General features: G+C 64.4%; 114 protein-coding genes, 1 tRNA gene, 10 pseudogenes and 1 riboswitch (2 of these 126 cut by a window edge). Of the genes and pseudogenes, 65 read left to right on the forward strand and 60 right to left on the reverse strand.

The genetic code is table 11. From position 1 onward, the window contains the following. The 5 genes and pseudogenes from ACSKB8_RS43570 to ACSKB8_RS43590 all read left to right on the forward strand — a co-directional run. On the forward strand, positions 1–359 hold the 3' end of the coding sequence (locus ACSKB8_RS43570) for a dihydroorotase (RefSeq protein WP_438111600.1). It extends 976 nt beyond the left edge of the window; the window shows 359 of its 1,335 coding nt (coding positions 977–1,335); its start codon lies off the left edge, out of view; its stop codon occupies positions 357–359. Positions 360–543: 184 nt separating this feature from the next. Then, on the forward strand, positions 544–1,407 hold the full coding sequence (locus tag ACSKB8_RS43575; protein WP_438111602.1) for a sulfurtransferase: 864 nt from the start codon (positions 544–546) through the stop codon (positions 1,405–1,407). Positions 1,408–1,661: 254 nt separating this feature from the next. Beyond that, complete coding sequence (locus ACSKB8_RS43580) at positions 1,662–2,351, forward strand: RNA polymerase sigma factor (protein WP_438111604.1); 690 nt, start codon at positions 1,662–1,664, stop codon at positions 2,349–2,351. 91 nt (positions 2,352–2,442) lie between these two features. Further along, a pseudogene (locus ACSKB8_RS43585) lies at positions 2,443–2,977 on the forward strand (DUF4142 domain-containing protein). Positions 2,978–2,986: 9 nt separating this feature from the next. Then, positions 2,987–3,307 carry a cupredoxin domain-containing protein gene (locus ACSKB8_RS43590; RefSeq protein ID WP_438111606.1) on the forward strand — a complete coding sequence of 107 codons (321 nt, stop codon included), beginning with the start codon at positions 2,987–2,989 and terminating at the stop codon, positions 3,305–3,307. A 175-nt stretch (positions 3,308–3,482) separates the two neighbouring features. On the opposite strand, the gene ACSKB8_RS43595 is transcribed toward ACSKB8_RS43590, so the two are convergent. From ACSKB8_RS43595 to ACSKB8_RS43610, 4 genes are all read right to left on the reverse strand, one after another. Then, positions 3,483–3,749, reverse strand: a complete 267-nt coding sequence (locus tag ACSKB8_RS43595) for a hypothetical protein (RefSeq protein WP_091892566.1) — start codon at positions 3,747–3,749, stop codon at positions 3,483–3,485. A gap of 192 nt (positions 3,750–3,941) precedes the next feature. Next, on the reverse strand, positions 3,942–4,319 hold the full coding sequence (locus ACSKB8_RS43600) for a TIGR02301 family protein (RefSeq protein ID WP_091892564.1): 378 nt from the start codon (positions 4,317–4,319) through the stop codon (positions 3,942–3,944). A gap of 47 nt (positions 4,320–4,366) precedes the next feature. Continuing rightward, positions 4,367–4,801, reverse strand: coding sequence for an NUDIX hydrolase (locus tag ACSKB8_RS43605; protein ID WP_370984885.1), 435 nt, complete (start codon positions 4,799–4,801; stop codon positions 4,367–4,369). Between the two features lie 3 nt (positions 4,802–4,804). Further along, a complete protein-coding gene (locus ACSKB8_RS43610) occupies positions 4,805–5,305 on the reverse strand; it encodes a hypothetical protein (protein WP_128935520.1) in 501 nt (166 codons plus the stop codon). Between the two features lie 63 nt (positions 5,306–5,368). On the opposite strand from ACSKB8_RS43610, the pseudogene ACSKB8_RS43615 reads away from it, so the two are divergent. Continuing rightward, a pseudogene (locus tag ACSKB8_RS43615) lies at positions 5,369–6,130 on the forward strand (SOS response-associated peptidase); the annotation flags it as partial. A gap of 117 nt (positions 6,131–6,247) precedes the next feature. Here ACSKB8_RS43615 and ACSKB8_RS43620 read toward each other — a convergent pair. The 7 genes from ACSKB8_RS43620 to ACSKB8_RS43650 form a co-directional block, all read right to left on the reverse strand. Further along, positions 6,248–7,441: a CaiB/BaiF CoA transferase family protein gene (locus ACSKB8_RS43620; protein ID WP_438111609.1), complete on the reverse strand. Its 1,194-nt coding sequence runs from the start codon at positions 7,439–7,441 to the stop codon at positions 6,248–6,250. Between the two features lie 34 nt (positions 7,442–7,475). Further along, positions 7,476–8,405: a glycine reductase gene (locus tag ACSKB8_RS43625; RefSeq protein WP_438111610.1), complete on the reverse strand. Its 930-nt coding sequence runs from the start codon at positions 8,403–8,405 to the stop codon at positions 7,476–7,478. A 268-nt stretch (positions 8,406–8,673) separates the two neighbouring features. Further along, complete coding sequence (locus ACSKB8_RS43630) at positions 8,674–9,255, reverse strand: NUDIX domain-containing protein (protein ID WP_438111612.1); 582 nt, start codon at positions 9,253–9,255, stop codon at positions 8,674–8,676. Positions 9,256–9,316: 61 nt separating this feature from the next. Further along, positions 9,317–10,477: a hypothetical protein gene (locus tag ACSKB8_RS43635; protein ID WP_438111614.1), complete on the reverse strand. Its 1,161-nt coding sequence runs from the start codon at positions 10,475–10,477 to the stop codon at positions 9,317–9,319. 146 nt (positions 10,478–10,623) lie between these two features. Further along, a complete protein-coding gene (locus ACSKB8_RS43640; protein WP_438111616.1) occupies positions 10,624–11,079 on the reverse strand; it encodes a GNAT family acetyltransferase in 456 nt (151 codons plus the stop codon). Beyond that, positions 11,076–12,503 (reverse strand): FAD-binding oxidoreductase, encoded by a 1,428-nt coding sequence (locus ACSKB8_RS43645; RefSeq protein WP_438111618.1) that lies wholly within the window; start codon positions 12,501–12,503, stop codon positions 11,076–11,078. The genes ACSKB8_RS43640 and ACSKB8_RS43645 overlap by 4 nt, the downstream gene beginning before the upstream one ends. A gap of 23 nt (positions 12,504–12,526) precedes the next feature. Continuing rightward, positions 12,527–13,516 (reverse strand): L-threonylcarbamoyladenylate synthase, encoded by a 990-nt coding sequence (locus ACSKB8_RS43650; RefSeq protein WP_438111620.1) that lies wholly within the window; start codon positions 13,514–13,516, stop codon positions 12,527–12,529. A gap of 68 nt (positions 13,517–13,584) precedes the next feature. Here ACSKB8_RS43650 and ACSKB8_RS43655 point away from each other — a divergent pair. After that, positions 13,585–13,661, forward strand: a tRNA-Pro gene (locus ACSKB8_RS43655). Between the two features lie 210 nt (positions 13,662–13,871). On the opposite strand, the gene ACSKB8_RS43660 is transcribed toward ACSKB8_RS43655, so the two are convergent. From ACSKB8_RS43660 to ACSKB8_RS43685, 6 genes are all read right to left on the reverse strand, one after another. After that, positions 13,872–15,080 (reverse strand): pYEATS domain-containing protein, encoded by a 1,209-nt coding sequence (locus tag ACSKB8_RS43660; protein ID WP_438111621.1) that lies wholly within the window; start codon positions 15,078–15,080, stop codon positions 13,872–13,874. Further along, positions 15,017–15,841: a hypothetical protein gene (locus ACSKB8_RS43665; protein ID WP_438111623.1), complete on the reverse strand. Its 825-nt coding sequence runs from the start codon at positions 15,839–15,841 to the stop codon at positions 15,017–15,019. The genes ACSKB8_RS43660 and ACSKB8_RS43665 overlap by 64 nt, the downstream gene beginning before the upstream one ends. Then, a complete protein-coding gene (locus ACSKB8_RS43670) occupies positions 15,807–16,517 on the reverse strand; it encodes a hypothetical protein (RefSeq protein ID WP_438111625.1) in 711 nt (236 codons plus the stop codon). The genes ACSKB8_RS43665 and ACSKB8_RS43670 overlap by 35 nt, the downstream gene beginning before the upstream one ends. 127 nt (positions 16,518–16,644) lie before the next feature. Then, positions 16,645–16,887 carry a hypothetical protein gene (locus ACSKB8_RS43675; RefSeq protein WP_438111627.1) on the reverse strand — a complete coding sequence of 81 codons (243 nt, stop codon included), beginning with the start codon at positions 16,885–16,887 and terminating at the stop codon, positions 16,645–16,647. A 2-nt stretch (positions 16,888–16,889) separates the two neighbouring features. Further along, positions 16,890–17,465, reverse strand: coding sequence for a hypothetical protein (locus ACSKB8_RS43680; RefSeq protein ID WP_438111629.1), 576 nt, complete (start codon positions 17,463–17,465; stop codon positions 16,890–16,892). Beyond that, a complete protein-coding gene (locus ACSKB8_RS43685) occupies positions 17,449–17,826 on the reverse strand; it encodes a hypothetical protein (RefSeq protein WP_438111630.1) in 378 nt (125 codons plus the stop codon). The genes ACSKB8_RS43680 and ACSKB8_RS43685 overlap by 17 nt, the downstream gene beginning before the upstream one ends. A 374-nt stretch (positions 17,827–18,200) precedes the next feature. Here ACSKB8_RS43685 and ACSKB8_RS43690 point away from each other — a divergent pair, with 374 nt between their 5' ends. After that, complete coding sequence (locus tag ACSKB8_RS43690; protein ID WP_438111632.1) at positions 18,201–18,449, forward strand: hypothetical protein; 249 nt, start codon at positions 18,201–18,203, stop codon at positions 18,447–18,449. A 112-nt stretch (positions 18,450–18,561) separates the two neighbouring features. Here ACSKB8_RS43690 and ACSKB8_RS43695 read toward each other — a convergent pair whose 3' ends face one another. Further along, the gene (locus ACSKB8_RS43695) at positions 18,562–18,888 is read right to left on the reverse strand and encodes a hypothetical protein (RefSeq protein ID WP_091892543.1); all 327 of its coding nucleotides are present in this window, start codon (positions 18,886–18,888) and stop codon (positions 18,562–18,564) included. Between the two features lie 218 nt (positions 18,889–19,106). After that, the gene (locus tag ACSKB8_RS43700) at positions 19,107–19,331 is read right to left on the reverse strand and encodes a hypothetical protein (protein WP_438111634.1); all 225 of its coding nucleotides are present in this window, start codon (positions 19,329–19,331) and stop codon (positions 19,107–19,109) included. A 234-nt stretch (positions 19,332–19,565) separates the two neighbouring features. Here ACSKB8_RS43700 and ACSKB8_RS43705 point away from each other — a divergent pair, with 234 nt between their 5' ends. The 5 genes from ACSKB8_RS43705 to ACSKB8_RS43725 all read left to right on the forward strand — a co-directional run bounded on the left by ACSKB8_RS43705 (position 19,566) and on the right by ACSKB8_RS43725 (position 23,659). Next, entirely contained in the window at positions 19,566–20,525 is a 960-nt protein-coding gene (locus tag ACSKB8_RS43705; protein WP_438111636.1) for an N-carbamoyl-D-amino-acid hydrolase, read from the forward strand. Positions 20,526–20,958: 433 nt separating this feature from the next. Then, on the forward strand, positions 20,959–21,513 hold the full coding sequence (locus ACSKB8_RS43710) for a TetR/AcrR family transcriptional regulator (RefSeq protein ID WP_438111638.1): 555 nt from the start codon (positions 20,959–20,961) through the stop codon (positions 21,511–21,513). A gap of 52 nt (positions 21,514–21,565) precedes the next feature. Beyond that, a complete protein-coding gene (locus ACSKB8_RS43715) occupies positions 21,566–22,753 on the forward strand; it encodes an MFS transporter (RefSeq protein ID WP_438111639.1) in 1,188 nt (395 codons plus the stop codon). 138 nt (positions 22,754–22,891) lie between these two features. Beyond that, positions 22,892–23,311, forward strand: coding sequence for a DUF4118 domain-containing protein (locus ACSKB8_RS43720; protein ID WP_249760300.1), 420 nt, complete (start codon positions 22,892–22,894; stop codon positions 23,309–23,311). A 138-nt stretch (positions 23,312–23,449) separates the two neighbouring features. Next, on the forward strand, positions 23,450–23,659 hold the full coding sequence (locus tag ACSKB8_RS43725) for a hypothetical protein (RefSeq protein ID WP_091892639.1): 210 nt from the start codon (positions 23,450–23,452) through the stop codon (positions 23,657–23,659). Positions 23,660–23,916: 257 nt separating this feature from the next. Here the strand turns inward: ACSKB8_RS43725 and ACSKB8_RS43730 are convergent, their stop codons facing one another. Further along, a complete protein-coding gene (locus tag ACSKB8_RS43730; protein ID WP_438111642.1) occupies positions 23,917–24,894 on the reverse strand; it encodes a LysR family transcriptional regulator in 978 nt (325 codons plus the stop codon). Positions 24,895–25,014: 120 nt separating this feature from the next. On the opposite strand from ACSKB8_RS43730, the pseudogene ACSKB8_RS43735 reads away from it, so the two are divergent. The 9 genes and pseudogenes from ACSKB8_RS43735 to ACSKB8_RS43775 all read left to right on the forward strand — a co-directional run bounded on the left by ACSKB8_RS43735 (position 25,015) and on the right by ACSKB8_RS43775 (position 34,517). Then, positions 25,015–26,053, forward strand: a pseudogene (locus ACSKB8_RS43735) (class 1 fructose-bisphosphatase). Positions 26,054–26,065: 12 nt separating this feature from the next. Further along, positions 26,066–26,941, forward strand: a complete 876-nt coding sequence (locus ACSKB8_RS43740; protein ID WP_438111644.1) for a phosphoribulokinase — start codon at positions 26,066–26,068, stop codon at positions 26,939–26,941. A 31-nt stretch (positions 26,942–26,972) separates the two neighbouring features. After that, positions 26,973–28,993: pseudogene (gene tkt / locus ACSKB8_RS43745) on the forward strand (transketolase). Between the two features lie 12 nt (positions 28,994–29,005). Continuing rightward, positions 29,006–30,091, forward strand: coding sequence for a class II fructose-bisphosphate aldolase (gene fba, locus ACSKB8_RS43750; protein WP_091892520.1), 1,086 nt, complete (start codon positions 29,006–29,008; stop codon positions 30,089–30,091). Positions 30,092–30,120: 29 nt separating this feature from the next. Further along, positions 30,121–31,581, forward strand: coding sequence for a form I ribulose bisphosphate carboxylase large subunit (locus tag ACSKB8_RS43755; RefSeq protein ID WP_128935354.1), 1,461 nt, complete (start codon positions 30,121–30,123; stop codon positions 31,579–31,581). Between the two features lie 11 nt (positions 31,582–31,592). After that, positions 31,593–32,000: a ribulose bisphosphate carboxylase small subunit gene (locus ACSKB8_RS43760; protein WP_438111646.1), complete on the forward strand. Its 408-nt coding sequence runs from the start codon at positions 31,593–31,595 to the stop codon at positions 31,998–32,000. Between the two features lie 99 nt (positions 32,001–32,099). Then, positions 32,100–33,029, forward strand: a complete 930-nt coding sequence (gene cbbX / locus ACSKB8_RS43765; RefSeq protein WP_438111648.1) for a CbbX protein — start codon at positions 32,100–32,102, stop codon at positions 33,027–33,029. Beyond that, complete coding sequence (gene rpe, locus ACSKB8_RS43770) at positions 33,029–33,766, forward strand: ribulose-phosphate 3-epimerase (protein ID WP_438111795.1); 738 nt, start codon at positions 33,029–33,031, stop codon at positions 33,764–33,766. Before cbbX ends, rpe begins: the two co-directional genes overlap by 1 nt. Before the next feature lie 538 nt (positions 33,767–34,304). Further along, positions 34,305–34,517 carry a hypothetical protein gene (locus ACSKB8_RS43775; protein ID WP_091892637.1) on the forward strand — a complete coding sequence of 71 codons (213 nt, stop codon included), beginning with the start codon at positions 34,305–34,307 and terminating at the stop codon, positions 34,515–34,517. Positions 34,518–34,537: 20 nt separating this feature from the next. Here ACSKB8_RS43775 and ACSKB8_RS43780 read toward each other — a convergent pair whose 3' ends face one another. Then, entirely contained in the window at positions 34,538–35,374 is an 837-nt protein-coding gene (locus tag ACSKB8_RS43780) for a universal stress protein (protein WP_438111650.1), read from the reverse strand. A 208-nt stretch (positions 35,375–35,582) separates the two neighbouring features. Here ACSKB8_RS43780 and ACSKB8_RS43785 point away from each other — a divergent pair, with 208 nt between their 5' ends. Next, a complete protein-coding gene (locus ACSKB8_RS43785) occupies positions 35,583–37,124 on the forward strand; it encodes a Do family serine endopeptidase (protein WP_438111652.1) in 1,542 nt (513 codons plus the stop codon). A gap of 265 nt (positions 37,125–37,389) precedes the next feature. Next, positions 37,390–37,752, forward strand: coding sequence for a hypothetical protein (locus tag ACSKB8_RS43790; RefSeq protein ID WP_438111654.1), 363 nt, complete (start codon positions 37,390–37,392; stop codon positions 37,750–37,752). 6 nt (positions 37,753–37,758) lie between these two features. On the opposite strand, the gene ACSKB8_RS43795 is transcribed toward ACSKB8_RS43790, so the two are convergent. Together ACSKB8_RS43795 and ACSKB8_RS43800 are read right to left on the reverse strand one after the other, a co-directional pair. After that, positions 37,759–38,055 carry a DUF6496 domain-containing protein gene (locus ACSKB8_RS43795; protein ID WP_128935347.1) on the reverse strand — a complete coding sequence of 99 codons (297 nt, stop codon included), beginning with the start codon at positions 38,053–38,055 and terminating at the stop codon, positions 37,759–37,761. Between the two features lie 88 nt (positions 38,056–38,143). After that, positions 38,144–38,338, reverse strand: coding sequence for a DUF3072 domain-containing protein (locus tag ACSKB8_RS43800; protein ID WP_128935346.1), 195 nt, complete (start codon positions 38,336–38,338; stop codon positions 38,144–38,146). A gap of 115 nt (positions 38,339–38,453) precedes the next feature. Between ACSKB8_RS43800 and ACSKB8_RS43805 the strand changes: the two genes are divergently transcribed. Genes ACSKB8_RS43805 through ACSKB8_RS43815 form a run of 3 tightly spaced genes read left to right on the forward strand, consistent with a single transcriptional unit; the run spans position 38,454 to position 39,147 of the window. Further along, positions 38,454–38,672: a hypothetical protein gene (locus ACSKB8_RS43805; protein WP_438111796.1), complete on the forward strand. Its 219-nt coding sequence runs from the start codon at positions 38,454–38,456 to the stop codon at positions 38,670–38,672. An 18-nt stretch (positions 38,673–38,690) separates the two neighbouring features. Beyond that, positions 38,691–38,900: a hypothetical protein gene (locus tag ACSKB8_RS43810; protein ID WP_438111655.1), complete on the forward strand. Its 210-nt coding sequence runs from the start codon at positions 38,691–38,693 to the stop codon at positions 38,898–38,900. A gap of 34 nt (positions 38,901–38,934) precedes the next feature. Then, positions 38,935–39,147 carry a hypothetical protein gene (locus tag ACSKB8_RS43815; protein WP_438111657.1) on the forward strand — a complete coding sequence of 71 codons (213 nt, stop codon included), beginning with the start codon at positions 38,935–38,937 and terminating at the stop codon, positions 39,145–39,147. 202 nt (positions 39,148–39,349) lie between these two features. Here ACSKB8_RS43815 and ACSKB8_RS43820 read toward each other — a convergent pair whose 3' ends face one another. Beyond that, positions 39,350–39,592: a hypothetical protein gene (locus tag ACSKB8_RS43820; RefSeq protein ID WP_128939542.1), complete on the reverse strand. Its 243-nt coding sequence runs from the start codon at positions 39,590–39,592 to the stop codon at positions 39,350–39,352. Positions 39,593–39,686: 94 nt separating this feature from the next. Next, positions 39,687–39,944 carry a hypothetical protein gene (locus ACSKB8_RS43825; RefSeq protein WP_091892489.1) on the reverse strand — a complete coding sequence of 86 codons (258 nt, stop codon included), beginning with the start codon at positions 39,942–39,944 and terminating at the stop codon, positions 39,687–39,689. A 140-nt stretch (positions 39,945–40,084) separates the two neighbouring features. Here ACSKB8_RS43825 and ACSKB8_RS43830 point away from each other — a divergent pair, with 140 nt between their 5' ends. Continuing rightward, positions 40,085–40,306: a hypothetical protein gene (locus ACSKB8_RS43830; protein ID WP_438111659.1), complete on the forward strand. Its 222-nt coding sequence runs from the start codon at positions 40,085–40,087 to the stop codon at positions 40,304–40,306. 88 nt (positions 40,307–40,394) lie between these two features. Here ACSKB8_RS43830 and ACSKB8_RS43835 read toward each other — a convergent pair whose 3' ends face one another. The 3 genes from ACSKB8_RS43835 to ACSKB8_RS43845 form a co-directional block, all read right to left on the reverse strand. After that, positions 40,395–41,885, reverse strand: coding sequence for an HWE histidine kinase domain-containing protein (locus tag ACSKB8_RS43835; RefSeq protein ID WP_370984916.1), 1,491 nt, complete (start codon positions 41,883–41,885; stop codon positions 40,395–40,397). A 13-nt stretch (positions 41,886–41,898) separates the two neighbouring features. Then, complete coding sequence (locus ACSKB8_RS43840) at positions 41,899–48,195, reverse strand: HAMP domain-containing protein (RefSeq protein WP_438111661.1); 6,297 nt, start codon at positions 48,193–48,195, stop codon at positions 41,899–41,901. 374 nt (positions 48,196–48,569) lie between these two features. After that, the gene (locus tag ACSKB8_RS43845) at positions 48,570–49,082 is read right to left on the reverse strand and encodes a DUF4142 domain-containing protein (RefSeq protein ID WP_438111663.1); all 513 of its coding nucleotides are present in this window, start codon (positions 49,080–49,082) and stop codon (positions 48,570–48,572) included. A gap of 94 nt (positions 49,083–49,176) precedes the next feature. Here ACSKB8_RS43845 and ACSKB8_RS43850 point away from each other — a divergent pair, with 94 nt between their 5' ends. The 3 genes from ACSKB8_RS43850 to ACSKB8_RS43860 all read left to right on the forward strand — a co-directional run bounded on the left by ACSKB8_RS43850 (position 49,177) and on the right by ACSKB8_RS43860 (position 49,899). Next, positions 49,177–49,371 carry a hypothetical protein gene (locus tag ACSKB8_RS43850; protein ID WP_091892476.1) on the forward strand — a complete coding sequence of 65 codons (195 nt, stop codon included), beginning with the start codon at positions 49,177–49,179 and terminating at the stop codon, positions 49,369–49,371. Between the two features lie 112 nt (positions 49,372–49,483). After that, positions 49,484–49,615 carry a hypothetical protein gene (locus tag ACSKB8_RS43855; protein WP_283806538.1) on the forward strand — a complete coding sequence of 44 codons (132 nt, stop codon included), beginning with the start codon at positions 49,484–49,486 and terminating at the stop codon, positions 49,613–49,615. An 80-nt stretch (positions 49,616–49,695) separates the two neighbouring features. Then, positions 49,696–49,899, forward strand: a complete 204-nt coding sequence (locus tag ACSKB8_RS43860) for a hypothetical protein (RefSeq protein ID WP_128935339.1) — start codon at positions 49,696–49,698, stop codon at positions 49,897–49,899. Between the two features lie 143 nt (positions 49,900–50,042). Here ACSKB8_RS43860 and ACSKB8_RS43865 read toward each other — a convergent pair whose 3' ends face one another. From ACSKB8_RS43865 to ACSKB8_RS43900, 8 genes are all read right to left on the reverse strand, one after another. Beyond that, on the reverse strand, positions 50,043–50,291 hold the full coding sequence (locus tag ACSKB8_RS43865; RefSeq protein WP_438111665.1) for a hypothetical protein: 249 nt from the start codon (positions 50,289–50,291) through the stop codon (positions 50,043–50,045). Between the two features lie 481 nt (positions 50,292–50,772). Beyond that, positions 50,773–51,258, reverse strand: a complete 486-nt coding sequence (locus ACSKB8_RS43870) for a hypothetical protein (protein ID WP_438111667.1) — start codon at positions 51,256–51,258, stop codon at positions 50,773–50,775. Beyond that, a complete protein-coding gene (locus ACSKB8_RS43875; RefSeq protein ID WP_091892467.1) occupies positions 51,258–51,605 on the reverse strand; it encodes a DUF3147 family protein in 348 nt (115 codons plus the stop codon). Before ACSKB8_RS43875 ends, ACSKB8_RS43870 begins: the two co-directional genes overlap by 1 nt. Next, positions 51,602–52,189, reverse strand: a complete 588-nt coding sequence (locus ACSKB8_RS43880; protein ID WP_438111669.1) for a phosphatase PAP2 family protein — start codon at positions 52,187–52,189, stop codon at positions 51,602–51,604. Before ACSKB8_RS43880 ends, ACSKB8_RS43875 begins: the two co-directional genes overlap by 4 nt. Positions 52,190–52,288: 99 nt before the next feature. Then, on the reverse strand, positions 52,289–53,179 hold the full coding sequence (locus tag ACSKB8_RS43885; protein ID WP_438111671.1) for an SDR family oxidoreductase: 891 nt from the start codon (positions 53,177–53,179) through the stop codon (positions 52,289–52,291). Positions 53,180–53,384: 205 nt separating this feature from the next. Then, the gene (locus tag ACSKB8_RS43890; RefSeq protein WP_438111673.1) at positions 53,385–53,936 is read right to left on the reverse strand and encodes a DUF4142 domain-containing protein; all 552 of its coding nucleotides are present in this window, start codon (positions 53,934–53,936) and stop codon (positions 53,385–53,387) included. Positions 53,937–54,022: 86 nt separating this feature from the next. Continuing rightward, the gene (locus tag ACSKB8_RS43895) at positions 54,023–54,250 is read right to left on the reverse strand and encodes a hypothetical protein (protein ID WP_438111675.1); all 228 of its coding nucleotides are present in this window, start codon (positions 54,248–54,250) and stop codon (positions 54,023–54,025) included. Positions 54,251–54,267: 17 nt separating this feature from the next. Beyond that, entirely contained in the window at positions 54,268–54,738 is a 471-nt protein-coding gene (locus tag ACSKB8_RS43900; RefSeq protein ID WP_438111677.1) for a thiamine pyrophosphate-binding protein, read from the reverse strand. A gap of 156 nt (positions 54,739–54,894) precedes the next feature. On the opposite strand from ACSKB8_RS43900, the gene ACSKB8_RS43905 reads away from it, so the two are divergent. The 10 genes from ACSKB8_RS43905 to ACSKB8_RS43950 all read left to right on the forward strand — a co-directional run bounded on the left by ACSKB8_RS43905 (position 54,895) and on the right by ACSKB8_RS43950 (position 65,638). Then, entirely contained in the window at positions 54,895–55,269 is a 375-nt protein-coding gene (locus tag ACSKB8_RS43905; RefSeq protein ID WP_438111679.1) for a PRC-barrel domain-containing protein, read from the forward strand. Between the two features lie 15 nt (positions 55,270–55,284). Beyond that, positions 55,285–55,446 (forward strand): hypothetical protein, encoded by a 162-nt coding sequence (locus tag ACSKB8_RS43910; protein ID WP_165405280.1) that lies wholly within the window; start codon positions 55,285–55,287, stop codon positions 55,444–55,446. Between the two features lie 192 nt (positions 55,447–55,638). After that, entirely contained in the window at positions 55,639–56,793 is a 1,155-nt protein-coding gene (locus tag ACSKB8_RS43915) for an HlyD family secretion protein (RefSeq protein WP_438111681.1), read from the forward strand. After that, complete coding sequence (locus ACSKB8_RS43920; protein ID WP_438111682.1) at positions 56,790–58,409, forward strand: DHA2 family efflux MFS transporter permease subunit; 1,620 nt, start codon at positions 56,790–56,792, stop codon at positions 58,407–58,409. The genes ACSKB8_RS43915 and ACSKB8_RS43920 overlap by 4 nt, the downstream gene beginning before the upstream one ends. 96 nt (positions 58,410–58,505) lie before the next feature. Next, positions 58,506–59,507: an NAD(P)H-dependent flavin oxidoreductase gene (locus ACSKB8_RS43925; RefSeq protein ID WP_438111683.1), complete on the forward strand. Its 1,002-nt coding sequence runs from the start codon at positions 58,506–58,508 to the stop codon at positions 59,505–59,507. 108 nt (positions 59,508–59,615) lie between these two features. Further along, complete coding sequence (locus ACSKB8_RS43930) at positions 59,616–60,035, forward strand: hypothetical protein (RefSeq protein ID WP_438111684.1); 420 nt, start codon at positions 59,616–59,618, stop codon at positions 60,033–60,035. A 460-nt stretch (positions 60,036–60,495) separates the two neighbouring features. Then, positions 60,496–61,992, forward strand: coding sequence for a hypothetical protein (locus ACSKB8_RS43935; protein WP_438111685.1), 1,497 nt, complete (start codon positions 60,496–60,498; stop codon positions 61,990–61,992). After that, the gene (locus tag ACSKB8_RS43940) at positions 61,989–62,693 is read left to right on the forward strand and encodes a hypothetical protein (protein ID WP_438111686.1); all 705 of its coding nucleotides are present in this window, start codon (positions 61,989–61,991) and stop codon (positions 62,691–62,693) included. Before ACSKB8_RS43935 ends, ACSKB8_RS43940 begins: the two co-directional genes overlap by 4 nt. Positions 62,694–62,980: 287 nt before the next feature. Then, positions 62,981–64,555, forward strand: coding sequence for an alkaline phosphatase D family protein (locus tag ACSKB8_RS43945; protein ID WP_438111687.1), 1,575 nt, complete (start codon positions 62,981–62,983; stop codon positions 64,553–64,555). Between the two features lie 264 nt (positions 64,556–64,819). Beyond that, on the forward strand, positions 64,820–65,638 hold the full coding sequence (locus ACSKB8_RS43950; protein ID WP_438111688.1) for an aldo/keto reductase: 819 nt from the start codon (positions 64,820–64,822) through the stop codon (positions 65,636–65,638). A 65-nt stretch (positions 65,639–65,703) separates the two neighbouring features. Here the strand turns inward: ACSKB8_RS43950 and ACSKB8_RS43955 are convergent. Next, positions 65,704–65,932: pseudogene (locus ACSKB8_RS43955) on the reverse strand (hypothetical protein). 87 nt (positions 65,933–66,019) lie between these two features. Further along, the gene (locus ACSKB8_RS43960) at positions 66,020–66,472 is read right to left on the reverse strand and encodes a hypothetical protein (protein WP_438111689.1); all 453 of its coding nucleotides are present in this window, start codon (positions 66,470–66,472) and stop codon (positions 66,020–66,022) included. 158 nt (positions 66,473–66,630) lie between these two features. Between ACSKB8_RS43960 and ACSKB8_RS43965 the strand changes: the two genes are divergently transcribed. Then, the gene (locus tag ACSKB8_RS43965) at positions 66,631–66,903 is read left to right on the forward strand and encodes a helix-turn-helix domain-containing protein (protein WP_370984936.1); all 273 of its coding nucleotides are present in this window, start codon (positions 66,631–66,633) and stop codon (positions 66,901–66,903) included. A gap of 17 nt (positions 66,904–66,920) precedes the next feature. Here ACSKB8_RS43965 and ACSKB8_RS43970 read toward each other — a convergent pair whose 3' ends face one another. Both ACSKB8_RS43970 and ACSKB8_RS43975 read right to left on the reverse strand, forming a co-directional pair. Continuing rightward, positions 66,921–68,153 carry a PLP-dependent aminotransferase family protein gene (locus ACSKB8_RS43970; protein WP_438111690.1) on the reverse strand — a complete coding sequence of 411 codons (1,233 nt, stop codon included), beginning with the start codon at positions 68,151–68,153 and terminating at the stop codon, positions 66,921–66,923. 52 nt (positions 68,154–68,205) lie between these two features. After that, positions 68,206–68,733: a DUF3124 domain-containing protein gene (locus ACSKB8_RS43975; protein ID WP_438111691.1), complete on the reverse strand. Its 528-nt coding sequence runs from the start codon at positions 68,731–68,733 to the stop codon at positions 68,206–68,208. Between the two features lie 67 nt (positions 68,734–68,800). Here ACSKB8_RS43975 and ACSKB8_RS43980 point away from each other — a divergent pair, with 67 nt between their 5' ends. The 5 genes from ACSKB8_RS43980 (at position 68,801) to ACSKB8_RS44000 (ending at position 74,410) form a co-directional block, all read left to right on the forward strand. After that, complete coding sequence (locus ACSKB8_RS43980) at positions 68,801–70,531, forward strand: cation:proton antiporter (RefSeq protein WP_438111692.1); 1,731 nt, start codon at positions 68,801–68,803, stop codon at positions 70,529–70,531. A 175-nt stretch (positions 70,532–70,706) separates the two neighbouring features. Beyond that, entirely contained in the window at positions 70,707–71,783 is a 1,077-nt protein-coding gene (gene ribB / locus ACSKB8_RS43985; RefSeq protein ID WP_091892435.1) for a 3,4-dihydroxy-2-butanone-4-phosphate synthase, read from the forward strand. Between the two features lie 146 nt (positions 71,784–71,929). Continuing rightward, positions 71,930–73,144, forward strand: a complete 1,215-nt coding sequence (locus ACSKB8_RS43990) for an acyl-CoA dehydrogenase (protein WP_091892433.1) — start codon at positions 71,930–71,932, stop codon at positions 73,142–73,144. A 184-nt stretch (positions 73,145–73,328) separates the two neighbouring features. Next, on the forward strand, positions 73,329–74,249 hold the full coding sequence (locus ACSKB8_RS43995; RefSeq protein WP_438111693.1) for an MBL fold metallo-hydrolase: 921 nt from the start codon (positions 73,329–73,331) through the stop codon (positions 74,247–74,249). A 20-nt stretch (positions 74,250–74,269) separates the two neighbouring features. Beyond that, positions 74,270–74,410: a hypothetical protein gene (locus ACSKB8_RS44000; protein WP_438111694.1), complete on the forward strand. Its 141-nt coding sequence runs from the start codon at positions 74,270–74,272 to the stop codon at positions 74,408–74,410. Positions 74,411–74,419: 9 nt separating this feature from the next. On the opposite strand, the gene ACSKB8_RS44005 is transcribed toward ACSKB8_RS44000, so the two are convergent. Both ACSKB8_RS44005 and ACSKB8_RS44010 read right to left on the reverse strand, forming a co-directional pair. Continuing rightward, a complete protein-coding gene (locus ACSKB8_RS44005) occupies positions 74,420–75,274 on the reverse strand; it encodes a DUF1499 domain-containing protein (protein WP_438111695.1) in 855 nt (284 codons plus the stop codon). Positions 75,275–75,525: 251 nt separating this feature from the next. Then, entirely contained in the window at positions 75,526–77,154 is a 1,629-nt protein-coding gene (locus ACSKB8_RS44010; RefSeq protein ID WP_370984941.1) for a fatty-acid--CoA ligase, read from the reverse strand. Between the two features lie 65 nt (positions 77,155–77,219). Between ACSKB8_RS44010 and ACSKB8_RS44015 the strand changes: the two genes are divergently transcribed. Then, positions 77,220–78,305 (forward strand): extensin family protein, encoded by a 1,086-nt coding sequence (locus ACSKB8_RS44015; RefSeq protein ID WP_438111696.1) that lies wholly within the window; start codon positions 77,220–77,222, stop codon positions 78,303–78,305. 36 nt (positions 78,306–78,341) lie between these two features. On the opposite strand, the gene ACSKB8_RS44020 is transcribed toward ACSKB8_RS44015, so the two are convergent. Continuing rightward, positions 78,342–79,028 (reverse strand): L,D-transpeptidase, encoded by a 687-nt coding sequence (locus tag ACSKB8_RS44020; RefSeq protein WP_130212824.1) that lies wholly within the window; start codon positions 79,026–79,028, stop codon positions 78,342–78,344. A gap of 335 nt (positions 79,029–79,363) precedes the next feature. Between ACSKB8_RS44020 and ACSKB8_RS44025 the strand changes: the two genes are divergently transcribed. The 3 genes from ACSKB8_RS44025 (at position 79,364) to ltrA (ending at position 83,445) form a co-directional block, all read left to right on the forward strand. Next, positions 79,364–80,341, forward strand: coding sequence for a magnesium transporter CorA family protein (locus tag ACSKB8_RS44025; protein WP_438111697.1), 978 nt, complete (start codon positions 79,364–79,366; stop codon positions 80,339–80,341). 206 nt (positions 80,342–80,547) lie between these two features. Continuing rightward, positions 80,548–80,766, forward strand: a complete 219-nt coding sequence (locus tag ACSKB8_RS44030; protein WP_128935312.1) for a hypothetical protein — start codon at positions 80,548–80,550, stop codon at positions 80,764–80,766. 1,449 nt (positions 80,767–82,215) lie between these two features. Then, positions 82,216–83,445 carry a group II intron reverse transcriptase/maturase gene (gene ltrA, locus ACSKB8_RS44035; RefSeq protein ID WP_438111698.1) on the forward strand — a complete coding sequence of 410 codons (1,230 nt, stop codon included), beginning with the start codon at positions 82,216–82,218 and terminating at the stop codon, positions 83,443–83,445. Positions 83,446–83,829: 384 nt separating this feature from the next. Here the strand turns inward: ltrA and ACSKB8_RS44040 are convergent, their stop codons facing one another. Then, complete coding sequence (locus ACSKB8_RS44040) at positions 83,830–84,582, reverse strand: SDR family NAD(P)-dependent oxidoreductase (RefSeq protein WP_128939757.1); 753 nt, start codon at positions 84,580–84,582, stop codon at positions 83,830–83,832. Between the two features lie 38 nt (positions 84,583–84,620). Continuing rightward, positions 84,621–85,262, reverse strand: a complete 642-nt coding sequence (pdxH, locus tag ACSKB8_RS44045) for a pyridoxamine 5'-phosphate oxidase (RefSeq protein WP_128935310.1) — start codon at positions 85,260–85,262, stop codon at positions 84,621–84,623. 113 nt (positions 85,263–85,375) lie between these two features. Between pdxH and ACSKB8_RS44050 the strand changes: the two genes are divergently transcribed. Then, complete coding sequence (locus ACSKB8_RS44050) at positions 85,376–85,783, forward strand: RT0821/Lpp0805 family surface protein (protein WP_164934631.1); 408 nt, start codon at positions 85,376–85,378, stop codon at positions 85,781–85,783. A gap of 108 nt (positions 85,784–85,891) precedes the next feature. Next, positions 85,892–86,858: pseudogene (locus ACSKB8_RS44055) on the forward strand (DnaJ C-terminal domain-containing protein). Positions 86,859–87,180: 322 nt separating this feature from the next. Here the strand turns inward: ACSKB8_RS44055 and ACSKB8_RS44060 are convergent. Together ACSKB8_RS44060 and ACSKB8_RS44065 are read right to left on the reverse strand one after the other, a co-directional pair. Then, a pseudogene (locus tag ACSKB8_RS44060) lies at positions 87,181–87,950 on the reverse strand (anti-sigma factor family protein). 103 nt (positions 87,951–88,053) lie between these two features. After that, entirely contained in the window at positions 88,054–88,542 is a 489-nt protein-coding gene (locus ACSKB8_RS44065; RefSeq protein ID WP_091893603.1) for a sigma-70 family RNA polymerase sigma factor, read from the reverse strand. Positions 88,543–88,713: 171 nt separating this feature from the next. Between ACSKB8_RS44065 and fabI the strand changes: the two genes are divergently transcribed. The 4 genes from fabI (at position 88,714) to ACSKB8_RS44085 (ending at position 92,714) form a co-directional block, all read left to right on the forward strand. Continuing rightward, the gene (fabI, locus tag ACSKB8_RS44070; RefSeq protein ID WP_128935306.1) at positions 88,714–89,523 is read left to right on the forward strand and encodes an enoyl-ACP reductase FabI; all 810 of its coding nucleotides are present in this window, start codon (positions 88,714–88,716) and stop codon (positions 89,521–89,523) included. 73 nt (positions 89,524–89,596) lie between these two features. Next, positions 89,597–90,196 carry a histidine phosphatase family protein gene (locus ACSKB8_RS44075; RefSeq protein ID WP_438111699.1) on the forward strand — a complete coding sequence of 200 codons (600 nt, stop codon included), beginning with the start codon at positions 89,597–89,599 and terminating at the stop codon, positions 90,194–90,196. 124 nt (positions 90,197–90,320) lie between these two features. Beyond that, the gene (gene aroC, locus ACSKB8_RS44080) at positions 90,321–91,409 is read left to right on the forward strand and encodes a chorismate synthase (protein ID WP_370984947.1); all 1,089 of its coding nucleotides are present in this window, start codon (positions 90,321–90,323) and stop codon (positions 91,407–91,409) included. 114 nt (positions 91,410–91,523) lie between these two features. Further along, entirely contained in the window at positions 91,524–92,714 is a 1,191-nt protein-coding gene (locus ACSKB8_RS44085) for an adenylate/guanylate cyclase domain-containing protein (RefSeq protein WP_438111700.1), read from the forward strand. A 3-nt stretch (positions 92,715–92,717) separates the two neighbouring features. On the opposite strand, the gene clpS is transcribed toward ACSKB8_RS44085, so the two are convergent. From clpS to ACSKB8_RS44110, 5 genes are read right to left on the reverse strand one after another with little or no spacing between them, the layout of a single operon-like run. After that, on the reverse strand, positions 92,718–93,023 hold the full coding sequence (gene clpS, locus ACSKB8_RS44090) for an ATP-dependent Clp protease adapter ClpS (protein ID WP_091893614.1): 306 nt from the start codon (positions 93,021–93,023) through the stop codon (positions 92,718–92,720). 43 nt (positions 93,024–93,066) lie between these two features. Beyond that, complete coding sequence (locus tag ACSKB8_RS44095; protein WP_091893616.1) at positions 93,067–93,408, reverse strand: DUF190 domain-containing protein; 342 nt, start codon at positions 93,406–93,408, stop codon at positions 93,067–93,069. Positions 93,409–93,410: 2 nt separating this feature from the next. Further along, complete coding sequence (crcB, locus tag ACSKB8_RS44100) at positions 93,411–93,839, reverse strand: fluoride efflux transporter CrcB (protein WP_438111701.1); 429 nt, start codon at positions 93,837–93,839, stop codon at positions 93,411–93,413. A gap of 6 nt (positions 93,840–93,845) precedes the next feature. After that, positions 93,846–94,235 carry a fluoride efflux transporter CrcB gene (gene crcB, locus ACSKB8_RS44105; protein WP_438111702.1) on the reverse strand — a complete coding sequence of 130 codons (390 nt, stop codon included), beginning with the start codon at positions 94,233–94,235 and terminating at the stop codon, positions 93,846–93,848. Between the two features lie 19 nt (positions 94,236–94,254). After that, positions 94,255–95,463 (reverse strand): MFS transporter, encoded by a 1,209-nt coding sequence (locus ACSKB8_RS44110; protein ID WP_438111703.1) that lies wholly within the window; start codon positions 95,461–95,463, stop codon positions 94,255–94,257. A gap of 128 nt (positions 95,464–95,591) precedes the next feature. After that, positions 95,592–95,668: riboswitch (Fluoride riboswitch) on the reverse strand. A 248-nt stretch (positions 95,669–95,916) separates the two neighbouring features. On the opposite strand from ACSKB8_RS44110, the gene ACSKB8_RS44115 reads away from it, so the two are divergent. Both ACSKB8_RS44115 and ACSKB8_RS44120 read left to right on the forward strand, forming a co-directional pair. Next, positions 95,917–96,780, forward strand: coding sequence for a DUF1194 domain-containing protein (locus ACSKB8_RS44115; protein ID WP_438111704.1), 864 nt, complete (start codon positions 95,917–95,919; stop codon positions 96,778–96,780). 178 nt (positions 96,781–96,958) lie between these two features. Then, complete coding sequence (locus ACSKB8_RS44120) at positions 96,959–97,594, forward strand: hypothetical protein (protein WP_438111705.1); 636 nt, start codon at positions 96,959–96,961, stop codon at positions 97,592–97,594. 12 nt (positions 97,595–97,606) lie between these two features. Here the strand turns inward: ACSKB8_RS44120 and ACSKB8_RS44125 are convergent, their stop codons facing one another. From ACSKB8_RS44125 to ACSKB8_RS44135, 3 genes and pseudogenes are all read right to left on the reverse strand, one after another. Continuing rightward, positions 97,607–98,035, reverse strand: coding sequence for an enoyl-CoA hydratase/isomerase family protein (locus ACSKB8_RS44125; RefSeq protein ID WP_438111706.1), 429 nt, complete (start codon positions 98,033–98,035; stop codon positions 97,607–97,609). 73 nt (positions 98,036–98,108) lie between these two features. After that, positions 98,109–98,387 (reverse strand): annotated as a pseudogene (locus tag ACSKB8_RS44130) (enoyl-CoA hydratase-related protein); the annotation flags it as partial. Between the two features lie 4 nt (positions 98,388–98,391). Continuing rightward, a complete protein-coding gene (locus ACSKB8_RS44135) occupies positions 98,392–99,219 on the reverse strand; it encodes a nucleotidyltransferase domain-containing protein (RefSeq protein ID WP_438111707.1) in 828 nt (275 codons plus the stop codon). Positions 99,220–99,328: 109 nt separating this feature from the next. Here ACSKB8_RS44135 and ACSKB8_RS44140 point away from each other — a divergent pair, with 109 nt between their 5' ends. Next, positions 99,329–99,928: a hypothetical protein gene (locus tag ACSKB8_RS44140; protein ID WP_438111708.1), complete on the forward strand. Its 600-nt coding sequence runs from the start codon at positions 99,329–99,331 to the stop codon at positions 99,926–99,928. On the opposite strand, the gene ACSKB8_RS44145 is transcribed toward ACSKB8_RS44140, so the two are convergent. Next, on the reverse strand, positions 99,925–100,278 hold the full coding sequence (locus ACSKB8_RS44145; RefSeq protein WP_438111709.1) for a hypothetical protein: 354 nt from the start codon (positions 100,276–100,278) through the stop codon (positions 99,925–99,927). The two genes, ACSKB8_RS44140 and ACSKB8_RS44145, sit on opposite strands and share 4 nt — an antisense overlap. 827 nt (positions 100,279–101,105) lie before the next feature. Next, positions 101,106–102,014, reverse strand: coding sequence for an FCD domain-containing protein (locus ACSKB8_RS44150; protein WP_438111710.1), 909 nt, complete (start codon positions 102,012–102,014; stop codon positions 101,106–101,108). Between the two features lie 89 nt (positions 102,015–102,103). On the opposite strand from ACSKB8_RS44150, the gene ACSKB8_RS44155 reads away from it, so the two are divergent. The 5 genes and pseudogenes from ACSKB8_RS44155 to ACSKB8_RS44175 all read left to right on the forward strand — a co-directional run bounded on the left by ACSKB8_RS44155 (position 102,104) and on the right by ACSKB8_RS44175 (position 107,040). After that, a complete protein-coding gene (locus ACSKB8_RS44155) occupies positions 102,104–103,039 on the forward strand; it encodes a hydroxymethylglutaryl-CoA lyase (RefSeq protein ID WP_438111711.1) in 936 nt (311 codons plus the stop codon). Beyond that, positions 103,036–104,250, forward strand: coding sequence for a CaiB/BaiF CoA transferase family protein (locus ACSKB8_RS44160; protein WP_438111712.1), 1,215 nt, complete (start codon positions 103,036–103,038; stop codon positions 104,248–104,250). Before ACSKB8_RS44155 ends, ACSKB8_RS44160 begins: the two co-directional genes overlap by 4 nt. 212 nt (positions 104,251–104,462) lie before the next feature. After that, positions 104,463–105,341 (forward strand): annotated as a pseudogene (locus tag ACSKB8_RS44165) (ABC transporter substrate-binding protein); the annotation flags it as partial. Continuing rightward, positions 105,338–106,186: an ABC transporter ATP-binding protein gene (locus ACSKB8_RS44170; RefSeq protein WP_438111713.1), complete on the forward strand. Its 849-nt coding sequence runs from the start codon at positions 105,338–105,340 to the stop codon at positions 106,184–106,186. The pseudogene ACSKB8_RS44165 and the gene ACSKB8_RS44170, both read left to right, overlap by 4 nt. Positions 106,187–106,188: 2 nt before the next feature. After that, entirely contained in the window at positions 106,189–107,040 is an 852-nt protein-coding gene (locus ACSKB8_RS44175; protein ID WP_438111714.1) for an ABC transporter permease, read from the forward strand. A gap of 10 nt (positions 107,041–107,050) precedes the next feature. Here ACSKB8_RS44175 and ACSKB8_RS44180 read toward each other — a convergent pair. From ACSKB8_RS44180 to ACSKB8_RS44190, 3 genes and pseudogenes are all read right to left on the reverse strand, one after another. Continuing rightward, positions 107,051–108,299, reverse strand: a pseudogene (locus tag ACSKB8_RS44180) (class I SAM-dependent RNA methyltransferase). Beyond that, complete coding sequence (locus tag ACSKB8_RS44185) at positions 108,292–109,026, reverse strand: TlyA family RNA methyltransferase (protein ID WP_370984963.1); 735 nt, start codon at positions 109,024–109,026, stop codon at positions 108,292–108,294. The pseudogene ACSKB8_RS44180 and the gene ACSKB8_RS44185 overlap by 8 nt, the downstream one beginning before the upstream one ends. A 28-nt stretch (positions 109,027–109,054) precedes the next feature. Further along, positions 109,055–109,170, reverse strand: partial view of a nucleoside 2-deoxyribosyltransferase gene (locus tag ACSKB8_RS44190; RefSeq protein WP_438111715.1) — the 3' end only. The gene runs 439 nt beyond the window's last position; the window shows 116 of its 555 coding nt (coding positions 440–555); its start codon lies off the right edge, out of view; the stop codon is at positions 109,055–109,057.

Consider the following 109,170-nt stretch of genomic DNA (forward strand, 5'->3'; position numbering starts at 1 on the left):
CCGGCGTGCAGACGCTGGTGCCGATCATGCTCGATCACGTCAATGCCGGCCGGCTCTCGCTCGCCCGTCTCGTCGATCTCACCAGCGCCGGGCCCGCGCGGCTCTACAACATGGCCTGCAAGGGCCGCATCGCCGCCGGTTACGATGCCGACTTCACCATCGTCGACTTGAAGCGCAGCGAGACCATCACCAACAAATGGGTGGCATCCAAGGCCGGCTGGACCCCCTATGACGGCGTCCGCGTCACCGGCTGGCCCGTCGGCACCTTCATCCGCGGCCGCCGCGTGATGTGGCAGGGCGAGCTGGTGACGGCCTCGCAAGGTGAGCCGGTGCGGTTTCTGGAGACGCTGAAGGCGTAGGCCGCTCCACACTCGATGTCGTCCCGGCGAAGGCCGGGACCCACAACCACAGGGAGACGTTTGGCGAAGACTAGTCGTTGCTGGGCCTTCCCTCGGTACGAATACCTACGTCCACCGATAGATCACGCGGTATGGATCCCGGCGTTCGCCGGGACGACATTGAGGAAGCATGGGAGAGCATTCTATGACTCAGCCGCTCATCACCACTGAGCAACTCGCAGGCCTGCTCGGCGATCATAATCTCCGCCTCTACGACTGCACGACCTACAACGAGCCGGTGCCGCCGGGCAGCGATGTGCCGTATCGTGCGGTGCCCGGCGACAAGACGTTTGCGGCCGGCCACATTCCCGGTGCCGATTTCCTCGACCTGCAGGGCGAGTTCTCCGACACCTCTGCGCAACAGTTTTTCATGATGCCCGATGTGGCGCAGCTGGAGGCTGCCTTCGGCCGGCATGGCCTCGATGCGTCCAAGACCATCGTGCTCTACAGCATCGGCACGATGATGTGGTCGACGCGGTTCTGGTGGATGCTGCGCTCGCTCGGCGTCGATGCGCGTGTGCTCGACGGCGGTTTCGACAAATGGAAGGACGAGGGGCGGCCGGTCGAGAGAGGTGCGCCGAGGGGCTATCCGGCCGCGACGTTCAAGGCCGCGCCGCGCCGAGGCTTCTTCGTCGACAAGGATACTGTGAAGGCCCGGATCGGCGATCCCTCGACCGTTATCGTCAACGCGCTCGGTCCGCAATTTCATCAGGGTCTCGAGCCGAGCCGCTACGGCCGGCCCGGCCGTGTGCCGGGCAGCGTCAACGTCCCAGCGGCGTCGCTCACCAATGCCGACAAAACGCTGACGACACTGGCCGATGCCGAGGCCAAATTCGCGGCCCAAGGCGTTACGCGCGACAAGAATGTGATCCTGTATTGCGGCGGCGGCATCTCGGCGACGATCGACCTGCTCATGCTGACCCAGCTCGGCTATGATCAGCTGACGCTCTACGACGCCTCCATGGGCGAGTGGGCGCGGGATTCTGAACTGCCGATCGAGACGGACTAGGGCTTACTCACCCTCCCTGGAGGGGGAGGGTCGGTCGCGCGCAGCGCGAGCGGGGTGGGGTGACAGTCTCTCGCCATTGGCGGTGCCCGTTTGGAGAGATCACCCCACCCCGCTTCGCATTGCGCTTTGCTCCATGCGACACGACCCTCCCCCTCCAGGGGAGGGTAAGAGAGCGGCCAGTAAGAATGTTGGGAACCTTTCGTTTAGGCCTGCATCCAATGTCCGGAACGAAGCGAAACAAGCAGGTGACAGCCATGCAACGGACCGCAGCCGGCCTGTCCGCCGGCGTCAGGACATTGGAAGCCGAGCTGATCGACCGGGCGCGGGGCCGAGACGAAGCCGCCTTGCGCGAGATCATGCAGGCCAACAACCGCAGGCTCTATCGCCTCGCGCGCGGAATCCTGCGCAGCGACAGCGAAGCCGAGGACGTGGTGCAGGAAACCTATGTCCGGGCCTTCACCCATCTCGACGGCTTCCGGGGCGAGGCCGGGTTGTCGACCTGGCTGTCGCGCATCGCCATCAACGAGGCGCTCGGACGGGTGCGCAGCCGAAAGCCCGATGTCGAACTTGGCGCGATACCGGATGCCGCGCTCGACGCGCAGATCATCAAGTTTCCCGTTTCTCCCGCAGGCGATCCGGAAAGGACCATGGCCCAAGGTGAAATCCAGCGCGTCGTCGAACGCGCCATCGACGAGTTGCCGGATGTCTTCCGCATGGTGTTCGTCGCCCGGGTCATGGAAGGCATGAGTATCGAGGAGACCGCCGATCTGCTCGCCGTCAAGCCCGAGACCGTGAAGACGCGGCTGCACCGCGCCCGCACTATGCTGCGCGAGAACGTCGAGAAGGAGATCGGCCCGGTGGTGATGGATGCGTTCCCGTTCGCCGGGTGGCGATGTGAGCGCTTGACTGAAGCAGTGCTGAAGCGGCTCGGCTTCGGCAGCTAAAGTTTTCGGGAACGTTTGCGCGAAATGACCATCCAACTCCTGTGAAGCAACGCGCCGGCCCAAACGTCCGGCACCACAGGAGTATCAAGCCATGTTCTTCCGATCGAGCGCGGCGATCGCCGCAGCCGTCCTGCTGTCGAGTCCTGCGCTGCTGCAGGGCGCTCGCGCAGCCGACAAGCCCACCGATCCGCAGATCGCCCATATTGCCTACACCGCGGGCGTGATCGACATCAACGCGGCCAAGCAGGCGCAGAAGAAAGCCAAGAACAAGGACGTCAAGGCGTTCGCCGAGGACATGCTGCGCGACCACGAGGCCGTCAACAAGCAGGCGCTCGCGCTGGTCAAGAAGCTGAACGTCACGCCTGAAGATAACGACACCAGCCGGGCGCTGTCGAAGCAGGCGAGCGACAAGATGGCTGAGCTCGAACAAGCTGAGCGGCGCCGCCTTCGACAAGGCCTATGTCCAGAACGAGGTCGCCTACCACAAGGCGGTCAATAGCGCGTTGGAGACCCAGCTCATTCCGTCCGCGAGCAATAACGAGCTGAAGAGCCTGTTGCAGACCGGCCTGAAGATCTTCCAGGGCCATCAGCAGCACGCCGAGCACGTCGCGGCCGAGCTAAAATAGGAGGATGAGATGAAGCCGGGACGCCTCGCGTCGATCGCGTTTGCGGTCATGGTCCTGTCAATGGTCGTCCCGGCGCGTGCGGCGACCATTCAAATCACGATGGACAATCTCGTGATCTCGCCGGCCGAAATCTCGGCCAAGGTCGGCGACACCGTTGAGTGGATCAACAAGGATATCTTCGCCCACACCGCGACCGCGACCAACGGCGATTTTGACGTCCCTCTGCTGCCGAAGAAGTCGGCGACGTTCGTTGTGAAGAAGGCGGGAACTGTCGATTACTACTGTCGCTATCATCCCAATATGAAGGCGACTCTGAAAGTCGAGCCCTGATGCCTGGGCGTGCATTCCCGATCGCATCGGAACGTCTCCCGGTCATCGCCAGACTAATTCTTGTCCGCGTTCAATCGCTTCCATGCGATAAATCGCGGCAGACTTCGCGAGCACTTGGCAAAGTCACATCCGTCAACTGGCCCCGTCCCGTGGCGGGGTCATTTTTCGCAAAGGGTTATTGCCTGGAGAGGCTGACCGAGAACTCGCCGTTGCGGATGCGGCCAGGAAAGCCCTCGACGAACTTCGCCACCGCGTCCTCGCCGTAGGTGCCGACGAGTTCGGCAAAGGCCGCGAACAGGCTCGCCTGCGCCAGGCAGTCGCCGTCGACACCTTCATGGCGCGCCTCGGCCCATGCCTCATTGAGATAGCTCAGTGCGGCCTGCTTCTGCTCGTGATCGGGCAGTGGCGCGCGGGCGGGGGCGTAGGAAATCGGCTGGCTCATGAAACTCGATCAGGGCTGGGGCGCGATCCACGGCGATGCGCTGTGCGAGAGGTGTAGCACGGGCGTTAACGACCGCTAGGCTACATCTTTAAGAACGGTTAACGGCTGTGAACAAAATCGATGACAGGGTTCCAGCGGCGCCGTCGTTCCGGGGCGCGCTGCGCGCGCCCCGGAATGACCAGTGGAGAGAGCTCAGTTCGCGTAGCGCGCCGTGAGATCGCGCGAGATCTTCGAGCCTTCCTCGATATAGCGGCGGATCGCCACCGTCGCCGCCGGCGTGCAGCTCCGATAGGTCTGCTGGAAGCCGTTATAGCCGCGGTTGAAGCCGGCGATCATGCGGGTGCGGCGCTCGCCGGAGGGTGTTTCGGCATCGATCAGCGCCTGCATCTCGTTGCGCCATTTGTTGCCCTCGTTGGACCCGCAAATGCCGCGCAGATAGTGCAGCCCGCCGAGAATCTCCGCCAGCCGCTGCAAATCGCCGTCAAATGGCGCTGCCCCCTCCTGGGCCCTCGTGGGCGCGGAGGCGCAGGCGAGAATCAGGGCGAAAATGGCCAGAAATCGCGTGGACATCGGCCCGATGTATGCCCCGTCGAGGCGGTGGAAGCAAGGCGGGGCGGTCAGGACCCAATCAGCCGGGCGGCGGACTGGATGACGTCCTCCAGTCCCCCGGTCAGCTTGAGGTCGCCGAGGCCAGCGACGGCGTCCGGGGCGATCCAGCGGTAATCGTCGAGCTCGTCGTTCAGAACGGGTTCGTTGGCCACCCAGCGGGCGGCAAAGGACATGATCAGGTAGTGGCCGGCTCCGGCTGCGGCCGGCAGCACCTCGCGCCAGCCGGCGAGGCCAATGATCTCGATGGCGAGCCCGGTCTCCTCGTCGACCTCGCGCAGCAGGGCCTGGTGCAGCGATTCGCCGAACTCGACCCGGCCGCCGGGCAGCGAATAGAACCCTTTTGCGGGCGAACGGGCGCGGCGGGTCAGAAGCACCTTGCCGTCGCGAAAAATCGCGGCACTGACCGCGATCTGGGGGTGAGCAGGCTGGACCGCCGAAACCACGGGTCAGTTCGCCATGATGGTGTCGATGTCGGCTTCGGCGCCGCCATTGATGATGCCGCCGCAGGCCGCGATCAGCGGCTTGACCCAGGCCGTGGCCTGCTCGGCGAGCCGGACGCGCGTCGTGTCCTTCTCGACCTCGCGCATGGCCGAGCCGACCGCGGTCAGGATCGAGGTCATGGTATCCGTGATGTGGTCGAACTGGGCGCGCACGTTGGGATCGGCCTTCTCATAGGCCTCGATGGCGAGGTCGCGCGCCCTGAAATTCGACGCGGTGAAATGCTCGGCATAGGACAGTGGCGTCCAGGTCAGAAAATCTTCCGCGCATTCCGGCATGTCGGGGACCATTTCCAGCAGCATCACGGCTTCATTGAAATGGTTGAGATAGTCGGTGGCAAGCCCGGTCCGCGGGTTGATGTTGGCGACGCGCAGCCGCTCGGCCCAGGCGGCGGCCTCGGGGCCCGTCTGTACATGCGTCCGCGCGGGTTGGGAGACCGTCGAGCTCATCGGCCGCAGTGTTAACGTTCGGGGTTAAAAGGACCTGAACGGACCCTATATAGATACCCCAGGATGTGTGGACGCTTCGTCATAACTTCGGCCCCCGCGGCTTTGCGGCAACTGTTCGGCTACATTGAGCAGCCGAATTTCCCGCCCCGGTACAACGTCGCCCCGACGCAGCCGATTCCGGTCGTGCTGATCGAGAACGGCGCACGCCATTTCCGTCTGATGCGTTGGGGCCTCGTGCCGGGCTGGGTCGAGGACCCCCGCGGATTTACGCTCCTGATCAACGCCCGCTCCGAGACGGCGCTGGAGAAGCCCGCCTTCAAAAAGGCGGTTCGCCGCCGGCGCGGCCTGATCCCAGCGGACGGCTATTACGAGTGGAAGGCGGAGGGTGGTCGCAAGCAGCCCTTCTTCATCCACCGCGCCGACGGCGCGCCGCTCGGCTTTGCCGCATTGTTCGAGACCTGGGTCGGGCCGAACGGCGAGGAACTCGACACCGTCGCGATCGTCACGGCGGCCGCAGGCGAAGACCTCGCCGCGTTGCATGACCGCGTGCCCGTCACCATTAGCCCGCGCGATTTCGAGCGCTGGCTCGACTGCCGCAGCGACGAAATCGACGCGATCCTGCCGCTGATGACCGCCCCGCGCATCGGCGAGTTCGCTTGGCACCCGGTCTCCACCCGCGTCAACCGCGTCGTCAATGACGACGAGCAGTTGCTCTTGCCGATCAGCGCGGAGGGAATGGAGGCGGCGGCCGAGGCGGTGAAGCCCAGGAAGGCGGTGCGGAAGGTTGCTGCTAGCCCGGCGGATGACGGGCAGGGCTCGTTGTTCGAGCCGCGGTGCCGTAGGGTGGGCAAAGCGAAGCGTGCCCACCATCGTGTATCGAGCAAGCAGATAAATGGTGGGCACGGCGCGTTGCGCCTTTGCCCACCCTACCGCAGCGGTGCTTTAAACAACCTCCCTTGCCCGCAGCGCTGCGATCTCCGCCGCATCGAACCCGAGTTCGCCGAGCACCGCATCCGTATCAGCCCCCAGCTCAGGCGCCATGCGATCCAGCTTGCCGCCGCCATGGGCGAGCTTGAACCCGCTGCCGGCAAAGCGCAGGCGGCCGTAGGGCGTGTCCAGCTCCTGGATCGCGCCGCGCGCCTTGATCTGCGGGTGGTCGATCACCTCCTCGACCTTCCAGATGCTGGCGCAGGGCGCGCCGGCGTCTTCCAGGATCGTCTCCCATTCGCGCGCCGGCTTGGCCGCCAGCGCTTCCTCGATGATGGCGCGGAGCGCGCCCTCGTTCTCGTTGCGGGAGAACCAGTCGGCAAAGCGCGGATCAGTCAGCGTATCCTCGCAGCCGAGTGTGCTCATCAGCGCGCGGTACTGCTTCTCGTTGTTGACCGCGAGCAGGATGTGGCCGTCGCCGCATTTGAACAGGTTGGCCGTGGTCCTGCGGCTCACCGCCTGATTGCCCGAAAGCTGCTGGCGATGGCCCGCGACCGACCAATCCGCGATCTGCCCGGACAGAAACGCCATCGTCGCCTCCAGCATGGAGACGTCGATGAGCTGGCCCTTGCCGGTGCGGTCGCGCTGATACAGTGCGCTCGACACACCAAATGCAGCGGTCGCGCCCGACAGCACGTCGCACACCGCAAAGCCCGCGCGCGTCGGTCCGGTCTCGGGATGGCCCGTGATCGCCATGATGCCCGACAGCGCCTGCATCTTGCCGTCATAGCCGGGCCGCAAGCGGTCCGGGCCGGTCTGGCCGAAGCCGGAGACCGCGCAATAGATCAGCTTCGGATTGATCGCCGACAGCGCCTCGTAACCGATGCCGAGCTTGTCCATCACGCCGGGGCGGAAGTTCTCCATGACCACGTCGACGGTCTCTGCGAGCTTCTTGACGATCGCGATCGCCTCCGGCTTCTGCAGATCGATCGTCAGGCTGCGCTTGTTGCCGTTGATGGCCTGGAATGCCGGCGCCAGCCCGCGCTCGGCCCATTCGCGGCTGAGCGGCGTGCGGCGCATGTCCTCGCCCTCGCGCCGCTCGACCTTGATGACGTCGGCTCCTAGCAGCGCGAGCTGATAGCTCGCATAGGGACCGGCCAGCACTTGCGTGAAGTCCAGGATCTTCACGCCCTCGAACGGTCGCGTCACGTCTCTCTCCCTTTTTCTTCGTTATCGGAGGACGTCAGGCGGCGCGGTTGCCGCGCGCGATCTCCTTCTGCTTGTCGAATTCGGCGCGGCGGCGCGCCAGCTCTTCCGGCGAAAGCTGCGCCACGTTGTTGTAGTCGAGCTTCCAGGAGGCATCCTCGCTCCAGCGCAGCGGCGATTGCATCGTCGTTTGCGGGCCGCTCGCGGTCTCCAGCAATCTTAGCGCGAGCTCGAGTGTCTGCGCCTGCGAGCCGACATCATGTGGCTTGCCGGCGGAATTGCCGAGCGGGAAATCGGAGAACAGGAAGCGCGGCACGGCGGCGTGCTCGACGATGTCCTTGGCGCAGCCCATGATCACGCTCGGAATGCCGTTCCGCTCCAGGTGCCGCGCGACCAGCGCGGTGGTCTGGTGGCAGACCGGGCAGTTCGGCACCAGCACGGCGACGTCGACCTTGTCGGCAAGACAGCGCGCCAGGATATCCGGCGCGTCGGTATCCAGCGTGACCCGATGGCTGCGGTTGGTCGGGGCGCCGAAGAAGCGCGGCGCGACCTCGCCGATCCGTCCTGCGGCGCTCGCCTTCAAGAGCTGCGGCAGCGGAAACCAGGTGCCGCTGTCGGTGGCCGAAGTGTGCTTGCGGTCGTAGCCGATGTGCGAGATGCGAAGGTCGTGCTCTGTCGACGTGTCGCCGTCATAGACCTGGTAGAATTTCGCGCTGCCGTTATATGCCGCGCCAGGCCCCTGGTCGCCCTTGGTCGGATCGAACGGCGCCGCGGTCGTGATGATCGTCACGCGCGACTGCGCCAATGGCTTCTTCAGCGGCTGGAACGGTGCCTCCGTGTAATGCGCCCAGCGATACGGCGTGGTATAGCCGATCGCCGTGTAATAGTCGCGCGTGCGCTGCATGTAGGGCACGGGCGAATCGTAGTCGGGCGCAAAGCCAAATTCGTCGTCGCGCGGAGCGGACATGGGCGCGTCTCCTGGTTCTTGGTTAGGGCCCAGACTAGAGATAGTTTTCGAGTTGCTCAACGGGGAGTGGGGTGGCGCAGGTCAGAATTGCATTGCGCAATGGCTCGCCGCGAAGCAGGTCCGCTCCCTCGCCCCGCTTGCGGGGAGAGGGTTGGGGTGAGGGGGAGTCTCCGCGAGGAAGGTGACAGTGGAATTCGCGGAGGCTCCCCCTCACCCGATCGCTTCGCGATCGACCTCTCCCCGCAAGCGGGGCGAGGTGAAGAAAGCCCTACCTAAAAATATGCAGAGCCGCGTATTGCAGCAGCATGATCGCCTTGGCATCGATGATGCGGCCGTCTGCGATCATCGCCAGCGCCTCGTCGATGGAAAGCTCCAGCACCTCGATGTCCTCGCCCTCGTGCTCGAGGCCGCCGCCGTCGCTGACCCGCATCTCCGGCTCGTATTCGGCGACGAAGAAATGCAGTTTCTCGGTGATGGCGCCGGGGCTCATGAAGGCCTCGAACACCTTGTGGACGTCGTGCAGGCGATAACCGGTTTCCTCCTCGGCCTCGGCGCGGATGCGCACCTCGGGTGCGGCATCGTCGAGCACGCCGGCGGCCGCTTCGATCAGGAGATCGTCGTAGCCGCGGATATAGGCCGGCAGGCGGAACTGGCGCACTAGGATCACCGTGCGCCGCGCGCGGTTGTAGGGCAGCACGGCTGCGGCGTTGTCGCGCTCATAGGTTTCCCGGTGCTGCGTCTGCCACTCGCCATTGGCGCGCCGGTACTCGAACGTGGTGTTCTTCAGCGGGGTCCAGTTGTCCGAGAGCACGCGGACGTCCTTGATGCGGACACGGTCGGAAATTGACAAGCCATTCTCCAGATTGCTGCGGGTCCGCACCCGTCACGCAGCAGGAGACCGGGCCCAGATTTCACCAGATTTCAAATGCAAAGCGCGAGTAAGGATCCCCCGCGATCTGGCCCAAAATAAACCGTGTCGAGGTTTCGTCTAGTGTCAATGCGGCCGCCACCGCTGTGAGCTGCCTCTGGGCGGCAGCCTGCGCCGGGGACACCGCAGGCGCTTGGCCACCGTTTGCCAGCGCGTTCGTGGTGGCTTTGTCGAGTTCATCGAGCGGATCAATCAGCCCGATCACCTCGATGCTCGTAGGCAAACCTAACTTGTTCAGGATCTTCATCTGCTCGTCGTTGAAATATGTTCGGACGAGGGCCTGACCGCAGCAGTCGAGAATGAACGCAAAATCCATTCCGGTCTTGATGGTCAGCACGACCGGGTCGCAATAGGCGAGCTGCAGCTTGGTGTTGATGCCCTCGTCGACGAAGCGCTCGGCGATCGGTGTCGCGACACCGTCGATGGTCAGCAATTCCTTAACGTCGTCGCTCGAAGAGCCTGCGTCGAGCTTCAGCGACGTCGATCCGGTCCGGCGCATGAACTTTAGCACAGTGTCGGTCGGAAACGCCCCGACGAAGAAGGCCAGCGCGGCTTGCGTGATATTCGTCCCGGAGATTGTGCCGGCGAACGCGGCGATCGCGAAGCCGAACGGCAAGGAGAGCAGGAGACGCAGCGTCGCCCGATTGACGTCGGACGTTACCACGTCGTTCTGCCGCACGCGGCCAATCAGATCATAAGTTACCCAGACATAGGCGCCGGCTAAACCGGAAATCGCGATCTTTGGCGCGATGTTTTCACCCGCGCTCATCCAGTCGTGGGTGAAGACCCATCTCATGCTGTGAAATGCCGCGAATAGAAGCGTCGCGGCAAACAGCAAGGTTGGAAAGGTGAAGTGCCGCCGACCGTAGCGCTGGTCATATTCCTTGGCGAAGGTTTCGGCGGTCACAGTTTGGCTCTGGGGGCAGAACGTATCGCGGTAGAGCTTGACCGCCTCATCGGAAAACCGCGACACGATCTGCAGCTTTCGGACTGCCCAACCATGGTAGATATAGTGGCCGAGTGGGATCAATGGCAGCGCCGCAACGACGCCGGCGCTGATCAGAATCGTGTTCTGCATGTTGCTCATTGCAAGCCCCCTTGAAATAACTCGAATATGGATCGCGGTGAGGTGGATCGTGAGCACCGACCACCTTCGCGATCGTCAAATTATAAAGACCACTAAAGCGTGTAATAAATTGCACCAACAATCAAGTGGTGCAGCCCGAAAATTCGTCACCGCGCCCTCGTGACAGGTTGTCGCGATCGTTTGATGCTTGAGTTTCCGGCGTCCTAAGACGTCGTCGCGCGGCCGTCGAGCCACTTCTGGAACATCACCGAGGTGGATTCCTCGTAGCCGAGCGATTGGTAGAACGCATTGGCCTGCGCGTTTTCGCGGCGGACCAGGAGCTGGAGCTTGAGAATTCCGGCCGCCCGCAGCCAGTCCTCGGCCACTGCCATGATGACGCGGCCGTAGCCGCGCTTCTGGCTATCGGGATCGACCGCGACGTAATAGACCCAGCCGCGATGGCCGTCATGGCCGACCATGATTGTGGCGACGATCGCGCCATTGTCGCGGCCGACCAGCACGGTGGAATTGTCGCGCCGCCGCGCCAGCGCGATGTCGGCATGCGGATTATTCCAGGGCCGGGTCAGGCCGCAGCGCTGCCACAGCGCGACGACGGGCTCGATGTCGGAATCCGTGATGGCGGCGATCGCGAGCGGAGCAGGCGGGATCGACGCTCTCACAGCACCTTCCCCGGATTCATGATTCCCAGCGGATCGAGCATCGCCTTGATGGACCGCATCAGCTCGATCGCGGTCTTGTCCTTCACCTCGGGCAGCTCGTCGCGCTTGAGCACGCCGATGCCGTGCTCGGCCGAGATCGAGCCACCCATGCGCAGCACGATCTCGAAGACCACCGCGTTCATCTCGTGCCAGCGGGCGAGGAAGTCCGCGCTGTTGGCGCCGACCGGCTGGCTGACATTGTAGTGCAGATTGCCGTCGCCGAGATGGCCGAACGGCACCGGCCGCGCCCCGGGGATCAGCTTCACCACGGCGGCATCGGCCTCGGCGATGAAGGCAGGCACGGCCGCGACGGGCACGGAGATGTCGTGCTTGATCGAGCCGCCTTCCGGCTTCTGTGCCGCCGACATCTCGTCGCGCAGCTTCCAGAAGCCGGCGCGCTGGGTGAGGTTGGCCGCGATCACGGCGTCGTCGACGATCTCCTCTTCCATGGCGCGGGTCAGGATCGTCTCCAGCGGCGTGCGCGCATCCTCGCTCGGAGAGGACAATTCCATCAGCACGTACCAGGGATGCTTTTCTGCGAGCGGATCGCGCACGTCGATGCCGTGGCGGATCGAGAAATCGACCGCCATCTGCGACAACAGCTCGAAACTCGTCAGCGCATTGGCGGCCTCGCATTGCGCGATCGTGAGCAGTTTGAGCGCCGCCGCCGGCGACTTCAGCCCGACGAAGGCGGTCTCGATTGCCCGCGGCTTCGGAAATAGTTTTAAAGTCGCCGCCGTGATGATGCCGAGCGTGCCTTCGGCGCCGATGAAGAGGTTGTGCAAATTGTAGCCGGTGTTGTCCTTCTTCAGCTTCGACAGCACGTTCAGCACGCGCCCGTCGGCCAGCACCACTTCCAACCCCAGCGCCATCTCGCGCGCGACGCCATAGGCGAGCGCGGCGGTGCCGCCGGCGTTGGTCGAGAGATTGCCGCCGATGGTGCAGCTGCCTTCGGCACCCAATGACAGCGGAAACAGCCGGTCGACCTCCGCCGCCTTTTGCTGCGCGATTTGCAGCACGACGCCGGCCTCGCAAGTCATGGTGTTGGAGGCGGTGTCGACCTCGCGGATCTTGTCGAGCCGGCGCAGTGACACCACCACTTCGCCATTGTGCGGCGTCTGCCCGCCGACGAGGCCGGTATTGCCGCCCTGCGGCACCAGCGCGATCCTGTGCGCGGAGGCGAGCTTGCAGATCTCCGAGACTTCAGCCGTCGAGCCCGGACGCAGCACCAGCGGCGAGCGGCCGTGGAAGAGGTTGCGCTCCTCGGTGACGTAAGCCTCGATGTCGGCGGTATCGGTGATCGCGTGGCGCTCGCCGACGATCTTGCGAAATTGTTCGATCAGCTCGGGCGCAAGCGGCAGGGTGGCGGACTTATTGACGTTCATGGTGTTGTCTCTTCTCAAGCTTCTTATCGCGCAACCGCAGCCCGACGCAGCCGGTCGTTGATCGCTTCGCCGAGTCCTTCTTCGGGGATCGTCATCACGGCGATCGCGCGTGGCCCTCTGGCATCGAGGGCGCGAAGATAGCCGAACAGATTGGCCGCGGCTTCATCGAGATCACCGGCGGGCGACAAATTCATGACAGCGGCGGCGGCATCAAGGCCAGGCGGACGTGCCGGGCCGAAGGCCAGCAGCGCTTCGCCCGGCGCGACCTCGCGCGCATTGAGCCGCACGGCCGCGCGCGGCGCGTAATGCGAGGCCAGCATGCCCGGCGCCAGCGGCTGGCTGTCCTCGCTCTCGGCCTCCGCTGGCGGCCGCGCCAAGGGCGCGCCGAGCACGGCCTCGATTTGCTCGCGCGACAGCCCGCCGGGGCGGAGCAGCATCAATGTCTCGAAGCAGCCGACGATCGTCGATTCGACGCCGACCTCGACGGGCCCGCCGTCGACGATCAGGTCGATCCGCCCCGCAAGGTCGCTTTCGACATGGGCGGCCAGCGTCGGCGAGACATGGCCGGAGATGTTTGCGGATGGTGCCACCACCGCCCCGCCAAAAGCGCGCAGGATCGCCTGGGCCACGGGATGGGCGGGAATGCGGATCGCGACCGTGTCGAGGCCGGCGGTGGCGAGATCGGCCACCGGGCAGTCGTCCGTCTTCGGCACCACCAGCGTCAGCGGCCCCGGCCAGAACGCCTCCGCGAGCTTCAGGGCGCGTGCATCGAACCGGCCGATCCGCCGCGCGGCGGCAACGTCCGCGACATGGGCGATCAACGGATTGAACGCGGGCCGCCCCTTGGCGGCGTAGAGATGGGCGATCGCGGCGGCATTGGCGGCATCCGCCCCGAGCCCATAGACTGTCTCGGTCGGAAACGCGACCAGCCCGCCGGCCGTGAGCGCCCGGGCCGCGGCCGCAGCGGCAGCCTCTCCGGCCGGTAAAATCAGCGTTTCAAGACCCGTTTTCACAGGGATAAAATTCCTCAACTCGGCCGCTTGCGGTGCGCCAAACCCGACGCTATAAGCCGCCTTCTTGTCGGAGTGTGGCTCAGCCCGGTAGAGCACTGCGTTCGGGACGCAGGGGTCGCAGGTTCGAATCCTGCCACTCCGACCATTCTTCCAAAAGTCGACGTATTCCCAGAGGCTTGGCAGACCGGCCGCCGGCGCCTCGGGAGCGCCTTTTTGCAACGATTTTCGAGGCGGGTCCACGGCCGATTTGGTCCCAGCAGGGACGTCTGTGCGCGTGGCATGGCTCGTCGGCAGCGGGATGATCCAAACGGCCGGGGTTTCTGGGACGACGGCTCGTCTGGCCAGATCTAACCGCTCACCACTCCTTCACGATCGTCGGCGCATCCGGCAGCTCGGCAAGGTCGAGCTCGAGCTCCACCTGATGCGACGCAATCCACACACCCACCGTGAAGCCGCCGAAGGCGCGCAGCGGCAAATGCGCCTCTCCTTGCCGGAACGGCGCCTTGACGCGCTCGCGGCGGAACGTGTCATGCAGAAAGAACTCGGCTTCGGTCGCCGTTTGCGGCTCGCCCGGGGCCGCCGTCACCACCAGGTTGATCTGGACCCATTTGGGATCATTGGTCTCCGCAAAGCTCGCTCTTAACGCGAAGCCGTCCTTTTCCGATTGGCCGCCGAAACGGCCTTTCTGGGGATCGTCGAAACGAGTGATCGGACGATGCAGGGCGGGCGGCTCCGCTGCGGACGACGAGCTGCTCGGCGGCGGGTTTGTCTTTGCGGCTGCCAGCTCTTGGGTGGCCTGTTGCAGGCGGTCCCGGAGCTGTCCGGCCGGTGTTAACAGTGTTCCCGCGAGGCTTGCCGCGGCACTCTTGGTCAGGTTCGGTGCGAAATTCAGATCGCGCGCTGCCGAGATAAGTCCGCGCGTGCTCAGCGAGAGCTTGCTCAGCGTGTCATGCAGAGCCGGCAAGTCCGTATTCGGGGGAAGTGCCAAGTCCAGTCCGGAGGCGAATTCTGAAAATGCATCATTCAATGATTTCGGCGCGGCCTTCGGGGTGTCTTCGAGGAGCGACGTCTCCCTTGCCGCACTCGGACGCCATGCGAGCCAGGGTCCGGCCGCGACGCGGCCGAGCGATGCGCCGCGGAAGCTGGCCGTATCGGGTACGGCGCTCTCTGTGCCCGCGCTGTGCCGTGCGGCGCATTCCCAGCTGATCGCAAGCATCGTCGGCGCGGTCAATCGGCCTTCCGTGCTGTGACCCAGCTCCCATCGCAGCGAAAACAAATCCGGCGAACTGTCTTGCGGGACGATCCCCTTAATCAGATCGAGCGCCTTGCCGCGCCATCGGTTCTCAAAATCCGGATCGCCGGCTGACCTTGAAGAGGGACCCGAGCCGGCGGGATAGGGATCATCGAGCGCGGGCGAGCCTTTGCGCGCGAGTTGCGACACGATGAGGCCGGCCGCATAGAGGCGCAGCAAGGGGTCGACGTCGGGGGCGTCCAGCCGCTTCAGCATCCGCGCATCCAGCGGGTCGCCGCCGATCGCGAGCGCATCCAGCAGCACCTCTGCCATCCGCACATCATTCGTTGGGGGACGGGCCCAGCCTGGATTGGCACCGTCAGCACGACAGTGCGCTCGGGATTGACGCCATAAAAGCTGTGACGTTCGAACTTGTCGCCGGCCGAGACGAGGGTCTCGGTGGCTTCGCGGGTCAGGAACACGAGCGTGCGCCTCCCCTCGATGGCGACAATAGTCTGATCGAGTTGAAGCCCGGTGCTGGTCCTGTAGCGAATGCGGTAATTGCCCGCGGGCACGCGGTATGCCTGCAACACGACGGCGCCGGCATCGAGCCGCTCGGTCTGCGCAGCCGCGAGTGCGCTGCTGTCGGATTGCATCGCGATTTCGTCGCGATCGAACAGGCGTACGTCATTCTCTTGGTCCGTGGAACCGGGGCTGACATTGCCTCGATTGCGCACCAGAATGACAATGTCCGATTGCTGTTGCTGCGGAGCCTTTTCCGCCGTGGCGGCAGCGCGCGCGAACAGGTCTCTGGCGGAATTCGCGGGCGGCGCCGCATTTCCCGAGAACTCGACATTCTGGGGTGCGGACGGCAGCAAGCGCACGAACTTCTCTTCGGGCTTTTCCGGCAGCAGCCAGCGGACGATATAGATTCCCTGCGGCAGCAGCTTTTCGACCCGTTCCGTGCCGCGAGCGCGTATCTGATAGTGCCCGTCGATGATCTGGATCTCGATGCCGGGCGGGCCGTCTGCCGAAAGCTTTGTCAGATCCGGGAGCGAGCTAGACTTTGACATGGGTCGGCTCCGGTCCATCATGCTTGAAAGGGTGCGAGAATCTATGGTCGGGCGTCTCGAGCGAATAGAACGTGCCAGCCGGCGCTTCGATGCGCGCTGTGCCGTTGATCTCTGCCTTGATGACCGTGCCATCCGCCCCGACAAGTTGCAGCGGTCTGGGTGTGGCGCCGTTCTCGAACGTGATGTCGATCGGAACGGTGGGGCTCGCCACCGGCGTCTGCAGCACGCAGAAGGGAGGGTTTCGGGGGTCGATATCGAAATAGGGATACTGCCGGCTCTCATCGAGGACGGATTGAATGGTGTTGGAGACGTAGACCTCGAGATCGTTGAGCGTCAGCTGGTTCGCAGCATTGCGGTGGCGCCGAAGTCCCTCCATCAGCACCGTCGAGAACGCCCCCCTGTTTGGCGCCTTCTCCGGCGTCTCAAAGGCCTTGGCGCCGCGCTTCGCCGCCCGGCCGATGCCAAAGGGTGCGTCCTGTCCCGCACCGCGCGGCCAAGGCAGTAGAGGCGCCGGGTCGTTCAAATTCATCGGACTGCGGCAGCAGTCGAAGAACATGATCGCTTCCGAGAAGTAGCCCATCTGAAGAAGACCGCGCCGCAGGTCGTCGCATGGGATCAATCCATATGTGGCCGAGTCACGATTGAAGTCGCCGGCGACAAAACAGGTTTGCGCGTCGCGCTCGATGCCGATCGCCACGGATTGCACGCCATGGCCGGCCATGAAGACGTAGATGCGTGTGATCGCCGGCGTCGCGCTTGGCAGATTTTTCGACATCATGAGCGCAGTGTCCGAAATCTCCTGGGCCCGTGGAGGCCTGCTGAGATCAGGAGTGGTGTCGTTGACCCAGAGGGTCGGACTTGCAAGGAAAGCCGCAAGCCTGGCTGACGGTGCTGCCGGGGCCGGCGAGGTCCAGAAGTACAAATGATTGGGACTCGACATTGCCGCCAGCGGGATCCAGTGCCCAGTCCGCAAAATCCGCCGCATCGGCAACGGCACCAAACAGGGTGGGAATGCCGGGCTTCTGGTAGTTGTTGATGCCGACAACCAGTGCGCACGCGTTCATCATGATCACCCGAAGAAAGTGACCACGCTCGCAAGCGTCATTTGATCATCGTCGAATGCGCCGTGCGATGTGGCGAGAGAGGAGAGTCCCGGGTTGCCTTCCGTGGTCGCATAGACCACGCCGTGGTTGGGAGAGGTCAGGAAGTTCAGGACAGCGCGCGCCGACGCGATCTGCCTGGGATCAGTGAGCCACGCAGGATCGGAGCCGAGGAAGCGCTGCATCCCGACGATCGGCGCGTCCGGAAACGCCTCCGCCCGTTGGTCCTCGAGCACACCGGAGATCACGTAGAGCAGCGAGCATGGATAGATGGCGGCGGTTCCGGGACCGAGGACCGCATCCTTACGCTCCAACTCGTCGTTCATCGTGAACATGCGGAATGCGCGGACGAATGGCGTTCCCAGTTGAAGAACGTCGGCAAACTCATCCATGCGCACGGCGGGCGCAAGGAAAGCGAGCCGGACGTCGGGAGGATTGGCTATCGATGCGAGGGCCCGGATCAGTGCCGCGGCCCAGATCGAGCCGGCGCTGTGCCCCGACACGCAAAGCAGGGACGGCCGGCCTGCCTCAAATGCCTTGATCAATGCCGCGCCGCATCCGTTCGCGACAAAACCCGATGAAGCCGATCAGCTTCTTCAGCACCGTGTGGTAGATGCGATCGTTGTTGAAGAGATCTTGCCAGTTCGTCTTCAGCGTTTCGAGCGCGCCCGTCCGCCAGACGACATAGATCTGCTCCCAGTCGGGCCCGAGCCCGAAGCCTGCGGGTGCCATGCCGCTCAAACGTTGCGCGGTCTCAAGGCCTGCCGCCTCGTTCACCAGGCCGCCATGCAAATGAAGCAACACCTTTGATGGCTGCGCCGCAAGGCGGCCGGCAAGGGCGTCGAAATCGTGCTGGCTTGCTTGATCGAGCTTGCCGTCACGAGTGCGCAAGATGCTGATTGGCATCGGAATCCCCCCGCTAAGCTCACGCTCCCGGCCTCCCTCGCGCGGTGCGATGTGGCCGGTTAATTCAAAACACAATCAAAAAATGCCTGCGCCGGCGCAGCTTTGCGTGCGGCCGAACGGTCGAGTTTTCACAAATTTCGTTGCAATCGCGGCGGGACGAGCCTCGCCTCCAGTAGCTCAGCCTAGCGAGGTCGCTCGCGTGAAGCGTGTGAAATACTTCACACAGAGGGAATAAATTGTGCTGCCGCCGGTGACGCCGCGCCCGGTCCGACTCGCCCGCAGTCCGACCCGCCCGCAGCCCTGGCACTCTGTTTGCTCAGTCAGGACCAAAGGCAGCCCCTAGCGGAGGGACTGTTTCAGGTTGAGGCAAAACAATGAAAGAAGTGTCCCGTTTCGGCTCTACCGGAGAGCTTCGGCTCAGCGCGCTGATTGCGGATCTGTGGTGGCGCGTTCAGCTCATGAATTCCGACATCCTCGAAGAAGAGGCCAAGGCCGGGGTGTTTGACGAGAAGGACCCGTCCTATCCGTTGCTCGCGATGAACCTTCGCGCGCGACGTGAGAATCTCGTGTCGACGATAAACGCGCTGGAGCAACGCGCGAAATCGGGCCGCGCGGCGGCGTGACGTCGGTGTTCTGGCCGTCCGCCATGCGTTGGGTTGGTTGACCGGCCGCCTGTTTTGGCTGTTTGGCCCGCGTCGCCCACGGCAACGGCCTGGGCCGCAAAGCACAACGAGATCACCGCCGCGTCACCAGCACGCCGACCAAAAACGCCAGCATCAGCGACGGCAGCGGCGCCTCGCGCACCATGCCGCGGACGATGTCGGGCCAGTGCGGGGCCGGGACGAGACTTGGCGACCTGACGTCGGCCAGCGGCGTCATGCCCCATTCCGAGGCGAGGTCGGTGATCTCGCGCGTGGCCAAGCGCGAGCCGTCGCGGACGCGGAAGATGGCGGCGTCGGATCGGTCGCGCGGCGCGAGCGCCATCAGCGTCGCGATCGCGGTGCGCAACGTCATCTCGCCATAGCCTTGCAGCCTCACCGACTCCTCGGGGTCGGACGTCATGCGAAATCCCTCACGGCGCAAAGTGGCGCGCGATGGTGAATGCCGCCGTCGCGCACAGCACCAGCGTGGAAATCGCGCCGGTGACGCCGCGCGCGAGATGGGCCCGCGACAGATGCCTGGTCATGGTCTTGCTCCATGTTCAGCATGGAAATGGTGGTGCGCGAGGTTGGTTCCTTGCGGCACACGCGAATCGCGAAAGGCCTGATGACTTGCCCTGATTACTTGCGCAGCAGCTCGCTCAGGGCGGCCGTCGCCTCCGCGCAGCGGATGTCGTCGATCTCGCGCGACAGGCTGAGCGCGCTCGATCTCAGCTCTTCGATCTTCCAGCCCTCGGGATGCTGGCTTTCGAGTTGGCCGAGCCGCTTGTTCAGCTCGTCCAGTCTCGACTGGAGCTGCCCGATGCTGGCGGCCCCATTCACTTTCCAAACGCGCTGTGCACGCATCGTATTTCCCCTGCTGGTCTCACGGCGTTGTGAGAGCGGTTCGTGGCCGGAATGGGAGTTTCTTTTGTCCGGCTTCAGACGGTGGGGAACCGTTGCAGATTGGCAACGAAGTTCCCTTGTTATGGCGCACAATCGCATGATGAGACCTGCAGGCACAGAATTTGATTCCTACCCGCGAAGTCGAGGGCGTTTCCGCGGTATCGACGAACCGCAAAGCGAACAAAGGAAAGACACGTGGCGAGATTTGTGAATGTTGCGGCCGGTCAGCTTGGCCCGATCGCGAAAAGCGAGACGAGGACCGAGGTTGTGGCGCGGTTGATGGCCATGATGCACCGGGCGCACGCAGACGGCTGCGACCTGATCGTGTATCCCGAGCTCGCGCTAACCACGTTCTTTCCGCGCTGGTATTTTGAGGATCAGGCCGAAATCGACAAATTCTTCGAGCGCGAAATGCCGGGGGCGGAGACGCGAGGCCTGTTCGACCTCGCGCGCGAGCTCGGCATCGGGTTCTATCTCGGCTATGCCGAGCTGACGGTCGAGGCCGGGATCGCCAGACGCTACAACACCTCCGTCCTGGTCGACAGAAGCGGCGCGATCGTCTTGAAATATCGCAAGGTCCACTTGCCGGGCCATGCCGAGCACGAGCCGTGGCGCAAATTCCAGCATCTGGAGAAGCGCTATTTCGAGCCCGGCGCAGGTTTCGGTGTGACCAGCGCGTTCGGTGGCGTAATGGGCATGGCGATCTGCAACGACCGCCGCTGGAGCGAGACCTACCGGGTGATGGGCCTGCAGGGCGTCGAGATGGTGCTGATCGGCTACAACACGCCAGAGCACAATCCGCCCGCACCGGAGCACGACCATCTCTCGCTGTTTCACAACCATCTGGTGATGCAGGCCGGCGCCTATCAGAACGGCACCTTCGTGGTCGGCGTCGCCAAGGCCGGTATCGAGGAGGGCGTGGAGCACATCGGCGGCAGCTGCATCATCGCGCCCTCGGGCGAGATCGTTGCGAGTTGCACGACGAACGGCGACGAGATCGCGCTCGCCCGCTGCGATCTCGATCTCTGCAATTCCTACAAGCGGACGACGTTCAATTTCGACGTTCACCGCCGGCCACGGGCCTATGGGATGATCGTGGAGCGGAAGGGCGTGGCCACCATGGCGGATGGGACGCCGGTGCCGCCGAGGGCGTGATTGGCTTCGTGCCTTACCTTGCGACGCTGCTTTTCCGATGGCGGAGCCGATGCTCCATACTCCGTCATTGCGAGGAGCCCTTGCGACGAAGCAATCCAGAGTCTTGCCGCGGAGGGATTCTGGATTGCTTCGCTGCGCTCGCAATGACGACGTTGAGAGAGCATGCCTCACTCTTCTCTCGTGCCCCGGACGCAGCGCAGCGCCCTTCAGCGATGCGCTGCAGAGCCGGGGCCCATGTCTCCGAGCATTCCGTGCCGCCATCCGGGACACGAGCGTGGTGGTCTGCTTGTCCGAGCGCCCCTCCGCCGCCCCTCCATTCACAACCAAGTGTCTTTATTCGGAAACGATCATTTCCTATCATTCCGCAATGCAAAAAGCCCCCCGCCGATCTCAGCCCGCCGCCCGTCCTCCGGGCCGCCCCCGGGAGTTCGACATGGACACCGCGCTCGACAGGGCCGTGCGCGTATTTCGCGAGCGCGGTTATCATGCCACCTCGATCGGCGACCTCACCGCGGCGATGCGGCTGGCCACGGGGAGCGTCTACAAGGCGTTTCGCGACAAGCATGCCGTGTTTCTGGCCGCCTTCGAACGCTACACCACGCTGCGCCAGGAGCAGACGCGCAGCGCTGCGGCGCGCGGCGCAAACGGCCGCGAGCAAATCCGCAACGTGTTGCTGTCCTACGTCGACCATTCCCAGGGCACCGAGGGGCGGCGCGGCTGCCTGGTCGTCGGCAGCGCGGTCGAACTGTCCGCGCTCGATCCGGTGGTCGGCGCCCGCGTCAATGCGCAGCTCAAGACAAACGAAAGCTTCATCGCCGGCCTCATTCGCAAGGGGCAGGCCGATGGCTCGATTCCCCGCCATGTCGCCGCCGACGACACCGCGCGGCTGATGATCTGCATCACGCAAGGCATGCGCGTCGTCGGCAAGGCGCGCCTGCCGCTCGACGGGATGCGCCTCGTCGCCGTCGCGATGAAGCTGCTCGCCTGAATTTTTTGTCATAATAGGGAATAGTCATTCCCTATTCATGGAGTTTATGCGAATGACGATGAATGCCACGATCGAGACCGCGCCGGATGCGGTGTCGCAACGCCTGACCTTCGTGCTTGCCGCGGCCTGTGGCATGGTCGCCGCCAACATCTATCATGCTCAGCCGCTGATCGCACCGATCAGCGCGGCGCTGGGCCTGTCGCATGCCGCCGCGGGGCTGATCGTCACCATGACGCAGATCGGCTATGGCGTGGGGCTTCTCTTCATCGTGCCGCTCGGCGATCTCGTCGAGAACCGCTCGCTGATCTGCTCGGTCATCGCGCTCGGGGCGGCGGCACTGCTTGCCGCGGCGTTCGCGACCCACGCACTGCCATTCCTGATCGCCGCGCTGTTCATCGGGCTCGGCTCGGTCGCGGTGCAGATCATCATTCCCTATGCCGCGCATCTGGCGCCCGAGGCCATCCGCGGCCGCGTCGTCGGCAACGTCTCGACCGGCCTGATGCTCGGCATCATGCTGGCGCGCCCGGTGTCGAGCTTCGTCACGGCGGCGCTATCGTGGCATGCGGTGTTCTTCGGCTCGGCCGCGCTGATGATCGCGCTCGCAGCCGTGCTCTGGGTGACGCTGCCGACGCGCAAGCCGGTCGCGCGGATGCATTATGGCGCGTTGCTGCTGTCGATGCCGCAGCTGGTGCGCACGACGCCGCTGCTGCGCCGCCGCGCGCTCTACCAGGCGAGCCTGTTCGGCTGCTTCACGCTGTTCTGGACGGTGGCGCCGCTCCAGCTCGCGAACGCGTTCGGCTTCACCCAACGCGGCATCGCGCTGTTCGCGCTCGCCGGCGTCGCCGGCGTGTTCGCGGCGCCGATCGCAGGACGGCTCGCCGATCGCGGCCATAGCCGAATCGCGACGCTGGTCGCGATGCTGCTCGCGGCTGTCGGATTCCTGATCACGCATGTCGGCGCGGCCGGATCGCTGCTGAACCTCGCCTGCCTGGCAGTGGCTGCGATCGCGATCGACATCGGCGTGCAGGGCAATGTGGTGCTGGGCTTCCGCGCCATTTTCCTGCTCGGGCACGAGCACCGCAGCCGCCTCAATGGCCTCTACATGGCGACGTTCTTCGCCGCTGGCGCCGCCGGCTCCGCGCTCGGGGCCTTCGCCTTCGCGCAAGGCGGCTGGACGATGGCATCGGCCATTGGCCTTGCCCTGCCGGTGGCCGGCTTGCTCGATGCGGCCACCGAGTAGCCGCCGGCATGGCCGGAATGGTGCGATACGGCCCGTTTACCAACGCCGCGAGGCCGCAATTTCCATCTCGCGGTCCGGCCGCCGCTGTAGTACTTTGGTCGCAAGCGGACCTGGTTAACAGGCGGCAGGGGGAGGCTGATGAGGCGTACGGGGCTGTTTGGCGTACCGCAGGTACGGCCATGGTCGTGGCAGGCGTTTCTGCTCGGATTCGTGGCCGTCGCGATGTCGGCGATGCTTCAGGGAATTTGTGTCGCGCTCGGCGCAAAACTCTATTTCGCGGCGTTCCTGCCCGGCCTCTTCGTGCTCGGGCTTGTCGCAGGCGTGCCGGCGGCGACCCTCGCCACGCTGCTGACCATTCCGCTGGTGTGGTGGGCGTTCATGCCGCCCTTCTTCGAGTTCAATTCGCTGACCAGCGCGAACACCGATTCCATCAACCTGTTCTGCCTGCTGGCCGTGCTGCTGATCGGCCTCGCCGATCTCTGCCGCGAGACGATGGCGATCGTCAGCCGCTGCGGGCTGAAGCGCCCGGGCGAGAGCGCGGCAACGAATCCGCAATAAGTCGGCTTTGCACGACCGTACGCGTTGCGCGCGCGCAACAGTTCGGCAACCATCCGCGAGCTTGCCGCGCGCCGCTAACTTTTCGAAAAAGATTTGGCCGCAGTTTCTCCCGCGGGAATGACGAGGGAGTTTTCGGACATGAACGGCCAAATAACCGGGCACGCCATCTTGGAGAACGTGCGCCGCTACCGCGGCATCGCATCGCTCTATCGCCAGACCGCTGCATTCCGCCCGGGCCAGAGCTGGTCGCTGCTGGAGCAGGCGAGGGATTGGGAGGCGCGGGCGCTGTCGGAGCTGGAAGCCTATTTCGCGGCACGCGCGGATTACGCCGCCCCACTCGCGGCCTGATTGTTAACCATCGGCGCGGCCTTGGTCCATCTTGCCGAAGCTGCGATCGACAGATCGTGCACGGGACACCACGCGGCGATTTCGGAGTTGTCTCGGCGCGCGCCTGTGCTAGCAACGGCTCAACGAGATCCTTCACGTCGGCCGGGGCAATCGATGATCACCTTCAACCGCATCTTCACGACGGAGCGCCTGCTCCAGATCATCGTGGTTCTGATCGCGACGATCGCCATGAAGCTGATGAGCTGAGCTTCGGCTGCCTATCGCCCGCCGAGTTCGGGCATCTCGGGCAGATCGTTCGAGCCTTCCGAACCCAGAAAATCGAACATCGCCTGCGCCGGCGGCAGCAGCACCTTGTCGCTGCGGCGGATCACGTACCATTGCCGGACGATCGGCAGGCCGGCGACGTCGAGCACGATGAGCCGGCCCTCGGCGAGCTCATGCGCCACGGTGTGCGCCGAGATGAAGGCGATGCCGAGCCCGGCGATCACCGCCTGCTTGATGGTCTCGTTGCTGCTCATCTCCATGCCGATGATCGGCTCGAGATCGGACTTCTGGAACATGCCTTCCATCAGCGTCCGCGTACCCGAGCCCGGCTCGCGGGTGAGGAAGGTCTCGTGCACGAGATCGGTCAGGTTGAGGCCGGAATCCTTCTCCAGCCAATGTCCCTTGCGCGCGACGATGATATGCGGATTGCGCCCGAGCTGGCGGACGTCGACCGTGACGTCGGCCGGTGGCCGACCCATCACGGCGAAATCGAGGTCGTAGCCGTGCATGGCCTCGCGGATCTCCTCGCGGTTGCCGATGGTGAGCTTGATCTCGATCTTGGGATAGCGCTTCGAGAATGCCGCGATCGCGTGCGGCACGAAATATTTTGCTGTCGAGACCGCACCGAGCTGCACCGTGCCGCCGGTCCGCCCCGCCAGCAGGTCGAGCGAGCCCTGGCAGTCCATGATCGCGGCCTCGACCCGTTCGGCCAGCGCCAGCACCTCCTTGCCAGCCTCCGTCAGCAGCATGCCGTCACCGGTCCGCTGCACCAGCGGCAGGCCGGCGAGGTCCTGAAGCTGGCGGAGCTGCTGGGTCACGGCCGGTTGGGTCAGCCCGAGATGGCTGGAGGCCGCCGTCACGCTGCCCTTGGCCGAAAGCGCCGCAAGCGAGCGCAGCTGCCGGATCGTCAGATGCCGGAGCTGGGTCGCCGCATGGCCGGGGCCATTATAAGAAAATTCTTTGAGGCTCATTATGAATAGAAATTTTCCTTATTAAGCTCGCCCTGTCAATCTCGTCGTGCTGGGACGGACCGCATCGACCCTCCAAGGGGGAGGGAAATGGATGCGGCGCCAGCAAGGGGATGGACGCAGATGACCGGGCAACTCAGGCTGGACGACCACCTTCAACGGTACTCAGAGACCGCGCCGCACGCGCTCGCCGTGGCGGCCGCAGTCGATGCCATCGCGGCAGCGGCGATCGAGATTGCCGACCTCATCGCCTCCGGCGATCTCGCCGACGCCTCGGGCCTGACGACGGGCCGCAACAGCGACGGCGATGTCCAGCGCGATCTCGACGTCCAGGCCGATGCGATCGTGCGCCGCTGCCTCGTCAGGCTGCCGATCGCGGCGCTGGCGTCGGAGGAGATGCGAGAGGCTCAGATCGTTCGACCGCGAAGGCCGCATCTGCGTCGCGATCGATCCGCTCGACGGCTCCTCCAACATCGACATCAACATGACCGTCGGCACGATCTTCTCGATCCTGCCGGCGCCTGATGATCTCTCACTCGCCTTCCATCAGCGCGGCTCGGCGCAGCTCGCGGCGGGCTTCGTCACCTACGGCCCGCAGACCTCGCTGGTGCTGACGCTCGGCGACGGCGTCGATATCTTCACGCTTGACCGTAAGGCGGGCTGCTTCCGCCTCGCGCGCAGCGGCGTGCAGATCTCCGAGGCCTGCGAGGAGTTCGCGATCAACGCGTCCAATCGCCGACACTGGGATGCGCCGGTGCGCGCCTTCATCGACGAATGCCTTGCCGGTGTCGAAGGGCCCGCCAACCACGATTTCAACATGCGCTGGATCGGCTCGCTGGTCGCGGAGGCCTATCGCATCCTCACCCGCGGCGGTGTGTTCCTCTATCCCTCGGACGCGCGCCCCGGCTATGGCGACGGCCGCCTGCGCCTCACCTACGAGGCGCACCCGATGGCGATGATCATCGAGCAGGCCGGCGGCTCGGCCACGACCGGGCGCGAGCGCATCCTCGAGCTGTCTGCGCAAAGCCTGCACCAGCGCGTGCCGCTGATCATGGGTTCGAGCAACGAGGTGCGGCGGGTCGAGGAATTGCATTGCGATCCCCTGTTGGTTGCCAGCGTCTCCGCACCGCTGTTCGCGCGGCGCGGATTCTTCCGGCTCTGAGCGAGGCGTCCCATGTCCAGGAAGCATCCGATCATCTCCATCACCGGCTCCTCCGGCGCCGGCACCACCTCGGTCAAGAAGACCTTCGAGCAGATATTTTTCCGCGAGAAGGTCAACGCCGTCTACATCGAGGGCGACGCGTTCCATCGCTACGACCGCGCCGAGATGCGCGCGCAGATGGCGAAGGAGGCCGAGCGCGGCAACAAGCACTTCAGCCATTTCAGCCCCGAGACCAACCTGTTCGAGGAGCTGGAGCGCGCGTTCCGCGACTATGGCGAGACCGGCACTGCGACGACGCGTCACTACGTCCACGACGCCGAGGAATCCGCGCTGCATGGCGTGCCTCCCGGCACCTTCACCGAGTGGAAGCGGCTGCCGGAGAGTTCGGACCTGCTGTTCTACGAGGGCCTGCACGGCGCCGTCGTGACCGACAAGGTCAACGTCGCGCGCTATGCCGACCTCAAGATCGGCGTCGTGCCCGTCATCAATCTCGAATGGATCGAGAAGCTGCACCGTGATCGCAGCGCGCGCGGCTATTCGACCGAGGCCGTCACCGACACCATCCTGCGGCGGATGCCCGATTACATCCACTACATCTGCCCGCAATTCACCGAGACCGACATCAACTTCCAGCGTGTGCCGACGGTGGACACCTCCAATCCGTTCATCGCGCGCTGGATCCCGACGCCGGACGAATCAATGGTCGTGATCCGCTTCAAGAACCCACGCGGCATCGATTTCCCCTATCTGCTCTCGATGCTGCCGCAAAGCTGGATGTCGCGCGCGAATTCGATCGTCTGCCCCGGCGCCAAGCTCGATCTCGCGATGCAACTCATCCTGACGCCGCTGATCATGCAGCTGATCGAGCGCAAGCGGAGCCTGAAGTGACGCACAGAAATGACAACAACGGGAGGATCCGATGAATATCTCGGTTCATGCCGAAGCCGACCTTACGGCGGTCACGCATAACGATCTCGCCAACGCCGTCCGCTTCCTCGCGGTCGATGCCATCGAGACCTCGCAGTCGGGCCATCCCGGCCTGCCCATGGGCATGGCCGACGTCGCGACCGTGCTGTTCTCGCGCTTCCTCAAATTCGAACTCGGCCCATCCCAACTGGCCCGACCGCGACCGCTTCGTGCTGTCGGCGGGCCACGGCTCGATGCTGCTCGTATGCGCTGCTGCATCTGACCGGCGGCGATGTCAGCCTCGACGACATCAAGGCGTTCCGGCAATGGGGCTCCAGGACGCCGGGACATCCGGAATACGGCCACACGCCGGGCGTCGAGACCACGACTGGACCGCTGGGGCAGGGGATTGCGACGGCGGTCGGCATGGCGCTCGCCGAACGCATGGCCAATGCGCGGCATGGCGACGGCCTCGTCGATCACTTCACCTATGTGATCGCCGGCGACGGCTGCCTGATGGAGGGTATCAGCCAGGAGGCGATCTCGCTCGCCGGTCATCTCCAGCTCGCGCGTCTGATCGTGCTGTTCGACGACAACGGCATTTCCATCGACGGGCCGACCTCGCTCGCGACCTCCGATGACCAGCTCGCCCGCTTCGCCGCCTCCGGCTGGTCGGTGCGCCGCGTCGATGGACACGATCCCGAAGCGATCGCACAGGCGATCGCGGAGGAGCGGGAGACCGCAAAGCCGTCGCTGATCGCCTGCCGCACCATCATCGGCTATGGAGCGCCTGATAGACAGGGCACCGAGAAGGCGCATGGTGCGCCGCTCGGCACTGAGCAGACCGCGGCCGCGCGCCGGACGCTGGGCTGGGACTATCAGCCTTTCGTGGTGCCGCTCCCGATCTCGAAGGCGTGGCGGATGATCGGACAGCGCGGGCAGGTCGCCCGTCTCGCCTGGCTCGATCGTTACGAACGTGCGACGCCCGAGCAGCGCGACCTGTTCGTCGAGGGTAAGGCCGTCGCCTTGCCGGGCGCCTATGCGCTGGCTGCGGCGAAGTTGCGCGAGCGCTTCGCCAGCGAGCGTCCGAAGATCGCAACGCGCCAGGCCTCGCAACAGGTGCTCGACGGCATCGCCGGGGCGATTCCGGGCCTGGTCGGCGGCTCCGCGGACCTCACGCATTCGAACCTCACGCATGCCAAGGTGCAGACTCCCGTCGCGCGCGGGGCGTTCGCCGGCGACTACATCCATTATGGCATTCGCGAGCACGGCATGGCTGCCGCGATGAATGGCCTCGCGCTGCATGGTGGCTTCATCCCCTATGGCGGCACCTTCCTCGCCTTCTCCGACTACAGCCGGCCGGCGATTCGCCTTGCGGCCTTGATGCGGCTGCGCGTGATTCATGTGATGACTCACGACTCCATCGGCCTCGGCGAGGACGGCCCGACGCACCAGCCGGTCGAGCATGTCGCCGCACTGCGGGTGATTCCGAACCTTCTGGTGTTCCGCCCCGCCGATGCGGTGGAGACGCTGGAAGCCTGGGATTGCGCACTCAGCTCGGAGAGCCGTCCGTCCGTGTTGTGCTTGTCGCGTCAGGCCTTGCCGACCTTCCGCAGCGATGTCCGCGGCAGAAATCGCGTCGCGCGCGGCGCTTATCTCGTCGTCTCCCCTGACGGCGGCCGCGACGTGACGCTGATCGCGACCGGCTCGGAAGTGTCGATCGCGCTGGAGGCGGCCCGCCTGCTCGCGACCGAGCACATCCGCGCAGCCGTGGTCTCTGCACCCTGCTTCGCCCTGTTCGAGGAACAGCCAGACGACTATCGCGCCACGGTGCTCGGTACTGCACCGCGTATCGGCATCGAGGCGGCCGTAGCGGGTGACTGGCCGCGCTGGATCGGCATTGAGGGCGAGTTCGTCGGCATGCGCGGCTTCGGCGCCTCGGCACCGGCGCCCGTGCTGTACCGCGAATTCGGCATCACACCGCAAAGCATTGCGGAAGCCGCCCGGCGGGCGATCGCCGGCAAGAAACAATAAGGAGGATTAATCGTGGCTCGTATCACCCTTCGTCAATTGCTTGATCACGCCGCCAGCCACGGCTACGCGGTGCCGGCGTTCAACATCAACAACATGGAGCAGGGCATCGCGATCATGCAGGCCGCGGCCGAGGTCGATGCGCCGGTCATCATGCAGGCCTCGCGCGGTGCGCGCAGCTATGCCGGCGATCTCATGCTCTCGCACATGATAGATGCGCTGGAGCGGACCTATCCCGACATCCCGCTCTGCATGCACCAGGATCACGGCAATGACGAGGCGACCTGCGCCTCCGCCATAGCCCATGGCTTCACGTCGGTGATGATGGATGGCTCGCTCAAGGCCGACGCCAAGACGGCGGCCGATTATGACTACAATGTCGCGATCACCCGCCGTGTCGTCGACCTCGCCCATTGGGTCGGCGCATCCGTCGAAGGGGAGCTCGGCGTGCTCGGCTCGCTCGAGCATGGCGGCGGCGAGCAGGAGGATGGTCACGGCGTCGAGGGCAAGGTCAGCCACGACCAGCTGCTGACCGATCCGGACCAAGCCGTCGATTTTGTCCGCGCGACGAAGGTCGATGCCCTGGCGATCGCGATGGGCACCTCGCACGGCGCCTACAAGTTCAGCCGCAAGCCGGATGGCGACATCCTGGCGATGCGGGTGGTCGAGGAGATCCATCGCCGGCTGCCGAACACGCATCTCGTGATGCACGGTTCGTCCTCGGTGCCGCAGCCGCTGCAGGACATGTTCAACCAGTTCGGCGGCGAGATGCCGCAGACCTGGGGCGTGCCGGTCGAGGAGATCGTGCGCGGCATCCGAAGCGGCGTGCGCAAGGTCAATATCGACACTGACTGCCGTCTTGCGATGACTGCGGTATTCCGCAAGGTCGCCGCGCAAGCGCGCTCCGAGTTCGATCCACGAAAGTTCCTCAAGCCAGCGATGGATGCGATGCGCGAGCTTTGTCGCGAGCGCTTCGAGCAGTTCGGCACGGCAGGCCACGCCAGCAAGATCAAGGTCGTTCCGATGAGCGAGATGGCGCGGCGCTATCGCGCCGGCGAACTTGATCCGCGCATCGACGCCCGCGAACCGGTCGCTGCCTAGTCATTCAGAGAGAAGAGCAGGAGAGAGTCATGAACGCACACGCAGGAACCGTTCGCGGCAAGGAAAGATATCGCTCGGGCGTGATGGAATATAAGCGCATGGGCTATTGGGAGCCCGACTACACGCCAAAGGACACCGACGTTATCGCGCTGTTTCGCGTGACGCCGCAGGAGGGGGTCGACCCGATCGAGGCGTCGGCTGCGGTCGCCGGTGAATCCTCAACCGCGACCTGGACCGTGGTGTGGACCGATCGGTTAACCGCCGCGGAGAAATACCGCGCCAAGTGCTATCGCGTCGATCCGGTCCCGGGCTCGCCGGGCTCCTACTTCGCCTACATCGCCTATGACCTCGATCTGTTCGAGCCGGGCTCGATCGCCAACCTCTCGGCCTCGATCATCGGCAACGTGTTCGGCTTCAAGCCGCTCAAGGCGCTGCGTCTGGAGGACATGCGCTTCCCAGTCGCCTATGTGAAGACGTTCCAGGGACCGGCGACCGGCATCGTGGTCGAGCGTGAACGGCTCGACAAGTTCGGCCGCCCTTTGCTGGGGGCGACCATCAAGCCCAAGCTCGGTCTTTCGGGGCGCAACTACGGCCGCGTGGTCTATGAGGCGCTGAAGGGCGGGCTCGACTTCACCAAGGACGACGAGAACATCAACTCGCAGCCCTTCATGCACTGGCGCGATCGCTTCCTCTATTGCATGGAGGGCGTCAACCGCGCGCAGGCAGCCTCGGGTGAGGTGAAGGGCACCTACCTCAACATCACCGCCGCCACCATGGAGGACATGTATGAGCGCGCCGAGTTCGCCAAGGAACTCGGCTCGGTCGTGGTCATGATCGACCTCGTGATCGGCTACACCGCGATCCAGTCGATGGCGAAATGGGCGCGGCGCAACGACATGATTCTGCATCTCCATCGCGCCGGCCACTCGACCTATACGCGGCAGAAGAGCCACGGCGTGTCGTTCCGCGTCATCGCCAAGTGGATGCGGCTCGCCGGCGTCGACCACATTCATGCCGGCACGGTGGTCGGCAAGCTCGAGGGCGATCCGAACACCACGCGCGGCTATTACGACGTCTGCCGCGAAGATTTTAACCCGACGAAGCTAGAACACGGCATCTTCTTCGACCAGTCCTGGGCGAGCCTGAACAAGATGATGCCGGTCGCCTCCGGCGGCATCCATGCCGGGCAGATGCACCAGCTGCTCGACCTCTTGGGTGAAGACGTCGTGCTGCAATTCGGCGGCGGCACCATCGGCCATCCCATGGGCATTGCGGCCGGCGCGACCGCCAATCGCGTGGCGCTGGAAGCGATGATCCTCGCCCGCAACGAGGGCCGCGACTACGTCCACGAAGGTCCGGAGATCCTCGCCAAGGCGGCCGAGACCTGCACGCCGCTGAAGGCCGCGCTCGAAGTCTGGAAGGACGTCACCTTCAACTATCAATCCACCGACACGCCGGACTTCGTGCCGACGGCGCTGGAAACCGTTTGAGGAGATTCGACATGAAACTGACCCAGGGCTGCTTCTCATACCTGCCTGATCTGACCGATGACCAGATCTACAGCCAGGTGCAGTACTGCCTCGCCAAAGGCTGGGCTGTGAACATCGAGTTCACCGACGATCCGCATCCCCGCAACACTTATTGGGAGATGTGGGGCCTGCCGATGTTCGATCTCCAGGATGCCGCCGGCGTGATGATGGAGCTCGCCGAGTGCCGCAGGGTGTACGGCGACCGCTACATCCGCATCAGCGGCTTCGATTCCAGCCACGGCTGGGAATCGGTGCGCATCTCCTTCCTCGTCAACCGGCCGAAGCAGGAGGCGGAGCTCGAGCTGGTGCGGCAGGAGGTGGGCGGCCGCGCAATCCGTTACACGACCGTGCGCCGACCGGCCGCGCAAGCGTCAACTTAAGGCATCCGCTTCCGCGCGGAGCTCTCCCTGCTCCGCATCCTTGGCGGACCACTGCTTCGCCGCTCCCCCCGCGGCGAAGCCCTTTTCTTCGAGGTGCCGATGCTCGATGTGCCCCACGCAACGACAGCCGAACACAGCGAGACCAGTTTCGATCTCCGCAAGGAGGCCGAAGCGGCCGGGATCACCGACACGCTGCAACAGCTTGAGCAGGAACTGGTCGGATTGAAGCCGGTGAAGAATCGCGTGCGCCAGATCGCCTCGCTGCTGTTGATCGAACGCATTCGGCAGCGCGCGGGATTGGTCTCCGCGCCGCCGACGCTGCACATGTCGTTCACCGGCAATCCCGGCACCGGCAAGACCACGGTGGCGCTGCGCATGGCCAAGATCCTGCACGGCCTCGGCTTCGTGCGGCGAGGGCAGGTGATCTCGGTCACGCGCGACGATCTCGTCGGCCAATATATCGGCCACACCGCCCCGAAGACCAAGGAGATATTGAAGAAGGCGATGGGCGGCGTGCTGTTCATCGACGAGGCCTATTATCTCCATCGCCCCGACAACGAGCGCGACTACGGCCAGGAGGCGATCGAAATCCTGCTCCAGGTGATGGAGAACCAGCGCGAGGATTTGGTCGTGATCCTCGCCGGCTATGGCGAGCGGATGACGAGCTTCTTCGCCTCCAATCCCGGTTTCCGTTCGCGCATCGCGCACCACATCGAATTTCCGGACTATGCCGAAGCCGAGCTGCTCGTCATCGCCGAGCTGATGCTGAAGGAGCGCGGCTATCGCTTCTCGGCAGCGGCGCGCGAGACGTTCGAAAAATACATCGCGCTACGCCGGACCCAGCCGTTCTTCTCCAATGCGCGCTCGATCCGCAACGCCGTCGACCGCATTCGCTTGCGGCAGGCCGATCGCCTGGTGTCCGATCTCGATCGCATGCTCGACGTCGCCGACCTTGAAACCATCGATCCCATTGACGTCCTGGCGAGCCGCGTCTTCAGCGGCGGCGCCGACTCGCGGAGTGCAAAATGATGACGAGAGAGATGATCATTGCTCCTTCGATCCTGGCCGCGGATTTCGCGCGTCTCGGCGAAGAGATCGCGGCGATCGATACGGCTGGGGCCGACTGGATCCATTGCGACGTCATGGACGGACATTTTGTGCCGAACATCAGCTTTGGCGCGGACATCATCAAGGCAATCCGGCCGCTGACGAAGAAAGTCTTCGACGTGCATCTCATGATCGCGCCTGCTGATCCTTACCTCGAGGCGTTCGCGAAGGCCGGTGCGGACGTCATCACCGTGCACGCCGAAGCCGGCCCGCATCTCGATCGTTCGCTTCAGGCGATCCGCGCGCTCGGCAGGAAAGCCGGCGTTAGCCTGTGTCCGGCGACCCCGGAGAGCGCGATCGAGTATGTGCTCGATCGTCTCGACCTCGTGCTGGTGATGACGGTCAATCCCGGCTTCGGCGGCCAGTCCTTCCTCGACTCCCAGCTGGCGAAGATCGCACGGATCAAGGCCATGATCGGCGACCGGCCGATCCGGCTCGAGGTCGATGGCGGTATCACGCGCGACAATGCCGCTGCCGTGGCTGCAGCGGGCGCCGATACGCTCGTGGCGGGGTCCGCCGTGTTTCGCGGCAAGAGCGCCGCCGAATACGCCGCCAATATTGCGGCCATTCGCACCGCCGCCGAGGCTGGCCGGGTTCCAAAGACGAAAGATAATGCAGCGCGGCCGCTGCGCGTCGGAGAAAGTGCGCGCATCCGGTAGACTACGGAGAGCATCACCAGGCGATTACGCCGAGGTATCGATCGCTTCATAGCGCGCATTTTTCTCCGGGGTCCTACGGAGAATCCAGCGCGAATTGGCAACACCCTTCATGCCAGGGTAACCAAGAGCGCCGAAGCACGCGTTCGTTTAATGCGCCGCGCTACAATCTGTGGTTTAATAACTGCAGAGGGGCGTTGATGCACATTCAATATCTCCGTTGGAATGCTGCCCATGGCTGGCGCGGAGCTGATCCACTGCTCGGGCCCGATCAGCTCGTGCTCTAATTCGGCAGCCGTGAGGAGCGCTATCTCGATCTCGTCGGCGTGACCGTCGAGCGTCGCTTCTATGCCTAGCCCTTGATGGGTGCGGCGGGAATTCAGAGCGAGAGTCCGCTTCGACTGGAACTTTGGCTTCCTTGGGCATTTGCTAGAACTAGCCGAAGTCGGCGCCGCGGCGGGCGCAGCAAAACTTTTGCATCACCGCCATCGGCCTGACGCAAATCGGGGCAATAAGCCCTGTGAATGCGAGGGAGGGTCTCATGGAGAACGTACGTCGCTACCGGGCGCTGGCGTCCCTCTGTCGTCAGCAGGCCGCCTACCGGCCGCTCCAGAACTGGGAGCTCCTCGGCCAGGCCGAACATTTCGAATATCTCGCGGAAGTCGAGCTCAAGGCGCATTTCGACGCGTGCAACGCACAAGGCGGCGAGGACGTCGCTGAAGCCGTGGCATTGAAGACACCTGCCGCGGCGTAGCAGCGGCGGGCCGGCTCGGCTCAGTGCGACATCAGCGTCGGAACCGTCATGGCCTCCAGCATGGCGCGGGTGACGCCGCCGAGAAAACGCTCCTGCAATCGCGAATGGCCGTAGCCGCCCATCACCAGGAGATCGAGGCTCTCATCGGCCGCCAGAGACAGGATCGTGGGCTGGATGTCGGCGCGCGTGGCCGACAGGCCGACCGTGCGGGTCGAGAGCCCGCGCCGGCCGAGATGTCTTGCCAGATTGGTCGCTGAAGCTTCGCCGCAGGCCACGTCGGCTTCGTTGATCGTGATGATCACGATTGCCTCGGCGCGGGCCAGGAACGGGGCTGCGTCGCGCATTGCGCGGGCAGCGAGGGGGCTGCCGTCCCAGCAGATGCCGATCCGGTTCGCCTTGAAGGTCCCGCGGAAGGTGTACGGCAGGAACAGCACCGGGCCGCCCGCCTGGAACAGGATCTCGCCGGGCATGTCGTTGTCGAACGAGCCTTGCGTCGGATCGGGCTGGAGCACGATGCTGAGGTCGTGCAGTCGCGCCATCTCGCCGAGCGTGCCGGCTGCATCCATCGGGATCGCGCCGAGCGGGTGGCAGGCGTAGGAGATGCCCGCGTTCGCCGCTTCGCTCCTGAATATTGCGAGCGCGGCCTCGGCCCGCTCCATTGCGCGCTCGCGTTCTAGCTCGAACACGGCCGCCACGGCGGCGCCACCCTCCATGACGTAAGCCGCACTGGTTGCGATATAGCCGACCGCGACCGCGTCGAGATGGGCGTTGAGGCGCGCCGCGAGCGAGATCGAGCCATCGATCGCGGGACGCATCGGACGCTCAGTCGGGATGTGGACGAGAATGTCTTTGTACATGGCGCGCCTCCGATGAACATCATCCGGTGACGCAGTTTTTCACTGCACGAAGGACCTGCGTTGAGCTGCATCAATGTGCAGCGACGAACTCGCCGCGGGGCCCGGTCCCAATCCTTTGCCAAGATTTAATCGCCTGGACGGGACGCCGTAAGGTGGCAACGCCCATGTTACGCGCAAGGCGACACCTGCTCAACATGGACATTTCGACATGAACGATCGCGTCAACTCCGACACCCCCACGTCCCGCAAGATCTTGAGGCCGCGCAGGCTCGCGCTGCTCGGCACCGCAGCCGCGCTTGGCGCGGCCGTGCTGGCGGCTGCTCCCGGTGCTTCGCCATTCGGCCTGACCTCCTTCGTCGCGTCGGCCCAGGCCACCGAAACGGCTGCGACCCCGCCCGGCTTCGGCGATCTCGTGGCCAAGGTCAAACCCGCCGTCATCTCGGTGCGGGTCAGAATCGACCAGGACAGCGACAAGAGCGCGATGCTGCAGCAGAACCGGATGGATTCGGACGAAGACTCGCCGTTCGACCAGTTCTCGCGACAGTTCGGCTTCCGCTTCCCCGATGGCATGAACGGCATGCCCCGTCAGCGCCACCAGATGATCACCGGCGAGGGCTCGGGCTTCTTCATCTCCGCCGACGGCTATGCCGTGACCAACAACCACGTCGTCGATCACGCCGAGTCCGTGCAGGTGACCATGGACGACGGCACGACCTACACCGCGAGGGTCGTCGGCACCGACCCGAAGACCGATCTCGCGCTGATCAAGGTCGACGGCAAGAAGGATTTTCCGTTCGTCAAATTCTCCGACCAGAAGCCGCGCATCGGCGATTGGGTGGTCGCGGTCGGCAATCCCTTCGGGCTCGGCGGCACCGTCACCGCCGGCATCGTCTCGGCCAGCGGCCGTGACATCGGCAATGGTCCTTATGACGACTTCATCCAGATCGACGCGCCGATCAACAAGGGCAATTCCGGCGGTCCCGCTTTCGACATCAACGGCAACGTGATCGGCGTGAACACCGCGATCTTCTCGCCCTCCGGCGGCTCGGTCGGTATCGGCTTCGACATTCCGGCCACGACCGCAAAACTGGTGGTGGCGCAGTTGAAGGACAAGGGCGCGGTCACCCGCGGCTGGCTCGGCGTGCAGGTGCAGCCGGTGACGTCGGATATCGCCGACAGCCTCGGCCTGAAGCAGGCGCGCGGCGCGATCGTCGACAATCCGCAACCCGACAGCCCGGCGGCGAAGGCCGGCATCGAGGCGGGCGACGTCATCACCGCCGTCAACGGCACGGCAGTGAAGGATTTCCGCGATCTCGCCCGCACCATCGCCACCCTGGCGCCCGGCAGCTCAGTCAAGCTCGACGTCTTCCACAACGGCGAGAGCAAGACGGTGACGCTGGCGCTCGGCGAACTGCCGAACGAACGGCAGGCTCAGGGCAAGGCCTATGACGGCAAGGTGCAGCCCGGCGCCGGCATGCCGCGCCTCGGGCTTGGTCTGGCTCCGGCCGGCGATGTGCAGGGCGCCGGCCAGAAGGGTGTCGTCGTCACCGAGGTTGATCCGGAAGGGCCGGCCGCGCAGCGCGGCATCAAGATCGGTGACGTCATCCTCAATGTCGGTGGCAAGGCTGTCAGCAATGTCGGCGATGTGCGCTCGGAGCTGGCGCAGGCCAAATCGTCCGGCAAGCGCAGCGTGCTGTTGCAGGTCAGAAGCGCGGATGCCACCCGGTTCGTCGCGGTGCCACTCGCGTAAGGCGAACCTCGATCGGTACAATTCAAAAAGGCGGCCCTCGGGCCGCCCTTCGCATTCGCACCCACAGGTCACCCGATAACATTCTCGTTAACGGCAGGGAGGGTGACCCGGTTCGTCCGAAAAAGCCGTGTTCGGTCATCACACTTTCTGGTCGGGCATCTGCTCGGCGGCAGTGCAGCCGCGGAGTGGGCTCGCGAGCGTGGAACCTTCGAACCTCCGGCCGCTTTGTGGAACTGGCCGCTGGTTCACATTGATCGGTGCCGACATGGATCGATTGAAGCTCTCGCTGATGAGTACGCTGCTCGTGGCGTTGTTCGTGCTGCCGGCTGGAAACGCCTTCGGGCGCGACGATGGCCGCTATGCGAACTCGCCCCTGAAGCCATGGTTCGACAGTCTGCGCAGCCACCTCGGTCCGTGCTGCTCGGATGCGGATGGCTTTGCTGTCTCCGATCCCGATTGGGAATCGCACAACGGGCACTATCGTGTTCGGTTGGACGGGCAATGGGTCGAGGTGCCGGATGAAGCCGTCATCACCGAGCCGAACCGCGCCGGCCGCACCATGGTGTGGCCGGTGAAAACTGCGTTCGGGATTTCGATCCGCTGCTTCATGCCGGGCAGCATGATCTGACTGGGGTCAGCGCGATCGCTTGCTGGATTTGCGCTTCGACGATTTCTTGGAAGATTTCTTGGAAGATTTCCTGGACGTCTTCTTCTTCGACGTCTTCCGCTTGGAGGCCTTCTTCGGGACCTTCTTGCCCTTCTTGCGGGCCTTCGACAGCCCGATCGCGATAGCCTGCTTGCGGCTCTTCACGCGTCCGCCGCGACCGCCACGTCCGCTCTTCGCGGTACCTTTCTTGTAACGCCGCATCTCGCTTTCGACATCGCTGCCGGAGCTGCGTGAGTAGCGGCGCTTCTTTGCCTTGCGTGCCATGCCTGTTCTCCCTTGGCGGAGGGAGAACCATTCGACACTGGCATGGTTCCGGCAGCACGCCTGCAATGTTCCGGGCGGTGAAGGCAGCTCAGAACGAATTCGCCAGCTCGATCTCCGCCTCCAGTACCTGAATGCGCCGCGCAGCCTCGGCAGAGGACAGATCTCGCGCATATTGCGCCGGCTGATAGGCCTCTTCGCTCAGCCGCTTCAACCTCAATCCCTGCGCCCGTGTCATCTGCTCGCCAAGGAAAACCCTGGCGTCGTATTTGGCCTGGACCTGCATGTCGCTCCTCCGTCCTTGAAATCTGGCTTGACTATATGTTCTTATTTTGTTCTAACAAGCCATGGACAACAGAATTAATGAAATTCGGCGTAAAATCAGCGCCTTGAGGCTCGAACTGGCCGATGTCGAGGCGTCTGTGCGCGCTCTCGTCAACGGCGATTGCGACTGCAGCGAACAAGCTCTGGCGCAGATCAATCTGCGCCGGAAGATCAACCTGCTCATCGACGAATGGAAGTCGGCCGGGGGCGGCGATGTCCTGCCCGACGTCCGCGACCGGATGCGTCTTCGCTCCGTGAATGTCGACAAGCCGGCGCGCGTGTTGGCCCGCCGCTGAGACATTGGGGGCCGCGCGGTGGAGGAAGACCCGGACAACGACCGGATCCTGAAATTGCGCGCCGAGATTCTCGAACTGAGCTCCGCCATCCGGCAATTGCAGCGCGAGGGCCTCGACGACGCTGCGGCCCAACTCCTGATCGCGCGCAAGCGGGCGCAGCTCGAGCATCTCGCTAAGACGAATTCCGCGGCAAGCTGTCTCAACATCACTGACATCCGACGCAGCTAAGGCGTGCGCGCAAGCGACATGCTGGAGATTGTCGATGCCGTCGGACGCCGAACTGGCCGCCTTGCTGCGGGCGGTGCTGGACGAGGTCTGCGTCAACGTTCCCTCATCCGACGTGGTGACACGCCGCCGCATTGCCGCGAAACTGCGCGAGGCCTTGCGCGCCGATCGCTATTCCCTGGAGGAGTTGAAGCAGGCCGGTCGCGCGATGCGCTGGTCAGCGTGCCGACCATGTGGCGCTAGAGCATGATCCGGAGCCGAAGAGCCGCGTTTGCGCAAAATGTGCAGCGGTCTTCCGATAAGATCATGCTCAAAAAATAACCTAAAGCGCAATGACGATTCATCCAAATCTCATCGCGCTTTGGAGCGCGACGGGGACAGGATGAATCGTCGTCGTCCTCGAGTGAAGAGCCCCACGCTGAACGCGGGACTCTCACCTTGCCGGGCAGAGCTCACTTGGTGTTGCTCATGCCGCCCTTGTTCGTCATCGTGCCGCCCTGATCGGAGCCGGGGCCAGAGCCGCCCTGACCGGAGGGATCGGCACCCTTGGAGGACTTGGTATTCGCGCCCGTGGTCTGCGACGACGACATCGAGGAGCCATGTTTGGCCTTGTGCGACTTCGCCTGCACGGCGAACGGTGCGGCGGCGAGGCCGGTTGCCAACATTGCGGTGAGGACGAGCTTGACTGTCTTCATATGGGGGAACTCCCTGGGTTAAATTGACGCAGGCGGCCAACGGCCGTTCCTCGCAGGAGTTCCCAACAAAGCTTCTCCACGCGTCGCGCACGCTTCAAGATTGCTTGTTCTCTTCGAGGATGAACACGATGCCAGTGAGCGTCGCGCCGATCGCGAAGGTCGTCACCAGCGTGAGAGCGAAGACTATAGCGGCTTGGCTTCCGCCATGGCTCAGCAGGTTGGCGACGGCTGGATTGGTCAGGATGAGTGCGAGGCTGAACGCGAGGCCGAGGGCTGCCCCCATCATCGCATGTGTCATCAGCTTGATAAGGCCGGTGGGAGAGATCAGGTTCGACGACTTTTTCGCGCGCATGGAACTATGTCCCGATCTGGCAGGCAAACGCGCGCGATCGTCATTGGTTCCATCAGGATGAAGGAATTGTCATCGCCAGCTTCATCCGACGTTCATGCCCGGCTTGCGAAGATGAGCGCCATCAACACGGGAATATCGATATGGGCAAGGTAGTCTTTCTGTACCGCTCGCTGGCCTATCGCAACGCGGCCGCGGACATCCTGCGCAAGGCGCGCAAGCTCCCGCGCGGCGCGGAACGAAGCGCGGCTCGCCGCTATGCGAAGGCGCTACGCGATCTCGCTCGAACGGAGGCTTGGCTCGAAGGACGCGTCGCGCGCGACCCCCGGACGGAGCAGCGCATCACGAGCGCGGCGTCCGGCTAGAGCTTCCGTTCCGATTGCGGTAGCTCTCGATTCTTCGCTTGACGCGTTTTCTTGACGCGAACCGGTCACCACTTCGCTGGAAAACGCTCTAACCGGATGCGCGCTGCAATTCGGCCGCGGCGGCGGCATCGAATTTGCCGGGTGCCGTCGTCGCCACCGGCTTGCGTGTCAAGGGCACCTGCAGGCGGCACAACAAGCCCTCGGCGCGCCAATCGAATTGCGCCTGTCCGCCAAGCTGGGACTCGACGCTTGCAAGCAGACTCCGCGTGCCGAAGCCGCGGGATTTCGGCGTCCTGACCAGCGGGCCGCCGGATTCCTCCCAGGTCAGCGTGAGGCGGTCGTCCTCGGTCTGCCAACCGATCATGAGCCGACCGGATCGCGTCGACAGTGCGCCATACTTGGCCGAATTGGTGAAGAGCTCGTGCAGCGCCAGCGCCAGCGTCTGGGCGGTCGCCGGCAGCAACTGAACCTCGGGCCCGGCAAGCTTGATCTGGCCGCCTAGCGAATAGGGCGCAAGCTCCTCGTCGATCAGCTTGGAGAGCTCGGCGCCCTGCCAACTCGACAGCGACAGGATGGTATGCACGCGCGCGAGCGCATTGATGCGCCCCTCGACAGCATTGACATAGGCCTTGACCTCGTCGGCGCGGGTGAGGCGCACGATCGATTGCGCCAGCGCCAGCGCATTCTTGGCGCGATGATCGACTTCCCGCGCGAGGAGATTTTGCCGCTCCTCGGCACGCTTGCGTTCGGTGATGTCGACGGTGACGCCGCTGACGCGAACCACGCGACCACTCTCGTCGACCGTTGCCGCCGCGGTGCCGACGCACCAGCGCACATCACCGTCGGGCCGCACGATGCGGAATTCCGTTTCGTAGGCGCGTGCGCCCTTGTTGAACTCGGCGATCGCCTTGCGCAACTGATCGACGTCGTCGGTATGCAATAGCGCCTGAACGTTGGCCGGGTTGACCTCGAAGCTCTCCGGGCTGACCCCAAAGATGCGATATTGCCCCTCGTCCCACATCCAGTCGCCGGTGATCCAGTCCCAATCCCATGAGCCCATCTTGCCGGCGGCGATCGCCATGCTGCGCCGCTGCTCGCTTTCGCGAAGCTTGGCGGTGGAATTTTCCAGCTCGGCGGTGCGTGCGCGGACGCGGTCCTCGAGCTCCTGGTTCAGTCGTTCGAGCTCGCGGGTCTTGCGATAGAGCTCGGAGAACACCTTGATCTTGGCGCGCAGCACCTCCGGCACGACGGGCACCGGAACGTAGTCGACCGCGCCCATCTCGTAGCCGCGCAACCGGTCGATATCGCTCACCTGAATCGCCGAGATGAAGATCATTGCGGTCTTCTGGAAGCGCGGATGCTCGCGGATCATCGCGGCGAGCTCGAAGCCGTCGAGCTCGGGCATGCAGACGTCGACCAGGATGACCGCGATCTCGGTCTTGAGCAGAACCTCCAGCGCTTCGCGTCCAGACGAGGCGATCACGAGGTTCTCGCCGAGATCCTTCAGGATCACCTCATAGGCCAGCAGCTTGGCTGGCTGGTCGTCGACGAGCAGGATGTTGACCTTCTCTTGGTCCATTCGCGGATCCAACTCAGCGGTGCAGCCACATGCGGATCGCAAGCAGCAATTGATCGGTGTTGACGGGTTTGGCGAGGTAGTCGGACGCGCCGGCTTCCAGGCATTTTTCACGGTCGCCCTTCATCGCCTTGGCGGTCAGCGCGATGATCGGTAGCCGCGCGAAGGCCGGGTTCTCGCGGATCACACCCATGGTCTGATAGCCATCCATCTGCGGCATCATGATGTCCATCAGCACGATGGCGATTTCCGGATTGGATTCGACCAGCGTGACCGCCTCGCTCCCGGTCGTGGCCGTCAGCACCTTCATGCCGCGTCGTTCCAGCACGCTTGACAGCGCGAATATGTTCCGGGCGTCGTCGTCGACGAGCAGGGCCGTCTTGCCGATCAGGTCCTCGTCGGAACTGTTCAGCTTCTCCAGCATGCGCTGCTTCTCGAGCGGTAGTTCCGTGATGACGCGGTGCAGGAACAGCGCAGTCTCGTCGAGCAGGCGCTCCGGCGATTCCACCCCCTTGACCACGATGCTGCGCGCCATGGTGTGGAGTTCCGCATCCTCTTCCGCCGAAAGCTCGCGGCCGGTGAACACTACGACCGGGACGTTCGACAGCGCCTCGTCGTTGCGGATCTCGTCGAGCACCTCGAAGCCGCTCATGTCGGGCAGCCGCAGGTCGAGCACCACGCAATCGCAAGGCTGCTCGCGCAGTGTCGAGAGCGCGCCGGCACCGGTATCCGTCGTCACGATCTCGATGTCGTCGTGGTGCAGCAGCTCGCGGATCGAGAGTTGCTCGGCCTCGTTGTCCTCGACGATCAGGAGTCGCTTACGCCGCGGCCGCGCATATTCCTTGATCTGCGTCAGCGCGGCGGAGACGCCTTCGGTCGTCGTCGGCTTGTTGACGAAGGAGAACGCACCGCGCGCCAACGCGTGCTGGCGGTCCTCGTCGAGCGTGATGATCTGCACGGGAATGTGGCGGGTCAGAGGATTGTGCTTGAGTTGGCTCAGCACGGTCCAGCCCAGCATGTCCGGCAGGAACACGTCGAGAGAGACGGCCGTCGGCTGGTACTGCTTGGCGAGCTCCAGCGCTTCGGCGCCGCGGGCCGCAACCAGGACCTTGAAGCCCTTGTCGCGGGCAAGATCGACGAGCACGCGCGCATAGTGCGGATCGTCCTCCACAATGAGGAGGATGGTGTCGCCGGGCTCAAGGTTGAGCCGGTCGTCGGGAAGCTGCTCGATGACGCGCTGCTGGTCGGGCGCGGCCGGCTGCAGCGCCGGCGGTTGGCTGTATTGCTGTGGCGCAGGCGCCGCGCGCGGTGCGAGCGTCGGGCCGGAATATTTCAACGGCAGGTAAAGCGTGAACGACGAGCCCTTGCCCGGCGAGCTGCTCAGGTGGATTTCGCCGCCGAGCAGGCTTGCGAGCTCGCGGCTGATCGCAAGCCCGAGGCCCGTGCCGCCATATTTGCGGCTGGTGCCGGCATCCGCCTGCTGGAACGCTTCGAAGATCAGTTTCTGCTTCTCCAGGGGAATGCCGATGCCGGTATCGGTCACTTCGAACGCGATCACGGCCGGCGCGGAGTTCAGTACCGGGTGATCCGTCCCCCAGCCGCCGACCGCGCCGGCGACCTTCAGCCGCACCTCGCCCTCAGCGGTGAACTTGAAGGCGTTGGAGAGCAGGTTCTTCAGCACCTGTTGCAGGCGCTTGGAGTCGGTGACGATGCTGCGCGGAAGGTTCGGATCGATGTCGATCTTGAACGCCAGATTGCGGTTGTCCGCCTCGTGCCGGAACGGTCGGCCGACGGTCTCGAGCAGGTTCGCGGTCAGGATTTCCTCGGCATCGACCGTCACCGTGCCGGACTCGATCTTGGAGAGATCGAGAATGTCGCTGATGAGATTGAGCAGGTCGGTGCCGGCGCCGTGGATGGTGCGGGCGAATTCAACCTGCTTGGCCGAGAGGTTGCCATCCGGATTGTCGGTGAGCTGCTGTCCGAGGATCAGGATCGAATTCAGCGGCGTACGCAGCTCGTGGCTCATATTGGCGAGGAATTCGGACTTGTACTTCGATGTCAGTGCGAGTTCGGTCGCTTTTTCCTCCAGCGCGCGGCGGGCCTGCTCGATTTCCTGGTTCTTGCGCTCGACCTCGACGTTGCGCTCGGCAAGCTGCTGCGCCTTCTGTTCAAGCTGGTCGTTGGTCTGCTGCAATTCGCGCTGCTGGGTCTGGAGCTCGCCGGCGAGCTGCTGCGACTGCTCGAGCAGGCCTTCGGTCTGCATCGTCGCCTCGATCGAGTTGAGCACGATGCCGATGGAGTCGGTGAGCTGCTCCAGGAACGTCATCTGCGACGTCGTGAACGATATCAGCGATGCAAGCTCGATCACGGCCTTGACCTGGCCCTCGAACAGCACCGGCAGCACCACGAGGTTCTTCGGTGCGACGCGGAGCAGTGCCGAGTTGATCGGCGCCACGTCGGATGGAATGTCGGCGACCAGGCGCGGTCGTTTGTCGAGGGCGCACTGGCCGATCAGGCCTTCGCCGAACTGAAGCACGCGCTGATAGGGATAGATGCCGTCGCTGGCGTAGGACGCCAGCAGCAGGAGCTGGGAATTGTCCTCGTTCTCGACCTGGTAGATCACGCCGGTATGCGCGTTCACCAGCGGCGACAATTCGGTGAGCAGCAGCCGCCCGACGGTCGTGAGATCGCGCTGGCCCTGGAGCATGTTGGTGAATTTCGCGAGGTTGGTCTTCAGCCAGTCCTGCTCCGTGTTCACGTCCGTTGTCAGACGGAGATTCGTGATCATCGTGTTGATGTTGTCTTTCAGCTCCGAGACTTCGCCGCGGGCATCGACCTGGATCGACCGCGTCAGGTCGCCTTTGGTCACGGCGGTCGCGACTTCCGCGATCGCGCGCACCTGCGAGGTCAGGTTGGCCGCGAGCAGGTTGACGTTGCCGGTGAGGTCCTTCCAGGTGCCGGCGGCGCCGGGCACGTTGGCCTGGCCGCCGAGGCGGCCCTCGACGCCGACCTCGCGCGCCACCGATGTTACCTGATCGGCGAAGGTCGCGAGCGTCTCGGTCATGTTGTTGATGGTGTCGGCGAGGGCTGCGACCTCGCCGCGCGATTTCATCGTCAGGTTCTGCTTGAGGTCGCCGTTGGCGACCGCAGTCACGACCTTGACGATGCCGCGCACCTGCTCGGTCAGGTTCGCAGCCATGAGGTTCACGGTATCGGTGAGGTCCTTCCAGGTGCCGGCAACGCCGGGCACCTGCGCCTGGCCGCCGAGCTTGCCTTCCGTGCCGACCTCGCGCGCCACGCGCGTGACTTCGCCGGCGAAGGCGTTGAGCTGGTCCACCATGGTGTTGATGGTGTTCTTCAGCTCCAGGATTTCGCCCTTCACGTCGACGGTGATCTTGCGCGAGAGGTCGCCGCGCGCGACCGCCGTGGTGACTTCGGCGATGTTGCGGACCTGCGTGGTGAGGTTCGCGGCGAGCAGGTTGACGTTGTCGGTGAGGTCCTTCCAGGTGCCGCCGACGCCGGGCACGACGGCCTGACCGCCGAGCCGGCCCTCGGTGCCGACCTCGCGCGCCACGCGCGTGACTTCGGCGGCGAAGGAGCGGAGCTGCTCGACCATGGTGTTCAGCGTGTCCTTCAAGAGAAGGATTTCGCCGCGCACGTCCACCGTGATCTTCTTCGAGAGGTCGCCGCCGGCGATCGCGGTCGCGACCTCGGCGATGTTGCGGACCTGGGCCGTCAGGTTGGAGGCCATGAAGTTGACGTTGTCGGTGAGGTCTTTCCAGGTGCCGGCGACGCCGGGCACTTCGGCCTGACCGCCGAGCTTGCCTTCGGTGCCGACCTCGCGGGCGACGCGCGTGACTTCGCCGGCAAAGCCATTGAGCTGATCCACCATGGTGTTGATGGTGTTCTTCAGCTCGAGGATTTCGCCCTTTACGTCCACCGTGATCTTGCGGGACAAGTCGCCACGCGCGACGGCGGTGGTGACTTCGGCGATGTTGCGGACCTGGGCGGTGAGGTTGCCCGCCATCGAGTTCACGCTGTCGGTGAGGTCCTTCCAGGTGCCGGCCACGCCGGGCACGTTGGCTTGACCACCGAGGCGGCCTTCGGTGCCGACCTCGCGCGCGACGCGCGTCACCTCGCCCGCAAAGCGGTTGAGCTGGTCGACCATCGTGTTCAGGGTGTCCTTGAGCTGGAGAATCTCGCCGCGCACATCGACGGTGATCTTGCGCGAGAGGTCGCCGCCGGCGATCGCGGTCGCGACTTCGGCAATGTTGCGCACCTGGGCGGTCAAATTGCCCGCCATCGAGTTCACCGAATCGGTCAGATCCTTCCAGGTGCCGGCGACGCCGGGCACGCCGGCCTGGCCGCCGAGCTTGCCGTCGGTGCCGACCTCGCGCGCCACGCGCGTCACCTCGCCGGCGAAGGCATTGAGCTGGTCCACCATGGTATTGAGCGTTTCCTTCAACTGAAGGATTTCGCCCGAGACGTTCACCGTGATCTTCTTCGACAAATCGCCCTTCGCCACCGCGGTCGCGACTTCGGCGATGTTGCGGACCTGTCCGGTCAGGTTCGAGGCCATCGAATTGACGCTGTCGGTGAGGTCCTTCCAGGTGCCGCCGACGCCGCGCACGACGGCCTGGCCGCCCAGCTTGCCTTCGGTGCCGACCTCGCGCGCCACACGCGTGACTTCACCGGCGAAGGCGTTGAGCTGGTCCACCATGGTGTTGATGGTGTCCTTCAGCTCCAGGATCTCGCCGCGCACGTCCACGGTGATCTTCTTCGACAGGTCGCCGCCGGCGACCGCCGTCGTCACCTCCGCGATGTTGCGGACCTGCGCAGTCAGGTTCGAGGCCATCGAGTTGACGCTCTCGGTCAGGTCCTTCCAGGTGCCGGCGACGCCGAGCACGTTGGCCTGACCGCCGAGCCGCCCCTCGGTGCCGACTTCGCGGGCGACGCGCGTCACTTCGCCGGCGAAGGCGTTGAGCTGGTCGACCATGGTGTTGAGCGTCTCCTTCAGCTGAAGGATCTCGCCCGAGACGTTGACGGTGATCTTCTTCGAGAGGTCGCCGCTGGCGATCGCAGTGGCGACGTCGGCGATGTTGCGGACCTGCGCGGTCAGGTTCGACGCCATGAAGTTGACGTTGTCGGTGAGGTCCTTCCAGGTGCCGGCGACGCCGGGCACCTGGGCCTGGCCGCCGAGCTTGCCTTCGGTGCCGACCTCGCGCGCGACGCGCGTCACTTCCGAAGCGAACGAGTTGAGCTGGTCCACCATGGTGTTGATGGTGTCCTTCAGCTCCAGAATCTCGCCGCGCACGTCCACGGTGATCTTGCGCGAGAGGTCGCCGCGCGCCACGGCGGTGGTCACGTTGGCGATGTTGCGCACCTGTGCGGTCAGGTTGCCGCACATCGCGTTGACGCTGTCGGTGAGGTCCTTCCAGGTGCCGGCGACGCCGGGCACGATCGCCTGGCCGCCGAGCTTGCCGTCGGTGCCGACCTCACGCGCCACGCGCGTCACTTCGGAGGCGAAGGAGCGGAGCTGGTCGACCATCGTGTTGATGGCTTCCTTGAGCTGGAGGATCTCGCCGCGGACGTCGACGGTGATCTTCTTCGACAGGTCGCCATTGGCGACCGCGATCGTCACCTCGGCGATGTTGCGAACCTGGTTGGTCAGGTTGTTCGCCATCGAGTTGACGCTCTCGGTGAGGTCCTTCCAGACGCCGGTCACCTCAGGCACCTGGGCCTGGCCGCCGAGCTTACCTTCGGTGCCGACCTCGCGCGCCACGCGCGTCACCTCGGAGGTGAACACGCCGAGCTGCTTGATCATGGTGTTGACGATGGTCGCCGATTGCAAAAACTCGCCGCGCAGGGGGCGGCCGTCGACGTCGAGCTTGACGGTCTGGAGCAGGTCGCCTTGCGCCACCGCCGCGACTGCACGCGTCACTTCGCGGGTCGGCCACAACAGGTCGTCGATCAGCGTGTTGACGGACCCTTCCATGTCGGCCCATGAGCCCGAAGCGAGGCCGAACTTCACGCGCTGGCGGGTCTTGCCCTCGCGGCCAACCACCTGGCCGACCAGCTCGAGCTGCTGCGCCATGCGCTGGTTGGCCGCGATGATTTCGTTAAAAGTGTCGGCGATCTTGCCGTCGATGCCGAGATAGTCGCCACTCATCCGCACGGAGAAATCGCCGCTGCGCATCGCCTGCAAGGCAAGCAGCAATTCCGCCCGGGAATCCTGCTCCGACGTACCGTTGGGCTTTGGCTTTGGGACGCGGCGACCGGAGCGTGATGCAGTGCCGGGATCGAGGTCGCTCATACTGATTCCCCCGCAGGCGTCGGCCGAATCCCAGGCAAGACGCGTTTGGTCAAAATAGAGCGTCAGCCAAATTCGAAATCAAGCGCCAAGGTTGCGGCGCAGGGAAATGGAACCTGCTTTGCTCAGCCCGGTTGTACTAACCGCAAACAATCGGACTGGTTCCACGCAAGTTCCAAAGAATTTGGCCTCGGGCCACGCCTCGCGCGGATCCGTCCACCACGGGAACGGCGACCCGATCGAACCCGAGCGGCAGCGGCACCTCGACCTCGGGCGGCAAGGATGACAATGGCGATGCAGGCCGGGACAGAATGCCTGAGAGCGACCGGACCGTGCGGCCGCAGAGTCAGCAGCATCATCCGAATGACAAGTAAAGGCTACTTGTCCGCCATGGTGCGCTCGGCAGCCTTGACCTGCGCCCGCAGCATCGGGAGCTGCTCGCGCGCGAACGCTGCAAGCGCAGCATTGTCGGGCGCCTTCAGGTAGCGTTCAAGCAGGTTGATGGCCGCGTCATATTCGGGAATCTGCGAGGCATAAAAGCTTCTGACGTAAGTCGGTCCGTCCGAAGTTTCGGGTTCGATGAGGCTCGCGCTTGCCGACGTCGCCTTGTTGACGTGCGGCTCCGCACCGATCGTCTCTTGAATTCGTTTCAGCGCCTTGTCGCGCTTGGCCGCTTCTTCGGCCCGCAGCGCGGCGAGATTCTTGACCTCCGTGTTGCCCTTCAGGTCGGTGCTCTCCAGCAGACCCTGTTGGAAGCGACTGAAGGCGTAGAGGCCGCCGATGACGTCGGTTGCGCTCGGCATGCGGTCGCCAAGGTTTCGCTCGCCAGTACTGTCGGCAGGCGCCGCAGTGCTGATGAACACCAGGACTATGGCGACGAGAACTCGCATCGATATCAATGACGGATGACGTGCGAAGTTCCCCGAACGTTACGATCCGGTAAGGGCATTGCGACCCGAGAGTTCCGTCCCCACGTCTTCCGGCATGAAACAGTCTGACATTTTCAGAGATAACGCCGACAACTGTCTTCAGCTCGCCGAGCGCGCGGAAGGGAAGCCCGCTTACAGGCGCTATTCGCGCATGGCGGACGCCTGGACGGCGCTTGCGACGGAACAGGATTGGCTCGATGGAGAAATCCCGCCCGTGACGATCCATATCCCTCAAAAACAGGACAGATAGTCGTCCTCGTGAGGCCGTGTGTGAGACCGCGCACGGAATGCAAGAGACCAATCCAGGATCATCCGTGAACAGTCGATCGCGTTGATTTTCGATTCCAGAAGGAGGTTTCGCCATGACTCCACGTCTGGCTCTTCTTTCACTGATTCTCGCTTTTGGCGTTTCGGTCGCCTTCGCGACGGTAACGACGGTGCGGCAGGTGCATCTGGAAAATGCATCGGCTGCGGTCCACGCGGCACACAGCTAGCGTCGGGGTTCTCTCGCCCGGAACAATCGACGTGCCAGCGCGTAACCGCTGCGAAACATCAAGAGAGGCGAGAGCAGATCATGGCCCATTCCGATCACGGCATCGTCAAGGACAAGCGGGCGGAGGAGCAGCCGCGCGACAAGCGGCGTGCGCAGTCCGTGCACAAGACGGATCCCAAAGGTTCGCCGTCGCGGGAGGCGACACGCGATCCCAAGCTGAGCGATGATAGTAAGACGCCAGGCTCCGGCGCGATGCCGGACGGTTCGAGCGACGCTACGGGTTAGCGCTTTACGAGGAACGAATTCCCGCGCGAAGAGTTCGACGGGTTGCTTCCGGTTGTCATGCCCCCGGTGCGCCGGAAGCAATCTCCAAGGACGGCCCTGGCACCCCCCGTGCCGGGTCGTTTGTTTTTGGACCGTCCTATGGATTAGTTCTCGGTCCCGTCGTCGGGATCGCCCTGAGTATGTCCGTCAGGTCCGCGGCCAAAGACCCCGAAGCTGCTCGACTTCACGCCGGCTGCCGCATCGACGCCCACGGCGGCGAGCCCGAACTTGAGGAGTTCGCGGACAGCTGCCGCCCGTGTCGGCATGCGATGCTTGAACCGGAAATCATCGATGGCGGCCAATTCTTCCGGCGAGAGCATAACCTGAAGGCGCTCGGCGCGAAGGTCGTTCATGGTCGAACACGCAAATTGAGCAAGTTGAGTATTTTACTCAATCGACGAATTTGGCGGGAGTTCCACAAGAGTTGAAATAATCACCAAATGACTAAGAATAGCAAGTAAAATCAATAAGTTAATATTGAAACCAGTCGTGCGCTGGCGCATTTCCCCCTGCGAAGGGAGAGAGGCGATGACAGACGACGTCAAGTTGCCCCGCAAGCTTTCCGAAGAGGCAGAAGCATCGAAGCCAGTGCGCCCCAGCCATCAGAAGGTGATCGAGGAGGTGGAGCGCTGGTGAACAGCCCAGGCCTGCAGCCACCAAGGACGGAAAATGCGAAGACGCTCTGAACCACACACATTTGAGCAACGGCTCGAGGCGCAGAGGCTGCGGCTCGAGCGCGAGATGGCGAGGCTGCCGGACGGGCAGCAACGCGATTGCGTTGTTGCGCGTCTCGAACAGCTTCAGATTGCCGCCGAGATGTACGATTTCCTGATGCTACGGCAAGAAACTCCAACCCCTCGCTGATCGCGCCCCGCGTTCGGGCTGCCGGCGGCCCGAGGTGACGCGAAGCTTGCGCCTCAGCCACCACGCCGACACGGACACCATGGCCCAGGCCAGGATGGCGGCGGCGAATGCCCCGGTGATGCTCGCCGGCACCACGGCGTAGAAGACCGCTGCGAATGCTGCGAGGCCAATACTTCCGAGGCCGGCGCCCGCCGCGTCCAACGCTGCAGCCTGCTGCCCGCGTCTTCGCCCGCTGAGGCTGGCTTTTTCCTTGGCGCGGCGTTCATGGCGCTCGATCAACGTCGCGCTGGCGCAGAGGATGGCGGGAAGCGCGAGAAAGAGGCCGCCGATGGCAACGCCAAAATGGCTGCCGATCAGGCCCGCCGCTACCGTCGCAAGGCCGCCCAGCACGAAACGCACCGCGTATTCATACCAATGCGTCTGCTTCAGCGCGGATGATGACAGCTTGACCAGCATCAGGCGGCGCCTCCGAACCCGGCAAGCAAGCCGAAGGCGACCACGAGCCAAACCGCAAATGCGAGGATGGTGGCCGGCAGCGTCGCGAGACGAAATCTCATCAGGAGGTGGCAGACGGCGAGGCTGTAGCAGCCGAGGGCGACCGCGCCGTAGATCATGGTCCAGCTGTCGGCCGCGGCATATTGCGGGCCGTGCTGAACGACTGCGATGCCAAGCGTGGCGAGTGCGACCGACGGCGCCGCACCGAGAAGCCCGGCAAAGCTCTTCGGCCGCAGCATGTCGCCGACGATCGCGAACACGGAGACGATCAGGCCGCCGGCGACGAAGCGCACGAGATATTCCGTCATGGCCGTACCCGCGAGGCTGGAGGCCGCTGCTGCCGTGACTTTGCCAGTGTGAACGGCCTGAATAATCGCTCGACGACGACGCCAAGGGTGAAGCCCGCCACCACGTCGCTGGCCCAATGTGCAAGCACCACGACGCGCGTCAACGACAAGGCCACGGCAAGGCAGCGCACCAAGCGGCGCGGGACCGGCGGCAACAGGCCGGCGGCCGAGGCGAGGGCGCCCATGTGCACGGCGTGACCTGAGGGAAACGCATCGCGCGGGCGCCCCGAATAGGGAATCCCGCGCCGGTGGCCGCTAACCGTCAGCCGGTCCGGCCTCGTCTGATCAAACAAGGATTTCAGCGCATGCGGCAGCACGGGCGTCGCCAGCGATACCATCAGTAAGTGATCGGCGATGCGACGCTTCTGTGGTTGCTGTAGCCGGGTGTAGAGCCATCCTGCCGTGGCGAGCGCGACGAGCACATGCTCGTCGGCACCCCAGGTCAATGTCTGGGCGACATGCTCGAGCCCCGAAGTGGTGTTGTGCGCGATCTCGTTCGCGATCGCCGCGTCGATCCGGGTGGGTTTGATTGCTACGAGCGCCATCGGTCCGCCGGCGAGAAGTCCTCCATGTCAGTTTTGTAAAACTCGGAGACAAAGAATGTTCCTGTTTCAATCGCGTGGTATCAGCCGGCGGCGCCGCGACTATGGCTGTCCGGCTCCGCCGGCGGAGCCGTACACTTGCCCAGTCGCATAGCTTGCGTCAGCCGCTGCAAGCTGCACGTAGATCGATGCCAGCTCGACCGGCTGGCCGGGACGACCGAGCGGTGTCATGCCGCCGAACTTTTCCAGCTTCTCCATCGTGGCGCCGCCGGAGACCTGGAGCGGCGTCCAGATCGGTCCGGGCGCGACGCCATTGACGCGGATGCCCTTGGAGGCGAGCTGCTTGGCCAGCGACTTCACATAGTTCATCGTCGCCGCCTTGGTCTGCGCATAATCATAGAGATCCGGCGAGGGATCGTAAGCCTGCTCGGAGGTCGTGCCGATGATGCAGGACCCCGGCTTGAGATGCGGCAGCGCTGCCTTGATGATCCAGAACGGCGCGTAGACGTTCGTCTTCATGGTGGCGTCGAAATCCTCCGACGAGACGTCGAGGATGGAGGCGCGCGTCTGCTGCCGCGCTGCGTTGTTGACGATGATGTCGAGCCCGCCGAGGCCTTGCACGGCCTGCTCGACCAGCTGCTTGCAGAAGGCCTCGTCGTTGAGGTCGCCGGGGATCGCGAGTCCGATGCGCCCTTCCTTCCTGATCAGCGCGATCACTTCCTGCGCATCGGGCTCTTCCGCCGGCAGATAGTTGATGGCGACATCGGCGCCTTCGCGCGCATAGGCGATCGCGGCGGCGCGGCCCATGCCGGAATCGCCGCCGGTGATCAATGCCTTGCGGCCGGCGAGCCGGCCGGAGCCCTTGTAGCTGGTCTCGCCATGATCCGGCCGCGGCTCCATCTTGCCCGCAAGGCCCGGCCAGGGCTGTGCCTGCTTCTTGAACGGCGGCTTCGGATAGCGGCTGACGGGATTGATCAGGTCGTGCTCAGCCATGGACGTATCTCCTTTAGCCGTCGAGGCGGCCAGCGAAGCCGCCGCGAACGTTGACTCGCGGCGTGGACGACGTGCCGGCGGGATATCGAGGTCTTGTCTTGCTGCGCCATGAGGATCTCCGCGATTCTGTGATCCAACGTGCGGAGAAGGGCATCGTTGCTGAGACGAGGAGGACGCCGGCAGAGTCGGCGTCCCCGGTCGAGACCTACTTGGACTGACCGACGCTCGGCGCCTTACCGAGCTCCTTGGCCATGTCGAGATGGTGCTTGAGCGCTGGCAGCGTCTTGCCGGCCCAATCCTTCAGCGCGGCATTATCGCCGCCCTTGGCATAGCGGTCGAACAGGGAGACGGCGTCCTGATGGGCGCTGACCTGGTAGGAATTGTAGTCCGAGCTGAAGTCCTTGCCGGTCGCACTCTTGAGCTTGTCGAGCTTGCTTTGGTGCGAGCTGTCGAGCGCCGTCGGCGGCGTCGCCTGCACCTTGCCGTTGCCGACCAGTCCCTTCAGCTCGCCGCTGGTCTTGGTGTGATCGGACACCATCTGCTGGGCGAAGGATTTCTCCTGCGCATTGCCCTTCTGCTCGGCGAGCTTGCTCGACTCGATCTCGAACATGTCGCTGATGGCGACCTCCTTGACGAAGTCGGCGGTCGTTGGCGCGACGCCGAGCGCCGAATTGACGCCGGTCTTCTCGCCCAGCGATTGGGCCAATGCGGGGCCTGCCAGAAGCACACAAGCAACGGCGACGATGGTTCGCTTCATGGTCCGATCCCTCCAATTGGTCGCGGCCACTTGCCGCGCCATGTTGCGCCGATCAACACGCCGCAAGGACTGAGGTTCCTAACGGACTAGTCCGTGGGATTGCGCCCCGTGCGCGGATTGATGGGATCGGTCGGCTTGCGTCGAAGCCGCTCGGGCAGAAACGCCTCGGCTGGCGCGGCGGTGGCGTCGGCGCGCACGTCGGCATGACGCTGCGCCCGCTCATGCGGCGTCCGGTTGTCGTTGAAATGCCACTTCACGTCGACGCCGTCGACGGGGTCGTTGACGCCGTGCTGGATGTCGCGGAAGTCACTCATGGTTCACCTCATTGCTTTCAGGGCCGAATCGATTCGAGCACCTGCCGCGCAGCTCCCTTGATCATCCCGCTCTCGTTCGGATCGCCCTTCATCAGGGCGAGCGAGAAGTTCTTCGCCTGCTGCAAGGTGATGTGCGGCGGCAGCGGCGGCACCTCGGGATCGGTTTTCACTTCCAGCACGACAGGCATATCGCTCGCCAGCGCCTGCTCCCAGGTGACCTGGTTGAGGTCTTCATTGTTGAAGACGCAGACGATGAAGCGCGGGTCCCGCCACGAGCGCCAGTATTTCGTGGCCGTGATCAGCTCGGCCATGTTGTTCATGAATGCCGCCATCTCCTCGTGCCGCGCCTGCACGAAATTCATCTTGCCTTCGGCCCGGTTGATTGCGCCGAGCACGCCGTTGATGCCGTCTCCGGGATAACCGAAGATGTGGCGCGCGCCCCATTGATGCAGGCGCTGAACGATGAAGTCGGAGACGGTCTGAGACATTGCGCGTGGCTCTCCAGGTTCGAACCCAATTAGCCTCAGAACCTGTTGTTTACGGTGATGTTCCTTGGCGCTGTTCCTTGGCGCTTGCGGAACACGCGCCGGAACGATCGCTGACCCCTCGCGGTTGATTCACGGATGGCTGAGTGGAGAATTACGATGCTGAATCAGGGCGAACTTGACCGAAATGAGATGGGCCGCCTGATCGGGAGCGACAAGGTCGAGGGAACATCGGTCTATGGGGCCGATCGAAACAAGATCGGTTCGATTGAACGTGTGATGATCGACAAGATCAGTGGCAAGGTCTCTTACGCAGTGCTTGGCTTCGGCGGATTTCTCGGCCTCGGCAATGACCACTATCCATTGCCTTGGCAGTCGCTGAAATACGACACCGAGCTTGGCGGCTATGTTACCGCGATTACCGCGAAGGATCTGGAAGGCGCTCCAAAATACGGCGAAAAGACCGAGTGGAACTGGGGCGATGACGCTGCTGTACGCGGTATCAATGCCTATTACGGCGTCCCCTTCGTGTAGCAAAAGGACGATGCGATGAGCAAGGAACGACCCACCGACGATCCCCGGGATCGGAACGACTGGGGCTCGCACAGACAGACGGACAAGCCCTGGAAGGGCAATCCAGAGAAAGAACAGGTCTCGGACAAAGAGGTAAAGCCCGACCTCGAGAAGTGGCACGAGACCAAGACGCACTAGCGGTGCGTACTTTCCCGTAAGACCATCGAAGCGTGGCGCGCCGGCGCCGCGCTTTTTTTGAGCACCGCGTTCACGAATGGCAGCGGCGTTCCAGCAAGACGGAACCATGCTTCCGCGCTGTGGTTGGGCTCCCGGCGCGCGAGCTCGGCTCAATCGGCTCGCGGCCGGTAGTCCCGAGAAAAGGTGTTCAGCGTGGATGCTCAAACCCGGGAGCGTGGGCCGTCCGCGGAGCAGCCGCAGAGGGCGAAGGAAGCTCCGACCACGAATCCTGATCAAGCCCGCGACGTCAAAGACCAGTCGGACAAGCCGGCGCCGCCGTTGCGCGCGCGGCTTCGCGAGCATTGGCTGCTCGCAACTGGCGGCGCCATTGTGCTGATCGCGGCGCTTGTCGGCGGTCTGCTTTATTGGCTCGAGATCCGCCATTACGAATCCACCGACGACGCTTTCGTCGCCGCGCGCAGCTTTTCCGTGGCGTCGAAGGTGGGTGGCTACGTGACTGACGTTCCGGTCACGGATAACCAGCACGTCAATGCAGGAGATCTGCTCGCCAAGATCGACGAGCGCGACTATCGGATCGCGGCCGACCAGGCCAACGCGCAGGTCGCGGTCTCCAAGGCTAACATCGACAATGTCGAGGCGCAGATCGTTTCGCAGGAGGAGCAGATCAAGCAGGCCCAGGCTCAGCTCGAGCAGGCGCAAGCCCAGCTTCAGTTCTCGCAGGAAGAATTTGCGCGGGCGCAGGATCTGGTCGAGAAGGGCGCCGGCACCGTGCAGCGCCAGCAGCAGACCCGTTCCGATCTTCAAGCCCAGCAAGCCAACACGGAGCGCGCGAGGACGGCAGTCACGGCGGCACAACTCGGCATCAAATCGCTGCAAGCGCAGCGCGAAGGCGCCAAGGCGCAGCTGGAGCAATCGCAGACGCAGCTCGATCAGGCCAAGCTGAACCTGCAATATACCAGCGTCGTTGCTGCGCAGTCCGGCCGCGTCGTCAAGCTGAGCGGCGCCAAGGGCACATTCGTCACCGCCGGCCAGAGCCTGATGATGTTCGTGCCCGACGAGGTCTGGATCGTCGCCAACTACAAGGAGACGCAGCTCAACGACATGCGTCCGGGCCAGCCGGTGGAGATCCGCATCGATGCCTATCCCGGCCGCAAGCTGACCGGCCACGTCGATTCGGTGCAGCCGGGCTCGGGCACCGCGTTCAGCCTGCTGCCGGCGGAGAATGCCACCGGCAACTACGTCAAGGTGGTACAGCGCGTGCCGGTGAAGATCGTGGTCGACAATTGGCCGCCCGATCTGCCTGTTGGTCCCGGCATGTCGGTCGTGCCCTGGACCAGGGTGCGATGACGGACGTCACGCAAGGCGGCGCGTCCGCCGGCGGCTGGTCGCCGGAGCGTTCGGCGGCGGGTGGGCACAATCCCTATCTGATCGCCTTCGTGGTCTCGATCGCGACCTTCATGGAGGTGCTCGACACCACCATCGCCAACGTCGCGTTGCGCCACATCGCCGGCGGGCTCGCGGTCGGCATCGACGAGAGTACCTACGTCATCACCAGCTATCTCGTCGCCAACGCCGTCGTGCTGTCGATCTCGGGCTGGCTGTCGACCGTGATCGGCCGCAAGCGCTTCTACATGATGTGCGTCGCGACGTTCTCGATCGCGTCGCTCCTGTGCGGCTCCGCCTGGAATTTGCAGTCGCTGGTCTTGTTCCGGATCTTGCAGGGCCTCGGTGGCGGCGGCATGGCAACCAGCGAGCAGGCGATCCTCGCCGACTCCTTCCCACCGCATAAGCGCGGCCAGGCCTTTGCCATCTACGGCGTCGCCGTCGTGGTCGCGCCGGTGATCGGCCCGACGCTCGGCGGCTGGATTACCGATACGTATACCTGGCACTGGGTGTTCCTGATCAACGTTCCCATGGGATTGCTGTCGTTGTTCCTGGTCGGCACGCTGGTCAAGGAGCCGTCGGGCGCGGAGGAGGAGAGGGAGAAGCTGCTCAGCAAGGGTCTGCGCGTCGACTATGTCGGTTTCGCCCTCGTCGCGATCGGGCTCGGCTCGCTCGAATTCGTGCTCGACGAAGGCCAGCGCAATGACTGGTTCGGATCGAACATGATCGTCGTCTTCGCGGTGCTCGCGGCCGTCTCGCTGCTCGCGCTGATTCCGTGGGAGCTGACGCGGGAGGAGCCCATCGTCGACCTTCGCCTGCTTGGCCGGCGCCAGTTCGGTGCCTGCTTCCTCGTCATGCTCGGCACCGGCGCGGTGCTGATCTCGACGACGCAGCTCCTGCCGCAACTGCTCCAGACCGAGCTGAACTACACGGCCATGCTGGCCGGTCTCGCGCTGTCGCCCGGCGGCGTCGCGACGCTGGTGCTGATGCCGGTGGTGGGCCGCCTCGTCGGCATCGTGCAGCCGAAATATCTCATCATGTTTGGCGCCGCCATCGCCGCGTTCTCGATGTGGCATCTCACCGGGCTGACCGGAGACATCACCTACGGCTACGCTGCGCTGTCGCGCATCTTCCTCGCGCTCGGTCTTCCTTTCCTGTTCCTGCCGGTGACGACCGCCTCCTATGACGGCATCGCGCCGGACAAGACCAATCAAGCCTCGGCGCTGATCAACGTCGCCCGCAATATCGGCGGCTCCATGGGGGTCGCGCTGGCGCAGACCATTCTGGCGCAGCGCCAGCAATTCCACCAGAGCCGCCTGATCGAGCATGCCGCGCCGTCCGATCTCGGTTACCAGCAGACCATCGAGGCGATGACGCGCTACTTCCAGGCGCAGGGCTCCAGTGCAAGCGATGCCGCGTCGCAGGCGGTCGCGTGGGTCGGCAAGACCTTGCAGCAGCAGGTCGACTTCCTCGCCTATATCGACGTGTTCTGGACGCTCGCCATCGTCGCGATACTGATGATTCCCACCGCAGCCGTGCTGCGCCGGATCGATTTGAGCGCGCCGGCGCGGGGGCACTGACGCGCCCTCCGTCCATCAGAGAGAAATGGTGACCGCGGCACGAGACTGCGGCTAGACTGAACCTGACATCAGGCAAAATTCCGGGAGGAGAACTAAGTGAAGACCGCGATCACCGAACTGTTCGGCATCGAGCACCCGATCATCCAGGGCGGCATGCATTTCGTCGGCTTTGCCGAGCTGGCTGCCGCCGTCTCCAATGCCGGCGGGCTTGGCATCATCACCGGGCTCACGCAGAAGACGCCCGAGCTGCTGGCCAAGGAGATCGCGCGCTGCCGCGACATGACCGACAAGCCGTTCGGTGTGAATCTCACCTTCCTGCCGACCTTCTCGGCGCCGCCTTATCCGGAATACATCGCGGCCATCGTCGAAGGTGGCATCAAGGCGGTTGAGACTGCGGGTCGGAGCCCGGAGGCGTACATGCCGGCGCTGAAGGCCGCCGGCATCAAGGTCATCCATAAGTGCACTTCAGTCCGCCACTCCCTGAAAGCGGAGCGGATTGGCTGCGACGCCGTCAGCGTCGACGGGTTTGAATGTGGCGGCCATCCCGGCGAGGACGACATTCCCAACATGATCCTGCTGCCGCGCGCTGCGGAAGAATTGAAGATCCCGTTCGTCGCCTCCGGCGGCATGGCCGACGGGCGCAGCCTCGTCGCGGCGTTGTCGCTGGGCGCAGCCGGCATGAACATGGGCACGCGCTTCATCGCCACCAAGGAAGCGCCGGTGCATCAGAACGTCAAGAATGCGCTGGTCGCCGCCACCGAGCTCGACACCCGCCTGATCATGCGGGCGCTACGCAATACCGAGCGCGTCCTGAAGAACGCCAATGTCGACCGTCTGCTCGAGATCGAACGCGAGAAGGGCGCCAAGCTCGCGATCGACGACATTCACGACCAGGTCGCTGGTGTGTATCCCAGGATCATGCTGGATGGTCAGATGGACGCGGGCGCCTGGAGCTGCGGCATGGTCGCAGGCCTCATCCACGACATTCCCTCCTGCAAGGAACTTGTCGACCGCATCATGAGCGAGGCGGAAACCATCATCCGCAGCCGCCTGATCGGGTTCCTGGATGGGACAGGGACGACGCGAAAGGTCGCCTGACATCGCCAAACTTCTTAACCACGGCGGCAATTGGCCGCTGGAATTGCGCGCGACGCCTCCTAAATACGGGTAAATTGCCCCTTTCATAATCGATTTCAGGAGGCGTCCGTGGTCCTGAAAAGCGTTCCCTTTGCAATTGCCGTGGCCCTCGTGCTCGCAGGGGCGGGCATCGCGCGCGCTGACGACTACAAGCCTGACGAATATCTCAGTCTCGATCTGTCCAAGGCCGTGCTGTCGCCGAAGCGGCTCGGCCCGGAGACGAAATTCGCGCCGGTCGCTTTGGAGGCACGCGGCGGCAACGAGGCGCAGGCGCGTGCCGAGCCGATCGACGTGCCAAAGAAGGTCGCCGCTGAACGCGTGCACGTGGCCGAGCCCAAGGTCGGCCACGCCCGGAGCGCCCAGCCGCGCGGTGCGGCGCGCACCAAACTCTCACGTCGTCACGGCAATCCGCTGGAAGCGCAGGCAAGGGACACGCGCATCCAGACGTGGCCGTGCCGCTCCGGCGGCATCTGCAACTGGAAGCGCTAGAGCAGTCTGGTCTTCGTCGCGATTTTGGCACAAGATCACAAGCGGTTGGCGCGAACTAGCGAAACACACTTGGCCGCCTTTGCTAAATGTGTACGGTCCAGTTTTGACCGGCCACAGCCATCGGCTTTGTCCGGGCGACTTACTGACGTCTAGCGCGTTTGCTCCACGTTGCTAGTGCTCCAGGACGATCACGTCGCGCCCGGAGCCAGACATGGGCTATGATATTGGTGGTTAATCTGGACAATCCGAATCATTGGGAGTGGCGCGCGAAATACCACAACGTCTAATTGACCTGTTTCGTCCTCCTTGCTCTGGGATAGAGCTTTCCGATTATGCAGCTATCGCTATTTGCGACCATACCACCGAGGTTGAGTTAGATGATTGACGAGCCGACCAGTTTATTGCCGCCGTCGGGTGCGGGGAAAGTCACGATACTGGAAAGACCCGAACGCGCTTTGCGATGCTGGTTGAAAAGATCCGCGAGGCCGCGGACCGCGCATTCGCGTTCAAGACCAACCCCCTGCGATCAATTCTCGCTGCGGCTGGCTGCCTGCTTGTCCTGTTCGTGGCAGCATGGGTCCTTGACAAGATCTTCGTCTACTTCCTGGCCCGCAGCTATGTCCAGGAGGTTGCTGACGTCTTCGACCTGAACAAGCATCTTGCCAATGCGCTTGTTTATGTGACCTTCGTTGCGCTCGTCTTCTTCGGTGGGCTGACGATTTCGCTGTCGAAGCGACGGCGGCTTGTGGGGCTTCTCGGCGTCTTCGTCCTGATGGTCGGGCAGTCCCTCATCTTGTGGCGGGGAACCTCGAAAGAGATCATTTCACGCGATGGCAGCGCCCTGAAGTGCTACGTCATCACGCGCGACGGCGTCAGATATGGCGAACGGCCCGGCATCGATCCGGGGACCGGACGCCAATGCCGTGCCGTCACGCCCGAAATGGTTGAGCGTCTTCGCGAATACGAGAAGGGCAATCGTCCGACTCAGATCAGCGGCACGCCGACCTTCTTCAACCTCGGAACGGGAGAACCGATCGTCTGGTACTCCAAGACCAAGAACGGCGAGATTGAACTGTTCGATCTGATGGGTTTCCATCCCTCTTCCGGTGAGGAATTGCTTCCGATCACCAAAGACGTCGTCGAAGCCTGGAGCCTGCAGAAGCAGAAAGAGGCGCGCCAGGCTCCAACGCCGATCGATCCCGAGAAATACGCGTTCTTCGATCCGATCACCGGCAAGGCCCGCGTGTGGTATCGACGCGCCGACAAGACGGGCGATTTCGAGTTCTACGATCGCGAAGGCTTCGACCCGCGAACCGGCGATGCCCTCGCAGTCGTTTCGCGCGACGTGATCGCAGCCTGGCAACAGTACAAGCGCGATAGCGAATCCCAAAAATGTTACGTCATCACCAAGGATGCGGTGCGATACGGCAACAAGCCGGGCATCGACAGCGCCACGGGCAAGGAATGCCGGCTGTTGACGGCCGAACTGCTCCAGCGGCTCAGGGAATACGAGAAGGGCAATCGTCCGAAGCCGATCAAGGCGCCGCCGGACCCGGTGTTCTTTGATCTGCGAACCGGAGAACCCATCGTCTGGTATTACAAGGCCAGATCCGGCGCGATCGAGATCTTCGACCTGATGGGCTTCCATCCCGAGAGCGGCGAGGAGCTTTTGCCGGTCAACAGGGACATCGTGGAAGCTTGGAAAGCGCAGCGGCAGTCCGAAAGCGTCAGGGCTCCGCAGCGGATCGATCCCGAGAAGTACGCCTTCTTCGATCCCCTCACCGGCAACGCGCGCGTCTGGTATTGGCGCAGTCAGAAGGGCGAGTACGAATTCTACGACGCCCCGGGTTTCCAGCCGCACACCGGCGACGCGCTGGTTGTCGTCACCAAGGATACCCTCGAGCAGCTCAAGCGGGATGCCGAAGCGAGGCAAAGGAGCTCGAACAGCAGCGATTGAAGATCGAGCAACAGCAGCGTGAGCGGACCGAGCGGCTTGAGCGTGAAACACGTGAAGCCGCCCAAAGGCTGGACGAGGAGAGAAAGAAGCGCGAGGCCGAGCTCCAACGCGAGACCCAGGCCGCTAACCTTTGCGACCAGCTGGCCGGAAATCCGACCGACCCGCAACGGTCGGGACCGGGGGCCTCATTCGACGCGCTCAAGGCCCGGGTCAGCGACGCGGTGGCCAATTGCGAGCTGGCTGTCCGGCAGTATCCGGATCAGCTGCGGTTTCAGTATCAACTGGGGCGATCGCTGCAGTTCGGAGATCGCAACAGGGCCTACGAAATCCATCGCAAGCTCGTTAGCCTGCGCTATCCCGCCGCCTACGACAATCTGGGCTGGATTCTCTATCAGGACAAGAAGAACATCCCGGAGGCGGTCAATACCTTTCGCATGGGCGTGCGGCTCGGCGATCCCGATTCGATGGTGAGCCTCGCCGAGATGATCGATCGGAAATACGCCGTCCCCACGGATCAAAGCGAAACGAAAATTTCCCTTTATGCGAGAGCGGGAGCACTCGGGCATCAGGGCGCGCAGCGGGCGCTTCAGGTCGAGCAGGCGAACGAGGCAAAAGCGACACAGGATCTCGCCGTGCAGCAACAGCAGCAACGACTGATGCTGGAGATGCTCGGAACGATCGTGCAGAACGTGCGCCGCTAGCAGCACCTCTGTTCGCGGTCATTTGCGACAGGATAGCCCGCGCGCGGCATTTGCGAGATTTTGCGTGCAACGGCCGCCTGCAGCAAACGGCACCAGTACGCTTTGGCTGTAGCCTATCGCGTGCACTTGGTGCGTCGGCCACGGATCGATTGTGTTCAAATGCCCTAGATCCGTCCGCGCCCGTCATCCCCGCGTCGCAAAACCGTAGGCGCGGAGTCAAGAAACCGTCAGGGTGGAGTTCAAGGAGCGCAGGCACCTTCCGTCGCGATTCGACGAAGGTTTCCTGAATGGCAACGCTCCGCGCCGCGCGGGCATGGACCCGGCGGCAATTTTTGGTTCGCTCGACCTCCAGCCTCGCCATCGCCTCGCTTGGGACGCTCGCAAAGCCGCATCTCAGCCGCGCCGCCGATCGTCCGCAGATCACGAGCGGCATCCAGTCCGGCGATGTCTCAGACGGCGCCGCCGTGATCTGGGCGCGCGCCGACCGGCCGGCGCGGATGCAGGTGGAATGCTCGACCGTCGAGAGTTTTAAGACGATCATTGCGTCGGGTTCGCGAGATGCGCTGCCCGATGCCGACTTCACTGCAAAGCTGCTGCTGAACGATCTGCCGCCCGGGCAGGACATCTTCTATCGCGTGCGCTTCGACGATATTGCGACCGGTATCGCCGGCGAGAGCCGCATCGGCCATTTCCGCACAGCGCCGGCCGCGGGCCAGTCGATCTCGTTCCTGTGGTCCGGCGACACCGCGGGACAGGGCTGGGGCATCGATGTCTCGCGCGGCGGGTATCGCAGCTATCGCACCATGCTCGACAACCGCCCGGATTTCTTCATCCACTCCGGCGACCACATCTACGCCGACTGCACCATTCCCTCCGAGCAGAGGCTGCCGAACGGCGAGACGTGGCGCAACATCGTCACCGAGGAGAAATCCGAGGTTGCGCACACGCTGGCGCAATTCCGCGGCAATTACAAATACAACCATCTCGACGAACACTTTCGCGCCTTCCATGCGGAGGTGCCGATGTTCGCGCAATGGGACGATCACGAGGTCACCAACGACTGGTCGCCGACCGGCAGCTACGACGCCGCCGGTTATGAGGACGACGGCACGCCGCTCCTGGTCGCGCGCGCCCGCCGCGCCTTCTTCGACTTCATGCCGATCCGCGACATCGGCGCGCGACAGGGCCGGGTCTATCGCAAGATCGCTTACGGCCCTCTGCTCGACGTCTTCATGATCGACATGCGCAGCTATCGCGACGAGACCTGGAACAAGGGAAACGACCATCGCGGCTGGATTCTCGGCGCCGAGCAGCTCGCCTGGCTCAAGCGCGAGCTCGCCGCCTCGCGCGCGACCTGGAAGGTGATCGCGGCCGATTTGCCGATCGGCCTGATCAGCCTCGACGCCGTTGCGCTCGGCAATGGGCCGCCCGACCGGCGCGAGCACGAGATTGCCGATCTGCTGGCGTTCATCAAGCGCGCTGGAATCCGCAATATCGTCTGGCTCACCGCCGACATGCACTACACCGCCGCGCACTACTACGATCCGAACAAGGCGCAATTCCAGGATTTCGATCCGTTCTGGGAGTTCGTCTCCGGCCCGCTGCATGCCGGCACCTGGGGGCCGGGCGAGCTCGATGACACGTTTGGTCCGGTCGCGATGTACCAGCACGGCTGTAGCGCTGCGCAGGGCGAGAATCTGGCGCCGTGCTTCGGCTTGCAGTTCTTCGGCCGGGTCGACATCGATGGCGCGACCGGAGTAATGACGGTGACTTTGAAGGACGTCGACAACCGTGACCTTTGGTCGGTCGATATCGTGCCGCGGCCGCCGGCCCGACCGGCCGTGGTGGCGCAGCATTCGTGAGGGACGGCCGCACTGAGCCCTGGTCGTCATGCCCGGGCTTGTCCCGGGCATCCACGTTCTTTGTGCCGCGGGGCAAGGCGTGGATGGCCGGGTCAAGCCCGGCCATGACGATGGGGAAGCATCGTGCGCCCCAAAGCTAACCCGATCTTGATTGGCCGCCCGGCGCCGCCCGCGCTATGGTCGCTACTCCCACCACTTCCTTTCCATCACCGAAGAGTTTGTCACCGCGCGTCCGGCGGGATGAATGACGTCAGGAGCCTGTTCATGGAGCATCTGCAGACACAGGGCATCAGCATGCCCAAGCTCGGCCTCGGCACCTTCCGCATGCAGGGCGACGTCTGCCGCGCCGCGGTCGAGAGCGCGCTGTCGATCGGCTATCGCCACATCGACACCGCCGAGATGTATGCCAACGAGGAGTCGATCGGTTCGGCCATCGCCGCTTCCCGCCTGCCGCGCGGCGAGCTGCACGTCACCACAAAAGTCTGGCACGAGAATCTGGCACCGGACGCGATCCGTCGCGCTTTCGACGCCAGCCTGAACAAGCTCAGGCTCGACCATGTCGACCTCTATCTCGTGCACTGGCCGTCGAGAGCCGCCAATTGGGGCGCGGTGTTCGAGACCCTGATGAAGCTCAAGGAGGAGGGGCGCACACGGGCGATCGGCGTTGCGAACTTTACCACAGCGCTGCTCAAGATCGCCGTCGAGGACATCAAGGCGCCGATCGCCTGCAACCAGATCGAATATCATGCCATGCTCGATCAATCGAAGGTGCTGGCCTATCTCAACGCCAAGTCGATCCCGCTTGTCGCCTATTGCCCGCTGGCGCAGGGGCGCATCGCCGCAGATCCGGTGCTAAGCGAGATCGGGGTTAAGCACAATGCGACCGCCGCGCAGGTCGCACTGAAATGGCTGCTCGATCAAAACGGCGTCGCGGCGATTCCGAAGGCCTCGCGGCGCGAGAGCCAAAAGGCCAATCTCGATGCCCTGAAGATCACGCTCGACGATGCCGACCGCAACAAGATCGCCGCGCTGCCAAAGGACATGCGCTGCGTCAATCCCGGCTTCGCGCCGGCGTGGGATTAGCCGCGAGTGCTTTCGTACGCAAAGAGATGTCCCCGTGAGGGGCCATCTCCATGCTGCGTTGCGCGTTAGTCCCAGTGGTGGCGATGACTGCGCTTGATCACGACGACCTTGTCACCGCGATGGTGCCAGGCCGCGATGCCGGCCGTAGTCCTGGTGCATGCGATATTCGGCGCGGGCGCCGTACGGGCCGTGATGATGACCGCGCTTGATCACCACCGTCTCGGCGCTCGCCAGCGTCGGCGCCGCGATCACCAGCGCGCCGAGAGCCGCAACCACATAACCAAGCCTCTTCATGATGTCTCTCCTCCAATCGAATGCACATCTAAACCGCGCGTGCACGCGAACGTTCTGGAGGAACTGCGGGAGAATTCTGAACGGCTGTTAATCGCAGCGTTGCTGCGCCGATGTCGGCGCGCCGGTCGCGACGTATTTGCCGTCCCTGATCGTGTACTCGCCGCGTTCGCTGCGATTGTAGATCGCGCGCAGGCTGCCATCCTTCTGCAAGAGGAGTCCAAATTCGCGCGTCTGATGCAGCGAGGGGAAGAACACCATCACATTGAGCAGGCCCTCGGCATTGACCGTGGCGGAGACGACCTCGTTCTCGTCCCTGGCGTCGCCGAAGTTGCGCCCGTACATCACCCGGCCGTCCTTCCTGATCTCGTAGGTCAAGAGCGCGCGCTTGTCGCGGTCGGGCCGAACCGCGCAGTCGACCGCCCAAGAGCCGAGCAGGCCCCATTGTTCGACCGTCGCCGCAAGCGTCTCGGCACGCGCCGCGGACGCGAGTGCGACCCACAGCAGCGCAGCCGCTATCCAGCGGCTCAAACAACCCGTCATGTCCTGGCAAGCCCCGCCTCGAAGAATTCCAAAGTGTAGCATCCCGCGCACGGCCGTCCACGCCAGCTGCCGATCGCGCGCGAATTTGATCCGCGTCAATGAGGCCGGCCGTTTCCGGGTTAGGATGTGCTTCCCGAAGGCGATGCGTGGATGGACCAATGCTGAATCAAGTCGTGGATTTTGCGGGCGAAGTGCTCCCGGGGAGCTGCGCCGTGCCGCCTTATTCCGAGACCGCGTTTCTGGCCGAGCTGGGCGAGCGCTTAAGGTCCTCGCGCACGCGCTGTGACCTGTCGCGCCGCGAGCTGGCCCGCCGCTCCGGGATTTCCGAGCGCTACATCGCCCAGATCGAGGCCGGCAAGGGCAACGTCTCGATCGTCCTGTTGCTGCGGCTCGCCTCCGCGATCCACAGCAGCCAGCCCCAAGTGGCTTAATATCAGGTGGCTTAATATCAGGCCCGCTTCTCCACATTGGCGCTACGGGCCGGCACGCCAAATTCCTTGCGGCAGACCTCGGCCAGCACGGCGACGCCCTCACGGATCTGCTGATGCGTCGGGCTCGCAAAGCACAGCCTCAGCCGCGAGCTGGAATGGTTCTTGTTGGTCGACCATTCCGGCCCCGGATTGATCGAGACGCCGGCGGCCAGCGCGGCCTGATAGAGCTTGAGCGTATCGACCTGGTCGGGCAGCTTGACCCAGAGGAAGATGCCGCCCTTGGGCTCCTCGAACTCCGCCGCCGTCCCGAACTGCTCGTTGAGGGCTTCCATCAGCGTATCGAGCTTGGTGCGCAGCGCCTTTGTCAGGGCCGGCACATGGGTGGAAAAATGCGGCTTGCAATAGGTGGCGAGCACCATCTGCTCCAGCGCGCCGGAGCCGGCATCCGTCTTCAGGGCCAGCATCCGCGACATCACATCCCAGGGCGCCACGACGAAGCCGACGCGCAGCGCCGGCGCGATCGACTTCGAGAATGAGCCGATATGGATCACGCCACCGTTTCGGCTCATCGCATGGATCGCAGGCGGCCGCTGTCCCGACCAGATGAGGTCGGCATAGCAATCGTCCTCGAAGATCGGCACGCCGTATTCCGCCGATAGCCGCAGCAGCTCGACGCGCCGGCTCTCCGGCATGATGCTGCCGGTCGGGTTCTGCACCGTCGGGATGGTGTAGATGTATTTCGGCCGGATGCCGCGGCTCTTCAGGTCGGCTAGTGTGGAGGCCAGCACGTCCATGCGCATGCCGTCCTTGTCGAGGGGGACGCCCACCACATTGACGCCGAGCCGCGCCAGGCGCGTCAGCGCGCCCTGATAGCTCTCCTGCTCGAAAATCACGGTGTCACCGCGCGTCAGCAGCGTGGCGTTGACGAGGTCGAGCGCCTGGAGCGAGCCCGAGACGATCAGGAGATCGTCGACCGTGCAGGTGATGCCGGCATCGCGCTTGAGCTTTGTCACCAGGAATTCGCGCAAGGGCAGGTAACCCTGGGGACCGTGCGCCAGCCCGTAAGTGGCAAGCGAGCGGCCCTCGCGTTGCAGCGCCAGGTTCGTCGCCTCGATCAGGCCCTCGAGCGGCACCTGCTCGGAGTCGTTGTTGCCGCCGACGAAGCTGTATTTGGCAAGGCCCGTCCAGCGCGCAGAGGGGGCCGGCAGCCCTGCGGGAAACAGGGGCGCGAAATCGAAGCTGGAGGTCATGGGCGTTCCTCGTCTTGTTCTTGTTGGGCGGCCGGCGTTGCACCGGCCTGTCTTACTTCTTGCTGGCCGTCCGGGTCGGACGTCCCTGGCTGATGAAAGCGTAATGCGCATTGGCGACGCCGCCAACCATCAAGGCTTCGACCACGGGCTCGGCGATCTCGCTTGTTGCGGCCCAGTCCACGAGAAAATTGGCTCCGGTCCCGCCGCGGACGTCGTCGGTCGGAATGAAGATCGAGACGGTGGCGAGCGGCCTCAAGGCGACCGGCGCCTTCAGATAGCTCTCGACCTGCTTGCCTGCGGTGTCGAAATAGGCGATGCGTTTGACCACCAGCGGCTGGGTCTCGGAGGCGTTGTGCACGCTCAGCGTCACCGAGAAGTCGACACGCAGCTTGCCCTGGCTCATGGCGACGCTGGAATAGGCGGGCACGTAGAACCCGCCGGAGACGGCAAGTTCTTCCTTCGGCATCGCGGTTAGCGAATCAGCAAAGTTTTGTTCGATACTGACCTTGGATTGCGCGGCGGCCGGCACGGCGTAGGCGAGGGGGCATAGCAGCATTGCCGCGAAGAGCCCTTTCCGCATGTGACGAATTGCTCGCTTGCCGCACCGCAACCCGTCTCTAGGGTGCGGCAAAACGGACCAATTTGGCATGCACGAGCTCATTCGCGACATCACTCTCTGTATTCTGTTTGCCTGGATGCTGGGCCTGCTCGCCCATTTCTCTCGGCAACCCCTGATCCTGGCCTACCTTATCGCCGGCTTCTGCATAGGTCCATTCGGCGCCGGCTGGGTCAAATCGCAGGAATCGATCAGCGTCATCTCCGAGCTCGGCCTGATTTTCATGCTGTTCATGATCGGGCTGGAGATCGACCTGAAGAAGATCGTGCGGGCGGGAAAGGTGATCCTGTTCGCGGCGGGCGGCCAGCTGCTCGGGGGCTGCCTGCTCGGGGTCTTGTTCTTCGTCGGCATCGGCCTGTCGCTCGGCGGCGGGCATTTCGATGCAATCTATCTCTGCGTCGCCTGCGCCTTGTCGAGCACCGTCATCATCGTCAAGGTGCTCTACGAGAAGCGCGAACTCGACACGCTGCCGGGCCGCATCACCCTCGGCGTGCTGGTGCTCCAGGATATCTTCGCCATCCTGTTCCTGGCGGTGCAGCCGAGTCTCGCCAATCTGCAAGTCAGCGTCATCCTGCTCTCGATCGGCCGCGTCGCGGTGCTGGTCGCCGCCGCGCTCCTGGTCAGCCGCTACGTGCTGCCGCGTCTGTTCCACCAGATCGCACGCCGCCCTGAGCTGATCCTGCTCGGCGCGCTCGCCTGGTGCTTTCTCGTCGCCGAAACGGCGGAGCGGCTGTCGCTGTCGCGCGAGATGGGCGCGCTGATCGCCGGCGTCTCGCTCTCGACCTTTCCTTACGCGCTCGACGTCACCGCCAAGGTCACCACACTCCGCGACTTCTTCATCACGCTGTTCTTCGTCGCGCTCGGCATGACCATTCCCGTGCCCGGCCTCTCCGTGATCGGGCTCGCCTTGATGATCGCGGCGTTTACGGTGGTGAGCCGCCTCATCACCACTTTCATCCCGCTCTACCTGATGAAGCAGGGGCTCCGCGCGAGCCTGTTGCCGGCCCTCAACCTCGCCCAGATCTCCGAGTTCTCGCTGGTGGTGATCCAGACCGGCATCGCCGACCACCATATCGCGCCGGAGACGGCGAACGCGGCCTCCTTCGCCTTCGTGGTGCTGGCCGTGCTCTCGACATTCGTGATGACGCGCAGTGACGAGATCACCCGCTGGATGATCGGCCCCCTGAAGCGGATCGGCCTGCGCGACCTCGATCACGGCAGCGGGCATGCCGAGGAGGCCCATGGGGGCGGCCATGGCGAGGCCCGCCGCATCGTCATCCTCGGCTTTTTCCGTGCGGCGAGCGCGCTTTTGGCCGAGATCGAACGGCAGACCCCGGTGCTGCTGGAGCAGATCACGGTGGTCGATTTCAACCCCAATGTGTACCAGACCCTGCTCTCGCGCGGCCTGCACGTGATCTATGGCGACATCAGCAATGTTGACACGCTGCTCCATGCCGGCGTCGGCAAGTCCGAGATGATCATTCTCAGCGTGCCGGATTCGCTGCTGAAGGGCGCCACCAACGAGAAGCTGGTCCGCCACGTCCGCGCGCTCAACCCCACCGCCCTGATCGTGGCGACCGCCGACCTCCTGGCCGATGTCGGCGAGCTCTACGGGGCCGGCGCCAGCTATGTCACCGTGACCCGGCTCAGCGACGCCCACGAGCTGTTCACGGTAATCGAAGCCGCCCAGGCCGGCCTTCTGGCCGACAAGCGCGCCGAGCTCGATCAACGGCTCGGCGAGCGGCGCGAAGTGCTGCCCTGACCGCGCCGGCCGCCTTCCCTTCCGGCGGTCGGCGCCTATATCCCTGGTATCTTCGGTGCAAGCCTGGACCACCCTGGCAGGCCTGCCGTCCGGCATATGTGGTTGCGCTGGGAAGACTAGCGCCCCGGCTCAAGTCCGGCTAAGCCTCCCGGCCATAACCGATAGAGATTGGGAAATGCCCGATAGCATTCAGGAAGTCTTGCAGGCCTTTGCCCGGGGCGAGCTTGTCGTCGTCACCGATGATGAGGATCGCGAGGGCGAGGGCGATCTGATCGTCGCTGCCTCGCTCTGCACCGCCGAGAAGATGGCGTTCATCATCCGCCACACCTCCGGCATCGTCTGCGCGCCCGTGACCACGGAGGACGCACGCCGCCTGCGGCTCGATCCGATGGTCGCCCACAACGATTCCGCGCATACCACCGCGTTCACGGTCTCGATCGACTACAAGCCCGACGGCGGCACCGGCATCTCCGCCGAGGAGCGCGCCTCGTGCTGCCGGGCGCTGTCCAATCCCAATGTCGGCGCCAATGACTTCGCCCGCCCGGGCCACATCTTTCCGCTGATCGCCAAGGATGGCGGCGTGCTGCTGCGCTCCGGCCATACCGAGGCCGCGGTCGACCTCTGCAAGCTCTCCGGCCTGCCGCCGGTCGGCGTCATCAGCGAGCTCATGAACGACGACGGCAGCGTGATGAAGGGCGAGCAAGTCGCCCGCTTCGCCGCCGAGCACAAGCTCAAGCACGTCACCATCGCGGACATGATCGCTTACCGCCAGGGGCGCGAAAAACTGATCGAGCGGGTCTCGACCTTCGTCACCGAGAGCCCGATCGGGCCCTTGCAGGGCTATGCCTACCGCTCGCCGTTCGATTCCATCGCCCACGTCGCCTTCGTCTACAATGGCGTTGGCGACGGCAAGAACGTGCTGACGCGCTTTCACAAGCCGAACATCGTCAAGGACGCTTTCACCGGCCACAAGCGCATGGCGGCGGTGCTCGAGCATTTCAAGAAATCCGGCCGAGGCGTGCTGGTCTACCTGCGTGATGGCGCAGCCGGTGTGCCCGTGGAGCCGCTGCCGGACGAGACGTCCACGGAAGCCGACCGCAACCGCCAGTGGCGTGAGGTCGGCGTTGGCGCGCAGATCCTGCGCGATCTCGGCGTCACCTCGATCCGGCACCTCACCTCTTCGGTGCATGACTACAAAGGCCTGTCGGGCTTCGGCATCGAGATCGTCGCCAACGAGCAGCTCGAAAGCTGACACGCAGTGTAGAGGCGAGGAGATTGCGGGTTCGACGCTTCGCCTCGCCCCGGAATGACCGAAACCAGGATGCAATTGCACTTGTTGCCGCGGCGCTTTAATTTGTCGGGCAATTTTTGACGGAACCAGACGCGAAAGGACGTTTCATGAGCGTGCGCCCTCAGGCCAAGGACAAGCCGGCTGCGGCTTCTTTCCAGTGGGACGATCCGTTCCTGCTCGACGAGCAGCTCACCGAAGACGAGCGCATGGTGCGCGACACCGCTCGCGCCTATGCCCAGGACAAGCTGCTGCCCCGTGTCTCCCAGGCCTATCTCGAAGAAAAAACGGATCGCGAGATCTTCAACGAAATGGGTGAGCTCGGCCTGATCGGCATCACCCTGCCGGAGGAATATGGCTGCGCCAATGCGAGCTACGTCGCCTATGGCCTCGTCGCGCGCGAGATCGAGCGGGTCGATTCCGGCTATCGCTCGATGAACTCGGTGCAGTCCTCGCTGGTGATGTATCCGATCTACGCCTATGGCGACGAGAACCAGCGCAAGAAGTACCTGCCGAAGCTCGCCAGCGGCGAGTGGGTTGGCTGCTTCGGCTTGACCGAGCCCGATGCCGGCTCCGACCCGGCCGGCATGAAGACGCGCGCCGAGAAGGTTTCGGACGGCTATCGCCTCACCGGCAGCAAGATGTGGATCTCGAACGCGCCGATCGCCGATGTATTCGTGGTGTGGGCCAAGTCGGCGGCGCACGACAACCAGATCCGCGGCTTCGTGCTGGAGAAGGGCATGAAGGGCCTCTCCGCACCGAAGATCGGCGGCAAGCTGTCGCTTCGCGCCTCCATTACCGGCGAGGTCGTGATGGACGGTGTCGTGGTTCCCGAAGACGCGCTGCTGCCCAACGTCTCCGGCCTGAAGGGCCCATTCGGCTGTCTCAACCGCGCCCGTTACGGCATCTCCTGGGGTGCGTTAGGGGCCGCCGAGGACTGCATGCACCGCGCCCGCCAGTACACGCTCGACCGCAAGCAGTTCGGCAAGCCGCTCGCCGCGACCCAGCTGGTGCAGAAGAAGCTCGCCGACATGGAGACCGAGATCGCGCTGGGCCTGCAGGGCTCGCTTCGTGTCGGTCGCCTGATGGACGAGGGCAAGTTCGCGCCCGAGATGATCTCGATCATGAAGCGCAACAATTGCGGCAAGGCGCTCGACATCGCCCGCACCGCCCGCGACATGCACGGCGGCAACGGCATCTCGATCGAGTACCACGTGATGCGCCACGTCCATAACCTCGAGACGGTCAACACCTACGAGGGCACCCACGACGTCCACGCCCTGATCCTGGGCCGCGCGATCACGGGCATTCAGGCGTTTTTCTAGTCGTCACGCATTCCGTGGCGGTTGTTTTGCTGAGCTGTCATCGCCCGCCTTGTGCGCAATGCGCATTGGGGCGGGCGATCCAGCATCCCAGAGACCTCGCCTTCGTCACAGGCGCCGCGGCGTACTGGATACCCCGCTTTCGCCGGGTATGACGAAGAGTGTGGCGGTACGCACAGGAAGTCCCATGTCCGACAATGACGACGTCCCGTTCAACCGCAACTTTCCGCTGAAGCCCGGAATCGTCGAGGAGGTCCGCCCCGGCGTGCGGCGCGTGCTCTGTAACAATCCGAGCCCGTTCACCTTCACCGGCACGGTCAGCTACATCGTCGGCACCGGCAATGTCGCAATCATCGATCCCGGCCCGGACGATGCGGCGCATGCGGCAGCGCTGCTCGATGCCGTGCGCGGTGAGACGGTGAGCCATATCTTCGTCACCCACACCCACCGCGACCATTCGCCGAACACCGCGCGGATCAAGCAGGCGACCGGCGCGCCCGTTTATGCCGAAGGCCCGCACCGGGCCTCGCGCCCGCGCTTCGAGAGCGAGAAGCACAATCCGGAATCCGGCGCGGACCGCGATTTCGCGCCCGATGTCAGGATCGCCCATGGCGACGTCGTCGAAGGCGCCGGTTGGCAGCTCGAGGCGGTGGCAACGCCCGGCCACACCGCAAACCATCTCGCCTTTGCCTGGCCCGAGCGGAACTTCAACTTCGTCGGTGATCACGTCATGGGCTGGTCGACATCGATCGTGGCACCGCCCGACGGCTCGATGATCGACTATATGGACTCGCTGGACCGCCTCGCGTCCCGCGAGGAGGACCTCTACTTCTCCGGCCATGGCCCGGAGATTCCGGACGGTCCGCGCTTCGTGCGTTTCCTGATCCGTCATCGCAAGGCGCGCGAGGCCTCGATCCTGCACCGCCTCGCCAAGGGCGAGGCCGACATCCCGACCATGGTGCGCGCGATCTATATCGGGATCGATCCCAGGCTGACGACCGCCGCTGGCTACTCCGTGCTGGCGCACCTGGAAGACCTGGTCGCGCGAGGCCTGGTCGCAACGGATGGCGATCCCGTGATCGGCGGGACATATCGGATGGCGAGCTAGCCGCCCGTCGTTCTGGGGCGATGCGTAGCATCGAACCCGGGATCTCGCGCCACAATCTCGATATTCCAGGCGGCCCGGCAGGCGGCCCGGAGTTCACCTCTCCCCGCTGGGGAGAGGTGATCCGGAGCAAGCTGGCCGAGCTTAATCTCATCGTGCGCTAGACTAGCGCGTCACTTCTTCACCGTCTTCGCCGGCGCTTTTGGCGGCGCGACCGGCGTCTTCTTCACCGGCTTGAGCGCATCGGCATCGGCGGCGGTGTTGAGGTCATCAATGAATTTCTTGACGCGGGCAGCGTTGCTGCCGAGGTCGCTCTCGAAATAGCGCGAGGCGGAGCGGATATCGACGCGGGAATCATCGCCATCAGGCACGACCCGGATCGAGATGTCCTCGCGGAACCCCATGATCGGCGTGCGCGCGACCGCCTCGATGCGGCCGATACGGCGCGGCGGCTGCGGCGCACGCTCGTCGATGACGAGCCATTTGCGCTTGTTGACGAGCTGGCGTGCGATTGCATAGGCGCGGTCCACCGGGATCTCCAGCTCGATCGGCTCGATGTCGGGATAAAACTGGCGCTGCTGCTCGGCCGAATAGAGGCCGGTATAGACCGCGGTGTTGGTGCCATCGCCGGTGCGTATGGGCGCCAACGCGTCGAAGCGCGGCGGGTCGATCGGGTTGGTGGTGATGTCGTGGATCGCCGGCAGCTTGCGATATTGCAGGCCGAGATAGGCGGGATAGGCGAGGATCAGCGCATCGATCAGGAAAGCGAGCAGGATGCGCGCCATGCCGCGCGAGCCGTTCTGCCAGATCGCGGCAAAGCCGGCGAGCCCGAACAGGATCGAGAGGCCGGCAATCGCAAGCCCGCCGAAGAAGGCCATCAGCGCCGGTTTCATCTCCAGGAAGTTGAAGCGGACGATGATGATCGAGACCACCACTGCCACCACCGCGAACACGGCCAGATTACGCGCCCAGCTCGCGAGGCTGGACACGGGCTCCGACTGATAGGGAGCGGAGAACCTGCGGGCCATCGGGTGAGCTCTGCCGGGTGTTGCGAGCGGCGCCGGCCGATCTGGCGCGGCTATGCGCCGTTGAGACCACGGCGCGGGGGCAAATTCGAAGGGCTCCGCGTGCGCCCAGACCGTCATGCCCGGGCTTGTCCCGGGCATCCACGTTCTCCGTGCAGCGGAGCAAGGCGTGGATGGCCGGGACAAGCCCGGCCATGACGTCGTGGAGGCTTCAATGCGTCAAACGCCCCCCTCCAGGAGAGGGTGGCACCGTCTTACGCCGCCGCGTTCGGGAAGCGGTAATCCTTGAACTGGTCGCGCAACTCCGTCTTCAGGATCTTGCCCGTCGCGGTGTGCGGAATGCCCTCGACGAAGACGACGTCGTCGGGCATCCACCACTTGGCGATCTTGCCGTCCATGAACTTCAGGATGTCCTCGCGCGTGGCCTGCTGGCCCTGCTTGAGGTGCACGATCAGGAGCGGCCGCTCATCCCATTTCGGGTGGAACACGCCGATCACGGCGGCTTCGGCCACGGCCGGATGGCCGATCGCGAGGTTTTCGAGATCGATCGAGGAGATCCACTCGCCGCCGGACTTGATCACGTCCTTGGAGCGGTCGGTGATCCGCATGTAGCCGTCCTCGTCGATGGTCGAGACGTCGCCGGTGTCGAAGAAGCCTTCCTCGTCGAGGATGTTGGCGTCGAGCCGGTAATAGGCCTTGGCGACGGCTGGGCCGGCGACCTTGAGGCGGCCGAAGGTCTTGCCGTCCCAGGGCAGCTCCTTGCCGGCATCGTCGGTGATCTTCATCTGCACCGCGAACGGCGCATAGCCCTGCATCTGGAGCACGTCGAGCCGCGCCTCTCCGGTCGCGTTTTGGAACGGCGGCTTCAGCGCCGCGACGGTGCCGATCGGGCTCATCTCGGTCATCCCCCAGGCGTGGCGGACGTTCGAGCCCATGTCGAGGAAGGCCTTGATCATCGAGCGCGGCATCGCCGAGCCGCCGCAGATCACCATCTTCAGGTCGGGCAGCTTCAGATTGTTGGCGGCCATGTGCTGGAGCAGCATCAGCCACACCGTCGGCACGCCTGCGGTGTGCGTCACCTTCTCGGTCGAGAGCAGCTCGTAGACCGAGGCGCCGTCGAGCTTGGCGCCGGGCATCACCAGCTTGGTGCCCTGCGAGGGCGCGGAGAAGGCGATGCCCCAGCTGTTGGCGTGGAACAGCGGCACCACCGGCAGCATGGTCTCGGAGGCGCTGGTGCCGAGCGCGTCGACATTGTTGGCCATCAGCGCGTGCAGCACGTTGGAGCGATGCGAATACAGCACGCCCTTCGGGTCGCCCGTCGTGCCCGACGTGTAGCACATCGCGGCCGCCGTGTTCTCGTCAAAGTCCTTCCATTTGAATTTGCCGTCGGCCTGCGCAATCCAGTCCTCGTAGGCGACCACATTCTTCAGCGTGGTTTCCGGCAAATGCGCCTTGTCGGTGAGCACGACATAGCGTTCCACGCTCGGAAGTTTGTCGGCGATCTTCTCCAGGATCGGAACGAAGGTGATGTCGGTCATCACGATGCGGTCCTGCGCATGGTTGATGATCCAGGCGATCTGCTCGGGGAAAAGGCGGGGATTGACGGTATGGCAGATGGCGCCGATCCCCATGATGCCGTACCACACCTCGAGATGGCGCCAGGTGTTCCAGGCGATCGTTGCGACACGGTCGCCGAGCTTGATGCCGTCGCGCTCCAGCATCTGCGAGACCTTGAGCGCGCGCTGGTGGATCTCGGCGTAGTTGGTGCGATGGATCGGCCCCTCGACAGAGCGCGTGACCACCTCCTGCTTGCCATGAATCCTGGCGGCGTGTTCGATGATCCGGTGGCAGAGCAGGGGCCAATCTTGCATCAAACCGAGCATTCTGACGTTCCTCCGAGAAGTCGCTGGGCGCGTTATCGCTCTCAGCCTTGGGCCAAACAATTGTGATGAGTTTTAGCCTGCCGGACTTTCGCCGCAAATGGTCTTGTCGCGGCTATATGTCCACCGGCGCGGCAATGGTTACCGCCGCGCTCGCGCTGTCGCTAGTGCTCGCCGAGAGGGCTGAGGCGCGGAAATATCCTGCGCCATGGGATATCTTCGGCCTTGGTACACCACGACCGCGCGCAGCCGTTCGTCACGCCAAGATTCCACTGCCAAAACCGCGCCCCGAAGAGGCCCCCAAGGCGTCGGACGAGGGGGCGCCGGAGCCAGAAGGCAAGCCATCCGAGGACAAGCCAAGCGCCGACAAGCCCGCCGAGGCCGCGCCGCCGCCCGAGAAGCAGGCCTCGGCCTGCCGGCTGGCGCTGACCGAGGAGATCGCGATCGCGCCGTCGATTCCGGATATCCGCGGGCCCGGCGCCTGCGGCGGTGAGGATCTGGTGCGGTTAGAGGCCATCGTGCTGCCGGACGAGCGTAAGGTGGCGGTCAAGCCGGCGGCGATCCTCCGCTGCAACATGGCGTCCGCGGTCGCCGATTGGGTACGCAAGGACATGGTGCCGCTGGCGGCGAGCCTCGGCTCGACCATCAGCGACCTCGACAATTTCGACAGCTTCGAGTGCCGTGGCCGCAACCGCGTCGTCGGCGCGATGCTGTCCGAGCACGGCAAGGCCAACGCCCTCGACGTCCGCGCCATCAAGCTCGCCAACGGCCAGTCGATCGGCCTGACCGACCGCACCATGTCGCGCGAGGTGCGCGAGCGCGTGCTGCATTCGGTGTGCGCGCGCTTCTCCACCGTGCTCGGTCCGGGCTCGGACTGGTACCACGAGGACCACATCCATCTCGACCTGGCGCAGCGGCGCAACGATTACCGGATCTGCCAGTGGAACGTCTGGGATCCCCTGCCGCAGGTCGCCCCGCTGTTGCCGGCGGAGCGCCCCGAGGAGGCACCGCCGCGCGAGGTCGCGGCCAAGCCCGACGGCAAGGAGGACGCCGACGAAGGGGCGGCGGAGACTCCCCCTGCGGCTGCGGACAAGCCGTCGGCTGGTGGCAACAAAGCCCGGTCGCACAAGCCGGCAACAAAAAAGCGCCGGTAAGACCGGCGCTTTTGGATGTCAGAGATCAGAATGCGATCAGTAGCTGCCGGCTTGGCCGGTTTGGCTGCCGCCGAGCGCCAGGCGCGAATTATACGGCGAGTCGCCATGCTTCGGCTCGAGCACCACGACGATGGTGCCGACCTTGACGCGGTTGTAGAGGTCGATCGCGTCCTCGTTGGTCAGGCGGATGCAGCCCGACGAGATCGAGGCGCCGATATATTCCGGCTGGTTGGTGCCGTGGATGCGGAACAGCGTGTCCTTGCCGCCCGAATAGAGGTACATGGCGCGGGAACCCATCGGATTGTCCGGACCCGGCGCGACATAGGTCGGCACGCCCAGGCGCGAAATCTCGCCCGGCGTCGGATGCCAAGCCGGCCATTCGGTCATGCTGCCCACCTTGGCAATGCCGGACCAGGCCATGGCCTCTTCGCCGACGGTGATGCCGTAGCGGATCGCCTTGCCGCCCTCCAGCACGTAATAGAGGTAGTGGTTGTCGGAATCGACCACGATCGAGCCCGGCGATTCCTTGCGGTGATACTCGACGATGGCGCGGCGGAACGGCTCTGCGACCGGGGTATTTTCATACCGGACCTTGGCGAGGAGTTCCTTATCCTTCGGCTTGAAGGCTTTGGTGTCGGTCGCCTCGAAATGCGTGGCCTGCATGCAGCCCGACAGCATCAGGCCAGCGGCCAAGATCCCCAATTTAACTTTCAGCGACGACATGGTTTGGTTCCAATCAAAACAATACCGTGCGGAACGCCTGAGCTTAGCGCCCAAGTTCCTCGACTCCGTTAATCCCATTATCGTTGAAATCTGCCACAATTCCAGCACTGAAGCCCTTATCCCGCGCTGCAAGACCCCGGCTGTGGCTTTTTTGCCGCAAGTTTTGCGGCGCTGTGCGGATTTTGCGGCAGGGGACTCCGAACTGTCGATTCCGCGCCACAGTTGAACCCCGACCCCGCCACAAATACCAACGCTTCGTTAATCCGGTTGTCATCGTGAACTTGTCAGAATCGCGCTAAGGGCTGTCATTCTGTCGCAGGTGCTCTGGAGTTGTCATGTTTTCGGTGTTTGTTCCCTCCGAGGCCTCCCTCAAGAAGGCTGTCATCGAAGATCTCACCGCGCTGCCGGAGAGCGCGGTCTGGATCGACCTCGTCAACCCGAGCGCGGCCGAGGACAAGGCGGTGGAGCGGCTGGCGGGCATCGCCATCCCGACCCGGGAAGACATGCAGGAGATCGAGATCTCCAGCCGGCTCTATATCGAGAGCGGCGCGCGCTACATGACCGCGACGCTGATGTGCCACTCCGATACCGACATGCCCCGGACCACGGCAGTGACCTTCATCCTCGGCGACCACCGCCTGGTGACGGTGCGCTACGATTTGCCGAAGCCATTCGCCCTGGTCGAGGCCAAGCTCGGTCGCTCCTGCACGCCTTCCATCACCGGCGAGATGGTGCTGATGGAACTCCTGGACGCCGTGATCGACCGCTGCGCCGACATTCTGGAGCGCTGCGGCGCCGAGATCGACCAGGTCTCGCACGACATCTTCGAGCCCGAGAGTGAGCGCCACGGCCACGCCAAGCAATATTCCCAGATCCTGATCTCGATCGGCCGCAAGGGCGATCTGACCTCGAAGGTTCGGGAGAGCCTGGTGTCGATCGGCCGCGTCGTGACCTTCTTGTCCGCAGTGGTCGAAGGCGTGAAATGGTCGAAGGACATGCGCGAGCAGCTCAAGACCATGCAGCGCGACGTGGCCTCGCTGACCGATCACGCATCCTATCTCTCCAACAAGATCACTTTCGTGCTCGACGCCATGCTCGGCGTCGTCGATCTCGAGCAGAACAACATCATCAAGCTGTTCTCGGTCATGGCTGTTGTCCTGATGCCGCCGACGCTGATCGCCTCGATCTACGGCATGAACTTCAAGGTGATGCCGGAACTCGAATGGATCCACGGCTATCCGATGGCGCTGGTGATGATGCTGGTGGCCGCGATCGTCCCGTACTGGATCTTCAAGTGGAAGAAGTGGCTCTGATCTCCCGCGCTCTCGGAAAATAGCTACCGAGACCTTACGCGGTTCGCAAAGACACGGTCGATCGTGTCGCAGAATAGAGCGGGATTGAGGCGGTGCCGTGATGTGTGCGCTGTGCCCCAATTCCTCCGGTAAAATTTGAGCGGTGGGCTGAACGTTTGCGCGAAACTTGTCTGCGATAAGCAGCATGTTAGCCGCGAGGAACAGCCATGGTTGAAAAACACATAACGACGCCCCGCAACGTCATCGATCTGGCGAACTATCGTCAGGCCGTGACGAGCGGCAAGGCGCCGTCGTTGTCGGCACGCCTGTGCCGGCACTGTGGTGCTCCGCTGCTCGACGGCGAAAACGACGACGACTGCTCGACTGCATTGAACGCCGCCGCCCCGCGGCTGCGCGAACGGTCGCGTCGGATTCGACTCGATTGAGGAACGGAAGGAAGGCGGGCGATCCAGGTCTTGCGGCGGCGTTGTCTGGATCGCCTTGCTTCCGTCTTTCGGCAAATCAGCTAGCGCTTCACGATCTGCGCCGTCGAGACAATGGTCTCGGCGATGGCGCCGTCGCGGCTGAAAGCGACGAGATGCTTTAAGACATCGCGCAGCATAGCCTCGACATTCTCGCCCAAAGCATCGGGTGATGACGACGATGCGGATCTCGGCGCGGTTGAGCGCCGCTTTCGATTGTGGCGCGAACCCGCGATCAAGGTGACGTTCACGGCCGCGCGATCATATCACGACAGAATGCGATGTCGCCCGTCGGGCAAAACACCGCGCGATCACAGCCGTGTTGTCAAGGTGCCTGCTTGGAAATATTCCACTTTACCGAAATTCGGATTTGTCGTATGTGTCGCCCATCCCGGCTCATCTTGAGGGGCGATCGTGTGGTCGTCATGTTTCGCGAGCCGGGCTTGCGGTGGACGCAGCAGCGTCGGGCGCGAACAGCCAGGGCAGGGCGGATTGCTCTCCGTGAGCCCAGGGCTTCGTGCGGACGGACGGCGCTGTCAGGTTCGTCTCGCCCGTAAGTTTCCGGCTCCGTCGACAGGGCTGGGAAAACTGCGGCGAAATGGCGGGCCGTGCGTACGGCAAAACCGTGTGGTCCTGGCCGTCGTTGCTACGGTCAAGCTCTTGCGGATGCGGCAACCGCGTCAACCGGCGCGGTGCCGGCGACTTCGCAGGAGTGAGGGAGGCCAGAAGGAACTCGGCTCCCGGGAGAACTCGGCATACGCCGTCCGACCATCGCGCAGGGAAGGCCGAGTGATTGGCTACACCTGTATGCTGCTGTGCGGTTCTTCCTGCGTGTGCTTTTCGCGCAGCGGACCGCGGGTGCCGGCCGGCACCCGGCCTTCCCTGGTGTGCCCGGCATGGGCTTCGACTTGGAGGTGAAAGTCCTTCCGTGAGCTGATCACAGCGAGCGAAGTGAACCGCAGAGTGTCGGACCGCGAGGCCGGCGTGAAGGAAGCGGGGAGCGAAGCTGCGGGCCGACGAACAGAAATCGGATATGAGGCGGAGCCGAGCAGGGCGAGCGGGCCAGGAGCCGCAAAGCCGTTGTGATCAAGGCAGGCGACGTAGATCCGGCGGTCGTGCAGCGAAGGTCGAAGGTCTTACCCGGGGAGATCTCGCTTGCACCTGAAAGGGTGACGAGGGTTGCAAGGCCTTCGGAGCGAGAAGTCAGCAGAGGCCGTAGTAGCGGCTTAAAGCCGTGAAGGGCCGAACGATGGGAAGGGCGAAACGCCCACAAACCTCGGGGGAATTATGCCACAGAAGCCGGAAGCCCCGGACGCACGATCGACCGCTGCGGTGAAGCCGCAGCGGCCGGCCGGGCGCGTGGAAGCGCCCCTGACTGGAAGTGGAGACGAGCGCCCAGGAAGCAGCGATCTGATGGAGAAGGTGTGTGAACGCCAGAACCTTCAGGCCGCACTGAAGCGTGTTCGGCAGAATGCGGGCAGTCCCGGCATCGACGGGATGACGGTGGAGGAGCTACCTAACCATCTGCGCGTGCACTGGCCGCTCCTGCGCGAGAAATTGCTCGCGGGGCAGTACCAGCCGCAGCCAGTGAAGCGGGTGGCGATCCCGAAGCCCGGCGGGGGCGAGCGCGAGCTCGGCATCCCCACCGTGCTCGACCGGTTCATCCAGCAGGCCCTGCTGCAGGTTCTGCAACCGCAGTTCGACCCAACCTTCTCGGATGCAAGCTATGGCTTCCGGCCCGGACGGAGTGCGCACGACGCGGTGCGTCGCGCGCAAGCCTATGTGCAGGAAGGCCGCAGCTTCGTGGTGGATATCGACCTGGAGAAGTTCTTCGACCGGGTCAACCACGACATCCTGATGGGAAGGCTGGCCAAACGGATCGCGGACCGTCGGGTGCTGCGGCTGATCCGCCGCTACCTCAATGCGGGCGTGCTCGCAGACGGGGTGGTGATCGAGCGGGGTGAGGGGACGCCGCAAGGCGGTCCGCTGTCTCCGCTATTGGCCAACGTGCTGTTGGACGAAATCGACAAGGAGCTGGAGCGGCGCGGGCATGCCTTCGTCCGCTACGCCAACGATCTGAACGTCTACGTTCGGACGCAGCGTTCGGGCGAGCGGGTGATGACCTCACTGCGCAAGCTGTTCGGGAAGCTGAAGCTCCGCGTCAACGAAACCAAGAGCAAGGTACGACGCGCCACGGCATCGAAGTTCCTCGGCTTCTCCTTTTGGGTGGCTGCGGGACGGACGATCAGGCGGCGCGTCGCACCACAGGCCATCGAACGCATGAAAGAGCGCGTGCGCGACATGACCCGGCGCAGTGCCGGACGCAGTCTCGCACAAATGTGCAAGCCGCTCGGCAAGTATCTGACAGGGTGGAAGGGGTACTTCCGCCTTGCAGAGACGCCCGGCGTCTTTGCCGACATCGACGGGTGGATCCGGCATCGTCTGCGGGCGGTTCAGCTCAAGCACTGGAAGAACGGGCATGTCGTCTACCGCGAATTGATCGCGCGCGGCGTACATCCCGACGAAGCCAGGCGAGTGGCCATCAACAGACGGCGCTGGTGGCGCACCTCGAAGGTGGCGCTCAACAAAGCGTTGCCAAATGAACGCTTCAGACGGCTGGGAGTCCCCTCCCTCGCAAGCTAACCTCAACCCATCGAACCGCCCGGTGCGGACCCGCATGCCGGGTGGTGTGGCAGGGGACGTGGAGCCAAACTCCACGCCTCTATGCCGATCGCCCTCTTGGCTTCGAGGGTGGAGAGATGAAACAAAGCTCGGGCGAAATACGCCGCGAGAATGCGAACGCATGTCTGCAGCCACAACTCGCTGTCATCGCCCGGCTTGACCGGGCGATCCAGTACGCCGAAGCGGCAGTGATGAATCGAGAAGCCGCGGCGTACTGGATTCCCCGCCGGAGCCTGTCATCGGGCCCGCCGAAGGCGAGACCCGGTGGCGGGGAATGACAGTGGAGATTGGAGTGCGAGCCGTCGCCTCATGCTCGGTCATTGCGAGTGCAGCGACGAGAGTGGATCAAACGTGCTGGCCGCCGTTGATGTGGATCTCGGCGCCGTTGACGTAGGAGCTGGTGTCCGTGCACAGCACATAGATGATCTTGGCGACCTCGTCGGGTGTGCCGAGCCGATGCATCGGGATCTGCTGCTCGACGATCTTCTCGGTGCCGGGCGACAGGATCGAGGTGTCGATCTCGCCGGGCGCGATCGCGTTGACGCGCACGCCGATGCGGCCGAAGTCGGAAGCCATTTCGCGCGTCAGCGCGGCGAGCGCGGCTTTCGACGTCGCGTAGGCGGCGCCCGCGAAGGGATGCACGCGCGAGCCCGCGATCGAGGTGACGTTCACGACCGATCCCCTGGCCGCTTTCAATTCCTCGATCAGCCCGCGCGCCATCATGATCGGCGCGAAGAAGTTGACGTTGAAGACATGCGTCCAGGTGTCGAGATCGGTGTCGACCGAGCCGAGCCGCGCGCCGCCCGCGCCCTTCGGCGAGATCGCGGCGTTGTTGACCAGCGCATGCAGCGTGCCACCCTCGAGCCGGCGGCGGATCTCGGTGATCGCGCGCGCGGTATCCTCGGGATCGCCGAGGTCGACCTGGATGTGGTCCTCGGGGCCTGCGTCCCACGGGCAGTCCTCCGGGAAAGCATGCCGTGAACAGGTGATGACGCGCCAGCCGGCCGAGGAGAAACGGATCACGGTGGCGTGGCCGATGCCGCGGCTGGCTCCGGTCAGGAGCAGCGTACGACGCGGCACATTGGACGAATGCGGCATGGACATCTTTCAGGTCGGCCAAAAGCTAAAGACAAGGCTCAAGGATACATCCGCGTCTTGGACCATTTCTGGCCGGCCGCGTCACGGCGAAATTCGATGCGGTCGTGCAGGCGGAATGGGCGGTCGTGCCAAAACTCGATGCGCACCGGCGTGATGCGCCAGCCGCTCCAGCCCGGCGGCCGCGGCACCTCGCCGATGACGTATTTGGCCGCGACTTTCGCGATGGCCTGTTCGAAGGCAAAGCGGCTCTCCAGCGCCTCGGATTGCTTGCTCGCCCAGGCGCCGATCTGGGCCTGCTTGGGGCGGGTGGCGAAATAGGCATCGGCCTCGGCGTCGGTCACCGGCGTCACGTTGCCGCGGATGCGGACCTGCCGGCGCAGCGACTTCCAGTGAAAAAGTAATGCTGCCTTAGGATTTGCGGCGAGTTCGCGGCCCTTCTGGCTGGCGATGTGGCTGTAGAAGACGAAACCCTCGGTATCGAAACCCTTCATCAGCACCATGCGCACGTCCGGAAGCCCATCAGGGTCGACGGTCGCGAGCGCCATCGCGTTCGGATCGTTCGGCTCGCTCTTGATCGCCTCGTTCAGCCAGGACTCGAACAATGCAAATGGCTCGTCGGCGGCGGTGAAATCACCGGATGTTAAGGGTGTCTGGTGTTTCATCGAGGTCGTGTCGGTCATGTCTGGAGTCCGAGTTGCGTCCCGCGGCCCAAAACGCGCTATTGTCCGCTACCGCCCTATATAGGGCATGGGGACGCGTTGGCCTATCGGTGATCCGTCCGTCCGGCTTCGTCATGACGATGATTCTAATCGGGCTTGGTGCCGGCGGTTGCAGCTTTTCGCGCAACGACAGCAGTGCCTATGCCAAGGCCGACGACAGCGACCTGACCGGATCGATCGCGCGGCCGGCGAAGGACGCCCCGCCGACCGAGACCGATCTCGCCTTCGCCCGCAACGCCGCCTCCGACGTCCTCAGCAAGGGCGACAAGGATTCCAGCCAGCACTGGGAGAATCCGGAGACCGGGGCGCGCGGCTCGGTCACCCCGATCGCCCAATCCTATGCCGCCGAAGACGGCCGCAAGTGCCGCGACTTCCTGGCGAGCTACGTCAACGGCAATACCGAAAGCTGGCTCCAGGGCGCCGGCTGCCAAAGCAGCCGTGGCCGTTGGGAGATTCATACGCTAAAGCCGTGGCGGAGCTAGGATCCGGCGCGGGCCCTAGTTGCAAAAATGCCACTCTCTCCCCACATGATCTGCAGGTGGGGCGGGGAGCCCTTTGAACAATTCGATTCCGTGAAGGAGACGTGACGGATGCGCGACCCCTATGAGGTCTTGGGGGTGCCGCGGAGCGCCAACGCTGCCGCCATCAAGAGCGCCTATCGCAAGCTTGCCAAGAAGCATCATCCCGACAGCAACAAGGGTGACCCGAAGGCTGCCGAGCGCTTCGCCGAGATCAACTCGGCCAACGAGATTCTCGGCGACGAGGACAAGCGCAAGCAGTTCGACCGCGGCGAGATCGACGCCGAAGGCAAGCCGCGCTTCCAGGGCTTTCCGGGGGGCGGCGGGCCGCGCGGGCGCGCGGGCCCCGGCGGGTTCGAGAGCTATACGTTCCGGAGCGGCGGTGCGGGTGGTAGCCCGGGCGGCGGCGCGTTCGAGGATATCCTCAACAGCATGTTCGGCGGTGGGATGCGTGGCGCGCGGCCCGGGGCCGGGGGCGGCGCCCAATTCGACTTCGACACCGGCGGGATCGGGCTCGATCTCGACGTGAACGTTGCCATGTCCGTCTCTCTGGAAGAGGCGGTCAAGGGCGGCGAGAAGCGTGTTCGGCTGCCCACGGGCAAGGAGCTGAACGTCGAGATTCCGGCCGGCGTCACCGAGGGCCAGCAGATCCGGCTGAGGGGGCAGGGCGAAAGCGCGCAGGGCCATCCGCCCGGCGATCTCCTGATCACCATCAACATCGCGCCCCACCCCCACTTCAAGGTTGAAGGCGCCGACTTGCGGATCGATCTGCCGGTCACGCTCTATGAGGCGGTGCTCGGCGGCAAGGTCCGCGTCCCCACCCTCGGCAATGCCGTGGAGCTCTCGGTCCCGAAAAACACCTCCAGCGGCCGAACCTTCCGCCTCAAGGGCAAGGGACTGCCGAAGGCCGGTGGAACCGGAGACCTCTTCGTCGTCATCAGGATTATGCTACCGGACGGGAACGATGCCGAGCTTGAAGTCATTGATGGAAAAGTGGCGGGACCAACATCCCTACAATCCGCGTAGCGGGCTCGGCTAGGGCGCTATCCGAGGCCGCCTCGACGATCGGAGCATTCTCTTCCTGAAAGGATGATGCTCAACATACGCCTGAAGCGCGGTCGCGCTTCAACGCTGACGTTTGAGGCGTGTCGGCTGTCCGGCGGGGCCGCCGATAAAAAGGTGCGGCCTCGAGAGGGGGACCAGCGCGGTACCAAAAACCCCAATCGAGGCCGCCTGCGTCGATCGGCGGATCGAACGCTGCTCATTTTCGCGTGATCATCCGGTGCGATTCTGAGACGCGTCGATGTCCTGATTCCAAATTTTCGATGTCGGAATCGAGGCATCGCGATAGCGCGGGTTGTCTAGGTACCGTGCTTCTCTGCCTGGTCGTAAACGGCCTGCGCCACCTTGGTCAGCCGGTCGCGGTCGGCGCCGCCGCTGACGACGTAACCGACGCCGCGCTCGGCCCAGAACAGCGCCCCGTCCTTGTCCGTTTTGGCGTAGCGCATCTGCGTCGCGCCGTTCTCGGTCTTGGCCGTGTAGATCGTGTACCGCTCGCCCGAGGCGCCCTCATACATCAGGAACGACGCCGGACCTTCGGCCCCGGCAAGAGCCGGCCGCCGACGAGCTTCAGCCCGCTCGCCTCCAGGTTCGGCGCGAACACGGTCCAGCCGCAGCGCCGGGTCAGCCAGGCCTGGAGATGGTCACGCTCGTTGCCGCCGACCTCGACGGGGTGGCGGACCTCGACGACGTAGAGGCGGTGGGCGTCGAGCGCGTCCGCCGTAAAACTCTGGAAGGTCGAGGGCGCGTTGGCGGCGCCATGCGCGATCCAACCGGTCGTGCCGCCGGCGACGAAAGCAACCAGCACAGCCGCGGCGGCGCCATAGAGCCATTGCCGGGGTCGGCGCTCCAGCCGCTCGAGCTCCAGCCGTGCCGGCACCGGCTCCTGGGCGACGAAGTCGTAGCGGGCGTGCAGCATGTCGGCCATGGCGCGCCAGGACTGCACACGCTCGGCCTCGTCAGGATGGGCGGCAAGCCAGGCCTCGACGTCGGCGCGACGTTCGGCCGGCAGCTCGCCGTCGACATAGGCGTGCAGCTCGTCTTCGGTGATCGGAATGTTGCGGTCGTTCATATCGGTCGTCTCTGGCTCTGCGGCCCAAAATGTCCTTCGTGGCTCAACGCCGCTCGCTCCATCTGCGTGTGGGCGGACAACACGAGATGCATCAGCCCTGCCATCATTTCACCCGCCTGAGCGCCGGGCGCGCGCCCTCGAGCGAGGCTTTGACGTGGGCGCGGGCGCGCGCCAGGCGCGACATCACGGTGCCGATCGGCACGCCCTGAATGTCGGCGACCTCGCGATAGCTCATGCCCTCCAGCATCACCAGCAGCAGCACCGAACGCTGCTCCTCGACCAGCGTCGCCAGCGCCTTCTCGATGTCGCGCCCTTCGGCCTCAGTCCCGCTGGCATCCGGGTTGTTCTCCGTCAGCGGCATGAATTGCGGCCGCCTGGCCAGTGAGCGCCGCCGGTTCTTGTTGAGGTTGGTCAGGATCGTGTAGAGCCAGCTCCTGACGTCGCCCCCGAGGAACAGACGCTCCGAACGCAGCGCGCGTACCAACGTATCCTGTACCAGATCGTCGGCCGCATCCGCATCGCGCGTGAGCGCGCGGGCATAGCGGCGCAACGCCGGGATCATGGTTTCCACACTCTGGCGAAACGCATTCATTGCGGTTTTCACGTCCCGGTGTTCGGCGCGAGCGCCACAACGATCATAACACCCGAATGAAACGGCTATTCCGGTGCTCGAAACAGCGTTAACGCCGCGTATTAGGACTGTACCGCGAAGGAGGGCTGGTGTACCTCCAGACCTTAACCCGCTCGATGGGACGTTGAAAAAATGGCGCAGAATTCAGGTCTGATGCAGGGCAAACGGGGCGTGATCCTCGGCGTTGCCAACAACCGATCGATCGCCTGGGGCATCGCCAAGGCATGCCGCGCGGCCGGTGCCGAGCTCGCCTTCACCTATCAGGGCGATGCGCTGAAGAAGCGCGTCGAGCCGCTCGCCGCGGAGGTCGGCGGTCTCGTGCTCGGCCATTGCGACGTCACGGATGCCGCGACCATCGACGCCGCCTTCGCGGTGCTGAAGGAGAAGTGGGGCAAGATCGACTTCCTGGTGCACGCGATCGCCTATGGCGAGCAGCTCGACGGCCGCTATGTCGACACCACGCAGGAGAACTTTTCGAAGTCGATGCTGATCTCCTGCTATTCGTTTACCGCGGTGGCGCAGCGCGCCGAGAAGCTGATGACGGATGGCGGCTCGCTCATCACGCTCAGCTATTACGGCGCCGAGAAATGGATGCCGCATTACAACGTCATGGGCGTGGCGAAAGCCGCGCTGGAAGCCAGCGTGCGCTATCTCGCCGCCGATCTCGGCGAGAAGAACATCCGCGTCAACGCGATCTCGGCAGGTCCAATCAAGACGCTCGCCGCCTCCGGCATCGGCGATTTCCGCTATATCCTGAAGTGGAACGAGTACAACGCCCCGATGCGGCGCAACGTGTCGACCGAAGACGTCGGCGGCAGCGCGCTGTATTTCCTCTCCGACTTGTCGCGCGGCGTGACCGGCGAGGTGCACCACGTCGATTCCGGCTATCACGTGCTCGGCATGAAGCGCCCAGACGCGCCGGATATCTCACTCGGCGGGTAGAGCATGATCCGGAAAAGTGGGAACCGGTTTTCCGATAAGATCATGCTCGAACAAGACTAGCCTTCGAACCGCAATGCCCGTGCCCACGATCTATTTCCTGCGCCACGGCGAGACCGAGTGGAACGCGCTCGGGCGGCTCCAGGGCGCCCAGGACATTCCACTGAATGCACGTGGCCGTGGACAGGCCGTGCACGCAGCCGGCGTTCTCGCCGATCTGTTGAGGCGCGACGGCAAGGACAAGGCGGCGCTGCCCTACGTGTCGAGCCCACTCGGGCGTGCGCGCCAGACCATGGAACTCGTCCGCCGCAAGCTTGAACTGCCGCTTGCCGATTATTCGCTCGACGACCGCCTGCGGGAGATCGGCTACGGCACCTGGGAGGGGCTGACACTGGCCGAAAGCGAGGCCTCCGATCCCGCGGTCTATGCAAGGCGCCTCGCCGACAAATGGACGGTCGCGCCAATCGGCGGCGAGACCTATGCGGCGGTGCAGCTGCGCATGCTCGATTGGTACGAGTCGCTTCTGGTCGATACCGTCGCGGTCGCCCATGGCGGCACCTGCCGGGCCCTGATGGTGGCTTTGGGCATCGAGACCCCCGCCGGTGCCGCCGAGCTCTATATCGAGCAAGGCGCCGTCTATGTGTTCCGCGACCGGCGGCTGGAGAAGTTTAGTTAGCCTGGAACGCGGTCATTGCGGGTTCGATGCTTCGCATCGCCCCGGAATCACCGAGTGTGTGTTTGACCCGGGTGTTCCCCCGCGTTACCACCACAAGTCAGAACTGACTGACGAGTAGAGACGGATGTCCTTCAACACCTTCGGCCACATGTTCCGCGTCACCACCTTCGGCGAGAGCCACGGCGTGGCGATCGGCTGCGTGGTCGACGGCTGTCCGCCCATGATCCCGCTCACCGAGGCCGACATCCAGGGCGATCTCGACCGCCGCCGGCCCGGCCAGTCGCGCTTCACCACCCAGCGCCAGGAGCCGGACCAGGTGAAAATCCTGTCCGGCGTGATGGCGCATCCGGAGACCGGCGTGCAGGTGACGACGGGCACCCCGATCGGGCTCCTGATCGAGAACACCGACCAGCGCTCGAAGGACTATTCCGAGATCAAGGACAAGTTTCGCCCCGGTCATGCCGACTTCACCTATGAGGCGAAGTACGGCCTGCGCGACTATCGCGGCGGCGGACGTTCCTCGGCGCGCGAGACCGCCACGCGCGTTGCCGCCGGCGCGATCGCGCGAAAAGTGCTGCCCGACGTCAAGGTGCGCGGCGCACTGGTGCAGATCGGCCCGCACAAGATCGACCGCGCCAAATGGGACTGGGACGAGATCGGGAAAAATCCGTTCTTCTGTCCCGACAAGGACAAGGCCGCCTTCTTCGAGACCTATCTCGACGGCATCCGCAAGAGCGGCTCCTCGATCGGCGCGGTGATCGAAGTCGTCGCCGAGGGCGTGCCGGCGGGCCTGGGTGCGCCGATCTATGCCAAGCTCGATTCCGATCTGGCGGCCGCGATGATGACCATCAACGCCGTGAAGGGCGTCGAGATCGGCGCCGGATTTGGCGCGGCCGAATTGACCGGCGAAGAGAACGCCGACGAGATGCGCACCGGCAATGACGGCACGCGCTTTCTCTCCAACCATGCCGGTGGCGTTCTGGGCGGCATCTCCACCGGACAGCCGGTGGTGGTGCGTTTTGCCGTGAAGCCGACCTCGTCGATCCTCCAGCCGCGCCGCACCGTCGATCGCAAGGGCACTGATACCGAGATCGTCACGAAGGGCCGCCATGATCCCTGCGTCGGCATCCGCGCCGTCCCCGTCGGTGAGGCCATGATGGCCTGCGTGCTGGCGGATCACTTTTTGCGCGATCGCGGGCAGGTGGGACGCTAGTTCTTTCACCTCTCCCGTAGGGAGAGGTGAGCACACCGCGGATAACGCGCCCTGTCGCGGTACTAGCCCACCGCGCAGCTTGACGGGCCCACAACTTCGTCCGCAAATGCGGGCATGAACAGCTCCGAGCTCCAGCGCATCTGCAACTGGCTGATCGGCGGTGCCTGGTCGTCGCTAGAGCCGGCCGAGATGATCGCCGATTTCTGCGAACGTCTGGTCGCGGCCGGCCTGCCAGTGTGGCGGTTCGGCATCTTCATCCGCACGCTGCATCCGGAAATCTTCGGCCGCAACTTCATCTGGCGGCAGGGTGGGGAGGTCGAAATCGGCAGCGTCGATTTCGAGATCCTGGAGACGCCCGAATTCGCCCGCAGCCCGCTCCGCATCGTGTTCGAGCAGGGGGTGGAGGTCAGGGGACGCGCGAGCGATCCCGACAGCAAGCGATTTCCGTTCCTCGACGACATGCGCGCCGAAGGCGCGACCGACTATATTGCCGTGCCGGTGCCTTTTCTCGATGGCTCCATCCACGCCACGAGCTGGATCACGCAGTATCCCGGCGGCTTCAGCGACGACGACATCGCGGCGATCCGAAGCATCATAGCGCCGCTCGCGCGCGTCAGCGAGATCATCAGCCTGCGACGCACCGCCGAGATGCTGCTCGACACCTATGTCGGCAACCGCGCCGGCGCACGCATTCTCGGCGGCCAGATCCGCCGTGGACACACCGACACCATGCAGGCGGTGATCTGGCTCTCGGACCTGCGCGGCTTCACTGCGCTGTCGGACCGGCTGCCAGCCGAGACGGTGGTCGCAATCCTCAACCATTATTTCGATTGCCAGGTCACCGCGATCCGGGGCCACGGCGGCGAGGTGTTGAAATTCATGGGCGACGGCCTGCTCGCAGTGTTTCCGATCGACGAATATGTCGGCGATGCCGCCCATGTCTGCGCGCGCGTGCTGGAGGCGGCGCGTGAATCGCGCGCCAGCGTGGAGCAGCTCGCGTTTCCGGTCGGCGATGTCGTCGAGCGCTTCCGCTTTGGCGTCGCGCTGCACATCGGCAACATCCTCTACGGCAATATCGGTGGCGGCAACCGGCTGGACTTCACCTGCATCGGCCCCGCCGTCAATCTCGCGGCCCGGCTGGAGAAGATCACGGGGCGGCTGGGGCGGACCGTTGTGGCCTCGGAAGGTTTTGCCAATGTCTGCCACCACGATTGGCACGAGCTCGGCGAATTTCCGATCGCAGGATTTTCCAAGGCACAGCGCGTGTACGGGCTGGCCGAAGAAACGCACGCGCTGGTGGGCTGAGCTTTATTCCTCCGGCTCCGTCGTGAACAGCAACGGGTAGCCCTTGGCGCGGCCGGCATCGGTGGCACGCGTCGCCTTGGTCTCGGCGACGTCCTTGGTGAACACGGCGACGACGCAGGTGCCCAGCTTGTGCGCGGTGATCATCACCTTGTAGGCCTGATCCTCCGTCATGCGGAATTCGGCCTTGAGCACCATGGTGACGAATTCGCGCGGCGTGTAATCATCGTTGATCAGGATGACCTTGTGCAGCCGCGGCCGCTCGACCTTGGTCTTCGTCCTGGTTTTCGGTGTGGTAACAGTATCGTTCATTCCGCCTCCCGGACACGGCGGGCTCGGGTTCCTGCTGGAGCGATCAGCTCGCGGCCTTCGCACCATATTGTAGGACCTGCACCTTCTCCAAGGTGATCAGGCCGCTCGACATCATGCCATCCAGGATGGGCAGGAATGCGTTGATGTTGTCCTCGCTGTCGACGATCTCGATCAGCAGCGGCAGGTCTTCCGAAAGTCGCAGGATCTTCGAAGTGTGCAGCCGGCTCGATTTGCCGAAGCCCATCGGACCGCGCAGCACGGTGGCACCGGCGAGGTGCCGCTCGCGCGCGGTCATCACGATCGCTTCATAGAGCGGCTTGCCGTCGAAATGGTCGCTCTCGCCGATGAAGATCCGAAGCAAAACGGCCTGAGCGGGGATTTGCATGGTCAACTCCTTGTCAAGCGGTTGTAGCGGCTCGCCATCATATGCCCGAGCCACGCCGACACCAGCCAGCAGATGACGGACGCTGCGACATAGGCAAGTGCCGTGTACTTCAGGCCGCCGTGGAGCAGTCGGAAGGTCTCCAGGCTGAAGGTCGAGAACGTGGTGTAGCCGCCGCAGAACCCGGTCATGACGAACTGCCGGTGCTCCGGACGCGCCAGCATGCGGCCGTCGGGGCCGGTCAGCGCCGCGTAGAAGCCGATGATCAGCGATCCCGTGGCGTTGATGAACAGCGTGGCGAAGGGAAAGCCCGGTCCGGTGTCGAGCGCGAGACCGACCAGATAACGGGTCAGTCCGCCGACGATGCTGCCGGCGGCAACCCAGGCGTAGAGTATCGCGCTACGCCAGCGCTCGGCGGAGGAGGGGACGGCCATGCGCTTCTATCCTCCAAGCCTGTCCGCGAGGAGGAAGCCGCAACTGACGGCTGCAAGGCACAGCCCGACCGAGAGCACGACATTGCCGAGCGCGGAGAGCGGCTCGCCGCTCCGCGCCAGCGTCAGGGTTTGCAGACTGAACGAGGACACCGTGGTGTAGCAGCCGAGAAAGCCGGTCACCGCGAACAGCCAGGGGGTGGGCGTGGCGAAGGCCGAGCCGGGATGGGTCGCGAGCGCGCCGAAAATGCCGATCAGGAAGGCGCCGGTGACATTGATGGTCATGGTGCCCCACGGAAACGTCTCGCCCAATCGCCGCGCGATCGCGCCGGACACGAAATAGCGCGCACAGCCGCCGAGCACGCTACCCATCATGATCGCAAGCACCCCACTCAGCACGACGAAAGCCTCCCCGTCATCATTCTTGCTCCGCTGCCAGACCGTTGCCGACGGCAAGCAGCCCCATGAGCGAGATCAGGGCAAAGCCGAGTCCCGCCAGGAACGTGCCTGCCGGACCATAGGCATCCCACAACGCGCCGGCGATCACGCTCGCAGCCAGCAGGGCCAGGCCCGTGAGCAGGTTGAAATAGCCGAATGCGGTGCCGCGCAGGCTCGGCGGCGCGGCATCGGCGACGAGGGCCGAGAGCAGGCCTTGCGTCAGCCCCATATGCAGCCCCCACAGCACGACGCCGAGCGCGAGGCCTGCAAGGCTCGGGAGCAGTGCCAGCGCGAGGTCGGCGCCGGCGAGGAAGACCAGGCCGAGCGCGAGCAGGCCGGTGCGGTTGATCCGGTCCGACAGCACGCCGGCGGGATAGGCCGACAGCGCATAAGTGACGTTCATCAGCACCAGCACCGCCGGCACCCACATCGGGTTGAGCCCGATGTTCTGCGCGCGCAGGATCAGGAAGGCCTCGCTGAAGCGCGCCAGCGTGAACACGACACCGACCGCGACGACGCGCCAGTAGACTGCCCCGAGCTGCTGCATCGCGGCAAGATTGAGCGGGTTCGTTGCAGGTTTTCGGTTCGGATCCGGCTCCGGCTCGTGCACGGCGAAGGCGATCAGGCCGAAGGACAGAAAGGCCGGCAGCACTGCCACCCAGAACACGATCGTAAAATTGTCAGCCGTCCACCACATCATGCCGATGGCCGCGAGCGGCCCGACGAAGGCGCCGATGGTGTCGAGCGATTGCCGCAGGCCAAAGCTCGCGCCGCGCAGGCCGATGGGAGCGATGTCGGCGATCAGCGCATCGCGCGGCGCGCCGCGAATGCCCTTGCCGACGCGGTCGATGAAGCGTGCCGCCACCAGCCATCCGACGCTCGGGGCGAGCGGAAACAGCGGCTTGGTGAAGGCGGCCAGCCCGTAGCCGAGCGCGGCGAGCAGCTTGCGGCGGCCGAGCCAGTCCGACAACGCGCCGGAGAAGATCTTCGTGATCGAGGCGGTCGCCTCGGCAATGCCCTCGATGAAGCCGACCGTGAGCGTGGAGGCGCCGAGCGCGGTGACGAGATAGACCGGCAGCAGCGCATGGATCATCTCGGAGGAGATGTCCATCAGCATCGAGACGAAGCCGAGCACCCAGATTCCCCTGGGTAAGGTGGCGCGCGCAGCATTCGGTGTCGTCGTGGTCACGTCTTCACTTTCTCCTGGCCTTGGCTTGCTGGCCCAGTTTCCTGCCTTCGCCACCAGGCAACAAAAAACCCGCCATCGGCGGGTCGGTCCATGCTCCCACCAAAGGCAGAGGCTCAAAGATTGCCCCACCTCAAGCAGGAGTCATCAGCCCAGTACGATCATCGACCGCCGGGCGGTTGTCGGGGACTCCATCCCCATCTGTGCATCCAGCCTAGCATGGAAATTGCGGCGGACAAGTGGGCCGGCCGCGCTGTCCCTAGGCGTCATTCTGCGCGCGTCGCGAGCTCTGGAACGACGGTGCCGGTCTCGCTGTGTGTTCCAGTCGCGCGAAGCGAGGCAACACGGCGGCGAGCACGTCGTTCCTAACTCGAATGTGAAGCGCAAGCGATCTTCGCACTTTGCGGCAAGGCGATTGCATGTCACCATCGCGTCATACGACGGGAGACCGCTGCGATGCGCTTGCTGTTCTCGATCGGGGCTGTGCTGGTGGCCGGCGTGCTTGCCGGAGGGGACGTCGCGGGCATCGCGGCGCCAGGACCTAAATTCGAGCCGCTTGAGAATCAGCCGCAGCGGCTGGCTGCCGACAAGGATGCACAGACGGTCGACGTCGAACTGATCCTCGCGGTCGACGTCTCCTACTCCATGGACATGGACGAGCTCGCGGTCCAGCGCGAAGGCTACGCGCTGGCGATCCAGTCCAAAGAATTCCTCCAGGCGCTGAAGCTCGGTCCGAACGGCCGGATCGCGGTAACCTATTTCGAGTGGGCCGCCTCCAGCGACCAGAAGATCATCATCCCCTGGCGCCTGATCGACGGCCCCGAGACCGCGGATGCGGTTGCCGCCGAGATCATGAAGACGCCGATCCGGCGTGCCTCGCGCACCTCGATCTCCGGCGCGATCACGTTTGCGATGCCGCTGTTCGACGAGGATCCATATCGGGGCTTGCGTCGCGTGATCGACATTTCCGGTGACGGCCCCAACAACAATGGCATCCCGGTCACGGTGGCGCGCGATGCCGCGCTCGAGAAGGGCATCGTCATCAACGGTCTGCCGATCATGGTCAAGGAGCCGTCCTATTCGACCATGGATATCGACAATCTCGACTTCTACTACGAGGACTGCGTCATCGGCGGTCCCGGCTCTTTCGTCATCACGATCAAGGATCGCGACAAGTTCAAGGAAGCGATCCGCACCAAGCTGCTGATGGAGGTCGCTGGCCGCATGCCGGAGCGCCCCGTGATGCGGGTTGCGGACAAGGAGCCGCGCGTCAGTTGCATGATCGGCGAGAAGATCTGGTCGGACCGCTGGGGCCGTTAATAGCGCACGCCGGTTGGGACCTTTCGCCTCATCTCGCCCGACGGTTGAATTTAACCGCTCGTTAACCGGCACATGGCCCTAATCCGGTTGTTTCAGTTCGTTTCCGATCGCAGTTTTGACTTTGCTGTCGGGCGCGCGAACGAGAGCGGGTTCGTCGAACCCGTCCACCGAGCAGACCATGGCCATCGTCACGTCGAGCACCAGCCAGATTTCTCCCGCCAACGAGCGGCTGTATCACCAGAGCGCGCTGCTTGGTGACTGGAAGGGCAATTGGGTGGGCAACAACCAGCCCGTCGGCTTCAAGGTCGTGAACATCCGCGGTGCCCGGGCGCAGGTCGAGTACACCCATAACGGCCACACCGAGCGCGGCTTTGCCGAGGTCAAGGGCACGCTCATCACCTTTGGCGGGGTCACGGTCGGCACCAAGGACGGCAAGAACATGGTGCTGCTGTTCTCCTTCGGGGGCGCTGGCAAGCAGACCGCGAACCTCGAGAAGCAGGACCCGCCGGCTTCCGACAGCCGCCTCATGGGAAGCTGGGGCGGCTATTCCAGCGAGAACGGCAAGAGCGCGAGCTTCAAGGTGCTCTCGGTCAACGGCAAGGAAGCCCAGGTCAGCGTCACCACCGACGGCGTCACCCGCCAGGGCACCGGCACCGTCTACAAGAACGTCATCATGTTCGGCCAGGCGCAGATCGCAACCGATGACGGGCAGAACGGCAAGATCATCTACCAGGTCGGCACGAAATCCTTCATGGTGCCGGTGACGAAATATCCGCCGGCCAACTCCTCGTCTTCGGTCGACAAGACCGCCTGAAAGCTGCCGTCCTCACCATTTCGGCGGCCGCTTCTCCACGAACGCTCTCAAGCCCTCCTGCGCCTCATCCGACGTCGCGACATTGCAGAAATCGTCGACGGCGCTTGCAATGCTGCGCCGATAGTCGAGATCGATCTGGCGCATGAAGGCGGCGCGGCCCATCCGTAGCACCGCCGCCGATTTTCCCGCGAACTGCGCCGCGAGCCTTGCGACCTCGGCCTCGAGCTCCGCGTCGGCGACGACGCGGTTGACCACGCCGAGCTCGCGCGCCTCCGCGGCGCTGAAGACGCGGCCGGTGAACAGCAGATCGAAGGCGCGGTGACGTCCGACGATCCGCGGCAGATGGGCATAGTGGATCGCCGGGATGACGCCGACGTCGATCTCGGGATAGCCGAACGTCGCGCTCTCGGCCGCCAGCACCACATCGCAGGACACTGCCATGGTCATGCCGCCGCGCCGCACCGCCGACGGCGGCGATCGACGGTTTGCCGAGCCGATACTGCGCGTCGTAGAGGTCGATATAGAGCGCCTGGAGGAATTCGCGGATCTCGGCGCCGGGCTTGCCGAGCAGGATGTCGAGATCGAGGCCGGCCGAGAAGCGCTTAGGGATAGCGCTCGCCAGCACGACCACGCGCGCCTCCGGATCGTCCGCGGCGCGGCGGAGCGCCGCGACCACCGCGCGGATCACCTCGAGGCTCAGCGCGTTGACGGGCGGGCGGCGCAGCGTGATGCGGGCGATGTTGCCTGCAAATTCGTAAGTGACGGGACTATCCGATGTCACCGGGTTCTCCATGCTTTCAAGATGTCAGCACCTTCAGCTGCCGGTCGATCCTGCGCAAGGCCTCGCAAGCGGGCGCAAAGGTGCCGTCGCCGATCAGCCGCCAGACCTCGTTTGCCTGCTCCTCCAGTTGCGGAATCGTCAGCGGCAAGCCAGCCGCCTCCTGGAGCGCGCCCTTTTCGTTGATGAGATAGCGTTCGTTCAGGGCGAACAGCACCTGCGCAATGCAGGCGAGCGATCTGTAGAGGCATCCCGCGATGTGGGTCCGCTCGTCACGTGCCGCCGCGAGCTCGGCATTTTCGATGCTGAACAGGACTTCCCACTGGAAGCGCCGGATCAGGGCGCGGCGCAGAGCCTGCGGATACGGAAGCGCGATTGATTTGAGATGAACGATCAAACCCTTCGGGTCGTGCAGAGGCTGACAATACGCGATCTCGCCCATCCAGATGGCCGAGCAGAAGCCATGCGGATGGCCGGGCTGATAATCCATGGTGACCACGCCGGCGCGGCTGGATTCCATCGCCGCTTCGACCGCGTCGGCGTTGCGATAGAGCAGGTCGACCTTGCGGCCTTCCACTGAAAGCCAGGCGCCGCCGACGATCCACGGACCCCATTCGCCGACCGGCGTCACGGTCGTGGCTGCGGGATCGTCGGCGATGTCTTTTGCGGCGGCCAGCAACCGTTCGGTATCCAGCGGGATCGCCGTCTTGAAATAGAGGCCGACATCGTAGTCCGACGTGAAGTGCCCGCTGCCCCGTGCGCGCGAGCCGCCGAGAACGACAGCCTCGACGCCCGGTACCCCGGCAAAGGCGGACGTCAGGCGCGTGAGCAGCGGATCGTGGGGCATCAGCTGGAGCTCTCCGGGAGGCTCGGGGCCGTGACGTCGGCGCGGTCGCACCGCTGGCATTGGTGATGTCCGAGGAGTATAATTTGCAAAACTCTCAACGGTAACCTGGATGTTCAACTTCCCACGTTCACGCGCTCTTGCAACTCTCGCCGTGCTCTGCCTCACCGGCGCACCGGCTCATGCGCAAGTTGCGCCGCTGAGATATTGGATTCCCGGCGGGCCTTTCGGCCTCAGTGGTGGTGCCGAGCAGAGTTCCGATACTTACGGCGGCTTCTCGAGCTTCAATGCCGGCGATGCGGGTTGGCGTACCAGCTATGCGAACGGTTTCTTCGTCGGCAGCGAGCGCGGCAATTTTGGTCTGAGCGGCTTCAATCAGGCCGGCTCGGCCGGCAATTTCAGCGCGCTGTCCTATGACAGCACGCAGTTCGGCTACAACACCAAGACGGCGGGCGGCATCCCCGTCACGTTCTTCGCCGGCTTCGACACGCTGAAATTCGGCAACGGCATCGGCAGCTCGCTGGCGCCGCTGACCTCCAGCGCCACGCCCGGTTATGGCGCGTTCGCGGGTGTCGAGTTCAAGCCGACCTCCAATCTCAGCCTGTCGTTCGGTGCCGGATTCATCCAACAGCAATCGGGACGCATGGACAGCGACATCAACTCCTCGATGCTGCCCGGCGAGTCGCCGGCGCTGGGCGGCTTGCGTCGTTAGAATTGCATCACCAGCTCTGGTGGACGTCGCAGCGATTTCGGCAGGTTCGGGCCGGTCCCGAAGCGCATCACGATGTCGGGGCGCCGTTCGCCCAGCCCGAGCCGCGTCGCAAATTGCGGCCTCAGCGCTGCCACCTCGACCGGCTGGTTGACGAAGGAATATTTTAGTCCCAACGCGGTCGCCTGCAAGCCGAAACGCTGACAGGCGCGGCCGACCGCGATCCAATGCCACTTGTCGCTGCGATCGGCAGCGAGCACGATGACGCCCGCAGAGCTTTCGAGCTCTTCGCGGTATTTCTTGTTTTCCCGCTCTCGGTGAAGAAGAGTTTCAGAAGCGGTCGCGCCGCCCATGAAGGCAGCGACGGGTTTCCCGACGCGGGCGAGAACAACCCGTCCATGGTCGCGAGCGCCTCCGCCTCGTTGAAGCGGATCCAGCTGACGAGCTCGCGCATGAAGGCCTTGTCGCGCATTTGCGCCGAGTTGCCTTCGAGCACATAGTCGGTGACCTCAGCGATCGCGGCGCGTTCGGTCATCAGGATCGCCGCGACGTTCGGTTCGCGACAGGCGTTCTCGAGCCGGCGCAAGATCTCCGGTGTGGCCGGCCTGCCGTCGAAGGTCGCACGGGTGCATTGCCTGACGGGAATCGCAGCGGCCAGCTCCGATGCTGCCGGCGGGGCCTCTTCGAGCGTGATCACGATCCGGTCGCCATCGACGAACGGAGTGGCGTGCCAACCCAGTGTGGAAGCTGCGAGGATGAGGTTTTCCGCAGCGCAGCCGAGACTGACGAAGAGATGATGGTCATCCGGATCGACGGCCGGACAGCGGCGCGCGAAGTCGGGGGCAATTACGATTTCGTTGCCGAGCGCAGAGAAGATCCACGGCTGGGTGTTGTGGCTGTTGGCCGCCAGGGTCGCAAATCGGACGAGCTCGCGATCCCTCGGCCTGGCTTGAAGTGGGGCCCGTGATGCATCCACCGCCTCGTCGTAGGTCATCGTTGCTCCTGCAGCAGGCGAGCCGCTGACCGCAGCCGCGGACCACCCGAGCGCGGTTGTGATGAACTGCCGTCGGTTGAACACGAACGTCCGCTCCCTGCCGATGCGCAGGGACGCGTTAGCACCAACAGACGCGAGAGCGATTGACCGGAATCAAGCTGGGATGGCAGCAATTTGGTTCGCGCATCACGACAAGCCCGCCACCAGCGGGCGTTGCAGGTGCCGGGCCATCAGGTCGGCCGCCTCAGTGTAGCGCCGCGTCTCCAGGACGTCGAGCAGGCGCAGATGCTCGCGCACGTGCCGCCGCATGCCGTCGCGGTCGGCGAAGCTGCGATAGGCGAACAGGCGTCTGATCGAGTTCACGCGCTTGAGCGCGTCGAGAAAGAAGGGATTGCCGGCGCCGCGGATGATCTCTTCGTGGAATTCGCAGCCGGAGTGAAAGATCTCGCCGATCGTCATCTTTTCGAGCTCGCCTTCGAAGACGCGTTGTTGGCGCTCGCGCAAGCGTACGATCACCTCCTGCGGCAGCGCAAAGCCCGGCTGCGCGATCGCCGCCGGCTCGATCACCGCGCGAAATGCCTTGGCCTTGGCCTGGGCTTCGGAATTCGAGACCGTCTCGGCAAAGCGCCAGCCATAGCCGGGCAGGCGCGCGATCCAGCCCTCGGCGGCGATCCGGTCCAGCAGCCGTTGTAGCTCGGCCCGGCTGAGGCCATAGCGGCGCATCAGCTCGGCCTCGGTGACGTCGGCCGGCAGCCGCGTTGCGAGCACGTCGCCTGCGATGGTCGCATAAACCTGCTCGTTGCGCCTGACCGCCGCGAGCGCGGGTTGGGCGGCGCCGCTGGTGGGATTCTTTGCCAGCACAAAGCCGCGATGCGGCTCGCCGCGTGCCAGCCCCGCTGCTTCCAGAGCCTTCAGGCCGAGCCGGATCGGCGCGCGTGAAAGGTCCAGCGCATCCGCAAGCCTTTGTTCGATCAGGCGGTCTCCGACCTTCATGCCTTCGCGCCGGGCCAGCGCCATGATCAGGCCGGCGAGGTGCTCGGCGCGCTCGGAACCGTTTTTGACGCTGCGCTGTCGGGAACTGTCGGATGCGATCATTGCAGTGCACGCAAGTTTTGGGCTTGACAGACTGTCCCATGGATTGTTCTTTTATGCAACAATATACAATCGGCCCAGGGAGAGCCACGATGGCGCGCGCGCCCGATGTCCACATTTGCGAGGTTGCTCCCCGCGATGGTCTCCAGAATCTGGACATCTTCGTTCCGACCGAAGCCAAATGCGCGCTGATCGACACGATCGCGGCCGCCGGCGTGCGCGAGATCGATGCCGGATCCTTCGTCCCGCCAAAGGTCGTGCCGCAATTCGCCGACGTCGATGCGGTGATGGCGCATGCGCTCACACACAAGTCCGCAACCATCGGCGCGCTGGTGCCGAACCCGAAGGGCGCCGAGCGCGCCATCGCAGCAGGCGTCAACGCCGTCTATTTCGTCATCTCGGCAAGCGAGACGCACAACCGCGCCAATGTGCGCCGCACGATAGAAGAGCAGCTCGACGGCTTTCGCGCGGTCCGCGCCGCGATCGACGCCCGGCCGGTGGACCAGCGGCCGCAACTGATGGGCGCGATCTCCACCTCCTTCGGTTGCTCGTTGGAGGGCGCGGTGAGCGAGGCGGCCGTGTGCCGTGTGGCACGCGCTTTTGCCGAAGCCCGCGCCGACGAGATCGGGCTTGCCGACACCGTCGGCTATGCGACGCCCAAATCGATCGGGCAGATCGTCGTGGCCGTGCGTCGCGAGGTCGGGCCGCAAATGACGCTGCGACTGCATCTGCACGACACGCTCGGTGCGGGCCTTGCCAATGCCGTCGCCGGCCTCGAAGCGGGCATCCGCCGTTTCGACGCCGCGGTGTCCGGCCTCGGCGGCTGTCCTTTTGCACCCGGTGCGCGTGGCAACATCGTCACCGAGGATCTCGTGTTCATGCTGGAGCGCATGGGATTCTCTACCGGCATCGACCTCGACCGCCTGATGCAAACGCGCGATATTCTCGCCCGCCATATCCCGGCAAAACATTTGACGGGGCATCTGCACGAGGCCGGCATCCCCAAGGTCCTGCGGAGCGCGGCATGACCAGGGCTGCGTGTGAGACTGCATCGGAGCTTCGTCCGCTGGCAGGCCTGCGGGTCATCGAGTTCAGCCAGATGGTGATGGGGCCGAGCTGCGGCTTGATCCTCGCCGATCTCGGCGCCGACGTGATCAAGGTCGAGCCGCCCAAGGGCGACCGCACTCGGTACTTCAAGGGGCCCGCCGCCGGCTTCTTCGCGACCTACAGCCGCAACAAGCGCAGCATCGCGCTGGATACGTCGACCGCGGAAGGCCAGAACATCGCACGCAGGCTGATCGAGAACAGCGACGTCCTGATCGAGAATTTCCGGCCGGGCCTGTTGAAGCGGATCGGCCTCGACTACGAGAGCGTCGCGGCCTTTGCACCACGCCTGATCTATTGCTCGCTCAAAGGCTATTTGCCCGGGCCTTACGAGAATCGCCTCGCGCTCGACGAGGTCGTGCAGATGATGGGCGGCCTCGCCTACATGACCGGCTTGCCCGATCGGCCCATGCGCGCGGGCGCCTCGGTCAACGATGTCATGGGCGGAATGTTCGGCGTGATCGCAATTCAGGCTGCGCTGGCCGAGCGGCAGCGGACCGGCCGGGGTCGCTACATCCAGAGTGCGCTGTACGAGAACAACGTGTTCCTGATGGCGCAGGCCATGATGTGCGAGGTGGTCAGCGGCCAGCCCTCGATCCCGTATTCGATCAAGGACAGCCCATGGCCGGTTTATGATCTCTTCGATACCCGGGACGGCTCGAAACTATTCGTCACCATCGTCGGTGAAGAGCAATGGGCGGCGTTCTGCCGCGCCTTCGATCGCGAAGCCTGGCTCGTTGATCCGCGCTTTGCAACGAGCAACGACCGCGTCGATCATCGCGGCTGGCTGATCCCCGAGATCGCGAAGATCTTCAAGCAATGGGACAAGGCCGATCTCGCCGCGCGTCTCGAGCAGCTCGATCTGCCCTACGCGCCGGTGAACAAGCCCGGCGATCTCTTCGATGATCCGCATCTCAACCAGTCCGGCGGCCTGACCGATATTCGGCTGCCCGACGGCGGCGAGGCCAAGACGCCGCTCTTGCCGATTTCCATGGACGGAAGGCGCCTGCCCAACCGCTACGATCCACCCGAGATCGGCGAACACAGCGGCGAGATCCTGAGCGAGATCGGCATGTCGCCGAATGAGATCGAAACGCTGCGACAAGCAGGGACGATCAAGGTCGCGCCGTCCTGACCGATCGGCGCAATCGAACAAAGAAACCAAGGGAGGAGGAGCACATGAGCATTACCAGGCGCCAGGCGCTGATCGCAGGCTCCGCATGGGCCGGCGCATCGCTGCTGCCGGGCAGCTGCGCGCCGAGGCCAAGCAGGTCTCGCTCGCCTTCGGACCGGTGTCGCCGGTCTATGCCATCGGCATGATCGCGGAGCTGAAGGGGTACTTTAGCGACGAAGGGACTCGATTCCAAGCTCGTCACCGGCAATGCCGGCACGTTCGGTCGCCAGACCCTGGCGGCGGGGCAGGCGCTGTTCGCCCATGGCGATGCCAGCCATCCGCTCCAGCTCGGCGCGCGTGGCAAGCCCTGCAAGATCCTGCTCGCGACCGAGATGGTGTGCTCCTACGCCAGCATCATGGTCCGGCAGGACCTCTACGACGCCGGCATCAATTCGGTCGAGAAGCTCGCGGACTACAAGCGCCCCGATGGCGCCAAGCCGATCGTCGCCGCGACCGCCATCGGGTCGGGCACCTGGGTGTTCGGCACTTATGTGTTCGAAGCGCGCGGGCTCGGCGGCAAGGTGAACTGGGTCGCGGGCGGCGGGACCAACACCATGTTCCCCTCGCTCCAGACCAAGCAGTTCGACGCCATCATGGCGCCGCCGAGCTGGATCGTCGAGGTCGAGAAGAAGGGCTTTGGCCGGACGATCTACGACACGTCCAAGCCCGGCGTGTTTGAGAAGGATTTCGGCGGGACGCTGCCCGTGCTGGTGATCTACACGCTCCAGGACACGATCGAGCAGGACAAGGCGATGGTGCAGGCCTATGTCAATGCGATCCATCGCGCGATGGCTTTCGTGAAGGCGACGCCGCTCGCCGAGGTGCAGGCGCTGGTCACGCCGAAATATTTCTCGGGCATCGATCCCGACGCGGTCAGCGCCGAGCTCGGCTTCGACAAGTCGACCTGGGCCTATGACGGTGTGATCGACAAGCCCGCGTTCGAACGTGGCGCCAAGCCCTGGTACCGCAAGGGAACTGATATTCCCGAGACCAGATACGAGGATGTCGTCGACATGAGCTTCCTCCAGGCAGCCAGGGCGAAATACAAATGATCGCCGCGCCAGGTCAGGGCCTCGCGCTCGCGCGAGACGAGGATCAAATAGCGGCGGCGCGCACCCGCATTGCCGTGCAGGGGCTCGCCAAGCGATTCAACGCGTCCGGCCGCGAGTTCGTGGCGGTGGATGACGTCTCCTTCGAGGTCAAGCAGGGCGAGTTCGTCGCGTTGCTCGGTCCCTCCGGCTGCGGCAAGAGCACCATCCTCAACATGGTCGCGGGGCTGTTGCCGCGCTCTGGCGGACGCATCCTGATCGACGAGGACACGGTCGAGACCGGCAAGGTCAACCCCAGGGTCGGCTATGTCTTCCAGCGCGATACGCTGTTTCCCTGGCGAACCGTGGAGCAGAACATCGGCTATGGGCTGGAGATCGCGGGACTGCCGAAGACCGAGCGCGCAGGGCGCGTCGCTTCGGCGGTCGAAAAGGCCGGGCTCTCGGGTTTTGCGCAGAGCTTTCCACGCATGCTGTCCGGCGGCATGCGCCAGCGCGTCGCCTTGATGCGCACCCTGATCCTGGAGCCCGAGATTCTGCTGATGGACGAGCCGTTCGGCGCGCTCGACACTCACACCAAGCTGGAGATGCACAAGACGCTGCTGGAGATCTGGGAACGCGAGCGGCAGACCGTGCTGTTCGTGACGCACGATCTCGGCGAAGCTTTGACACTGGCGAGCCGCATCATCCTGCTCTCGGCGCGGCCCGGCCGTCTCAAGGAAGACTTCGACGTCGCCATCCCGCGTCCGCGCGATCCCGTGGCCGTGCGCGAGACCGCCGAGTTCGGCCGTCTCTATTCCCACATCTGGCATTCGCTCGGCGAAGAGTTCCGCCGCACCAGGGCCGACTGACCATGTCCAACAGCCGCACCGTCATCCTGTTCTGGCAACTGGCCATTCTCGCGGCCGTTCTCGTCATCTGGCAGTGGGGCTTTGAATGGAGCAAGGCGCTGCTGCCGAAGGCCTACGTACCGAAGATCCTCGATCCCTATTTCGTCGCCAAGCCGTCGCTGATCTGGCAGAGCTTCCTGCGGCTTGGCTGCTTTGCCGATACCAGCGGCTTTGCCGCCTGCATCAAGGCCAACGACAACAATCTGTGGCTTGCAACGCTCGTCACGCTGAAGAACACCTGGTGGGGATTCCTGTTCGGATCTGCGAGCGGCATCGCGGCTGGCCTGATCCTCGGCCGTTCGGATTTCCTGGCCCGCGTATTCGGGCCCTACATCGTGGCATTCAATTCGATACCGCGCATCGCGCTGGTACCGCTCGTCATCCTGATCTTCGGACTCGGCGATCTCTCCAAGATCGCGACCGCCTGGCTCGTCGTGTTCTTCGTGGTGTTCTTCAACACCTTCGAGGGGACGCGTGCGGTCGACCGCGACCAGATCGCCGCCGCCCGTCTGCTCGGCGCCAGCGAATTCACCGTGCTGCGCACGGTCGTGATCCCGTCCGCGCTCGCCTGGGTGTTCGCTTCGCTGCTGCCGGCGGTGTCCTTTGCGCTGATCGGCGTCATCGTCGGCGAATTCATCGGTGCCGAGCGCGGCCTTGGCAAGCTCATCATCGAAGCCGAGGCGCGGGCCAATGCCAGCGAGATGATGGTCGCCATCTTCGTCATGATGTTCGTCGGCATCCTGCTGGCGATCGCGGTGCGTTCGCTCCAGTCCTACCTGCTGCGATGGCAACCGCAATTCGAGCCGTCGGCTTAGCGATCCGACGTCACCGGCTGAACCGCGCCACCAGCTCCACATGCGGCGTGTGCCGGAACTGGTCGACCGGCACCACCGCCTCCAGCCGATAGCCGCCGTCGATGAGCAGTCGCGCATCACGGGCGAAGGTCGCGGCGTTGCAGGACACGGCGACCACGACGGGCACCTTGCTTGCGGCAAGCTTCAGCGCCTGAGCTTGGGCGCCCTGGCGCGGCGGGTCGAATACCACCGCGTCGAAGTCGCGCAGTTCCTGCGGCACTACGGGACGGCGGAACAGGTCGCGCGGCTGGGCTTTGATCGGCTTCAGGCCGGGCGTGCGCGCCGCTTTCGCCAGCGCTGCGATCGCGCCGGCGTCGCTGTCATAGGCGGTCACGCGGGCCTTCTCGGCCAGCCTCAGCGCGAACGGGCCGACGCCGCAGAAGAGGTCGACAATTTCCTTGGCCTTGCCGACGCGCTCGGCGACGAGCGCGGCCAGCGTCTCTTCGCCTGCGACGGTCGCCTGCAAGAATGAGCCCGGCGGCAGCGTCACCTCAGCGCGGCCCATCCTGACCGTCGGCGGCAGGCGCTGCAGCACCAGTTCGCCATGCCGCGTCAGTCGCGCCAGGCGGTGCTGCTCGGCGACGCGGGACAGCGCCGTCACCAGTGGCGTCGGCAGCGGGCCGGAGCCGCGCACATCGACATCGAGGCCGTTGGTGGTGGCGGTGACCTGGATATCGAGCGGCTTCGTCACCGGCATCTTGGTCGTCAGCGGTTCGGCCAGCGCCCAGGCGGCGTCTATCGCGCCGGCGAGCGCGGGATCGAGGATGGGACAGCGATGGATTGGAATGACGTCGTGCGAACTCGTCGCGGAGAAGCCGACCTTGAGAACGTCATGCGTGCCGAAGCGGCCGTGCAGCGTGATGCGCCTGCGCCCGGCGCCGTGCGCATCGACCAGCGGTGCCACCTCGCAATCGACGCCAGCCTGCGCCAGCGTTTCGACCACGATGCCGCGCTTCCAGGCGTGATAGGGTTCGCTCGCCCAATGCTGGATGGCGCAGCCGCCGCAGACGCCGAAATGCGGGCAGAACGGTTCGATGCGCTCGGGGCTTGCGACGTCGACCGCGAGCAGCTTGCGGCGGTCAGGATGGTGGCCCGCGACGTGATCGACCTCGACGGTCTCGCCGCCAAGCGTATAGGGCACATACGATCGCTGCGCCGGCGTCCAGGCAGACGCCGTCGCCGCGATGGCCGACATGATCAATCGTCAGGCGCTCAACCACGGCGCGCGCCCAGGAAAAATTCGATGTTGCCGTCGCCGCCCGTGATCGGTGAGGGGAATATCTCGATGTCGGTGCAGCCGAGCGAAGCGGCAAAGGCCGCGATGTCGTCACAGATCTCCTGGTGCACGGCGGCGTCGCGGATGATGCCCTTCTTGTTGTGCTTTCGCTCCGCCTCGAATTGCGGCTTGATCAGCGCCAGCAGGCTCATGGGTGCCGCCGCCAGCGACAACGCCACCGGCAGCACCGCCTTGAGCGAGATGAAGCTGACGTCGATGACGACAATATCGGGCCGCGCCGGCAGACGTTTGCCTTCGTAGGACCTTATATCGGTCTCCTCCATCGACACGATCTTGGGATGATCGCGCAGCGAGGGATGCAATTGGCTGGTGCCGACGTCGATGGCGAACACCAGGCTTGCCCCGTTCGCCAGCAGCACCTCGGTGAAGCCGCCGGTGGAGGCGCCGACATCGAGGCAGACATGGTCCTCGATTTCAATCGGGTAATGCTCGAGCGCGCCGGCGAGCTTGACGCCGCCGCGAGAGACATAGGGATGCGCCGGCTCGGCCTGGATCACCGCGTCCTCGGCGATCGTCTCGGACGGTTTCGAAACCGGCTTGTCGTCGGCCGTGACGAGGCCGGCCTCGATCGCCGCGCGCGCCCGTGCCCGGCTCTCGAACAGGCCGCGCTCAACCAGCAATACATCCGCGCGCTTGCGGGCAGGGGGCATCACGCTCTCATGGGCACGACTGAAGTGCTTATGTAGCGATCAATCGCGCGGCCGCCATCCGGACGCAAGCCTCGAACGCGGCGAGATCGTGCCAGACATCGACCGGCATCTGCGCCGGTGTCACCAGCGGGCAGCCGTGCAGTT

It is taken from the genome of Bradyrhizobium sp. BR 1432 (assembly GCF_051547705.1).
Lineage (GTDB): Bacteria > Pseudomonadota > Alphaproteobacteria > Rhizobiales > Xanthobacteraceae > Bradyrhizobium > Bradyrhizobium zhanjiangense.

Bases quoted from the DNA above. Each gene is read 5' to 3' on its own strand.
- ACSKB8_RS43860 (WP_128935339.1), top strand. From the start codon at position 49,696: ATGGCCCATTCCGATCACGGCATCGTCAAGGACAAGCGGGCGGAGGAG.
- ACSKB8_RS43875 (WP_091892467.1), bottom strand. From the start codon at position 51,605: ATGACGGAATATCTCGTGCGCTTCGTCGCCGGCGGCCTGATCGTCTCC.
- ACSKB8_RS43775 (WP_091892637.1), top strand. From the start codon at position 34,305: ATGGAGAACGTACGTCGCTACCGGGCGCTGGCGTCCCTCTGTCGTCAG.
- ACSKB8_RS43595 (WP_091892566.1), bottom strand. From the start codon at position 3,749: ATGAGCCAGCCGATTTCCTACGCCCCCGCCCGCGCGCCACTGCCCGAT.
- ACSKB8_RS44155 (WP_438111711.1), top strand. From the start codon at position 102,104: ATGGCGCGCGCGCCCGATGTCCACATTTGCGAGGTTGCTCCCCGCGAT.
- ACSKB8_RS43870 (WP_438111667.1), bottom strand. From the start codon at position 51,258: ATGCTGGTCAAGCTGTCATCATCCGCGCTGAAGCAGACGCATTGGTAT.
- ACSKB8_RS43730 (WP_438111642.1), bottom strand. From the start codon at position 24,894: ATGAGCCTCAAAGAATTTTCTTATAATGGCCCCGGCCATGCGGCGACC.
- ACSKB8_RS43580 (WP_438111604.1), top strand. From the start codon at position 1,662: ATGCAACGGACCGCAGCCGGCCTGTCCGCCGGCGTCAGGACATTGGAA.
- ACSKB8_RS43795 (WP_128935347.1), bottom strand. From the start codon at position 38,055: ATGGCACGCAAGGCAAAGAAGCGCCGCTACTCACGCAGCTCCGGCAGC.
- ACSKB8_RS43960 (WP_438111689.1), bottom strand. From the start codon at position 66,472: ATGACGGGTTGTTTGAGCCGCTGGATAGCGGCTGCGCTGCTGTGGGTC.
- ACSKB8_RS43890 (WP_438111673.1), bottom strand. From the start codon at position 53,936: ATGAAGCGAACCATCGTCGCCGTTGCTTGTGTGCTTCTGGCAGGCCCC.
- ACSKB8_RS43970 (WP_438111690.1), bottom strand. From the start codon at position 68,153: ATGACCTCCAGCTTCGATTTCGCGCCCCTGTTTCCCGCAGGGCTGCCG.
- ACSKB8_RS43835 (WP_370984916.1), bottom strand. From the start codon at position 41,885: ATGGACCAAGAGAAGGTCAACATCCTGCTCGTCGACGACCAGCCAGCC.
- ACSKB8_RS43855 (WP_283806538.1), top strand. From the start codon at position 49,484: ATGACTCCACGTCTGGCTCTTCTTTCACTGATTCTCGCTTTTGGCGTT.
- ACSKB8_RS43720 (WP_249760300.1), top strand. From the start codon at position 22,892: ATGAGGCGTACGGGGCTGTTTGGCGTACCGCAGGTACGGCCATGGTCG.
- ACSKB8_RS43785 (WP_438111652.1), top strand. From the start codon at position 35,583: ATGAACGATCGCGTCAACTCCGACACCCCCACGTCCCGCAAGATCTTG.
- crcB (WP_438111701.1), bottom strand. From the start codon at position 93,839: ATGGCCGTCCCCTCCTCCGCCGAGCGCTGGCGTAGCGCGATACTCTAC.
- ACSKB8_RS44150 (WP_438111710.1), bottom strand. From the start codon at position 102,014: ATGATCGCATCCGACAGTTCCCGACAGCGCAGCGTCAAAAACGGTTCC.
- ACSKB8_RS43800 (WP_128935346.1), bottom strand. From the start codon at position 38,338: ATGCAGGTCCAGGCCAAATACGACGCCAGGGTTTTCCTTGGCGAGCAG.
- ACSKB8_RS44125 (WP_438111706.1), bottom strand. From the start codon at position 98,035: ATGGCAGTGTCCTGCGATGTGGTGCTGGCGGCCGAGAGCGCGACGTTC.
- ACSKB8_RS43850 (WP_091892476.1), top strand. From the start codon at position 49,177: ATGAAACAGTCTGACATTTTCAGAGATAACGCCGACAACTGTCTTCAG.
- ACSKB8_RS43815 (WP_438111657.1), top strand. From the start codon at position 38,935: ATGCCGTCGGACGCCGAACTGGCCGCCTTGCTGCGGGCGGTGCTGGAC.
- rpe (WP_438111795.1), top strand. From the start codon at position 33,029: ATGACGAGAGAGATGATCATTGCTCCTTCGATCCTGGCCGCGGATTTC.
- ACSKB8_RS43830 (WP_438111659.1), top strand. From the start codon at position 40,085: ATGGGCAAGGTAGTCTTTCTGTACCGCTCGCTGGCCTATCGCAACGCG.
- ACSKB8_RS43625 (WP_438111610.1), bottom strand. From the start codon at position 8,405: ATGTCCGCTCCGCGCGACGACGAATTTGGCTTTGCGCCCGACTACGAT.
- ACSKB8_RS43590 (WP_438111606.1), top strand. From the start codon at position 2,987: ATGAAGCCGGGACGCCTCGCGTCGATCGCGTTTGCGGTCATGGTCCTG.
- ACSKB8_RS44075 (WP_438111699.1), top strand. From the start codon at position 89,597: ATGCCCGTGCCCACGATCTATTTCCTGCGCCACGGCGAGACCGAGTGG.
- ACSKB8_RS43760 (WP_438111646.1), top strand. From the start codon at position 31,593: ATGAAACTGACCCAGGGCTGCTTCTCATACCTGCCTGATCTGACCGAT.
- ribB (WP_091892435.1), top strand. From the start codon at position 70,707: ATGCCCGATAGCATTCAGGAAGTCTTGCAGGCCTTTGCCCGGGGCGAG.
- fabI (WP_128935306.1), top strand. From the start codon at position 88,714: ATGGCGCAGAATTCAGGTCTGATGCAGGGCAAACGGGGCGTGATCCTC.
- ACSKB8_RS43880 (WP_438111669.1), bottom strand. From the start codon at position 52,189: ATGGCGCTCGTAGCAATCAAACCCACCCGGATCGACGCGGCGATCGCG.
- ACSKB8_RS43820 (WP_128939542.1), bottom strand. From the start codon at position 39,592: ATGAAGACAGTCAAGCTCGTCCTCACCGCAATGTTGGCAACCGGCCTC.
- ACSKB8_RS43780 (WP_438111650.1), bottom strand. From the start codon at position 35,374: ATGTACAAAGACATTCTCGTCCACATCCCGACTGAGCGTCCGATGCGT.
- ACSKB8_RS44135 (WP_438111707.1), bottom strand. From the start codon at position 99,219: ATGCCCCACGATCCGCTGCTCACGCGCCTGACGTCCGCCTTTGCCGGG.
- ACSKB8_RS43700 (WP_438111634.1), bottom strand. From the start codon at position 19,331: ATGCGTGCACAGCGCGTTTGGAAAGTGAATGGGGCCGCCAGCATCGGG.
- ACSKB8_RS44050 (WP_164934631.1), top strand. From the start codon at position 85,376: ATGACGATGATTCTAATCGGGCTTGGTGCCGGCGGTTGCAGCTTTTCG.
- ACSKB8_RS43575 (WP_438111602.1), top strand. From the start codon at position 544: ATGACTCAGCCGCTCATCACCACTGAGCAACTCGCAGGCCTGCTCGGC.
- ACSKB8_RS43725 (WP_091892639.1), top strand. From the start codon at position 23,450: ATGAACGGCCAAATAACCGGGCACGCCATCTTGGAGAACGTGCGCCGC.
- ACSKB8_RS44010 (WP_370984941.1), bottom strand. From the start codon at position 77,154: ATGCTCGGTTTGATGCAAGATTGGCCCCTGCTCTGCCACCGGATCATC.
- ACSKB8_RS44185 (WP_370984963.1), bottom strand. From the start codon at position 109,026: ATGCCCCCTGCCCGCAAGCGCGCGGATGTATTGCTGGTTGAGCGCGGC.
- ACSKB8_RS43840 (WP_438111661.1), bottom strand. From the start codon at position 48,195: ATGAGCGACCTCGATCCCGGCACTGCATCACGCTCCGGTCGCCGCGTC.
- ACSKB8_RS43865 (WP_438111665.1), bottom strand. From the start codon at position 50,291: ATGAACGACCTTCGCGCCGAGCGCCTTCAGGTTATGCTCTCGCCGGAA.
- ACSKB8_RS44160 (WP_438111712.1), top strand. From the start codon at position 103,036: ATGACCAGGGCTGCGTGTGAGACTGCATCGGAGCTTCGTCCGCTGGCA.
- ACSKB8_RS44085 (WP_438111700.1), top strand. From the start codon at position 91,524: ATGAACAGCTCCGAGCTCCAGCGCATCTGCAACTGGCTGATCGGCGGT.
- ACSKB8_RS43755 (WP_128935354.1), top strand. From the start codon at position 30,121: ATGAACGCACACGCAGGAACCGTTCGCGGCAAGGAAAGATATCGCTCG.
- cbbX (WP_438111648.1), top strand. From the start codon at position 32,100: ATGCTCGATGTGCCCCACGCAACGACAGCCGAACACAGCGAGACCAGT.
- ACSKB8_RS43710 (WP_438111638.1), top strand. From the start codon at position 20,959: ATGGACACCGCGCTCGACAGGGCCGTGCGCGTATTTCGCGAGCGCGGT.
- aroC (WP_370984947.1), top strand. From the start codon at position 90,321: ATGTCCTTCAACACCTTCGGCCACATGTTCCGCGTCACCACCTTCGGC.
- ACSKB8_RS43935 (WP_438111685.1), top strand. From the start codon at position 60,496: ATGCTGGTTGAAAAGATCCGCGAGGCCGCGGACCGCGCATTCGCGTTC.
- ACSKB8_RS44175 (WP_438111714.1), top strand. From the start codon at position 106,189: ATGTCCAACAGCCGCACCGTCATCCTGTTCTGGCAACTGGCCATTCTC.
- ACSKB8_RS43645 (WP_438111618.1), bottom strand. From the start codon at position 12,503: ATGAACGTCAATAAGTCCGCCACCCTGCCGCTTGCGCCCGAGCTGATC.
- ACSKB8_RS44000 (WP_438111694.1), top strand. From the start codon at position 74,270: ATGCGTAGCATCGAACCCGGGATCTCGCGCCACAATCTCGATATTCCA.
- ACSKB8_RS43845 (WP_438111663.1), bottom strand. From the start codon at position 49,082: ATGCGAGTTCTCGTCGCCATAGTCCTGGTGTTCATCAGCACTGCGGCG.
- ACSKB8_RS43675 (WP_438111627.1), bottom strand. From the start codon at position 16,887: ATGATGAACGCGTGCGCACTGGTTGTCGGCATCAACAACTACCAGAAG.
- pdxH (WP_128935310.1), bottom strand. From the start codon at position 85,262: ATGACCGACACGACCTCGATGAAACACCAGACACCCTTAACATCCGGT.
- ACSKB8_RS44120 (WP_438111705.1), top strand. From the start codon at position 96,959: ATGGCCATCGTCACGTCGAGCACCAGCCAGATTTCTCCCGCCAACGAG.
- clpS (WP_091893614.1), bottom strand. From the start codon at position 93,023: ATGAACGATACTGTTACCACACCGAAAACCAGGACGAAGACCAAGGTC.
- ACSKB8_RS43790 (WP_438111654.1), top strand. From the start codon at position 37,390: ATGGATCGATTGAAGCTCTCGCTGATGAGTACGCTGCTCGTGGCGTTG.
- ACSKB8_RS43885 (WP_438111671.1), bottom strand. From the start codon at position 53,179: ATGGCTGAGCACGACCTGATCAATCCCGTCAGCCGCTATCCGAAGCCG.
- ACSKB8_RS43995 (WP_438111693.1), top strand. From the start codon at position 73,329: ATGTCCGACAATGACGACGTCCCGTTCAACCGCAACTTTCCGCTGAAG.
- ACSKB8_RS43910 (WP_165405280.1), top strand. From the start codon at position 55,285: ATGAGCAAGGAACGACCCACCGACGATCCCCGGGATCGGAACGACTGG.
- ACSKB8_RS44095 (WP_091893616.1), bottom strand. From the start codon at position 93,408: ATGCAAATCCCCGCTCAGGCCGTTTTGCTTCGGATCTTCATCGGCGAG.
- ACSKB8_RS44025 (WP_438111697.1), top strand. From the start codon at position 79,364: ATGTTTTCGGTGTTTGTTCCCTCCGAGGCCTCCCTCAAGAAGGCTGTC.
- ACSKB8_RS44140 (WP_438111708.1), top strand. From the start codon at position 99,329: ATGTTCAACTTCCCACGTTCACGCGCTCTTGCAACTCTCGCCGTGCTC.
- ACSKB8_RS44030 (WP_128935312.1), top strand. From the start codon at position 80,548: ATGGTTGAAAAACACATAACGACGCCCCGCAACGTCATCGATCTGGCG.
- ACSKB8_RS44020 (WP_130212824.1), bottom strand. From the start codon at position 79,028: ATGTCGTCGCTGAAAGTTAAATTGGGGATCTTGGCCGCTGGCCTGATG.
- ACSKB8_RS43825 (WP_091892489.1), bottom strand. From the start codon at position 39,944: ATGCGCGCGAAAAAGTCGTCGAACCTGATCTCTCCCACCGGCCTTATC.
- ACSKB8_RS43980 (WP_438111692.1), top strand. From the start codon at position 68,801: ATGCACGAGCTCATTCGCGACATCACTCTCTGTATTCTGTTTGCCTGG.
- ACSKB8_RS43610 (WP_128935520.1), bottom strand. From the start codon at position 5,305: ATGAGCTCGACGGTCTCCCAACCCGCGCGGACGCATGTACAGACGGGC.
- ACSKB8_RS43685 (WP_438111630.1), bottom strand. From the start codon at position 17,826: ATGCCAATCAGCATCTTGCGCACTCGTGACGGCAAGCTCGATCAAGCA.
- ACSKB8_RS44065 (WP_091893603.1), bottom strand. From the start codon at position 88,542: ATGAATGCGTTTCGCCAGAGTGTGGAAACCATGATCCCGGCGTTGCGC.
- ACSKB8_RS43895 (WP_438111675.1), bottom strand. From the start codon at position 54,250: ATGAGTGACTTCCGCGACATCCAGCACGGCGTCAACGACCCCGTCGAC.
- ACSKB8_RS44040 (WP_128939757.1), bottom strand. From the start codon at position 84,582: ATGCCGCATTCGTCCAATGTGCCGCGTCGTACGCTGCTCCTGACCGGA.
- ACSKB8_RS43690 (WP_438111632.1), top strand. From the start codon at position 18,201: ATGAAAGAAGTGTCCCGTTTCGGCTCTACCGGAGAGCTTCGGCTCAGC.
- ltrA (WP_438111698.1), top strand. From the start codon at position 82,216: ATGGAGAAGGTGTGTGAACGCCAGAACCTTCAGGCCGCACTGAAGCGT.
- ACSKB8_RS44170 (WP_438111713.1), top strand. From the start codon at position 105,338: ATGATCGCCGCGCCAGGTCAGGGCCTCGCGCTCGCGCGAGACGAGGAT.
- ACSKB8_RS43965 (WP_370984936.1), top strand. From the start codon at position 66,631: ATGCTGAATCAAGTCGTGGATTTTGCGGGCGAAGTGCTCCCGGGGAGC.
- ACSKB8_RS43975 (WP_438111691.1), bottom strand. From the start codon at position 68,733: ATGCGGAAAGGGCTCTTCGCGGCAATGCTGCTATGCCCCCTCGCCTAC.
- ACSKB8_RS43900 (WP_438111677.1), bottom strand. From the start codon at position 54,738: ATGTCTCAGACCGTCTCCGACTTCATCGTTCAGCGCCTGCATCAATGG.
- ACSKB8_RS44115 (WP_438111704.1), top strand. From the start codon at position 95,917: ATGCGCTTGCTGTTCTCGATCGGGGCTGTGCTGGTGGCCGGCGTGCTT.
- ACSKB8_RS43950 (WP_438111688.1), top strand. From the start codon at position 64,820: ATGGAGCATCTGCAGACACAGGGCATCAGCATGCCCAAGCTCGGCCTC.
- ACSKB8_RS43660 (WP_438111621.1), bottom strand. From the start codon at position 15,080: ATGGCAGAGGTGCTGCTGGATGCGCTCGCGATCGGCGGCGACCCGCTG.
- ACSKB8_RS44015 (WP_438111696.1), top strand. From the start codon at position 77,220: ATGAGTTTTAGCCTGCCGGACTTTCGCCGCAAATGGTCTTGTCGCGGC.
- ACSKB8_RS44145 (WP_438111709.1), bottom strand. From the start codon at position 100,278: ATGGGCGGCGCGACCGCTTCTGAAACTCTTCTTCACCGAGAGCGGGAA.
- ACSKB8_RS43740 (WP_438111644.1), top strand. From the start codon at position 26,066: ATGTCCAGGAAGCATCCGATCATCTCCATCACCGGCTCCTCCGGCGCC.
- ACSKB8_RS43695 (WP_091892543.1), bottom strand. From the start codon at position 18,888: ATGACGTCCGACCCCGAGGAGTCGGTGAGGCTGCAAGGCTATGGCGAG.
- ACSKB8_RS43945 (WP_438111687.1), top strand. From the start codon at position 62,981: ATGGCAACGCTCCGCGCCGCGCGGGCATGGACCCGGCGGCAATTTTTG.
- ACSKB8_RS43715 (WP_438111639.1), top strand. From the start codon at position 21,566: ATGACGATGAATGCCACGATCGAGACCGCGCCGGATGCGGTGTCGCAA.
- ACSKB8_RS43665 (WP_438111623.1), bottom strand. From the start codon at position 15,841: ATGATGGACCGGAGCCGACCCATGTCAAAGTCTAGCTCGCTCCCGGAT.
- ACSKB8_RS43990 (WP_091892433.1), top strand. From the start codon at position 71,930: ATGAGCGTGCGCCCTCAGGCCAAGGACAAGCCGGCTGCGGCTTCTTTC.
- ACSKB8_RS43920 (WP_438111682.1), top strand. From the start codon at position 56,790: ATGACGGACGTCACGCAAGGCGGCGCGTCCGCCGGCGGCTGGTCGCCG.
- ACSKB8_RS44005 (WP_438111695.1), bottom strand. From the start codon at position 75,274: ATGGCCCGCAGGTTCTCCGCTCCCTATCAGTCGGAGCCCGTGTCCAGC.
- ACSKB8_RS43600 (WP_091892564.1), bottom strand. From the start codon at position 4,319: ATGTCCACGCGATTTCTGGCCATTTTCGCCCTGATTCTCGCCTGCGCC.
- ACSKB8_RS43905 (WP_438111679.1), top strand. From the start codon at position 54,895: ATGCTGAATCAGGGCGAACTTGACCGAAATGAGATGGGCCGCCTGATC.